Origin of the sequence: Streptomyces paludis (assembly GCF_003344965.1) — a bacterium.
Taxonomy (GTDB): Bacteria; Actinomycetota; Actinomycetes; order Streptomycetales; family Streptomycetaceae; genus Streptomyces; species Streptomyces paludis.
On record NZ_CP031194.1, the window covers coordinates 7,513,119 to 7,628,461 of the forward strand.

The 115,343-nt window shown below is 72.4% G+C and carries 88 protein-coding genes, 1 pseudogene and 1 riboswitch (2 of these 90 cut by a window edge); of the genes and pseudogenes, 38 read left to right on the plus strand and 51 right to left on the minus strand.

Annotated features, from left to right (window positions below):
- Positions 1 to 1,106, minus strand: the 5' portion of a protein-coding gene (locus tag DVK44_RS32945; RefSeq protein WP_114664275.1) for an AfsR/SARP family transcriptional regulator. It extends 811 nt beyond the left edge of the window; the window shows 1,106 of its 1,917 coding nt (coding positions 1-1,106); its start codon is at positions 1,104 to 1,106; its stop codon lies off the left edge, out of view.
- Between the two features lie 436 nt (positions 1,107 to 1,542).
- Between DVK44_RS32945 and DVK44_RS32950 the strand changes: the two genes are divergently transcribed.
- The 8 genes from DVK44_RS32950 (at position 1,543) to DVK44_RS32985 (ending at position 11,504) form a co-directional block, all read left to right on the plus strand.
- A complete protein-coding gene (locus tag DVK44_RS32950; RefSeq protein WP_228447712.1) occupies positions 1,543 to 2,721 on the plus strand; it encodes a radical SAM/SPASM domain-containing protein in 1,179 nt (392 codons plus the stop codon).
- A complete protein-coding gene (locus DVK44_RS32955) occupies positions 2,709 to 3,737 on the plus strand; it encodes a radical SAM protein (RefSeq protein WP_114664277.1) in 1,029 nt (342 codons plus the stop codon). Before DVK44_RS32950 ends, DVK44_RS32955 begins: the two co-directional genes overlap by 13 nt.
- Positions 3,734 to 4,549 carry an iron-containing redox enzyme family protein gene (locus tag DVK44_RS32960; protein WP_114664278.1) on the plus strand — a complete coding sequence of 272 codons (816 nt, stop codon included), beginning with the start codon at positions 3,734 to 3,736 and terminating at the stop codon, positions 4,547 to 4,549. The genes DVK44_RS32955 and DVK44_RS32960 overlap by 4 nt, the downstream gene beginning before the upstream one ends.
- Positions 4,550 to 4,571: 22 nt before the next feature.
- A complete protein-coding gene (locus tag DVK44_RS32965; RefSeq protein ID WP_114664279.1) occupies positions 4,572 to 6,194 on the plus strand; it encodes an MFS transporter in 1,623 nt (540 codons plus the stop codon).
- Between the two features lie 66 nt (positions 6,195 to 6,260).
- Positions 6,261 to 6,464, plus strand: coding sequence for an aroma-sacti cluster domain-containing protein (locus tag DVK44_RS32970; protein ID WP_114664280.1), 204 nt, complete (start codon positions 6,261 to 6,263; stop codon positions 6,462 to 6,464).
- Between the two features lie 104 nt (positions 6,465 to 6,568).
- Positions 6,569 to 10,033 (plus strand): adenylate/guanylate cyclase domain-containing protein, encoded by a 3,465-nt coding sequence (locus DVK44_RS32975; protein ID WP_114664281.1) that lies wholly within the window; start codon positions 6,569 to 6,571, stop codon positions 10,031 to 10,033.
- Positions 10,030 to 10,851, plus strand: coding sequence for a S8 family peptidase (locus DVK44_RS32980; protein WP_114664282.1), 822 nt, complete (start codon positions 10,030 to 10,032; stop codon positions 10,849 to 10,851). Before DVK44_RS32975 ends, DVK44_RS32980 begins: the two co-directional genes overlap by 4 nt.
- Positions 10,848 to 11,504 (plus strand): GAF domain-containing protein, encoded by a 657-nt coding sequence (locus tag DVK44_RS32985; protein ID WP_114664283.1) that lies wholly within the window; start codon positions 10,848 to 10,850, stop codon positions 11,502 to 11,504. Before DVK44_RS32980 ends, DVK44_RS32985 begins: the two co-directional genes overlap by 4 nt.
- A 173-nt stretch (positions 11,505 to 11,677) precedes the next feature.
- On the opposite strand, the gene DVK44_RS32990 is transcribed toward DVK44_RS32985, so the two are convergent.
- Entirely contained in the window at positions 11,678 to 12,004 is a 327-nt protein-coding gene (locus DVK44_RS32990; protein WP_114664284.1) for an MFS transporter, read from the minus strand.
- 124 nt (positions 12,005 to 12,128) lie between these two features.
- Between DVK44_RS32990 and DVK44_RS32995 the strand changes: the two genes are divergently transcribed.
- Positions 12,129 to 12,338, plus strand: coding sequence for a hypothetical protein (locus DVK44_RS32995; protein ID WP_228447470.1), 210 nt, complete (start codon positions 12,129 to 12,131; stop codon positions 12,336 to 12,338).
- On the opposite strand, the gene DVK44_RS33000 is transcribed toward DVK44_RS32995, so the two are convergent.
- Together DVK44_RS33000 and DVK44_RS33005 are read right to left on the minus strand one after the other, a co-directional pair.
- On the minus strand, positions 12,322 to 13,284 hold the full coding sequence (locus tag DVK44_RS33000; RefSeq protein WP_114664285.1) for an alpha/beta fold hydrolase: 963 nt from the start codon (positions 13,282 to 13,284) through the stop codon (positions 12,322 to 12,324). The genes DVK44_RS32995 and DVK44_RS33000 overlap by 17 nt on opposite strands.
- 45 nt (positions 13,285 to 13,329) lie before the next feature.
- Complete coding sequence (locus DVK44_RS33005) at positions 13,330 to 17,583, minus strand: bifunctional nitrate reductase/sulfite reductase flavoprotein subunit alpha (RefSeq protein WP_114664286.1); 4,254 nt, start codon at positions 17,581 to 17,583, stop codon at positions 13,330 to 13,332.
- Positions 17,584 to 17,740: 157 nt separating this feature from the next.
- Between DVK44_RS33005 and DVK44_RS36860 the strand changes: the two genes are divergently transcribed.
- Positions 17,741 to 18,478: a hypothetical protein gene (locus DVK44_RS36860; RefSeq protein ID WP_181957583.1), complete on the plus strand. Its 738-nt coding sequence runs from the start codon at positions 17,741 to 17,743 to the stop codon at positions 18,476 to 18,478.
- A 57-nt stretch (positions 18,479 to 18,535) separates the two neighbouring features.
- On the opposite strand, the gene DVK44_RS33015 is transcribed toward DVK44_RS36860, so the two are convergent.
- From DVK44_RS33015 to DVK44_RS33050, 8 genes are read right to left on the minus strand one after another with little or no spacing between them, the layout of a single operon-like run.
- Positions 18,536 to 19,306: a ferredoxin reductase gene (locus DVK44_RS33015; RefSeq protein ID WP_114664287.1), complete on the minus strand. Its 771-nt coding sequence runs from the start codon at positions 19,304 to 19,306 to the stop codon at positions 18,536 to 18,538.
- Positions 19,299 to 19,964, minus strand: coding sequence for a sulfite oxidase-like oxidoreductase (locus DVK44_RS33020; RefSeq protein WP_114664288.1), 666 nt, complete (start codon positions 19,962 to 19,964; stop codon positions 19,299 to 19,301). The genes DVK44_RS33015 and DVK44_RS33020 overlap by 8 nt, the downstream gene beginning before the upstream one ends.
- Complete coding sequence (locus tag DVK44_RS33025; protein ID WP_114664289.1) at positions 19,961 to 21,340, minus strand: amidohydrolase; 1,380 nt, start codon at positions 21,338 to 21,340, stop codon at positions 19,961 to 19,963. The genes DVK44_RS33020 and DVK44_RS33025 overlap by 4 nt, the downstream gene beginning before the upstream one ends.
- Positions 21,337 to 22,089, minus strand: coding sequence for a phosphorylase family protein (locus tag DVK44_RS33030; RefSeq protein ID WP_114664290.1), 753 nt, complete (start codon positions 22,087 to 22,089; stop codon positions 21,337 to 21,339). The genes DVK44_RS33025 and DVK44_RS33030 overlap by 4 nt, the downstream gene beginning before the upstream one ends.
- A complete protein-coding gene (locus DVK44_RS33035; protein ID WP_114664291.1) occupies positions 22,086 to 22,964 on the minus strand; it encodes an ABC transporter permease in 879 nt (292 codons plus the stop codon). Before DVK44_RS33035 ends, DVK44_RS33030 begins: the two co-directional genes overlap by 4 nt.
- Complete coding sequence (locus tag DVK44_RS33040; protein WP_114665597.1) at positions 22,964 to 24,034, minus strand: ABC transporter permease; 1,071 nt, start codon at positions 24,032 to 24,034, stop codon at positions 22,964 to 22,966. The genes DVK44_RS33035 and DVK44_RS33040 overlap by 1 nt, the downstream gene beginning before the upstream one ends.
- Before the next feature lie 19 nt (positions 24,035 to 24,053).
- Complete coding sequence (locus tag DVK44_RS33045; protein ID WP_114664292.1) at positions 24,054 to 25,670, minus strand: ABC transporter ATP-binding protein; 1,617 nt, start codon at positions 25,668 to 25,670, stop codon at positions 24,054 to 24,056.
- Entirely contained in the window at positions 25,651 to 26,712 is a 1,062-nt protein-coding gene (locus DVK44_RS33050) for a BMP family ABC transporter substrate-binding protein (protein WP_114664293.1), read from the minus strand. Before DVK44_RS33050 ends, DVK44_RS33045 begins: the two co-directional genes overlap by 20 nt.
- 425 nt (positions 26,713 to 27,137) lie before the next feature.
- Here DVK44_RS33050 and mtnA point away from each other — a divergent pair, with 425 nt between their 5' ends.
- Positions 27,138 to 28,172 (plus strand): S-methyl-5-thioribose-1-phosphate isomerase, encoded by a 1,035-nt coding sequence (mtnA, locus tag DVK44_RS33055; protein WP_114664294.1) that lies wholly within the window; start codon positions 27,138 to 27,140, stop codon positions 28,170 to 28,172.
- Positions 28,173 to 28,233: 61 nt separating this feature from the next.
- On the opposite strand, the gene mtnB is transcribed toward mtnA, so the two are convergent.
- The 5 genes from mtnB to DVK44_RS38005 all read right to left on the minus strand — a co-directional run bounded on the left by mtnB (position 28,234) and on the right by DVK44_RS38005 (position 31,520).
- A complete protein-coding gene (mtnB, locus tag DVK44_RS33060) occupies positions 28,234 to 28,836 on the minus strand; it encodes a methylthioribulose 1-phosphate dehydratase (protein ID WP_114664295.1) in 603 nt (200 codons plus the stop codon).
- The gene (mtnC, locus tag DVK44_RS33065; protein ID WP_114664296.1) at positions 28,833 to 29,555 is read right to left on the minus strand and encodes an acireductone synthase; all 723 of its coding nucleotides are present in this window, start codon (positions 29,553 to 29,555) and stop codon (positions 28,833 to 28,835) included. The genes mtnB and mtnC overlap by 4 nt, the downstream gene beginning before the upstream one ends.
- A complete protein-coding gene (locus DVK44_RS33070; protein WP_114664297.1) occupies positions 29,552 to 30,151 on the minus strand; it encodes a 1,2-dihydroxy-3-keto-5-methylthiopentene dioxygenase in 600 nt (199 codons plus the stop codon). Before DVK44_RS33070 ends, mtnC begins: the two co-directional genes overlap by 4 nt.
- A 371-nt stretch (positions 30,152 to 30,522) precedes the next feature.
- On the minus strand, positions 30,523 to 31,302 hold the full coding sequence (locus tag DVK44_RS33075; RefSeq protein ID WP_114664298.1) for a glutathione S-transferase C-terminal domain-containing protein: 780 nt from the start codon (positions 31,300 to 31,302) through the stop codon (positions 30,523 to 30,525).
- Between the two features lie 137 nt (positions 31,303 to 31,439).
- Positions 31,440 to 31,520, minus strand: coding sequence for a putative leader peptide (locus DVK44_RS38005; protein ID WP_408055422.1), 81 nt, complete (start codon positions 31,518 to 31,520; stop codon positions 31,440 to 31,442).
- Between the two features lie 30 nt (positions 31,521 to 31,550).
- Positions 31,551 to 31,695, minus strand: a riboswitch (SAM riboswitch).
- A 492-nt stretch (positions 31,696 to 32,187) separates the two neighbouring features.
- On the opposite strand from DVK44_RS38005, the gene DVK44_RS33080 reads away from it, so the two are divergent.
- The 5 genes from DVK44_RS33080 (at position 32,188) to DVK44_RS33095 (ending at position 37,121) form a co-directional block, all read left to right on the plus strand.
- Positions 32,188 to 32,961: a GNAT family N-acetyltransferase gene (locus tag DVK44_RS33080; RefSeq protein WP_114664299.1), complete on the plus strand. Its 774-nt coding sequence runs from the start codon at positions 32,188 to 32,190 to the stop codon at positions 32,959 to 32,961.
- 127 nt (positions 32,962 to 33,088) lie between these two features.
- Complete coding sequence (locus tag DVK44_RS37765) at positions 33,089 to 33,214, plus strand: putative leader peptide (RefSeq protein ID WP_269439635.1); 126 nt, start codon at positions 33,089 to 33,091, stop codon at positions 33,212 to 33,214.
- 93 nt (positions 33,215 to 33,307) lie between these two features.
- The gene (locus tag DVK44_RS33085; protein WP_228447714.1) at positions 33,308 to 34,561 is read left to right on the plus strand and encodes an LLM class flavin-dependent oxidoreductase; all 1,254 of its coding nucleotides are present in this window, start codon (positions 33,308 to 33,310) and stop codon (positions 34,559 to 34,561) included.
- An 18-nt stretch (positions 34,562 to 34,579) separates the two neighbouring features.
- Positions 34,580 to 35,980 (plus strand): NtaA/DmoA family FMN-dependent monooxygenase, encoded by a 1,401-nt coding sequence (locus DVK44_RS33090; RefSeq protein ID WP_114664301.1) that lies wholly within the window; start codon positions 34,580 to 34,582, stop codon positions 35,978 to 35,980.
- A 13-nt stretch (positions 35,981 to 35,993) separates the two neighbouring features.
- Complete coding sequence (locus DVK44_RS33095) at positions 35,994 to 37,121, plus strand: LLM class flavin-dependent oxidoreductase (protein ID WP_114664302.1); 1,128 nt, start codon at positions 35,994 to 35,996, stop codon at positions 37,119 to 37,121.
- Positions 37,122 to 37,188: 67 nt separating this feature from the next.
- On the opposite strand, the gene metX is transcribed toward DVK44_RS33095, so the two are convergent.
- The 3 genes and pseudogenes from metX to DVK44_RS33110 all read right to left on the minus strand — a co-directional run bounded on the left by metX (position 37,189) and on the right by DVK44_RS33110 (position 41,097).
- Positions 37,189 to 38,340, minus strand: a complete 1,152-nt coding sequence (metX, locus tag DVK44_RS33100) for a homoserine O-acetyltransferase MetX (RefSeq protein ID WP_114665598.1) — start codon at positions 38,338 to 38,340, stop codon at positions 37,189 to 37,191.
- Positions 38,337 to 39,697, minus strand: a pseudogene (locus DVK44_RS33105) (bifunctional o-acetylhomoserine/o-acetylserine sulfhydrylase). Before DVK44_RS33105 ends, metX begins: the two are co-directional and overlap by 4 nt.
- A 395-nt stretch (positions 39,698 to 40,092) precedes the next feature.
- Entirely contained in the window at positions 40,093 to 41,097 is a 1,005-nt protein-coding gene (locus DVK44_RS33110; protein WP_114664303.1) for an NADP-dependent oxidoreductase, read from the minus strand.
- Positions 41,098 to 41,278: 181 nt separating this feature from the next.
- Here DVK44_RS33110 and DVK44_RS33115 point away from each other — a divergent pair, with 181 nt between their 5' ends.
- Positions 41,279 to 42,145: an alpha/beta fold hydrolase gene (locus tag DVK44_RS33115; RefSeq protein WP_114664304.1), complete on the plus strand. Its 867-nt coding sequence runs from the start codon at positions 41,279 to 41,281 to the stop codon at positions 42,143 to 42,145.
- A gap of 76 nt (positions 42,146 to 42,221) precedes the next feature.
- Here DVK44_RS33115 and DVK44_RS33120 read toward each other — a convergent pair whose 3' ends face one another.
- From DVK44_RS33120 to DVK44_RS33130, 3 genes are all read right to left on the minus strand, one after another.
- Entirely contained in the window at positions 42,222 to 42,830 is a 609-nt protein-coding gene (locus tag DVK44_RS33120) for a TetR/AcrR family transcriptional regulator (protein ID WP_114664305.1), read from the minus strand.
- An 87-nt stretch (positions 42,831 to 42,917) separates the two neighbouring features.
- On the minus strand, positions 42,918 to 43,934 hold the full coding sequence (locus DVK44_RS33125; protein ID WP_114664306.1) for an NADP-dependent oxidoreductase: 1,017 nt from the start codon (positions 43,932 to 43,934) through the stop codon (positions 42,918 to 42,920).
- An 89-nt stretch (positions 43,935 to 44,023) separates the two neighbouring features.
- Positions 44,024 to 44,605, minus strand: a complete 582-nt coding sequence (locus DVK44_RS33130) for a TetR/AcrR family transcriptional regulator (protein WP_114664307.1) — start codon at positions 44,603 to 44,605, stop codon at positions 44,024 to 44,026.
- 84 nt (positions 44,606 to 44,689) lie between these two features.
- Between DVK44_RS33130 and lpdA the strand changes: the two genes are divergently transcribed.
- Positions 44,690 to 46,102, plus strand: a complete 1,413-nt coding sequence (lpdA, locus tag DVK44_RS33135) for a dihydrolipoyl dehydrogenase (protein WP_114664308.1) — start codon at positions 44,690 to 44,692, stop codon at positions 46,100 to 46,102.
- A 54-nt stretch (positions 46,103 to 46,156) separates the two neighbouring features.
- Here lpdA and DVK44_RS33140 read toward each other — a convergent pair whose 3' ends face one another.
- Both DVK44_RS33140 and DVK44_RS33145 read right to left on the minus strand, forming a co-directional pair.
- Positions 46,157 to 47,212 (minus strand): aldo/keto reductase, encoded by a 1,056-nt coding sequence (locus DVK44_RS33140; RefSeq protein WP_114664309.1) that lies wholly within the window; start codon positions 47,210 to 47,212, stop codon positions 46,157 to 46,159.
- Between the two features lie 59 nt (positions 47,213 to 47,271).
- Positions 47,272 to 47,958, minus strand: a complete 687-nt coding sequence (locus tag DVK44_RS33145) for an SDR family oxidoreductase (protein WP_114664310.1) — start codon at positions 47,956 to 47,958, stop codon at positions 47,272 to 47,274.
- Positions 47,959 to 48,074: 116 nt separating this feature from the next.
- Between DVK44_RS33145 and DVK44_RS33150 the strand changes: the two genes are divergently transcribed.
- From DVK44_RS33150 to DVK44_RS33210, 13 genes are all read left to right on the plus strand, one after another.
- Positions 48,075 to 48,635 carry a TetR/AcrR family transcriptional regulator gene (locus DVK44_RS33150; protein ID WP_114664311.1) on the plus strand — a complete coding sequence of 187 codons (561 nt, stop codon included), beginning with the start codon at positions 48,075 to 48,077 and terminating at the stop codon, positions 48,633 to 48,635.
- 72 nt (positions 48,636 to 48,707) lie between these two features.
- Positions 48,708 to 49,334: a GNAT family N-acetyltransferase gene (locus DVK44_RS33155; protein ID WP_114664312.1), complete on the plus strand. Its 627-nt coding sequence runs from the start codon at positions 48,708 to 48,710 to the stop codon at positions 49,332 to 49,334.
- 257 nt (positions 49,335 to 49,591) lie between these two features.
- Positions 49,592 to 50,371, plus strand: coding sequence for a hydroxyethylthiazole kinase (locus DVK44_RS33160; RefSeq protein ID WP_114664313.1), 780 nt, complete (start codon positions 49,592 to 49,594; stop codon positions 50,369 to 50,371).
- A gap of 160 nt (positions 50,372 to 50,531) precedes the next feature.
- On the plus strand, positions 50,532 to 51,986 hold the full coding sequence (locus DVK44_RS33165; RefSeq protein ID WP_228447472.1) for an LLM class flavin-dependent oxidoreductase: 1,455 nt from the start codon (positions 50,532 to 50,534) through the stop codon (positions 51,984 to 51,986).
- Complete coding sequence (locus tag DVK44_RS33170) at positions 51,983 to 52,894, plus strand: sulfurtransferase (RefSeq protein WP_114664314.1); 912 nt, start codon at positions 51,983 to 51,985, stop codon at positions 52,892 to 52,894. Before DVK44_RS33165 ends, DVK44_RS33170 begins: the two co-directional genes overlap by 4 nt.
- 61 nt (positions 52,895 to 52,955) lie before the next feature.
- Complete coding sequence (locus tag DVK44_RS33175) at positions 52,956 to 53,621, plus strand: GntR family transcriptional regulator (RefSeq protein ID WP_114664315.1); 666 nt, start codon at positions 52,956 to 52,958, stop codon at positions 53,619 to 53,621.
- Positions 53,622 to 53,702: 81 nt separating this feature from the next.
- Entirely contained in the window at positions 53,703 to 54,545 is an 843-nt protein-coding gene (locus DVK44_RS33180; protein ID WP_114664316.1) for an alpha/beta fold hydrolase, read from the plus strand.
- Positions 54,538 to 55,125 carry a TetR/AcrR family transcriptional regulator gene (locus tag DVK44_RS33185; protein ID WP_114664317.1) on the plus strand — a complete coding sequence of 196 codons (588 nt, stop codon included), beginning with the start codon at positions 54,538 to 54,540 and terminating at the stop codon, positions 55,123 to 55,125. Before DVK44_RS33180 ends, DVK44_RS33185 begins: the two co-directional genes overlap by 8 nt.
- 131 nt (positions 55,126 to 55,256) lie before the next feature.
- Positions 55,257 to 55,820 carry an RNA polymerase sigma factor gene (locus tag DVK44_RS33190; protein WP_114664318.1) on the plus strand — a complete coding sequence of 188 codons (564 nt, stop codon included), beginning with the start codon at positions 55,257 to 55,259 and terminating at the stop codon, positions 55,818 to 55,820.
- Entirely contained in the window at positions 55,817 to 56,662 is an 846-nt protein-coding gene (locus tag DVK44_RS33195) for a zf-HC2 domain-containing protein (RefSeq protein ID WP_114664319.1), read from the plus strand. The genes DVK44_RS33190 and DVK44_RS33195 overlap by 4 nt, the downstream gene beginning before the upstream one ends.
- Positions 56,659 to 57,492, plus strand: a complete 834-nt coding sequence (locus DVK44_RS33200) for an ABC transporter ATP-binding protein (RefSeq protein ID WP_114664320.1) — start codon at positions 56,659 to 56,661, stop codon at positions 57,490 to 57,492. Before DVK44_RS33195 ends, DVK44_RS33200 begins: the two co-directional genes overlap by 4 nt.
- Positions 57,489 to 58,877: a hypothetical protein gene (locus tag DVK44_RS33205; protein WP_114664321.1), complete on the plus strand. Its 1,389-nt coding sequence runs from the start codon at positions 57,489 to 57,491 to the stop codon at positions 58,875 to 58,877. Before DVK44_RS33200 ends, DVK44_RS33205 begins: the two co-directional genes overlap by 4 nt.
- Positions 58,874 to 59,443 (plus strand): hypothetical protein, encoded by a 570-nt coding sequence (locus tag DVK44_RS33210; protein ID WP_114664322.1) that lies wholly within the window; start codon positions 58,874 to 58,876, stop codon positions 59,441 to 59,443. Before DVK44_RS33205 ends, DVK44_RS33210 begins: the two co-directional genes overlap by 4 nt.
- An 80-nt stretch (positions 59,444 to 59,523) precedes the next feature.
- On the opposite strand, the gene DVK44_RS33215 is transcribed toward DVK44_RS33210, so the two are convergent.
- From DVK44_RS33215 to DVK44_RS33290, 16 genes are all read right to left on the minus strand, one after another.
- Positions 59,524 to 61,056, minus strand: coding sequence for a polysaccharide deacetylase family protein (locus DVK44_RS33215; RefSeq protein WP_114664323.1), 1,533 nt, complete (start codon positions 61,054 to 61,056; stop codon positions 59,524 to 59,526).
- Between the two features lie 227 nt (positions 61,057 to 61,283).
- A complete protein-coding gene (locus tag DVK44_RS33220) occupies positions 61,284 to 63,950 on the minus strand; it encodes an endo-beta-N-acetylglucosaminidase (protein WP_114664324.1) in 2,667 nt (888 codons plus the stop codon).
- Positions 63,951 to 63,989: 39 nt separating this feature from the next.
- Entirely contained in the window at positions 63,990 to 66,287 is a 2,298-nt protein-coding gene (locus DVK44_RS33225) for a glycoside hydrolase family 3 protein (RefSeq protein WP_114664325.1), read from the minus strand.
- The gene (locus DVK44_RS33230; RefSeq protein WP_114664326.1) at positions 66,274 to 67,575 is read right to left on the minus strand and encodes a glycoside hydrolase 5 family protein; all 1,302 of its coding nucleotides are present in this window, start codon (positions 67,573 to 67,575) and stop codon (positions 66,274 to 66,276) included. Before DVK44_RS33230 ends, DVK44_RS33225 begins: the two co-directional genes overlap by 14 nt.
- A 1-nt stretch (position 67,576) precedes the next feature.
- Positions 67,577 to 68,452: a carbohydrate ABC transporter permease gene (locus tag DVK44_RS33235; RefSeq protein WP_114664327.1), complete on the minus strand. Its 876-nt coding sequence runs from the start codon at positions 68,450 to 68,452 to the stop codon at positions 67,577 to 67,579.
- The gene (locus DVK44_RS33240; protein WP_114664328.1) at positions 68,452 to 69,402 is read right to left on the minus strand and encodes a carbohydrate ABC transporter permease; all 951 of its coding nucleotides are present in this window, start codon (positions 69,400 to 69,402) and stop codon (positions 68,452 to 68,454) included. The genes DVK44_RS33235 and DVK44_RS33240 overlap by 1 nt, the downstream gene beginning before the upstream one ends.
- Positions 69,399 to 70,700, minus strand: a complete 1,302-nt coding sequence (locus DVK44_RS33245; protein WP_114664329.1) for an ABC transporter substrate-binding protein — start codon at positions 70,698 to 70,700, stop codon at positions 69,399 to 69,401. Before DVK44_RS33245 ends, DVK44_RS33240 begins: the two co-directional genes overlap by 4 nt.
- Positions 70,701 to 70,761: 61 nt before the next feature.
- Entirely contained in the window at positions 70,762 to 73,890 is a 3,129-nt protein-coding gene (locus tag DVK44_RS33250) for an alpha-mannosidase (protein WP_114664330.1), read from the minus strand.
- A gap of 69 nt (positions 73,891 to 73,959) precedes the next feature.
- On the minus strand, positions 73,960 to 76,350 hold the full coding sequence (locus DVK44_RS33255) for a discoidin domain-containing protein (protein ID WP_114664331.1): 2,391 nt from the start codon (positions 76,348 to 76,350) through the stop codon (positions 73,960 to 73,962).
- Positions 76,347 to 77,465, minus strand: a complete 1,119-nt coding sequence (locus tag DVK44_RS33260; RefSeq protein WP_114664332.1) for a hypothetical protein — start codon at positions 77,463 to 77,465, stop codon at positions 76,347 to 76,349. Before DVK44_RS33260 ends, DVK44_RS33255 begins: the two co-directional genes overlap by 4 nt.
- Positions 77,462 to 78,907, minus strand: a complete 1,446-nt coding sequence (locus tag DVK44_RS33265; RefSeq protein WP_228447473.1) for an alpha-L-fucosidase — start codon at positions 78,905 to 78,907, stop codon at positions 77,462 to 77,464. The genes DVK44_RS33260 and DVK44_RS33265 overlap by 4 nt, the downstream gene beginning before the upstream one ends.
- Positions 78,904 to 79,083: a DUF6903 family protein gene (locus DVK44_RS33270; protein ID WP_114664333.1), complete on the minus strand. Its 180-nt coding sequence runs from the start codon at positions 79,081 to 79,083 to the stop codon at positions 78,904 to 78,906. The genes DVK44_RS33265 and DVK44_RS33270 overlap by 4 nt, the downstream gene beginning before the upstream one ends.
- A gap of 37 nt (positions 79,084 to 79,120) precedes the next feature.
- Positions 79,121 to 80,014, minus strand: coding sequence for a carbohydrate ABC transporter permease (locus DVK44_RS33275; RefSeq protein ID WP_114664334.1), 894 nt, complete (start codon positions 80,012 to 80,014; stop codon positions 79,121 to 79,123).
- A gap of 11 nt (positions 80,015 to 80,025) precedes the next feature.
- Positions 80,026 to 81,009, minus strand: a complete 984-nt coding sequence (locus DVK44_RS33280; protein ID WP_228447474.1) for a carbohydrate ABC transporter permease — start codon at positions 81,007 to 81,009, stop codon at positions 80,026 to 80,028.
- A 50-nt stretch (positions 81,010 to 81,059) separates the two neighbouring features.
- Positions 81,060 to 82,382 carry a carbohydrate ABC transporter substrate-binding protein gene (locus tag DVK44_RS33285; RefSeq protein ID WP_114664335.1) on the minus strand — a complete coding sequence of 441 codons (1,323 nt, stop codon included), beginning with the start codon at positions 82,380 to 82,382 and terminating at the stop codon, positions 81,060 to 81,062.
- 140 nt (positions 82,383 to 82,522) lie between these two features.
- A complete protein-coding gene (locus DVK44_RS33290; RefSeq protein WP_114664336.1) occupies positions 82,523 to 83,542 on the minus strand; it encodes a LacI family DNA-binding transcriptional regulator in 1,020 nt (339 codons plus the stop codon).
- Between the two features lie 91 nt (positions 83,543 to 83,633).
- Between DVK44_RS33290 and DVK44_RS33295 the strand changes: the two genes are divergently transcribed.
- Positions 83,634 to 85,496: a glycoside hydrolase family 35 protein gene (locus DVK44_RS33295; protein WP_408055375.1), complete on the plus strand. Its 1,863-nt coding sequence runs from the start codon at positions 83,634 to 83,636 to the stop codon at positions 85,494 to 85,496.
- Positions 85,497 to 85,548: 52 nt separating this feature from the next.
- Here the strand turns inward: DVK44_RS33295 and DVK44_RS33300 are convergent, their stop codons facing one another.
- From DVK44_RS33300 to DVK44_RS33330, 7 genes are all read right to left on the minus strand, one after another.
- A complete protein-coding gene (locus tag DVK44_RS33300; protein ID WP_114665602.1) occupies positions 85,549 to 86,445 on the minus strand; it encodes a geranyl diphosphate 2-C-methyltransferase in 897 nt (298 codons plus the stop codon).
- Between the two features lie 26 nt (positions 86,446 to 86,471).
- Complete coding sequence (locus tag DVK44_RS33305) at positions 86,472 to 87,770, minus strand: family 2 encapsulin nanocompartment cargo protein terpene cyclase (RefSeq protein WP_114664338.1); 1,299 nt, start codon at positions 87,768 to 87,770, stop codon at positions 86,472 to 86,474.
- A 44-nt stretch (positions 87,771 to 87,814) separates the two neighbouring features.
- Positions 87,815 to 89,230 carry a family 2B encapsulin nanocompartment shell protein gene (locus tag DVK44_RS33310; protein ID WP_114664339.1) on the minus strand — a complete coding sequence of 472 codons (1,416 nt, stop codon included), beginning with the start codon at positions 89,228 to 89,230 and terminating at the stop codon, positions 87,815 to 87,817.
- 312 nt (positions 89,231 to 89,542) lie between these two features.
- Positions 89,543 to 96,214, minus strand: coding sequence for a type I polyketide synthase (locus DVK44_RS33315; protein ID WP_114664340.1), 6,672 nt, complete (start codon positions 96,212 to 96,214; stop codon positions 89,543 to 89,545).
- Between the two features lie 18 nt (positions 96,215 to 96,232).
- A complete protein-coding gene (locus DVK44_RS33320; RefSeq protein ID WP_228447475.1) occupies positions 96,233 to 102,421 on the minus strand; it encodes a type I polyketide synthase in 6,189 nt (2,062 codons plus the stop codon).
- Positions 102,422 to 102,479: 58 nt separating this feature from the next.
- Positions 102,480 to 104,063, minus strand: a complete 1,584-nt coding sequence (locus DVK44_RS33325) for a PfaD family polyunsaturated fatty acid/polyketide biosynthesis protein (RefSeq protein ID WP_114664342.1) — start codon at positions 104,061 to 104,063, stop codon at positions 102,480 to 102,482.
- A gap of 86 nt (positions 104,064 to 104,149) precedes the next feature.
- On the minus strand, positions 104,150 to 105,307 hold the full coding sequence (locus DVK44_RS33330) for an SDR family oxidoreductase (RefSeq protein ID WP_114664343.1): 1,158 nt from the start codon (positions 105,305 to 105,307) through the stop codon (positions 104,150 to 104,152).
- A 546-nt stretch (positions 105,308 to 105,853) separates the two neighbouring features.
- Between DVK44_RS33330 and DVK44_RS33335 the strand changes: the two genes are divergently transcribed.
- Positions 105,854 to 107,197, plus strand: coding sequence for a wax ester/triacylglycerol synthase domain-containing protein (locus tag DVK44_RS33335; protein WP_408055376.1), 1,344 nt, complete (start codon positions 105,854 to 105,856; stop codon positions 107,195 to 107,197).
- 71 nt (positions 107,198 to 107,268) lie between these two features.
- On the opposite strand, the gene DVK44_RS33340 is transcribed toward DVK44_RS33335, so the two are convergent.
- The 3 genes from DVK44_RS33340 to DVK44_RS33350 form a co-directional block, all read right to left on the minus strand.
- Positions 107,269 to 108,024, minus strand: a complete 756-nt coding sequence (locus DVK44_RS33340; protein WP_114664344.1) for an NPP1 family protein — start codon at positions 108,022 to 108,024, stop codon at positions 107,269 to 107,271.
- Positions 108,025 to 108,192: 168 nt separating this feature from the next.
- Positions 108,193 to 109,752, minus strand: a complete 1,560-nt coding sequence (locus tag DVK44_RS33345; protein ID WP_114664345.1) for a GMC family oxidoreductase — start codon at positions 109,750 to 109,752, stop codon at positions 108,193 to 108,195.
- A 114-nt stretch (positions 109,753 to 109,866) separates the two neighbouring features.
- A complete protein-coding gene (locus tag DVK44_RS33350; RefSeq protein ID WP_114664346.1) occupies positions 109,867 to 111,297 on the minus strand; it encodes a purine-cytosine permease family protein in 1,431 nt (476 codons plus the stop codon).
- 293 nt (positions 111,298 to 111,590) lie between these two features.
- Here DVK44_RS33350 and DVK44_RS33355 point away from each other — a divergent pair, with 293 nt between their 5' ends.
- From DVK44_RS33355 to DVK44_RS33375, 5 genes are all read left to right on the plus strand, one after another.
- On the plus strand, positions 111,591 to 112,547 hold the full coding sequence (locus DVK44_RS33355; RefSeq protein ID WP_114664347.1) for a LysR family transcriptional regulator: 957 nt from the start codon (positions 111,591 to 111,593) through the stop codon (positions 112,545 to 112,547).
- 249 nt (positions 112,548 to 112,796) lie between these two features.
- The gene (locus tag DVK44_RS33360) at positions 112,797 to 114,137 is read left to right on the plus strand and encodes a flavin-containing monooxygenase (protein ID WP_114664348.1); all 1,341 of its coding nucleotides are present in this window, start codon (positions 112,797 to 112,799) and stop codon (positions 114,135 to 114,137) included.
- A 14-nt stretch (positions 114,138 to 114,151) separates the two neighbouring features.
- A complete protein-coding gene (locus DVK44_RS33365; protein WP_228447476.1) occupies positions 114,152 to 114,661 on the plus strand; it encodes a RidA family protein in 510 nt (169 codons plus the stop codon).
- Positions 114,658 to 115,332 carry a DUF1028 domain-containing protein gene (locus DVK44_RS33370; protein WP_114664349.1) on the plus strand — a complete coding sequence of 225 codons (675 nt, stop codon included), beginning with the start codon at positions 114,658 to 114,660 and terminating at the stop codon, positions 115,330 to 115,332. Before DVK44_RS33365 ends, DVK44_RS33370 begins: the two co-directional genes overlap by 4 nt.
- Positions 115,332 to 115,343, plus strand: partial view of a M20 family metallopeptidase gene (locus DVK44_RS33375; protein WP_114664350.1) — the 5' end (the start) only. The gene runs 1,122 nt beyond the window's last position; the window shows 12 of its 1,134 coding nt (coding positions 1-12); its start codon is at positions 115,332 to 115,334; its stop codon lies beyond the right edge, outside the window. Before DVK44_RS33370 ends, DVK44_RS33375 begins: the two co-directional genes overlap by 1 nt.

Below are 115,343 nucleotides of genomic sequence, written 5' to 3' on the forward strand. Positions count from 1 at the left end.
GGTGCGCCGTCGGCCGTGCGCAGGGTGACCCAGAGCTGGCCGTCGGGGAAGTAGGGGCGGAGCAGATGGGCGATCCGGGTGGCCAGCACGGTCTTGCCGCTGCCGACCGGCCCGGTCAGCACGGCCAGCGTGGAGCGCGGTCCTCCGGACCATGGCCCGGTCAGGCTCTCGAAGACGCCGTGCCCGGCGCCGGGCCGTCTGCCGTCCGGTCCGGCGGCCGGGGCCAGCGCCCCCACTGTGTCGTCCGTCTCCCGCAGACGCCCGACCAGATCGGGCAGGTCGCGCGGGAGCTGGCAGGACTCCGGCCGGACGGCCACCGGGCCGGTGGCCCGCCCACCGCGCCACAGGGTGTCGCCCGCCACCGTCCCGCCGTCCAGCAGGGTGCGCTGGACCCGTTCCAGCAGTGCGGACGGGGCGATGCCCAGCTCGCGGGCGAGCAGCCGGCGGATGTCGTCGTACGCGGACAGTGCCTCGGCCCTGCGCCCGGCCCGATGCAGAGCGAGCATCTGGAGTGCGCGCATCCGCTCCCGCAACGGGTGTTCCCGTACGAGGGGTTCGAGGGACTCCAGCAGCGCGCCCGGCGGGTCCTCGGCCGACAGGCCCGCCTCCGCCCGGTCCTCCAGCACGGTGAGGCGCAGCTCCTCCATTCGCTCGGCCGCGCCCCGCAACACCGGCGCCTCCTGGAGATCGGCGTACGGGTGGTCGCGCCAGAGCGCGAGGGCCGCGTCGAAGTGGCGCGAGGCGACCCGGGGGCGGGACTCGGCGAGCGCCTGTCTGCCGTGCCGCGCGTGCCGGTCGAAGCGGTCGAGGTCCAGTTCGCCGGGGTGGACGGCGAGCCGGTAGCCGGGCGCCCGGAAGGCGAGCCGGCCCGAGGCATCGGCCGTGTGCAGTACGCGGCGCAGATGCCACACGTACACCTGGAGGTTTTTGCTCGCGGTGCGTGGAGGGGCGTCCCTCCAAATGGCCTCGATCAACGTGTCGGCGGACACGAAGGTGTTGGCCCGGTGCAACAGCAGGCCCAATAACACTCGTTGTTTGAGTGAGCCGAGAGATACGGCGCCCGTCTGCGCGCGCATCTCCAGGACTCCCAGGACACCGAACTCCATGGTCCCCCCAAGACGATTCCGGGCGGCTGTCGTGCCGGCCGGGCCCCCGTACCGAGATGGCGTTCGCCGGCCCGGCGGCGCACCCGTGGCCGGGGGCGTTTCGCGAAGCCGGTGCCCACCGCGCGTGGTGATGCCTTCCCCAAAGCCACCCGCGCGATACAGCGTCACATATCGAACGTCAGTGGTCACTTTCTGTCAAGAGGGCGAATAAGGCGACCAGAACAGGGTGATGGCGCCGGAGCGGCCCACCCACACCCCCTTCCCGCACCCTCTCGTGCCGGGGCCGCTCCCTGGTCCCCACCGGGCCGTCAAAGGGTTCTCATACCGGCGCCATACCGGCATCAAGGCGCGAGCCCGCACTCTCGTTAACCACCGGTCCGGACCAGGGCCTACAGCGACGACCGTCCGACGAGGGAAGGATTCGCCTGTGCATCTGATGGACCTCTTTCGGGCCCGCTCGACTCCCGGCGGGGGCGTCATGCTCGCGCTCACCCGACGCTGCCCGCTCTCCTGCCGCCACTGCTCCACCAACTCCATGCTCAGCAGTGAGCAGCACGCGGAGTCGGTCTTCGAGGGTTTCGTGGAGACGTTCACCCCACAGGAGCGGCCCGATTTCGTCGTGATGTCGGGTGGGGAGGTGCTGCTGCGGCCCGCGCTGGTCGAACGGATCGCACTGCGGGCCCGGGAGTCGGGGGCCCGCAGTCACATCCTGTCGGGCATGTTCTTCGCCCGGCAGCCCGGCATTCCCGACCGGCTCCGGCGCGCCATCGACGCCGTCGACCACTTCTCGGCCAGCCTCGACGTCTTCCACGAGGAAGAGGTGCCCCGGGCCGCCGTGCTGCGGGTGCTGAAGCAACTCGCCGACGAGGGCAAGGACGTGAGTCTCCAGGTCGTCGGCATGGACGAGGACGACCCGTATCTGGCCGAGGTCACCGACGACATCCGCACTACCCTGGAGGACCGGGTTCCGGTCTGGGTCTCTCTGGTCGGCAATGTCGGCCGAGCGAGCGAGTGGCTGCCCGAACCAGGCGGCACCGCGACCCCGCCGGCCGCCACCGGTCCGGTACCGGCCGACGGCGGCCCGCCCTATTCTGCCCCGCCGCATCCCGCCCCGCCGTCGCCGTGCGAAATGGCCGCTTGGCCGCTGGTCTCCTTCGACGGCACCGTCGTCGCCTGCTGCAACCAGAACGTCGTGGACGGCCTCGGCGGCCGGCTCCCCGCCCATCTGCGGCTCGGCGACGCCAGGACCGACAGCTGGCAGACCGTTATCGAACGCCAGCGCGCCCGCCATCTCCTTCGCGGGGTAAGGGCCTTCGGCCCGGCCTACCTCGCCGAGCGGACAGGCTCCGCACCCGGCTCCTGCTCCGGCTACTGCAAGACCTGCTTCATGCTCTCCGACGACCCGGCCACCGAGGCGTCCGCCGCTGTCTTCATGGACCGGCCCGGCACCCGTGCGATGGAGACCCGTATCGCCGAACTCGTCGGCGACGCCGGCCCCGACTGGCTCGCGCGCCGCTTCGGCACCCACCGCTACGCCGATCTGATGCTGCTCGGCTACCGGGGTCCTGAACCGGTCGCCGTCCATACCGGAGGAAACGGCTCATGCGCCGTCTGAGCTTCGCCGATCTCCAGAAGGGCTACGAGCGACGCGGCACCCTTGCCCTGCTGTTCCTCACCGACCGGTGCCCCGTGGGCTGCGGCCACTGCTCGGTGGACTCCCGGCCCGACAGCCCCCGTATCACCGACTTCGCCCTGTTCGAAGAGGTGGTGGAAGGCATCTGCGCGCTGCCCGGCGTCCGCGTCATCGGCATCTCGGGCGGCGAACCCTTCGTCGAGCGGCGCGGACTGTCCCTGGCCTCCCGCCGCATCCACGAGTCGGGCAAGGAGCTGATCCTCTACACCAGTGGCTTCTGGGGGCCGCCCGACCCGGGGGACGACGGTGCCCGACGGGCACCCGCCTGGGCCCGTGCCGTGCTGCGCCGGGCCACCGGAGTCTTCCTCAGCACCGACGCCTACCACGAGGAGTCGGTGCACGAGTACCGCTTCACCGGTGCGGCCCGCGCGGTCGCGGCCGAGGACGTATGGCTGGTGGTGCAAGTGGTGAACGAGCCGGCGATGGTCGCCCGCGCCGAGGAACTCCTCACCCGTGCCTTCGGCCTCGACTGGCCCTCTCACGCGGAGGTGGCGACGGTGCCCCCGCTGCCGTACGGCCGGGCCGGAAGTCTCGACTCGCCGCTCTTCCGGCGCGAACGCCCGCGCCGTCCCGGCGAGTCGTTCGGCAGGTGCCGGACCGCGAACGTTCCGACGATCCGGTACGACGGCACCGCCACGGCGTGCTGCAACGAAATGGTGATCACCGGTGCGGGCCCGCGGCGGCTGCGCCACCGCTGCACCGACCGTCACGAGGTCACCGCCGCGCTGACCGGCTTCACTCACGACTCGCTCTACCGTGCGGTCGGCACCGTGGGGCCCGGCATGATCACCGTCCATCCCCGCTACCAGGACCTGGCGGGAAGAGAGTTCACCGGCATCTGCGAACTCTGCTGGGTGATGGCCGAGCGAACCCCCGCGGAATCGAAGGACAACCTGATCGACGCGATCCGCGTACTGGGAGAGGAACAGGTGGGATGACGACAACCGGACACGGACGGCCCGTGGCACCGCGGCCGGCAACAGGAGCGGCCGGTAGGGCGGTTCCCCTGCGGAACGGTGGTGATGAGACCCGCAGGACAGGCCGCGCGGGGCTGCTGCGGGCCAAGATCGAGCTGGCCATGCCCGAGTTCCGGGCCGTCAGCGGATGGCTCTGGAACGGCCCGTCGGTCGCCGAGCTGTACCCGGACTACCTGTGCGTCCTGCACTCGATGGTCCGTTCCACCGTCCCGCTCATGGAGGCCGCGCTGGCCCGCTCCCGTGACCTGGCCGCCGAAGGCGACCCGGTGGCCGACATGCTCGTGCCGTACTGGACCCAGCACATCCGCGAGGAGACCGGGCACGACGAGTGGCTGCGCCAGGACCTGGCGGCCATCGGCCGGGACCCCGACGAACCCCTGCGCCGACTGCCGACAGCGACACCCGCGACGCTCGTCGGCGCTCAGTACTACTGGCTCTTCCACTACCACCCCGTCTGCCTTCTGGGCCATATCGCCGTCATCGAGGGAAACCCGCCGTCCCGGGAGGTCGCCGACCTGCTGAGCGAACGGTCCGGGCTGCCCCTCGCCGGATTCCGTACGCTCGCCCGCCACGCCACACTCGACATCAAGCACGGGAACGATTTGTTCCGGCTGGTCGACACCCTCCCGCTGACCCCCGTCCAGGAGACCGCGATCGGACTCTCCGCACTGCACACCATGGACTCCGTGGTCCAGCTGTTCCGCGAGCTGGCCGACGGCTTCGGCCCCGGTGCGCGCAGCACGGTCCCGCCGGCCCCGGTCCCGGCCGCCTGACCTTCCCGAGGAAGGACGAGACATGGCCCGCCTGGAGTTCGCCGCGCCGCTGCGACACCGTCCCTTCCGGCTGCTCTTCGCGGGCAGCGCGGTCTCCGGCATCGGGGACTGGATGGACTATCTGGCCCTGGTCGTCCTGATCGCTTACACCTGGCAGCAGGGTCCGGGCGGCCTCGCCGCCCTCTCGGTGGCCATGGCCGCTCCCTGGGTGCTCGCCGGACCGGCCGCGGGTGTGTTCGCCGACCGGATCGCCGACAAGCGCCGTGCCATGATCCTCTGCGATCTGCTGCGCTGTGCGCTGGTCGCCGGCTACTTCCTGGCCCCCGGACTCTCCGCCCTGCTGGTCCTGGTCTTCCTCAAGGGGGTCTGTTCCACGCTCTTCAACCCGGTCTACCAGAGTGTGGTGGTCCGGGTGGTACCCAAGGAGGACCTGCTCCAGGCCACCGCGCTGGGCATGTTCACCTCCCAGGCCACCAAGGTCGCGGGACCGGCCGTGGGCGGGCTGCTGGTCAGCGGCATCGGGGTACGTGGGGTCTTCGTCGCCGACGCGGTGTCGTTCCTCCTCTCCGCCGTCTTCCTGGCCGGGCTCCGCCTCCCGCCCCTTCCCCGAACCACCGGACAGGACGCGGCGGGCACGGAGGACGAGGGCAGCCCGGTACTCCGGGGCCGCGTGGGGAGCCGCTTCATGACGGAGTTCACCGAAGGCGTGCGCTTCGTCGTACGGACCCCCGCGCTGCTGGTCGTCATGGTCAGCATGGCTGCCTCTCTGTTCCTGGTACTCACCTTCGATGTGCTTGCGCCGCTGGCCCTGCACCGGCTCGGCATCGACGAGTCCACGCTGGGTCTGGTGATCGCTGCTGTCGGGGCGGGCGCGGCTGTCGGTACGGTGGCCATGGCCCAATGGGGCCGACGGGCTGATCCGTTCACTCTCATGGGCGGTGGCCAACTGGCCACCGGAGGGTTGGTCTGTGGGGTCGGCGCCGCCGTGGCCGCCGGACTCGCGGGCTCGCCCGCCGTCTGGCTGCCCGTCGCCTTCGGGATCGGCCTCTCCTCCTCGGCGATCATGGTGGTCTATCCGTATGTGCTGCGCCGGGAGACTCCCCAGCATCTGATGGGACGGGTCAGCGCCACGACCGGCGCGGTGCCTACCGTTCTCCAACTCGCCGCACCGCCCGTGGCCGCCGGGCTCGCCGCCTGGCAGGGGCTGACTTTCGTTCTCGTCTGCTGCGGTGGCGGACTCGCCATGCTCGGACTGGCGCTGTGCGGATGGAGCATCGGCCGTCGCCGCACGCACCGCATCGGGTCCACCACGTCGGCCCCCGCGCTCTCCGCCGACCGGACCCCCCTTACTCCGGCGCGCCTCGACGCGCCGGTGGCACAGCCTGTCCCGCTCACCCGGCCGGAACCACCGGTCGGTCCCTTCCCAGAAGGAGCAACCATGAGCGACAACCTGAGTGCCCTCGCCGCAGCCGGGATACCCACCGACCGGATTCCGGCCGCCGAAAGGGAGGTTCTGCAGGCGCTCTCCGCCGACGAACTGGCCGTTCTCACCTCCATCAAGGAGCGCGTCGACTCGGCCGTCGAGGTCCAGGCGCACGCCGACAAGGACAAGGACGACACCTGGGTCGGCGTCGGCATCTGGTAGCCGTTCCGGCCGGCGGGCCCCCTCCGGGGTCCGCCGGTCCAGCCGCTCGCACAAGGAGAGGGAAGCATGACTCCCGAAGAGAGGATCGCGGCTCTGCGCGACTCCGGGTTCCCGGTGGACACGCTCTCCGCCGATCAGCAGGCGGTCCTGCGGCAGCTCGACGACGCCGAGGTGGCCGTCCTCGTGTCGGTCAGAGCACGGCTGGAGGCCGAGGACCCCGAGGTCCGGGCGCACTCCGGCGAACCGATCATCGGCGGTGTCCTGTTCTGATCTGAGCGGACAGGCCGGTTCCGGATGGCGGATTCGTGGTCCGAACCTCGCGGGCCGGGTTTCCGGTCCGCGACCGGCTCGTGTCCTGGGCGGAGGGAGAACCCATGGCTTCGGCCTGCCCCGGTTGCCACACGCGCACCGCGCCCGGCGCGCGCTTCTGCTCGTCCTGCGGTCACGCCCTGCCCGCCGCACCTGCCCCCGTCCCCGCCGTCGGCACGGGACGCGAGCAGGTGGCCTCCCGGCGCACCGTGACCGTGCTGTTCTGCGACATGACGGGTTCGACCGCGCTCAGCGAGTGGCTCGACCCGGAGGCCCTGCGCCATGTGATGCTGCGTTACTTCACCCGGATGCGGGCCTGCGTCGAGGACCACGGCGGCACGGTTGAGAAGTTCATCGGCGACGCTGTGATGGCCGTGTTCGGCGTACCCCTCACCCACGAGGACGACCCCCTGCGCGCCGTGCGGGCTGCCCTGGACATGCGTGACTCGCTGGACGACCTCAACGCCGAACTCCGGCGCGAACTGGGCACCGCCGTGGCCGTGCGCATCGGCGTGGAGACCGGCGAGGTCGTCGCCACCGTCGTACCTGGCGCCGACCAGGCGCTGGTCTCCGGGGAGACCGTCAATGTGGCGGCGCGCCTCGAACAGCACGCGCCGCCCGGCCAGATACTCGTCGGCGCGGTCACCCGGGCCCTGGTGGGGCCGGCGGTGGAGGCCGAACCCGTCGCGGCGCTGAGCGTCAAGGGCAAGTCGCGGCCCGTCCACGCCTGGCGGGTCGTCCGCGCCGTCGAACGTCCCGCCACGATGCTGCGCGGCACCGACTCGGCGCTTGTGGACCGTACGGCCGAACTTGACGCGCTGCTCGCCCTGCACCGCCGTACCGGACGCGACCGCGCGGGCCGGCTGGTCACACTGCTGGGCGACCCCGGCGTCGGCAAGTCCCGGCTGGCGCGTGCCTACGGCCGGGAGGCGGTACGGCAGGGCGCGCTGGTCGCCGGCACCGACTGCCCGCCCTACGGCAGCCCGGGCCCGTACGCGCCGCTCGCCGCCCTGCTGGAAGGTCTGGCACCGGGGCTGCCGGACGACGGCGGGTCGTTCCGCGATCGGGTCGCCGCCCTGCTGGGTCCTGTCCGGAGTTCCCGCGCGACGCCGCAGGGGAACTCCGGACAGGATGTGGGCGGGCGAGAGGCCGCAGGTGCCGCCGCGGCCCTGCTGGACCGGCTGCGGCGCGGCGAAGCGCCCGGCACCGGGACCGAAGAAGTGCACCTGGCCCTGCTCGGGCTGCTGACGGCCCTCGGCCGGGACCGTACCGTCGTCGCCGTTCTCGACGATATCCACTACGCGGCGCCCGCCCTGCTGGACGCCGTCGCCCATCTCGCCACCGGGCTGACGGGCGCGCGGGTCCTGCTGGTCTGTCTCGCCCGGCCCGAACTGCTCGACCACGCACCGGAGTGGAGCGAGCCCGCGCCGACCGCCACCGTGCTCCCCGTCCCGCCCCTGCCCAAGGCTGACTGCCAGGACCTGGTGGTCCGGCTGCGCTCCCTCGCGGGCGGTACCGCCGACGATCTCGTACTGCATCTGGCCCAGGGCTCCTGCGGTTCCGCTGCCGTACCCGACGCCATCACCGCGCGCATTGCCGAACGTGCCGAGGGAAACCCGCTGTTCGTGGAGCAGATGGTCGCGATGGAACGCGAGGGCGGTGACCTCGAATCCGTACCGCTCTCCCTGCGCGGCCTCGTGGCCGCCCGGCTGGACCGGCTGCCGCCGGAGGAACGCGAACTGCTCGGCTGCGCCTCCGTCGTGGGCCGCGAGTTCCCGCTCGACCAGCTCCGTGTGGTGCGGGCCGGCGAGCAGGCCGCCCCGCCGGGCGAGGACGGGCGGACGGCGCCGGAAGAGTTGCTGGCCGCGCTGGTCTCGCGGCGGATCGTGGAGCCCCTCGCCGCCTCCGGCGGCACTCACCCCGGTGGGGCGCCCGAGACCCCGGAGACCCTGCCGGAGCCCGGTGGTCACCGCTTCGCCAGCCCGCTGATCCAGGAAGTCGTCTACGCAGGGCTGTCCCGGCGGCTGCGTGCCGAGCGCCACGAACGGCTGGCGGCCTGGCTGCTGGCGGACGGCGTCACCGCGTCCCCCGGAACCCCGCCGTCGCCTCCGCCGCCCCCCGACCACACCACTGCGGGCGGGCACCTGGAGCGCGCCTTCTGGCACCGGCGCGGCCTGGGCCTGCTCGACCCCGTCGCCCGCCGCACCGGAGCCGCCGCCGTCGCCCACCTCACCGCCGCGGGAGCGGCGGCCCTGGCCAGGGGCGAGGTGGGCTGGGCCATGGACCTGCTGCGGCGTGCCCGCGCCGTGGACGACGTGTGCCCGGCCGGCGGCGACCGGGACGGGGCCACCGTGCCGGGGCCGGGAGGCGGTGCGGCGGCCGCAGTCCGGCTGCGGCTGCGCACCGCCCTCGCCGAGGCACACCTCGCCACCGGCCACACCGAACGCGCACTCACCGCCTTCCACGCCGTCCACGAGGAGGCCGTACGGACCGGTGACCAGGCCACCGCCGCCCGCGTGCGGCTCCAACTCGCCTACCTGGAACCGGGTGCACCGGGCTTCGGTACAGCGCTGGACGCTGCCCGCGAGTCGCTGGCCCCCCTCACCGAGGCGGGCGACGACCTCGGGCTCGCCCGCGCCCGGCTGCGGATCGGCCAGGCCCACCAGAGCGAGGGCCGCCACGCACGCGCCGTCACCGACTTCACCGCCGCCCTCCATCACGCGGCCCGCGCCGACGCCGAACTCGAACGCGCCGGTACGGTGGGCGCGTTCGGAGTCTCGCTGTGGCTGGGGCCCGAGCCGGTACCGGCCGCCCTGCGCCGCTGCGAGGAACTGCTCGCCACCGACCTGGACGGTCGGCGCATGGCGCGGGCCGCGCTGTTGTGCCCGATGGCCGTGCTGCTCGCCACGCGGCGCCGGTTCGAGGAGGCTCGCGAACAGCTCGTCCTCGCCTCGCGCACCCTGCACGACTTCGGCCACGCGTTCGCCGCACCGGCTGTCACCGTCTTCGCCGCCACCGTGGAGTGCCTCGACGGACGCCGGGACTCCGCCGAGGCGATGCTGCGCGGCGCACGTACCGACCTCGCCAGGCTCGGCGACACCCCCCTGCTCGCCACCGCCACCCGCGACCTCGTCCGCGTCCTGCTGGAACAGGGCCGCGCGGCCGAGGCACGCGATCTGCTGGCACCGGCGGAGGGCGACCTGATGGCCGTCGCGGAACTGCACGCCCTGCACGGCCGGTTGCTGGCCCTGACGGGCGACGGAGCAGCCGCGACCGCCCATCTGCGGCGGGCGCTCGACGCGGCCCGTACGACCGAGTCCCCGCTCTGCCTCGCCGACGTCGAACTGGATCTCGCCCACGCGCTTGCCGACCTGGCGGACCCGGACGGCCCGCCGCCGCCCGCCGCGCGCGCCCATGCCACTGCCGCGCACCGCCGCTACCGGGCCAAGGGCCATCTCGTCGGAGCGGCCCGTGCGCGCCTGCTGCGGGGGTCCTCCGCCGGCCGGACCGGACCGGAGCCCGCACCGTGACCGGGACCCCCGCGCTCACCTGGACCCTCGTGGGCCGCACACCGGCCGAGATCACGCTGTCCACCAACTGGCCCCGGCGGGTCACCGCCGACCAGGCGTGGGGCGGCTCGACCGGCACGGGCGTACGGGTGTGCGTGGTGGACAGCGGAGTCGAGGACGGTCACCCCCTCGTCGGCCGGGTCGCCTCCGCCCATGTGGTGCGCCGTGACACCGAGGGGGTCCAGCGGGTCGTGCCCGACACAGAGGGCGACGCCTGCGGCCACGGCACCGCCTGCGCAGGCATCGTTCGCTCCGTCGCGCCCGACTGCGAACTTCACAGTGTCCGCGTCCTGGACTCGGGCTTCACCGGCTCCGGCGACGCGCTGATCACCGGCGTCCGCTGGGCGCTCGAACAGCGCTTCGACATCCTCAACCTGAGCCTGTCCACCACCCGGCGCGGCTTCGCCGAGCAACTGCGCGAACTGGCCGACCACGCCTACTTCCGCGGCACGATCCTCGTCGCCTCTGCCCACAACATGCCCGTCGAGAGTTTCCCCTGGCGGTTTGCGTCGGTCCTGTCGGTGGGCAGTCACCAGGACGACAACCCCGGGACCGTGCTCTACAACCCCGTCCCACCCGTCGAGTTCTTCGCCCGGGGTTCCCGCGTCCCAGTGGCCTGGCCCGGTGGCGGCACATCCGTCTGTACCGGCAACAGCTTCGCCGCGCCGCATGTCACGGGCCGCTGCGCACTCATTCTTGCGAAGCACCCCGATCTGAAGCCCTTCCAGGTCAAGGATCTGCTCATGCTCACCTCGGACAACGTGCGAGGACAACGATGAACGACAACGGCTCCCTGCTGCCCGGCCACCCGGACGGCGCCACCCCCGAGGACGACGGCCTCACCGAGGTCCACCGGCGGATGCTCACCTCCGTGGTGGAGGTCGCCCGGGCGATCTTCGAGGCCCAGGCCGGCTCGATCTTCCTGCTCGACGAGGAGCGCGACGAACTGGTTTTCGCCGCCGTCTCGGGCCGGGGCGAGGATTTCCTCGTCGGCCGACGCTTCCCCGCCTCGAAGGGCATCGCGGGGTGGGTGGTCCGCTCACGGCAGCCCATCACAGTGGACGACGTATCGCGGCAGGGGACGTTCGCCCATGACGTGGCCGAGGCGACCCAGTACGTGCCGACCGCTCTGATGGCCGCGCCGCTGTTGTGCGGGGAACGGGTGCTCGGTGTGCTGGAGGTCCTGGATCGCAATCCCGCAATGCGCACCTCCCTGGCGGGCATGGATCTGCTCGCTCTCTTCGCCGGCCAGGCGGCGCTGGCCCTGGAGCTGACGGAGCGCCACCGGGACCGGGCGCGGACCGCGGCTCCGCCGCCCCCGGGGCACCCGGCACCTCTGTCGGAACTGGCGGCGGTCCTGGACGGGCTGCCCGGCGAACGTACCGATGCCGGCCGCCGGCTCGTCGACGCCCTGCGGGACATCCTGGCCTGAGGCTCGGGCGGCGTCCGGGAGCAGGGCGCCGTCCGCTGGTAGCGCGAGGGGCGCCCGACCGGCCGAAAGCCCGGTCCGGCGCCCCTATGGGATCGCTGCTGGAGCCTCTCGCGTTCCGGATGTGACGAAGTCACCCGGTGGACGAGGCCGGCGGATCGGCCGACGTGTCGACGTCACGGGTTTCCGGACCGATCCCGGCCCCCGATCGCCAGGAAGCAGAGGGCGGGCGTGATCACCGCGGCGGCGACGCCGTACCAGATGGAGAAGTTCCGGCGGCCGATCCGCTGGGAGAGCATCCCGTAGCGCGGCGCCGCCGCCGCGTTGAACACCCCCGCCACCAGTAACGCCATAGCGATCCCCTTGCTGCTCACCGGTGTGTCGCCGGTGGCCAGGACGATGGGGAGATGGGCGACGGAGATATTCACCGGGAACCAGAAGCCGGACGTCAGGACGAAGACCTGGAGCATGTCGCGCCGGTACCGGCCGGCGAGCAGTTCCACCAGCGGCGCGCGGGCCGCCGCGCCGTTGTCCGCGGCCTGGCGCTCTCACACCTCGGAGTCCTCGACCGGAGAGACTGCTGTCGGCCGGTGCGACGATCTCACCGGTGCCGGACAAGGCGGAGCCATGAGCCGCGACCACGCCGAGGAGTGCCTCTGTCCTGAGCACCCGGTGGTCGGTGTGTTCGGCTCGATGGCCGGTGTGGCCACGGTCGGCATGGTGCTGCTGATGCTCACCACCTCCGTCGCCGGGGTGGTCTTCTTCGCCCGCGACCCGGACCCGGCCCGCGGCAAGGTGTGGCAGACCCGGACCGCCCGGTTCAGGCGCAGGCCCTGAGGAACGCGACGAGCGCCGCGTTCACCTCGTCCGGGCGCTCCTGCTGGGTCCAGTGGCCGCAGCCCGCCAGCTCCACCGGCGGACGTGTCAGGCCGGGCATCAGCGCGGGAAGCCGCGCGATGAGTTCGGGGGTGCCGGGGAAGGCGGGTACGGCGTCGCGGTCGCCGTACAGGTACAGGGCGGGCCGGGTGACGACGGCGCCGTGCCAGGGAGCGGTCAGCTCCCAGTTGCGGTCCAGATTGCGGTACCAGTTGAGCGCCCCGGTGAAGCCCCGGGAGAAACTCTCCGTCAGGGCGTCGAGATCGTCCTCGGTCAGCCACTCGGGCAGCACCTCCGGGTCCGGCATGTCCGCGAGCCAGCCCTGCCCGGCCCGGACCAGCGGCTGCTTGATCTCGCCGGAGTACGGTGCCGATCCGGACGCCGAGTAGAGGAACTTGCGCAGGGTGGTGCGCACGTCCTTGCCGAACTCGGCGTCGGCGATCCCCGGGCGGTTGAAGTAGTTCCAGTAGAAACGGCCGCCGAACCTCTGCTCCATGGCGGCCAGCGGCGGCCTCGTCCCCCGGAAGGGCGGCGGCACACTCAGCCCGGCCACCCCGAGCACCAGGTCCGGCCGCAGCAGCGCGGTGTGCCAGGCGACCGGCGCGCCCCAGTCGTGGCCGACGACATACGCCTGCTTCTCGCCCAGCGCCGCGATCAGCGCGACGACATCGCCGACGAGGTGGAGGATGCTGTACGCCCCGACATCGTCGGGATGGTCGCTGCTGCCGTATCCGCGCTGGTCGGGGGCGACGACACGGTAGCCGGCGGCGGTCAGCGGGCCGAACTGGCGGTGCCACGAGTGCCAGGACTCGGGGAAGCCGTGCAGCAGCACGACCAGCGGGCCCTCGCCCTGCTCGGCGATATGCAGACGGACGCCGTTCACCTCGACCATGCGATGCTCGACCATGCCCCGAGCGTACGTGCCGGACGTCCCGCCGGCACTGTCAGGCCGTCAGTAGACATCGCGGGCGTAGCGCTTGTCGGCGGTCAGGCGTCTGACGTAGGCGGCGGCCTCGTCGGTGTTCATGCCGCCGTGGGTGACGGCGATGTCCCTGAGCGCCCGGTCGACGTCCTTGGCCATCCGGCCCGCGTCACCGCAGACATAGAAGTGGGCGCCGTCCTGGAGCCACTGCCACAGCCGGGGACCGTGTTCGCGCATCCGGTCCTGGACATAGACCTTGTTGCGCTGGTCGCGGGAGAAGGCCAGGTCGAGACGGTCGAGACGGCCGGACGCCTGCTCCGCCACCAGGTCCTGGCGGTAGTAGAAGTCCGTGGCCCGGCGCTGCTCGCCGAAGAAGAGCCAGTTGGGGCCGGTGTGACCGCGGGCCCGGCGGTCTTCGAGGAAGCCGACGAAGGGCGCCACCCCCGTACCGGGCCCGACCATGATCATGGGGGCGGCGGGGTCGGCGGGCGGGCGGAAGTGCGGTGAGCGCTGGACGAAGACCTGCACGGGCCCGTCGTCCGCGCGGTCGGCGAGATAGGTGGAGCACACGCCCTTGCGGTCGCGGCCGAGGTCGTTGGTGTAGCGGACGACGGAGACCGTGACCCGGACCTCGCCCGGATGGGCGAGCGGGCTGGAGGAGATGGAGTACAGCCGGGGCTGGAGGCGCTTGAGCACCCCCGCCCACTCCGCCGCCGAGGCGCGGACGGGGTACGCGGCGACCACATCGGCGGCCTGGCGGCCCCAGCTCCACTTCGCCAGCGCGTCCTTGTTGCCCGGCCGCAGCAGCCGCCGCAGCTCGTGGCTCCCGGTGCGCTCCGCCACGAACGCGAGCAGGCCGGTGGTGACACGGGCGATGTCCAGCCGGGTGCGCAGGGCCTCCCCGAGGGGGAGGGGCGCGCCGTCGCCGAGGGCGACCGGCTCGTCGGGGGAGAGTCCGGTGAGGGCGAGCCACTCCGCGACGAGCGGGGCGCCGTTGGTCGGCCAGACGCCGAGGGCGTCCCCGGCGTCGTAGGAGAGTTCACCGTTACGGGTGTCGAAGGCGAACTGCCGGACCTCCTTCTGGGAGCCGGGCAGGCTGAGCAGCTTGTTGCCGATGAGCAGGGTGGCGAACGGCGAGGTCTTGGTGAAGCCGCCGGGCGGCGGAGTGGACGGCGGGGGACCGACGGGCGCGGGTGTAGCGGCGGGCGCGGGGTGCCGGTCGTTGGCCGTCGCCAGGGCGGTGACAACCTGGCCCAGCCAGCGCTCGGCGGCCTCCTCGTAGTCGGGCTCGCAGTCGACGCGCGGGACGAGCCGGGTCGCGCCGAGGGCGTCGAGGCGTTCGTCGAGCCGGCGGCCGTGGCCGCAGAAGTCGTCGTAGGCGGAGTCACCGAAGGCGAGGACCGCGTAACGCACTCCCGTCAGCCGTCCGGCCGCCGGGCCGGAGAGCGTCTGCCAGAAGCCGGCGCCGTTGTCGGGGGCGTCGCCGTCGCCGAAGGTGCTGGTGACGATGAGCAGATCGGCTTCGGTGGTGAGGCGGTCCGGGGCCGCGTCGGCCATGGGCAGCAGCTCGGCGGTACGGCCGGTCCGGGCGAGACGCGCGGCGGCGCGGGCGGCGAACTCCTCGGCGGTGCCGGTCTGGGAGGCCCACAGGACGACCAGACGGCGGGCGTCGGGCGCGGTGTCGGCGGATGGGGCGTCGGCGGGCGGGGCGGTGGCCGCCGGGGCGGCGCGGGCGAACGTACCGGCGAGAACGCCGTTCACCCACAGGGCACGGTCCGGGTCGACGGGCGCGCCCGGCGGCAGGACGGGGACGCGTCCGTCGGGCGGGACCGCGGCGAGCCCGGCGAGATAGCCCGAGAGGTACTGGCGCTCCGGCGCCGACAGCGGTACGGGACCGAGCACGCCGCCCGCGCCCGCACCCGCACCCATGCCCGCAACCGCGCCCGCGCCGGAGCCGATGCCGAACAGGGCGGCGAGCGCGTGGACCGGGTCAACGGCCGTCGTCGCCGGGCGCACAGCGGGCGCCGGGGCAACGGCCGTTGTCGCCGGGGGCGGGACCGGGGCCGGCACGACGGTGAGGGTGACGGCGCAGACCTTGAACTCGGGCTGGAAGGAGAGCGGGTCGACGGCGTCGTTGGTGACGGCGTTGACGCTCAGATACTCGCCGGACAGATCGTTCCAGTGGAACGGCGCGAAGCAGGTGCCCGGCCGGACCCGGTCGGTCACCACCGCGGGCAGCACCGCCCGTCCGCGCCGGGAGGCGATCTCCAGATGATCGCCCGCGCCGACGCCGAGGGCCGCGGCGTCCTCGGGATGGACCTCCACGAACGGGCCGGGGTTGAGCTTGGCGAGCTTGGCGACCTTTCCGGTCTTGGTCATCGTGTGCCACTGGTGCTGAAGACGGCCCGTGTTGAGGAGGAACGGGTAATCGTCGTCGGGGAGTTCGGCGGCGGGAAGGTGCGGACGGGCGAAGAACCGCGCGCGTCCGCTCGCGGTCGGGAAGGCCAGGCGCGGGCGCGAGCCGTCCTCGCGCACCAGGAGCCGCTGGCTGACACCGTCGTTGAGGTAGCGGATCGGGTTGCGGTCCGGGCCGTCGGCGGCCGGGGCCGGCCACTGGACGGGGGTGGCGCGCAGCCGCTCGTAGGTCACCCCGCGCAGGTCCCAGCCGGTCGTGGGGTTCCACGCCTGCTTCAGCTCCTCGAACACCTCCTCGGCGCAGGTGTACCCGAACGCGTCGGCGAAGCCCATCTCGCGGGCCACCCGCGCGATCAACTCCCAGTCGGGCAGGGCCTGTCCGGGCGGGTCGACGACTCCCGGCACGAGGGTGAGGTTCCGCTCGGAGCTGACCATGACACCGTCGGACTCCGCCCACAGGGTCGCGGGCAGCACCACATCGGCGTACGCGTTGGTCTCGGTGTCGGCGAAGACGTCCTGGGTGATGACCAGTTCGGCCGCGTCCAGACCGGCGATGACGGTCTTGCGGTTGGCGACCGAGGCGACCGGATTGGTGCAGATGATCCAGCACGCCTTGATCTCCCCGGCGGCCATCCGCTCGAACATCTCGACCGTGCCCTGCCCGGCCTCGGTCCGCAGGGAGCCCTCGGGGATGTTCCAGAGCTTCTCGGTGAAGGCGCGCTCGGCGTCCACCAGGACCGATCGCTGGCCGGGCAGCCCGGGACCCATGTAGCCCATCTCCCGCCCGCCCATGGCGTTGGGCTGGCCAGTCAGCGAGAAGGGGCCGGCGCCGGGGCGGCAGAGGGCGCCGGTGGCGAGGTGCAGATTGACCAGGGCGTTGGTGTTCCAGGTGCCGTGGGTGGACTGGTTCAGGCCCATGGTCCAGCAGCTCATCCACGCGCCGGACTCACCGATCCACCGCGCGGCCAGCCGGATGTCGCGCTCGGGGATACCGGTGATCTCCGCGACCTTCGCGGGCGGGTAGTCCGCGAGGAAGGCGGGCATCTCCTCCCAGCCTTCCGTGAACGCCGCGATGAACTCCTCGTCGGTGTGGCCGTTCTCGACCAGCAGATGCAGCAGGCCGTTCAGCAGGGCGAGATCGGTGCCGGGCCGTATCGGCAGAAAGAGATCGGCCTTGTCGGCGGTGGCGTTGCGCCGAGGGTCGACGACGATCAGCCGGGCCCCGGCGGACTTGACCCGGTCCATCATGCGCAGGAAGAGGATCGGATGGCAGTCGGCCATGTTGGCACCGATGACGAAGAAGGTGTCGGCGCGGTCGAAGTCCTCGTACGAGCCGGGCGGGCCGTCCGCGCCCAGCGACAGCTTGTAACCGGTGCCCGCGGAGGCCATGCACAGCCGGGAGTTCGACTCGATCCGGCTCGTCCGGACGAAGCCCTTGGCCAGCTTGTTCGCCAGGTACTGCGCCTCCAGGGACATCTGCCCGGACACATAGAAGGACACGGCGTCCGGGCCGTGCTCGTCCAGGATCGCCCGCAGCCGGCCGGCGACCGCCGTGATGGCCTCGTCCGTGTCCGTCGCGACCGGCCGGGCGCCGCGCTCGGGCCGTACGAGGGCCGTGTCCGCCCGCCCGGCCGAGGCCATCATGTCCGCGCTGGTCGCGCCCTTGGTGCACAGGCGCCCGAAGTTCGCGGGATGGGCCTTGTCCCCCGAAGCCTTCGCCGCCCGGCGCCGGCCGTCGACGGGATCCCGCACCACGTCCAGCACGATCCCGCAGCCGACCCCGCAGTACGAACAGACCGTACGGACGCTGTCCTTCTTCGCGCCGGCTGTCACCGAACCTCCACCTCGTGCCGCGTACACGGGCCGCATACACGCGGCGCGGCCCCACGCTCCGTACCGTAGAAAGACCGGATTTCCGGCCCGTCACGCCTCTGGATCATCCATGGTTACACCCGGCGCACTCCCCGCGCCGCGAGGGTGTGAGGCCGTCGGGTGCGGTTGCCGCGCGCCGGGGCATACCACCGGTATGAGCGATGACCACGGGTACGGGGACGATCACGGAGGCGGTGGCGACCACGACAGCGGTGGCGACCACGGGTACGGCGGCCACGGTTCGGGCGGGTCGCACCACAGCGGGCACAGCGGCGGAACCGACCACGGCCACAGCGCACAAGGGCAGCTGGCCGCCGAGCACTTCGCCGCGGCGTACCACTCCGATACGGAGTTCGTCACGGCGGGGACGGCCCTGGACGACGACTGGCTCACCATCACCGGGACGGCCGTGGTCAGTGCGGCGGCCGGGACGTTCGTCCAGTCCTTCGTGACCAGCCTCGGCGAGCGGGCCGCCGAGGAGGCCACCGCCCGCACGGGAACACTGTGGCGACGCACCCGCCGCAGGATGGCGACCCGGCGCGGCCGGGAGCGCCGGGAGGCGGCGGAGCGGGAGGCCGGGAAGCGCCGCACGGTGGAGGAGTTCCGTTCGCTCGTCGAGGGGCTCATCACCTTGCAGGGGAGCGGCTCGGGCGTCGCGCATCTGTCCGGGCCCGACGATGTCGCGGTCCTGGAGGTCCATCCCGGTCTGCCGCTCGTCGCGATCGAGCAGATACGCCGGATCGATCTCGGTTCACGGAGGGTGGAGGGGCGGGTCATCGTCTGGGTCTCCCCGTTCCCGGGCTATCCGGAAGGCGTGTGGGCGGAGAGGGGGCCCGGGCGGTTCCGCCATGTGTGGACCACGCACGAACGGTGGGCGAAGGTCCGCCACTGAACGCGTGGTGCCCGCTGAACGCGTGGTCGCGGCGGCGCGGCGCGGGCCTCCGGGAGGTCAGCCGAAGCGCTCGATACGGATCCGGTCCACCGGCTGGCCCGCCGCGACCAGCAGACGCGAGGCGTGCTCGGCGAATGCGTTCGAGCCGCACACATACGCCTCCCAGCCCTCCTCCGGCCCGTCGGCCAGCAGCGCCGCCACCTGGGCGGCCGAGATCCGGCCCACGGGCGCCCCCTCCGGCGCGGTACGGGTGAACACGGGCGTGGTCTCGGCGCCGTACTCCGCCGCGTAGATGAGGTCCCCGGGACCGCGGGCCGAGACCAGCAGGCGCAGCGGCACGGTCAGCGCCCGCGCGCGGCGGTGCCGGACCATGGAGATCAGGGGTACGACGCCGGAGCCGGCCCCGATGAGCAGCGCGGGCCGGTCGCCCGGCCAGGCGAAGAAGCCGCTGAGCGGGCCGCGCACCTCGATCTCGTCGCCGGGCCTGGCGACGGTGTGGAACCAGCCGGACACCTCACCGCCCGCCACATGGTCGAGGGTCAGCTCGATGTGCCCGGCGTCGTCGGGCGGGGACGCGATCGAGTAGTGCCGCTGGGCGGTGTAGCCGTCCGCCGCGCGCAGCCTCAGCATCAGGTGCTGCCCGGGCAGATGGCCCGTCCAGCCGGGCACGGCGAAGCGGAACGTCGCCGCGCGCGGTGTCTCGCGGCGGATCTCCGTGAGGGTCGCGCGCTGCCAGAGCGCCGCCGCGCGGTTGCTCGCGACGATCCGTCCGGGCACGGCGAAGCGGGCCGGGGGGACGAAGGTCCCGGCCGTCTGTGGGTCAGTCACCGGAGTAACGCTGTTCCTTCCAGGGATCGCCGCGGTCGTGGTAGCCGTTCAGCTCCCAGAAACCCGGCTCGTCGTGGTCGAGGATCCGCAGACCCGCCACCCACTTGGCGCTCTTCCAGAAGTACAGGTGCGGCACGATCAGCCGCGCCGGGCCGCCGTGCTCGGCGGGCAGCGGCCCGTCCCCGTACTCCCAGACGATCCAGGCCCGCCCGCCGGTCAGATCCGCCAGCGGCAGATTCGTGGTGTAGCCGGTGTACGAGTGGACGACGGCGTGTGTCGCGCCGGGGGACGGGCGCGCGGCATCGAGGAACGCGTCCACCGACACACCCCCGAACCGCACCCCGAACTTCGACCAGCCCGTCACACAGTGGATGTCCCCCCGGTACACGGACGACGGCAGCGCGTGCGCCTCGTCCCAGGTCCAGGTGCGCGCCTCGGCGACCAGCCCGCCGACGGTCAGCGTCCAGTCCTCCGGGGCCAGTTGGGGGGTGACCTCGGCGGACAGCACGGGCCAGTCGTCGCCCGCGTCGTACTGACCGGGCGGCAGCCCCGCGTTGGGGACACGCGCGCGTCCGGTGAAGCCTCTGGTCACACCCGTACGGCTCACACTCGCACGGTTCACACTTGGCCGGCTCACACTCGTACGGTCCACACTCATACGGACGGCACCTCCGGAGCGGTGGCGAGTGCCTCCAGACCGGCCAGGACCTCCGCCTCGTCCCACGGCCCGAGCACCCGGTCGCGCAGCAGGACCCGCCCGTCGACGACCGTGTCCCGTACGTCGGAGGAGTGCGCGGCGTACGCGAGTGTGGACCACGGATCGTGCAGCGGGCGCAGATGGGGCGCCGCCAGGTCCAGCACGACCAGGTCGGCGCGCTTTCCGGCCTCCAGCGAGCCCAGCTCGTCGCCCAGACCCAGCGCGCGGGCACCCTCGATCGTGGCCATCCGCACCGCCTGCTCCGCGCCGACCGCGGTCGGGTCCCCGGCCGCCTTGTGAATGAGCGCGGCCTGCCGTACGGCGCCCAGCACATCCAGTGTGTTGGAGCTGACCGCGCCGTCCGTCCCGAGCCCGACGGTGACGCCCGCGTCCAGCAGCCGGGGCACCGGGGCGATCCCGCAGCCCAGTTTCAGATTGGACACCGGGCAGTGGGCGACCGAGGTGCCCGTCCGGGCCAGCGCGGCGATCTCGGCGTCCGTCAGCTCCACCGTGTGCGCCAGCAGCAGATCAGGACCGAGCAGCCCCAGCGCGTTGAGCAGCTCCACCGGGCGCTTGCCGTAACGCTCCTCGACGGTGGCGACCTCGCTCGCGTTCTCCGCCGCGTGGATATGCAGCAGCGCGCCGAACTCCCGTGCCAGCGCCGCGATATCGGTCAGCTGGCCGGGCGAGAGCGTATAGGCGGAGTGGGCGAAGAGCACCGGCCGGACGCCCGGCAGGACCGGGCGGCCGGCGAGATCCCGGCGCGCCCACTCCAGCCGGTCCGCGTAGGCGATGCCGTCGGCCGGGCCGGGCACGTCCATGAAGGTCGGTCCGGTGAGCAGCCGCCAGCCCGCCTCGCGCGCGACCCGCTCGGCCGCCTCGTGGAACCAGTACATGTCGAGCGCCGTGGTCACCCCGGCCCGGACGCTCTCCGCGACGGCCGCCCGGACGGCCGCGGCGACGTTGTCCTCCGACAGCAGCCGGCTCTCCCAGCGGATCACCCGCTCCAGGAAGCCCTGGAGCGTCACATCGTCCGCCCGTCCGCGCAGCAGTGTCATCGCCAGATGCGTATGGGTGTTGACCAGGCCGGGCAGGACGAGGCAACCGCGCGCGTCGATCTCCTCGGCCGCCGTGTACCGGGCGCGCAGGTCCGTCGCCGGCCCGACGGCGAGGATCTCGCCGTCGCGGACGGCCACCGCGCCGTCCGGTACGACCGTGCCGGCCGCGTCGACGGTGAGGACGGTGCCGCCGTGCACCAGCAGATCGACACCGCTCACATCGACGCCGCTCACATCGACACCGCTCACATCGACATCGCTCGTATCGGCACCGCTCATCGGGCGTCCTCCGACGCCAGCAGCCGCAGCGCCTCCAGCGCGACCACACTGCCGCGCTCCACCCCGGCCGCGACCGCGTCGCGGTGCGGGTTGTAGCCCCCGGTGGCCTCCTCGTCGACGAGTTCGTCGGCGTTGGCACCGTCGATCACGAGCACCCCGCCCGTGGTGAGCCCCCGCAGACCGCCCGCGACGAACAGCGCGGACAGCTCCATCTCGATCGCCGCGAGCCCCGCTCCCTCGTACGAGGTCAGCGGGATCAGCCCCGGCTGGAAGACGGCCCGCGTCCACACGACACCCCGGTGGTGCGGCGCGCCCTGCTCACGGGCGGCGCGCTGGAGCGCGAGCACCGCCTCGGGGGTGGCCACCGCCGGGTACTCCGGCGGCAGGATCTGCTGGGTGACCCCGTCGTCCCGGACCGCCGCCTCCGCGATGACCAGGTCGCCGTCACCGATCCCGGGCCGCATCGCGCCCGCCGTACCGAACCGCAGGATCGTTCGTACCCCCGCGTCCGCCAGCTCCTGGAAGAGCAGGATCGCGCCCGGGCCACCGACCCCGTGCGAGGCCACCGTGACCGGCAGCCCCCGCCAACTCCCGGTGAACGTACGGTACTCACGGTGGTACGAGACCTCCCGCGCGTCGTCGAGCAGCGCGGCGACCGCCGCCGCGCGCGCCGGGTCGCCCACGACGACCGCGTACGGCGGCAGCCCGGCACGGGGTATACGGGTGATGGGCAGCGGGTCGTGGGTCATGAGGTGACTCCCGTCGGACGGCTCGTACGGCTGTCGCGGCGGCGCCGCTGTGCCGTGCTGAGGAAGAGAGCGCCGAGTGTGACGACGTACGGCGCGGCGTCGGTCGCCTGCTGGGGCAGACCGAGGCCCTGAAGGCGGAAGCCCGCGGCCTCGGCGAGACCGAAGAGCAGCGCCGCGAGCAGCACGCCGATGGGCAGCGCGCGGCCCAGCATGACCGCGACGACGGCGATCCAGCCGCGCCCCGCGGTCATGTTCTCGGAGAACAGCGTCACGTTCCCCAGGGCCAGTTGCGCCCCGGCGAGCCCGCACAGCACACCGGAGACCAGCACCGCCGCGTACTTGTACCGCGTCGGGCTCACCCCGAGGGTGGCCGCCGCGTCGGGTGCCTCACCGACCCCGCGCAGCCGCAGTCCCCACACGTGCCGCGACAGCATCAGCGCCGCCACCCCGACCGACGCCCAGGCCAGATACGCGAGCGGGGAGAAGCCCCCGACCAGCGGGAGCCCGGCGAGCGACGGATCGCCGAAGGTGCCCTGCACCCCGAAGACCGTCCGCAGCAGGAAGCTCGTCAGACCCACGGCCAGCAGGTTCATCGCGATGCCCAGCACCACCGCGTCACCGCGCAGGGTGACCGCGCCGACGGCGAGGATCAGCGAGTACGCGGCGGCGGCCAGCGCGGCGGCCAGCACCCCGAGCCAGGGACTGCCGGTGAACCAGCTCGTCGCCACGGCCGTGAAGCAGCCCATCAGCATCATGCCTTCGAGGCCGATGTTGAAGACGCCCGCGCGCTCGCACACGGCGCCGCCGAGCGCGGCGAGCAGGATCGGCGTCAGCGCGCGCAGCGCCGACATGAGGAAATCGGAGTCGAAGAACATCAGACGGACTCCCCCTGGGGAACGGGTTCCTGGGCGGCGGGTTTCTCCGCCGCCCCGCCGCGCCGGCGCGGGAAGCGCAGCCGGGCCGCCAGGAACACGATGACGATGGCCTGGAGCACCTGCGTCAGCTCGCGCGGCACCTCGGTGGTGCGCTCCATGGCGAGCCCGCCCACCTGGAGGACGGCGAAGAAGAACGCGGCCAGCACCGTGCCCAGCGGGGCCGCCGCCGCGAGCAGCGCCGCCGTCAGCCCCGTCCACGTATAGCCGGGCGCGGTGAGCGCGCCGTCGAGGAAGCGGTACGGGAAGCTCAGCACGCCGATCGCGCCGACCAGCCCGGCGATCCCGCCCGAGGTCGCCATCAGCCGGAGCGTGAGCCCCTTGCGCTCCACCCCCGCGTACGCCGCGAAGCGGGAGTTGAGGCCGGTCATCCGGATCTCGTACCCGGCCACCGTGCGCCGGTCGACGAACCAGTACACGACCGCGGCCAGTACCACGAGCAGCAGCCCGAGCGTCACGGTCGACGAGCCGAACACGGGAAGGGCCACGCCCTCGGGGAGCCGGCGCGTCTGCGGCAGACTGGAGCCGGGCTCCTTGAGGGGATAGCGCGCCAGATACGAGGCGAACGCCGTGGCCGGATAGCTCAGCAGCAGACTGCTCACCAGCAGCGGCACCCCGAAGCGGTTCTCGCAGAGCGCGGCCACCGCCGCGTAGGCCGCGCCCGCCGCGATCCCGGCGGCCAGGGCGAGCACGACGGCCAGCGGCGCCGGCAGCGGTACGTACAGACCGGTGACGGCCGCGGCGATACCGCCGAGCACCATCTGACCGTCCCCGCCCAGGTTGATGAGTCCGGCCCGCAGCGGAATCGCCAGGGCCAGCGCCATCCCGAGCACACTGGTGCCGGTGGTGAGCGTGGCGCCGATCCCGTCGGCCCCGAGCGCGCCGGTGACGACGGCCCCGTAGGCGGCGAACGGATCGGCCCCCGTCCCCACCAGGAACAGCGCCCCGATGACGAGCCCGGCGAGGATGGAGAAGGTGACGGGGGAGCGCAGTGCCCCCGTTATTCGGGCCATGTCGGTCCTACGGGCCATGTCAGTCTCGTTCCGGCGCGGTGGCGTTGAGCGGGGCGGGCGCTGTTGTGGACGCGGGCACAGCGGGGGACGTCGTCCCGCCCGCCATCGCGAGCCCCAGCGTCGCCTCGTCCGCCTCCGCCTTGCCGTACGAGGCGGTCACCCGGCCCTCGTACATCACCAGGACCCGGTCGGCGAGGCCGCGGATCTCGCTGAGTTCGGCGGAGACGAGGAGCACGGCGTGGCCCGCGTCGCGATAGGCGATCAGCTCGTCGTGGATGGCCTGGATCGCCCCGATGTCGACCCCGCGCGTGGGCTGCTCGACCAGCAGCAGCGGTGCCTCGTGGGTGAGTTCGCGGCCGATCAGCAGCTTCTGGAGGTTGCCTCCCGACAGTGCCGAGGCGGGCACGTCGGGCGTGGCCGCCTTGATGCCGAACCGCTCGACGAGGCGCTGTGCGTGGGCGCGTACGGCGGCGGGCGGCAGCAGCCCGCGACGGGAGGAGAGCGAGGCGCGGTGGTGGCCCATGGCCAGGTTCTCCGCGATGGTCGCGGCGGGCGCGGTGCCGACCGCGTGGCGGTCCTCCGGTACGTAGGCGAGGCCCCGCGCGCGCCGCTCGGTGGCCGAGGCGTGGGTGATGTCCGTCCCCTTGAGGCCGATCCGCCCCGCGGTGACCGGCCGCAGCCCGGCGAGCGCCTCCACCAGCTCGCTCTGGCCGTTGCCCGCCACGCCCGCGACCCCGACGATCTCGCCCGCGCGGACGGTCAGCCCGACCCCGTGCACCCCCGTGGTGCTCAGCCCCTCGACATCGAGGACGGCCTCCCCGGGCGTCCCCGCCGGGTGGACCCGGTCGAGATCGACCGCGCGGCCGGTCATCGCCGCCGCGATCGCGTCGGCGCTGGTGTCGGCCGTACGCAGCCGCGCGACCACCCGCCCGTCCCGCAGCACCGTGACGTTGTCGCTGCCTTCGAGCACCTCGCGCAGCTTGTGCGTGACGAGGATCACCGTACGGTCCTGCCCGGTCAGCGTCGTCAGGACCGCGAACAGGGCGTCGGCCTCGGCCGGGGTCAGCACCGCCGTGGGCTCGTCGAGGATCAGCGTCCGGGCGCCCCGGTGCAGCAGCTTCAGGATCTCCACGCGCTGCCGCAGCCCGACCGGCAGCGCGCCGACCCGGGCGTCCGGATCGACGGAGACCCCGTACTCCTCGGCGAGTTCACGCACCCGGCGCCGGGCCGCCGCGCGGTCCACCAGGCCGAAGCGGCGCGGCTCGGCCCGGTAGACGACGTTCTCGGTGACCGTCAGCGAGTCGAACAGCTTGAAGTTCTGGTGCACCATGCCGAGCCCGGCGGCCATCGCCGCGCTCGGGCTCGCGAAGGACACCTCGCGCCCGTCGACATGGATCGAGCCGGCGTCCGGCCGCTCCATCCCGTACAGCACGGACATCAGCGTGGACTTCCCGGCGCCGTTCTCGCCCATCAGCGCGTGGATCTCACCGCGCCGTACGGTCAGATCGACACGGTCGTTGGCGAGCGTGCCGGGGAAGCGCTTGGTGATGCCCCGCAGCTCCACGGCCACGGCGGAGGCCGGGGCCGTGGCACCGGCCTCCGCCGTGGCGGCAGCGTTACTTGGCGGCCGGGTCATCGACCGTCAGCTCTCCGGCCACGATCCGGTCGCGCAGCGCCTCGACCTTCTTCAGCACGTCCTTGTGGTCGGCGATCACGCACTGGGAGGAGTCCACCCCGTCCTCCAGACCCGTGAGGCTGATGCCGCCCTCCTTCAGACCGTACGAGACCGTCTGGCCCGCCTTGCCGTTCAGGACCTGCTCGATGCCCTCGGCGACGGCGACATCGGTCTTCTTGATCACGTTGTCGACGACGGTGCCGGGGGCCGACGGGCACTGGTTGACATCCACGCCGTACGCGAAGGCGCCCTTGGCCTTGGCCGCCTCGAAGACGCCGTAGTTGCCGGCCGCGGCGGCCGCCATGATCTGGTCGGTGCCCTTGGCGAGCAGCGAGTTCGCCTGCTCCTTGGCGCGCGCCGAGTCGTCGAACGGGGACTGGCCGCCGACGAAGCGGGTGCTCGCGGAGGTCTTGGGGGCGACTTCCTTGGCGCCGGCCGCGAACGGGTCGCTGTAGCGCCGGAACTGCGGGGTGTCGAGCACGTCGACCGCGCCGACCTTGCCGCTCTTGCTGAGCAGCCCGGCCTCGGCGCCCGCCAGATAGACGCCCTCGTGCTCACGGAAGACGGCGCAGCTGACGTTCTTGAACGTCTTCGCCGTGCACGCGTCGATCATCAGGAACTGCTGCTTCGGGTGCGCCTCGGCCTGCTGGGCGACGAGGTCGGCGAACTCGAAGCCGACCAGCACGATCACGTCCGGCGCGGCGTCGACCGCGGCCTGCACGTTCTGCTGCTGGGAGGCGGTGTCGGAGGACTGGTAGACCTTCTGCGTCCCGCTGTGCGCCTTGGCCGCGGTCTTCACACCCTCGATCGCGAGCTTGAGGAACTCGTTCTGGCCCACCGGGTCCGGTGTCACCAGGGTGAAGGACTTCGCGTCCTTGGCGGCGGTGCCGCTCCCGGCGTCGGAGGTGTCGGTGTTCTTCGCCGCCGCGTTGCAGCCGGTGACGAGGAGCAGGGTGCCGGCCGCCGCGGCGGCGAACTGGAGTGAACGGGTTCTACGGGACATGGGGCGGCCTTCCGGGGCGGTACGGCGGGGGAGTGGGGACACGGGGGGTGCGGGGGTGCGGCTCGTGCGGGAGCCGCGAAGCTTCATGGAGATGCGTGGCCGAGAGGTGCGTGGCGGGCCACGGACCGGGGGCGGCGGAGCTGCCGAGCGGGATCAGCGACACGCGGGACAGCGGCGACAGCCGTCACTGGCGCATCGGCCGTGGTCGAGGAAGCGGCGCTTGGTCAGCGGCAACACGTCCTCCTTCGCTCGGGATGTCACTCGGACGACACCAGGACGCCACTCGGACGTCGCTCGGGCCCGCTCAACCGCGGGTGCTGGACTTTAACACCGGTTTCCGGACACCCGTGCGACCGTCTCGAAGTGTGGTTCCCCGAGGTCATGTACGGTGTCGCGCACCTTCGGAACATTCAGGAGCCCCCGCCATGACCCAGGAACTGCGCGCCGTCGAGTGGACCGGAAACGCCCTCTCGCTGATCGACCAGACCGTCCTTCCGCACGCCACCGAGATCCGCCGGATCGACGGTGTGGACGCGCTGGTGGACGCGGTCCAGCGGCTCGTGGTGCGGGGTGCCCCGGCGATCGGCGCGGCGGGCGCGTACGGGGTGGCGCTCGCGATGATCGAGGGGGAGCGCGAGGGCCGGTCGCGCGACGAGGTGCTGGCGGCCGTCGCGCGGGTCCGCGCGGCACGGCCCACCGCGGTCAATCTCATGGTCTGTGTCGACCGTGTCATGACCCGCTTCGACGAGGGCCTCGACGCGGTGCTGGCCGAGGCCGCGGCCGTACAGCGCGAGGACATCGGGGCGAACCGCGCGATGGGCGCGTACGGCGCGGACTGGCTCGTCGAACGGACCGGGGTGGACCGGCCGCTGCGGATCCTGACCCACTGCAACACCGGCGCGCTGGCCACGGCGGGGTGGGGCACCGCGCTCGGTGTCATCCGCGAGCTGCACGCCCGGGGCCTGCTGGAGGCCGTGTACGTGGACGAGACCCGGCCCCTGTTGCAGGGGTCACGGCTGACGGCCTGGGAACTCGCCCAGGAGGGCATCACCCACTACGTCCAGGCCGACGGCGCCGCCGCCGGCACGATCCTGAGCGGCCGGGTGGACGCGGCGATCGTCGGAGCCGACCGGATCGCCGCCAACGGGGATGTCGCGAACAAGGTCGGCACCGTGGGCGTCGCGCTGGCCTGCGCCGACGCGGGGATCCCGTTCCTGGTGGCCGCGCCCACGACGACGGTGGACCTGTCCACGGCGTCCGGGGCCGATATCCACATCGAGCTGCGCGGTGAGGACGAGGTGCTGGAGTGGGCGGGGGTACGGACGGCTCCGCCCGGCTCCCGCGGCCACAATCCGGCGTTCGACGTGACGCCGGCGCGGCTGGTGACGGGGCTGGTCACGGAGCGCGGTGTGCTGGAGGTGTCGGCGGGCGAGGTCCCGGCGGACGAGGTCTCCGCGTAACACACGGCCGGGGCCGGGGCAGCCCCGGCCCCGGCCGTGTGTTACGCGACCTCTGCCTCGCTCAGCGCTCCGTCAGCTCCAACTCCAGCAGCCATTCGACGACTTCGGTGTGGTGCCGGGCCTGGCGCGGAGTGTCGCCCCAGACGTACAGGCCGTGGCCCGCCACGACCACCGCGGGCATCCGCGGGTCCCGGGCCGCCTCCAGCCGGTCGCCGAGGACGCCCATGTCCTGGCTGTTGACGATGACCGGCAGGGTCACCTCCACATCGTGGGCGGGCTGCCCGACCCCCTTCAGCATCTCCAGGTCCCTCAGGACGATGCCCCCGGGCGAACGGCGTCCCATCGCCACCGACGCCACGGTGTGCACGTGGACGACCGCCCCCGCCCCCGTGAGCGCGGCGACCCGCGCGTGCAGCGCGGCCTCGGCCGACGGCCGGCCCCCGGCCACCGCCGCCCCCTCGGCGTCCACCAGCACCACGTCCGAGGGCGTCAGCTCGCCCTTGTCGTGGCCGCTCGCCGTGACCGCGAGCCGCAGCGGATCGCGGGACACCACGACGGACAGATTGCCGGACGTCCCCCGCATCCAGCCGAACGACGCGAAACGCGCGGACTCGGCGGCCAGTACGGCCCCGGCCTCTTCGATGTCGGGTGCGGAGGTGGTCACGGGTTGCTCCTTGCGCTGATGGTGATCTCGTCGAACGTCCCCGCCTCGGGGTGGCCGCCGAGGTCCTGCTCGTAGTACGGCTCGCCCGGCCGCCGGATCCGGACCGCGTGCCAGCCCGCGGCCCGGGCCGCGTCCAGCTCGCCCGGCCGGTCGGAGAGGAACAGCAGCCGCTCCGGTACGCCGCCGGTCGCCGCCGCGATACGGCGGTACGACTCCGGCTCCTGCTTGGGGCCCGCGTTCTCCGTGTCGTACAGCCCGGACACGAGCGGCAGCAGGTCGCCCTCCGGGCTGCTCGTGAACCACGCCCGCTGCGCGGCCACGGACCCGGACGAGTACACATGCAGGTGTACGCCGTCGGCGTGCCAGCGCCGCAGCACGGGCACCACGTCGTCGTAGAAGTGCGAGACCAGCTCGCCCCGGGCGAACCCCTCGGACCAGACGATCCCCTGGAGGGTCTTGAGCGGCGTGGCCTTGCGGTCCTCGTCGAGCCACTGGCCGAGCGCCTTCTCCACCCGTACGGCGTCCGCGTCCGGCTCGCCGAGCAGCTCCCGCACGCCCGCGACCGCGCGGGCCACCTCCGGGTCGTCCGCCCGCTCCGCGAGCAGCGCCGCGAAGCGGGAGCGCGAGTACGGGTAGAGCACATCGACGACGAATCCGGTGGCGCTCGTGGTGCCCTCGATGTCGAGCACCACGGCGTCCACCTCGAACCGGAGGCTCACACCGCCGCCCGGTCCTTCGCGTACCCGGCCGCGATCGTGTCGTAGTCGGGGAAGCGCGCGGCGATGGCGGAGCCGGTGAAGCTGCCGATCCAGCCGTCCTCCTCGTGGAAGAACCGGATCGCGGTGAACGCCGGCGCGGTGCCCATGTCGAACCAGTGGGTCGTGCCGCGCGGTACGCCCAGCAGATCGCCCTTCTCGCAGAACACGGCGTGCACCTCGCCGTTGACGTGCAGATAGAAGATCCCGGAGCCCGAGACGAAGAAGCGGACCTCGTCGTCGTCCTCGTGCGTGTGCTCCTGGAGGAACTTCTCCCGTGCGGCCTTCGCCTTCACCGGGTACTCGGGATCGTCGCTCGGGTGCAGCCCGAGGACATCGACCGTGGTGAAACCCTCCTCGGCGTTCAGCCTGTCGATCTCCGGCCCGTAGGCGGCGAAGACGGCGTCGCTGCCGGCGTCCTCGGGGAGTTCCTCGCGCACGGGCCACTGCTCGTAGCGCACACCGAGCGGCGCGAGCGCGGCGGCGATCTCCACGGGGTCGGCGGTGCGGCGCACGGTGGTCTCGGGGCCCGACTCCGGCCACGTCGTCAGCAGGGTCATGGAAACAACTCCGGAAGGTGGAAGGGATGTACGGGATGAGGCGCGGCGGTGGCGGCGGGCTGTGTCCGAATGGCGGACACGGGGCCGGAGCGGACGGGAGGCGGTGGTACGGGGCGCGCGGCCGGGCGGGGCGTGGTGTCAATCGCCGCACGCCGCGCCGGTACAGCGTCGTACCGCTGTCGCGCCTGGTGTTCCCATCGGATGCCTCACTGTCCCGGGCCGGGTGCCGGTCCCGGAATGGTAACCCCCGGCGGTACGGGCGGGCACGTGCGGCGAAGGCGTTGTCTCACTCCATGAGAAGCCGTCCACCGATGTTGCTCAGCGCCCCGCCCGCGCGCGGTGTGCACAACACCGTGCGCGAACCGCGGGGCTCAGGCCGCGTCGGGCACCGCGCCGCTGCTGCCCCGGAAGGCGGGGTGGTCGCCGAGGCGGCGTACGTACTCCCGGAGCCGAGGGTACGCGCTGAGGGTGCCGGCCGGGACGAGGGGGACGAGCGCCACCCACAGGTCCACATCCGCGGCCGTCAGGTCATCGCCCAACGCGTGGCTCGTTCTGGTGAGTTGGTGCTCCAGCAGGCTCAGTGCCGACGATCGCGCGGCGGCCGGCGCGGCCGGGGTGACGTTCCGGTCCAGCAGATCGCGGAGTGTGTCGATCTCCGGGGCGAGGGCCGGCGGGTGCAGGACGGGGCGGGAGCCGTCCGAGCAGGAGAGCGGGCCGGCCAGGTCGCCGAGGATGTCGGAGGTGCGGTTGCTGACGATGCGCCCGCTCCAGCGGTCGCGCAGCGCGGGCGCCGTCAGCGGGCCGTCGTAGTGGTGCACCGTGGCCTCGTACGCGCCACGCAGCGACGCGAAGGCGTCGGGCGTCTCGGCGGGGTGGGTCAGGAGTGTGGTGGCGACCGAACCGTCGAGGCCGAGCAGGCCGAGAGTGATCGAGATACGCAGCGAGCGGGGACAGCTCGCCCGCAGAAAGAGGTCGTAGCGGTGCGGCACCGGGTAGAAGCCGCCGGCGAGGCCGACGCCGATCCGGCTGCGGAAGCGGTACGGACGGGTGCGGGTCGCGGCCGTCCCGGGCCGGGGCCCCGAGGCGGACTGACTCTGCCGGCAGCCACGGGTAGTGGCGGCGCCGGCGCTGCGCGAAGCTGTCTCGGGCATGACTCTCCCTTGGGGGAACGAGGAGGCCACCGCGGCCTTGTGGGCGTCAGGGGCCTGATGCGGGGGTGACGTGCGAGGGCGACTGCGGGCGACCGCGCTGCCGCGCACCGGTCCGGATCGGACGGACCGGTCACGGATCAGTAGGCGCTGGAGACCCGCTGGAGATCGATGTGCAGGCGCCTCGTCAAGCCGTTCCGCGGCAGTGCCACCCGTGCCACCCGTCCTACCCTCGGGGCCCGCGAGACGCGAGACCGCGCTTGTCCCGCCGCGTCGGCGGAACCCGGTCGTCACCCGGAGCACCCCGTCGCGGTGGAAGGGTTGCCTGTCGGCGGGCCGGGGCCGAAGACCACGGGAGCGGGACGAACCCGCGCCGTGGCGCTGACAATCGTGACCGTCCACGCCAGTCTGGGCGCGCTCCGTGACGCCGTCAAGAAGGCCGCGCGTACGGTCTCACGTGGTGGTCACTCGCGTTGACATCCTTTTCGGGGCATGCATACCGTGCGGCGACCATGAGATCCCCTCGGGGGCGGAAGAGTGAGGGCGACAGCCATGCGCGCAGCTGACGGTACGGCCGCACAGCCGCGCCCCGGCCGCGGCCCGCTGCGCACGGACCGCACCGTCGCCCCGCCGTGTCTCAACAGCGCGCCGTGTGCCGCCGGTTGTTGTGCCGCCGTATGCCGCGGCCTCTGTCGACGCTGACCGTTTCCCGGGCGTCCGACAGCCACTGACACCGTGGTTGCGGTGTGCCCCCCGCTCCCGCGCTCCGGAGGATTCCGCACGCGCGTCAGCGTCCGGGTCCGTTTCCGCCGGACCCCTCCGCCGCCGAAGCACGGCGCACCCCGACCGCGCCCCGCCGCGTTCCAGACAGGGAGACCCCGCACCGTCATGTCCACCAGCATCCACCGCGCCCCGTACCCCACTTCGGGCCCGCTCCCCGGCCCGGCGGCGGCACCGCACCTCCTGGACAACGCCGCCTGGGCCGCGCTGACCGGCCCGCACGCCCATCTCGCCGAGCGCGTCGGCCGGGCCGCCCGCTACCCCGTGGACGTCTCCCCGTTCACCGCCCTGGCGGACCCCGACGACCCCCGCGCCTGGGACGACCTGGCCGCGCTCGTCGGCCCCGGCACCGTCACCCCGGTCACCGGGATCCGGACCGTGCCGGCCGGCTGGGAGACCGTACAGAACGGCGAGGGCGTGCAGCTGGTCGACACCGCGCTGTACGCCGAACCCGCGCCCGAGGCGGTACGGCTCGGGCCCGCCGACGTACCCGAGATCCTCGCCCTGATCGCCCTCACCGAACCGGGCCCCTTCCTGCCCCGTACCGTCGAACTGGGCACCTACCTCGGCATCCGGGACGGCGGCAGACTGATCGCGCTGGCCGGCGAACGGCTGCGCCCACCGGGCTGGACCGAGATCAGCGCCGTCTGCACCCACCCGGACCACCGGGGCCGCGGCCTGGCCACACGGCTGGTCCGCGCGGTCGCGGCGGGCATCAGGGAACGCGGCGACACCCCCTTCCTCCACGCGGCGGCGAGCAACACCGGCGCGATCCGGCTCTACGAGTCGATCGGCTTCACCCTGCGCCGCCGTACGCGGTTCGTGCTCGTCCGCACACCGCACGCGGAAGAAGAAGCCGCGCGGCCGGAAGAAAAGGCGTAGCCGTGCTGTTGAGCCTGGCGACGAGCGGGCGGCGCGCCGTCGAAGCGCCGCGCCGTGCCGGGCCGGACAGGGCCCCGGGAGGACCGGGCCACCGGGCCACCGGACGGAGAGGGCGGAGGTGAGGCACATGCGTCCCGTGTTCCGTCACCGCGCCCAGGGACCCGCCGCGCCCACCGCGCCGCGCCGTCTGCATCTGTACTCCCGGACGCATATCGACCTGCTGCGGGTGGCCGGCGCGCTCTGTCGCCCCTGACCCGCTGTTCTCGCGGCCGCACCCCCTCGTCCGGGGGCCGGCTCCCTCGTTACGGCTGATCAGGAAGGCGTCACCGCCGTGTCCGTCACTCCCGTGTCCTCCTCCGCACCCGAGTCCTCCTCCGCACCCGAGTCCCCCGTACCCGCCCCGCTGCACCTCGCCGTCGCCCTCGACGGCGCCGGCTGGCACCCGGCCGCCTGGCGCGAGCCCGTCGCCCGCCCCCGTGAACTGCTCACCGCCGCCTACTGGACCGACCTCGTCACCGAGGCCGAGCGCGGGCTGCTCGACTTCGTGACCATCGAGGACGCGCTCGGCCTCCAGTCCTCGGCCTTCACCGAGCCCGACGACCGCACCGACCAGGTCCGCGGCCGGCTCGACGCCGTCCTCATCGCCGCGCGGGTCGCCCCGCTGACCCGCCACATCGGTGTGGTGCCGACGGTGGTGGCCACCCACACCGAGCCCTTCCACCTCTCCAAGGCGATCGCCACCCTCGACTATGTGAGCACCGGCCGCGCGGGCCTGCGCGTCCAGGTCTCGGCACGCCCGAACGAGGCCGCGCACTTCGGACGCCGTACGGTTCCCCCCATCCGCTGGGAGGACTACGACACGCCGGCCGTACAGGAGACGGTCGCCGAACTCTTCGACGAGGCCGCCGACTACGTCGAGGTCGTGCGCCGGCTCTGGGACAGCTGGGAGGACGACGCGGAGATCCGGTCCGTCGCCACCGGCCGCTTCATCGACCGAGACAAACTGCACTACATCGACTTCGAGGGCAGGCACTTCAGCGTCAAGGGCCCCTCGATCACCCCCCGCCCGCCCCAGGGCCAGCCGATCGTCAGCGCACTGGCCCACGCGCCCCTCCCGTACCGGCTGGTGGCCCGGTCCGCCGACATCGGTTACGTCACCCCGCACGACGCCGGCCAGGCCCGGGCCATCGTCGAGGAGATCCGCGCCGAGCAGCGGGCCGCCGGCCGCGCGGACGAGACCCTGCACATCTTCGGCGATCTGGTGGTCTTCCTCGACGACGACCCCGCCGAGGCCGCGGCCCGCCGGGAGCGACTGGACGCCCTCGCGGGGGAGCCGTACACGAGCGACGCCCGGATCTTCACCGGAAATCCCGCGCAACTGGCCGATCTGTTGCAGGAGTTGCAGGCCGCCGGGCTCTCCGGCTTCCGGCTGCGCCCCGCCGTCGCCGGACACGACCTGCCGGCGATCACCCGGGGCCTGGTCCCCGAACTCCAGCGCCGGGGCATCTTCCGCCAGGCGTACGAGGCCACCATCCTGCGCGGGCTGCTCGGGCTTGCCCGCCCCGCCAACCGCTACGCCGCTGCCGCCGCGACCGCCTGAGCCAGAAGGAGCCCCACCGTGAGCAAGCCGCTCAAGCAGATCCACCTCGCGGCCCATTTCCCGGGCGTCAACAACACCACCGTCTGGAGCGACCCCGAGGCCGGCAGCCATATCGAGTTCAGCTCCTTCGCCCACTTCGCCCGGACCGCCGAGCGCGCCAAATTCGACTTCCTCTTCCTCGCGGAGGGCCTGCGGCTGCGCGAACAGGGCGGGAAGATATACGACTTGGACGTCGTGGGCCGCCCCGACACCTTCACGGTCCTCGCCGCGCTGGCCGCCGTCACCGAACACCTCGGCCTGACCGGCACCATCAACTCCACCTTCAACGAGCCGTACGAGGTGGCCCGCCAGTTCGCCAGCCTCGACCATCTCTCCGGCGGACGCGCCGCCTGGAACGTGGTCACCTCCTGGGACGCCTTCACCGGCGAGAACTTCCGGCGCGGCGGCTTCCTGCCCAAGGACGAGCGCTACTCGCGCGCCCAGGAGTTCCTGACCACCGCGAACGAACTCTTCGACTCCTGGCGCGGCGACGAGATCGTCGCCGACGCCGCCACCGGCACCTTCCTGCGGGACGCGCGGGCCGGCGCCTTCACGCACCAGGGCCAGCACTTCGACATCCAGGGGCAGTTCAACGTCCCGCGCAGCCCGCAGGGCCGCCCGGTGATCTTCCAGGCCGGGGACTCCGACGAGGGCCGCGAGTTCGCCGCGTCGAGCGCCGACGCCATCTTCAGCCGGTACGCCACCCGCGAGGAGGGCCGGGCGTTCTACACCGACGTCAAGGACCGGCTGGCCCGGTACGGCCGCGACCGCGACCAGCTGCTCATCCTGCCCGCCGCGAGCTTCGTCCTCGGTGACACCGACGCCGAGGCGGCGGAACTCGCCCACGAGGTACGCCGGTCGCAGGTGAGCGGGGCCACGGCCATCAAGCACCTGGAGTTCGTCTGGAACCGGGACCTGTCCGCGTACGACCCGGAAGGACCGCTCCCCGACATCGAGCCCGACCTCGGCGAACACACCATCGCCCGCGGCCGGGCCCAGGTACGGATGTACCGCGACCCGCTGGCCACGGTCCGCGAGTGGCGGGAGCTGGCGGCGGCCAACAAGTGGTCGATCCGCGACCTGGTCATCGAGACCGGCAACCGGCAGAACTTCATCGGCTCCCCGGCCACCGTCGCCGCCACCATCGACGACTTCGTCCAGGCCGACGCCGCCGACGGCTTCATCCTCGTCCCGCACATCACCCCGGGCGGCCTCGACGCCTTCGCCGACCGGGTCGTGCCCCTGCTCCAGGAGCGCGGTGTGTACCGCACGGAGTACACCGGCACCACACTGCGCGACCACCTCGGCCTGACCGAACCGGCCGAGGTTCCTGCCCCCGTCACCGCCCCTGCCACCGCCCCCGTGCCCGCCGACCGCTGAGGAGCGCCCGTACATGTCCGACATCCCGCTCGGCGTCCTCGATCTGGTCCCGATCGCGTCCGGCTCCACCGCCGCCGAGGCGCTGCGCAACTCCATCGACCTGGCCCAGCAGGCAGAGAGGTTCGGTTACGCCCGCTACTGGTACGCCGAGCACCACCTCAACCCCGGTGTGGCCGGCACCTCACCCGCGGTCGTCCTCGCCCTGACCGCCGCCGCGACCTCGACCATCCGGCTCGGCTCCGGCGCCGTACAGCTCGGCCACCGTACCGCCCTGTCCACGGTCGAGGAGTTCGGCCTGATCGACGCGCTGCACCCCGGCCGCCTCGATCTGGGCCTCGGCCGCTCCGGCGGCCGGCCGCCCGGCGCCCCCGCCACCCCGCCGCCGTCCGTGACACCCGTGGTCGACGGCCGCACCCCGGGCGGTCTGCGTATCCCGCCCCCGTTCTCCTTCGCGAAGCTGCTCGGCTCCCCGCGCATCGCGCTCCAGCGGAAACTGCTCCTGCTGCCGAACGCCGAGTCACAGCCGTACGGAGAGCAGATCGACGACATCCTGGCGCTGCTCGCGGGTACGTACCGCTCCGCGGACGGCGTCGAGGCCCATGCCGTACCGGGCGAGGGCGCCGATGTCGAGCTCTGGATCCTGGGCAGCAGCGGTGGCGAGAGCGCCGCGACGGCGGGCGCCAACGGGCTGCGGTTCGCGGCGAATTACCACGTCAGCCCGGCGACGGTACTGGAGGCGGCGGAGGGTTACCGCGCCGCGTTCCGGCCCTCCGGCACCCTGGGCAAGCCGTATGTCAGTGTGTCCGCGGACGTCGTGGTCGCCGAGGACGACGAGACCGCCCGCGAACTCGCCACCGGCTATGGCCTGTGGGTCCGCGGCATCCGTACGGCCGAGGGCGCGATCCCCTTCCCCACACCCGACGAGGCGCGCGCCCACGTCTGGTCCGACGAGGACCGGGAGCTGGTCCAGGACCGTCTGGACACCCAGTTCGTCGGCTCCCCGGGGCGGGTCGCCGACCGGCTGGCCCAGCTCCAGGAGGCCACCGGCGCCGACGAGTTGCTGATCACCACCATCACCCACGGCCACGCGGACCGGGTGCGGTCCTACGAGCTGCTGGCGCGGGAGTGGCGCGCGAGATGAACGGGCACCGGCGCCGGGGAATCCCGGCGCCGGTCCCTTCGGCGGGGCTCACCACCCCATACAGGCCCTAGCCGAGGAGTTCGCGGACGAGCGCGGCGACCTGCTCCGTCTCGATCAGGAACCCGTCGTGACCGTAGGGGGAGTCGATCGGCCGGACACCGTCCGCGGCGGGGATCCCGGCGGCCAGCTCCGCCTGCTGGGACGGCGGGTAGAGGCGGTCGGAGCCGACCCCGGCGACGAGGGTACGCGCGGTCACCCGGCGCAGGGCCGCGCGCGTACCACCACGGCCGCGGCCGATGTCATGGCTGTTCATGGCCTCCGCCAGCGTCACATAGCTGCCCGCGTCGAACCGGCGCACCAGCTTGGCCGCGTGGTGGTCGAGATACGACTCGACCTGGTAGCGGCCCCCGTGCCACGGGTCCTCCGCGCCCTGCGGCCGCCGGCCGAAGCGGACCGCCAGCTCCGGCTCGCTGCGGTACGTGACATGGGCGAGGCGCCGGGCCAGCCCGAGCCCCGTGTGCGGGCCGCGCCCCGGCCCGGCGTCGTGGTAGTCGCCGCCGCGCCAGTACGGGTCCGCGCGGATGGCGTGGAGCTGGGCGCTCGCCCAGGCGATCTGCTCGGCGCTCGCCGCCGCCGCGGTGGCGAGCAGCAGCAGCGCGTCCGTCCGCTCCGGATAGGTCACGGCCCACTCCAGGGCGCGCATCCCGCCCATGGAGCCGCCGGCCACCAACGCCCAGCGTTCGATGCCCAGTTCGTCGGCGAGTCCGGCCTCCGCGGCGACCTGGTCGCGCTGGGTCAGGAACGGGAAGGCGCCGCCCCAGCGCCGCCCGTCCGGGCGGGCCGAGGACGGCCCCGTGCTGCCCTGGCAGCCGCCGAGCACATTCGGCGCGACGACGAACCAGCGGTCGGTGTCCAGGGCCCGCCCGGCGCCGATGAGCCCGTCCCACCAGCCGGGGGAGGGATGGCCGGGGCCCGCGGGTCCGGCGGCATGGCTGTCGCCGGTGAGCGCGTGCGGCACCAGCACGGCGTTGGAGCGGTCCGGCGCGAGCCGGCCCCAGGTCTCGAACGCCAGCCGCACACCGGGGAGTTCACCTCCGGCCTCCAGCGCGAGCGGCGTCCGGCGGGTGTGCCACCGGCGGTGCCCGGACGGATCCCCCTCCCGCCAGGCCCCGGAGGCCGGCGGGAGGGGGACCGCGTACGGCGTCGGCGCGGTGTTCAGGACGCGCCCTTGGCCGCGCGGAACCCGGCCTCCAGATCGGCCTTGAGATCGGCGAGGTTCTCGATGCCGACCGACAGGCGCACCAGACCGGGCGAGGTGCCGGTCACCGCCAACTGCGCCTCGTCCAGCTGGCTGTGGGTGGTGGACGCCGGATGGATGATCAGGCTGCGTACGTCCCCGATGTTGGCGAGATGGCTGAACAGCTCGACGGCGTCCACGAACCGCTTCCCCGCCTCGACCCGTCCCGCAGCTCGAAGGCCAGCACCGCGCCCGCGCCGCGCGGGAGATAGCGCTGCCCCGCCGCGTACCACCGGCTGGACGCGAGTCCCGGGTAGTGGACGGCGGCGACCTCGTCGCGCCCCTCCAGCCATTCGGCGAGCGCCTGGGCGTTGGCGGAGTGCCGTTCGATCCGCAGGCTGAGCGTCTCCACGCCCTGGAGGAGCAGGAACGCGGAGTGGGGCGCGATGGCCGGGCCGAGGTCGCGCAGCAGCTGGACACGGAGCTTGACGGCGAAGGCGCCCGGCCCGAGCGCGGGCCAGTACCGCAGACCGTGGTAACTGGGGTCCGGTTCGCTGAAGTCGGGGAAGCGCTCGGGGTGCGCGCCGAAGTCGAAGGTGCCGCCGTCGACGACGACACCGGCGATGGTGGTGCCGTGGCCGCCGAGGAACTTGGTCGCGGAGTGGACGACGATATCGGCGCCGTGTTCGAGGGGCCGCAGCAGATACGGGGTCGGCACGGTGTTGTCGACGATCAGCGGGACACCCGCCTCGTGCGCGACATCCGCCACCGCCCGTACGTCGAGCACATTGCCGCGCGGATTGCCGAGCGTCTCGGCGAACAGGGCCTTGGTGTTGGGCCGGATCGCGGCCCGCCAGGCGTCGAGGTCGTCCGGGTCGTCGACGAACGACACCTCGATGCCGAACTTGGGCAGTGTGTGGCGGAAGAGGTTGAACGTGCCGCCGTACAGGGACGCGCCGGCCACGAGATGGTCACCGGCGGACGCGAGCGTCAGGATGGCGAGGGTCTCCGCGGCCTGCCCGGAGGCCAGGGCCACAGCGGCGACACCGCCTTCGAGCGCGGCGACGCGCTGCTCGAAGACATCCTGGGTGGGGTTGTGGATCCGGGTGTAGATGTTTCCGGGCTCGGCCAGCGAGAACAGGTCGGCGGCGTGCTGGGTGTCACGGAAGACGAACGAGCTGGTCTGGTAGATCGGCACCGCCCGTGCCCCGGTCGTCGGGTCCGGCACGGCACCGGCGTGGATCTGCTTGGTCTCGAACGACCAGGCCGAGGTGTCGGGGCCCGTGGGGCTCTCCTCGGGGGTGTGGCCCGCGGTGACGGAGTCGATGGGCTGGCTCATGGTTCTCCCTTGTGCGGCGTGCGCGTGCGGAGGTGCGGAGAGGATCCGTGAAGACACCGCAGGGCTGTGCGCCGGGCCCGCGCGGGATGCCGAGACAGAGCAGGGCGGCGCGGGGCGGCGGACAGAGCCGTGCGGAGAGAGGCGCGAGAGACGCGCGAGATGTGACGGGTGAGCGAATGCCGGAGCGGAGCGTCAGCTCACGGCGGAACAACCCGTGGTGGTGACACGCACGTAGTCGACGTGGCGGCGGGTCACGAGCACGGTCATGCGGTCAGGTAACCACAGAAGGTCACGGAGTACCAGAGCCGGTCTCACCCATCGGGACACCCCGTCCCACGCCCCGCTCCCACGCCCCGCCCCACCCGGCCGTCCGTCCCTCCGGGCGGGGGAGCGGCTCACACCATCGTGACGACGGCCTTGCCGGCCTTCGCGCGGCCCTGCTCCACGTACTCCAGCGCCTCCCGCGTCTCCTCGAACGGGAAGACCCGGTCGACGACGGGACGGATCCTCCCGGCGTCCACGAGCCGTGCGAGCGCGCGCAGTTGGTCGCCGTCGGCCTTCATGAACAGGAACGAGTACGTCACGCCCCGGCGTGCGGCGCGGCGCCGGGTCCGCAAGCTCAGCGCGCTCATCGCCAGCCGGAGGACCGCGTTCGCGCCCAGCTCACGGGCGAACGCCGGGTCGGGCGGGCCCGCGACACTGATGACGGTGCCGCCGGGCCTGAGCACCCGCAGGGACTTTTCGAGTGTCTCGCCGCCGAGGGTGTCCAGGACGACGTCGTAGCCGTCGAGGACCGTCGCGAAATCCTGCCGCTTGTAGTCGATGACAAGGTCCGCGCCGAGCCCCTTCACCAGGTCGGTCTTGGCGGTGCTCGCGGTGGCCGCCACGTACGCGCCCAGGTGCTTCGCCAGCTGCACGGCGATCGTGCCGACACCGCCGGCGCCCGCGTGGATCAGGACCTTCTGGCCCGGCCGCACCCGCGCCCGCTCGACCAGCGCCTGCCACGCGGTGAGGGCGACCAGCGGCAGGGACGCGGCCTCCGCCATGGTGAGTGTCGCCGGCTTGGCCGCCACATCGTCCTGGTGGACGGCGATGCGTTCGGCGAAGGTGCCGATACGGTCCTTGTCCGGCCGCGCGTACACCTCGTCGCCCACCGCGAACCGGGTGACGGACGCGCCCACCCCGACGACCACCCCGGCGAGGTCGTTGCCCAGGACGAGCGGGAGACGGTACGGCAGGATCGCCTTGAAGTCGCCGTCGCGGATCCTGAGGTCCAGCGGGTTGACGCTCGCCGCGTGGATCCTGACCAGGACGTCGTCGGCGCCCACCGGCGGCTCGGCCGCCTCACCGGCGCGCACGCCCGCCGGGTCGCCGTACCGCTCGATCATGAAGGTCTTCATCGTCCGTCTCCGTATCCGGACCCAAGGCATCCGGGCCCCGAGGCTCATTAGATTATGACCGTAATCTTAATTCTCCCTCTCGCGACCCGCAAGCGGGCTCGCCCTGCGCGTGTCCGCTTGCGGGCCTTTTAGATTACGGTCATACTCTAATGAGAACCCCCCACTCTCGAAGGGCACGACCGTGAACGATTCACAGGAAGTACGAGACAACGTGGTGACGTCCTACAAGGACGCGCCGACCCGCACCATCACCGCCGGAGGCGTGACCTTCGCCTACCGCGAGCTGGGTCCGCGGTCCGAGGTCCCGGTGGTCTTCCTCACCCACCTCGCCGCGGTCCTGGACAACTGGGATCCGCGGGTGGTCGACGGGATCGCCGCCGGGCGGCGCGTCATCACGTTCGACAACAGAGGGGTGGGCGCGTCGACCGGTGCGACGCCGCGCACCATCGAGGCGATGGCGGCGGACGCCGTCACGTTCATCCGCGCGCTCGGCCTGGCGCGGGTGGATCTTCACGGCTTCTCGATGGGCGGCATGATCGCCCAGGTGATCGCGCGCACCGAGCCGGAGCTGGTCCGCAGGCTGATCCTCACGGGCACCGGTCCCGCCAGTGGCGAGGGCATCAGGAATGTGACCCGGCTGTCCCATCTGGACACCGCCCGGGCGCTGTTCACGCTCCAGGACCCGAAGCAGTTCCTCTTCTTCACGCGCACCGCCAACGGACGCAGGGCCGGCAAGGAGTTCCTGGCCCGGCTCAAGGAGCGTACGCAGGGCCGGGACAAGGCGATCTCGCTCGCCTCGTACAACGCCCAGCTGAAGGCGATCCACCGGTGGGGGCTGGCGCGGCCCGAGGATCTCTCCGTCATCCACCAGCCCGCGCTGGTCGCGAACGGTGAGAGCGACCGGATGGTCCCGTCGAAGAACTCGGCCGATCTGGCGCGGCGCCTGCCGAACGCCGAGCTGGTGCTGTATCCGGACGCCGGTCATGGCGGCATCTTCCAGTTCCACGAGCGGTTCGTGCCGACGGCTGTCGAGTTCCTCGCGCGGTAGCCGGAAGCCGGTGGCCCGTTATCCGGCAGCCGGCTACCGGCAGCCGGAAGCGGACCGAGAAAGAGCGCCCTCCCTGTCAGTCCATGACGGCGAGGGCGTTCTCGATGCCCCGTTCGAGGACCTCGTCGGCGAACGCGGGGTCGGCGAGGGCGCGGGACAGCTGGAGCGTCCCCACCAGCAGGGTGAAGAGGCCGATGGCCCGGCCGCGCGCGGAGCCCGGATCCCCGGGCGCCAGCCGGGCGGCCATCTCGTCGACGATGTCTCGCGCACCCTCGGTGTACGCCCGCTTGGCGGCGTCCCCGCAGCGGGTGATCTCGTCGAGCAGGGCGGCGGACGGGCATCCGGCGCCGGGGTGGTCCCGGTGCTCGGGCGACAGATACTCCCGTACGAGGTCCTCAAGGCCCTGGCGGCCGGGCCGCAGCGTGCTGTAGTTCGCCGCCTGTGTGCGCAGTTCCTCGGCCACGACCTGCGCGACGAGGTCGTCCTTGGACGCGAAGTGGGCGTAGAAGGCGCCGTTGGTGAGCCCGGCGTCCGCCATGAGCGCGGAGATACCGGAGCCGTCGATGCCGTCCCGCTTGAACCGGCTGCCGGCCTTCTCGATGATCCGGCGCCGTGTCACCTGCTTGTGTTCCCTGGCGTAACGCACCGACTCTCCTCCCGTCCGTCGCCGTACATCCCAGCCCATGGTATGGTCTGACGATCGTAATATTACAGGGGTGCTCTGCCGTGTGTGCGGCAGAGCACCCCTGGGTACGGGTCCGTCGGCGCGGACTCAGAGCTTCACGATCATTTTTCCGACGTTCTCGCCCCGCATGAGCGCGAGGAAGGCGTCCAGGGCGCCGTCGAGCCCGTGCCGCACCGTCTCGCGGTGGTGGAGCCTGCCCTCGGCGAGCCAGCCGCCGACCTCGCGGACGAAGTCCGGCTGGAGGTCGAGTTCCTCGCTGAACATGAAGGAGAGGATGTCCGAGCGGGTGACGGCCAGGTTCCACAGGTTGCGCGGACCGACGACCTTCTCGTCGTTGTACTGGGAGACCATTCCGGACAGCACGATCCGCGCGTGCAGCCTGAGCGCGCCGATGGCCGCCTCCAGATGTTCGCCGCCGACATTGTCGAAGAAGACGTCGATGCCGTCCGGCGCGGCCAGGGCGAGCTGCTCCGCGACCGGCCCGTTCCGGTAGTTGAAGGCCGCGTCGTAGCCGTACTCCTCGGTCAGCAGCTTGACCTTCTCGTCCGAGCCCGCGCTGCCGATCACCCGCCCCGCGCCCTTCAGCCTGGCGATCTGTCCGGCCACGGAGCCGACGGCGCCCGCCGCGCCGGAGACGAAGACCGTGTCGCCGTCCTTGACCTTCGCGAACCGTTCGAGGCCGATGTACGCGGTGAGACCCGTGACGCCTAGCACCCCCAGATACGCGGTGAGCGGCGCCAGGGCGGGGTCCACCTTCTGGGCGCCGGCCGCGTCGACGACGGCGTGGTCGCGCCAGCCCAGGACGTGCACCACATGGTCACCGGGCGCGAAGCCCTCCGCGCGGGACACCAGGACCCGGCCGACCGCCGCGCCGTCCAGCGGCGCGCCGACCTCGTACGGCTCGATGTAGGACTTCTTGTCGCTCATCCGGCCGCGCATATAGGGGTCGACCGAGAGGTACTCGTTGGTGACGAGGAGCTGCCCCGGGCCGGGCGCGGGGAGGTCGATCTCCCGAAGGGAGAAGTCGGACGGTACGGGCCGGCCGTTCGGGCGGGCGTCCAGGTGCCAGGCGCGCGCGGTCGTGGGCAGGGTCTGCTCGGACATATGGATCAAGTCCCTTCAAGGAGGTGTACAGAAAGGTCTGTCTACTGAAAATACGGATCGGACAGGACGGGCGGGGGAGGGTCGGTGGGTCAGGCCGGTGCCGGGCAGGCCGCGTCGATCAGGGCGCGTGCCGCCCGCTTGGCAGCCGCGGCGGCCTCGTCCGCCTGCCCGACATGGGTCGCGGCCAGGGTGCCGTCGATAAGGACGGTGAGCTGGAACGCGAGGGTGCCGGGATCCGTGGCGCCGGCCTCGGCGGCCAGGCCGCGCACCCACTCGCGGACCGAGCGCTTGTGGTCGGCGGTGATGGTGTGCGGTGTGCTGCCCGGGGCGTACTCCGCCGCCGCGTTGATGAACGCGCAACCCAGGGTGGCATCCCGGGCCGCGCGCTCCAGCGCGACGAAGAGGCCGAAGAGCTGCTCGCGCGGATCGTCCCCGGCCGCGAGCGCGGCCGAGCGCAGCAGGCGCCGCCAGCGGTCGTCCATGCGGCGCAGATACGCGGCGACCACGTCGTCCTTGCTGGGGAACTGCTTGTAGAGCGTGGCCTTGGCCACTCCCGACTCCGCGATCAGCCGGTCCACCCCCACGGCGTGGATGCCATGGGTGTAGAACAGCTCGCAGGCGGTGTCGAGTATGCGGTCCCGGGCCGGGGGTCGCTTGGGAGCGGTGCTCATGCGGTATAGGCTAACAGACAGGTCTGTCTACTGTGAATGGCCGCTTCCGGTCCCGACCGGGAGAGCCGAGAAAAGGAACCGTCCATGGACGAGCAGGGCGAGCACTTCGACGTCGTGGTACTCGGCGCGGGCCCCGGTGGCTATGTCGCCGCCATTCGCGCCGCCCAGCTGGGCAAACGCGTCGCGGTGGTGGAGGAGCGGTACTGGGGCGGCGTCTGTCTGAACGTGGGCTGCATCCCCACCAAGGCCCTGCTGCGCAACGCCGAACTGGCGCACATCTTCACACGCGAGGCGAAGACGTTCGGCATCAAGGTCGACGGGCAGATCTCCTTCGACTACGGGGAGGCGTTCCGCCGCAGCCGGAAGGTCGCGGACGGCCGGGTCAAGGGCGTCCACTACCTGATGAAGAAGAACGGGATCACGGAGATCAACGGCCGCGGGACCTTCCTCGACCCGCACACCCTCCAGGTGGCGGACTACGACGGCAACACCCGCACCGTCGGCTTCGACCACTGCGTCATCGCCACCGGTGCGACTCCCAAGCTGCTGCCCGGTACCCGCCGCACCTCCCGGGTGGTCACGTTCGAGGAGCAGATCCTCTCCGACGACCTGCCGGACTCCCTGGTGATCGCAGGCGCCGGGGCCATCGGCGTCGAGTTCGCGTACGTCCTGCACAACTACGGGGTGAAGGTCACCATCGTCGAGTTCCTCGACCGCGTCGCCCCGCTGGAGGACGCCGAGGTCTCCGCCGAACTGGCCAAGCAGTACCGGAGACTCGGCATCGACGTCCTCACCTCGACCCGCGTCGAGTCCATCGACGAGTCCGGCCCGCGGGTGCGCGTCACCGTCACCGGCAAGGACGGCGCGCAGCGGGTCCTGGAGGCCGACAAGGTGCTCCAGGCGATCGGCTTCGCCCCGAACGTCACCGGTTACGGCCTGGAGAACACCGGTGTGCGCGTCACCGAGCGCGGCGCCATCGACGTCGACGGCCGCTGCCGTACGTCCGTACCGCACCTCTACGCCATCGGCGATGTCACCGCGAAGCTGATGCTCGCGCACGCCGCCGAGGCGATGGGGGTGATCGCCGCCGAGACGATCGCGGACGCCGAGACGATGGAGCTGGACTACGCGATGATCCCGCGCGCCACCTTCTGCCAGCCGCAGATCGCCAGCTTCGGCTACACCGAGGCACAGGCGAAGGAGCGGGGGTACGACGTCCGCGTCGCGAAGTTCCCGTTCACCGCGAACGCCAAGGCCCACGGCCTGGGCGACGCGACCGGCTTCGTGAAGCTGATCAGCGACGCGGAGCACGGCGAGATCGTCGGCGCCCATCTCATCGGCCCGGACGTCACCGAACTGCTTCCCGAACTGACGCTCGCCCAGCAGTGGGACCTCACGGTCCACGAGGTCGCGCGCAATGTCCATGCCCACCCCACCCTGGGCGAGGCGGTCAAGGAGGCCGTCCACGGCCTCGCGGGCCACATGATCAACATGTAGCGGGGCCGCGGGCCTCGCCGTGTGTCGCGAGGCTCGCGGCCGGTTTCTGCGGTGTCAGGCCACCGGCGCGGACGGCCGGTCGACGACGCCGGGGTCGCCTCCCTGGATGCCGCCCAGGGAGGCGGCGATCGCCTCGTGGGGAACTCCGAGCGGTATCGCGCTGACGTCCGACAGCCGGGCGAACTGCTCGGGAGACAGCTGGACGTCGAGCGCGCCGAGGTAGCTGTCGAGCTGGGCGAGACCGCGCGGCCCGATGATCGGGACGAGCGGGGTCGTGGACCGGGCGGCGCGCTCCCGTACCCAGGCCACCGCCACCTGCGCGGGCGTCGCGCCGCTCTCCTCGGCGACGGCCAGCACGGCGTCGACGACGGAGGTCTTCTGGTCGGTGCTCTCCGTGTGGATGACCGCCCCCAGGTCGCTCAGCCGCCCCTCGGTGCCGCGCCGGTACTTGCCCGTCAGCAGCCCGCCGCCGAGCGGGGACCACAGGGCGGCGCCCAGTCCGAGGCTCTCGGCCATCGGCAGCAGTTCGCGGTCGGCGGACCGCTCGACCAGGCTGTACTCGTTCTGGATGCCCACGACGGGCGCCCAGTTCCTCAGCTCCGCGAGGGCCACGGCCCGGGAGACCCGCCAGGCGGGGAAGTTGGACAGCCCGATGTGGTGGATCTTGCCGGAGCTGACGAGGTCGTCCAGTCCGCGCAGAATCTCCTCGATGGGGGTCAGCTCGTCGGGGAAGTGCACCCAGAGCAGATCGATGGAGTCGGTGCCCAGGCGCTTCAGGCTGGCCTCCACCGAAGTCACCATGTTCTTGCGGCTGTTGCCCGTCCTGGAGATGCTCGGCTGCGGCGCGGCACCGAGGGTGAACTTGGTGGCCAGGACGAAGTGGTCGCGGTCGGCGGCGATGAACTTGCCCGTCAGCTCCTCCGACTCGCCGAACTGGTAGGCGTCGGCGGTGTCGAGGAAGGTGCCGCCCGCTTCGGCGAACCGGTCGAAGATACGGCGCGCCTCGTCCGGCTCGGCACCGGCGCCCCAGCCGGTGCCGAAGTTCGCCGTGCCGAGCGCGTACTCGGACACCCGCAGTCCGGTCAGGTGCCCGAAGGTCGTGTAACGCATCGGAGGTCCTTTCTCCAGGAGATCGATAACGGGGTAAGGGGAAGAAGTGAGGGGGACGCTCAGACCGTGATCGGCGACGTGGTCAGGCTCTGCTTGACGTACCGGGTGGTCTCGTCGGCGAGGATCTCGGGCAGGCCCGTCTCGATGCCGTGCAGCGCCTGCGCGGCGACCTCCGCGGGGTCGGCCTTCTGGTCGGCGGGCGCTTCCGCGGCCATGTCGGTGTCCATGTAGCCGACGTGCAGCGCCGAGACGGCGATACCGCGGGGCGCCAGCTCCTCCCGGGTCGCGTCGGTCAGCGCCCATGCGGCGGCCTTGGCGGCGGCGTACGAGCCGAGGCCGGCGGGGTGCAGCCAGGACAGGACGGACAGGATGTTGAGCACGGCGCCGCCGCCGTTGCCCTCGATGACGGGGGCGAAGGCCCGTGTCACGTGGAGCGGACCGAAGTAGTTCGTCTCCATCTCCTGGCGCACCGCGTCCAGGCCGCCCGCGATCAGCGGTGTGAAGGTGGAGATGCCCGCGTTGTTCACCAGCAGTGTCGCGTCGGACGCGGTGTGTGCCGCGGCCCGGATCGACTCCTCGTCCGTCACGTCGAGCAGCAGCGGTACGACGCCCGGTATGTCGACCGTCTCGGGCCGGCGGGCCGTCGCGTAGACCTTCGCGCCGCGCTCCACGAGCTGGGCGGCCAGATGGCGTCCGAGCCCCCGGTTGGCACCGGTGACCACCGCGACCGCGTCCTTCAGTTCCATGTCCACTCCCAGCGTCGGGGCGGGGCGCCCGGTGGAGCCCCGGCCTATTAGATTACGAACACAATCTAAACCCTGGTCTACGATAGATGTCAAACGCAATCAATCGGGAGGTGGCCATGGGCCGCGTATCGCAGGCGCAGGCCGAGGAGAACCGCCGGCGGGTCGTGCACACCGCCTCCCGGCTGTTCCGGGAGCAGGGCACCCAGGTCAGCGTCGCCGACCTCATGAAGGCCGCCGGTCTGACCCATGGCGGCTTCTACAAGCAGTTCGCCTCCAAGGAGGCGCTCGTCGACGAGGCCACCGCCCACGCCTTCGGCGAGTTCGGCCGGCTCTACCAGGACGGACTGGCGCGGCACGCCGGGCAGCGGGACGCGGCCCAGCAGGCGCTGATCGGTACCTATCTCTCCGTCCAGCACCGCGACAGCGCGGCGGACGGCTGTCCCGTCGCCGGGCTCGTCACCGACATGGCGCGCGAACCCGGAGAGGGCGACGCCCGCCGTACGTACACGGAAGGAGTGGGCGAATTCGCCGAGTGGCTGGCCACCGAGGACCAGGACGGAATCGCCCGGCTCTGCACGATGCTCGGCGCGCTCGTCCTGTCCCGGGCGACCAAGGGCTCCCCGCTCTCCGAGGAGATCCTCGACGCGGCGCGCGAGGCATTGACGGAATCAGGCTGACCGGGCTCTGCTGTGTTCGCCTCAACTCCCTGACGAGCGAGGCGAACCGAGAGAGAAGGAAGGCCGTTCCCGATGACCAGTCAGCCCTTCGTGCGTCCGTACCGCGCGACGGACCAGCAGGACATGTACGACATCTGTATACGCACGGGTGAAGAGGGCGGCGACGCGCGCCACTTGTACGAGGACCACGGGCTGCTGCCCAGCGTCTTCGCCGGTCCGTATGCGGCACTCGAACCCGATCTGGCCTTTGTCGTCGACGACGGTGCCGGCCGGCCCGTCGGCTATATCGTCGGGACCGCGGACACCGGACTGTTCGTGGAACGCTTCCGTACGGAGTGGCTGCCCACCGTCGCGGAGCGCTATCCGGCCCCGGCCGGGCCGCCGAGCACCCCGGCCGACATCATGGCCGTACTCCTGCACAGCCCCGAACGCATGCTGGTGCCCGAGCTGGCCCCGTACCCCGCCCATCTCCACATCGATCTGCTGCCCGGACACCAGCGCGCCGGATTCGGGCGCGCGTTGATGGCGCGGTTCCTCGACGCGCTCGCCGGCAAGGGCGTCCCCGCCGTCCATCTGGGGATGGTCACGGCCAACACCCCGGCCAGGGCGTTCTACGACCGGGTGGGCTTCGAGGTGATCCCGGTGCGTGACCCGGGCCCCCTGACCTATCTCGGGCGCGCCACCACGGGCACCGTGTGAGGCACGGGCGCCCGGGCCGATGACTGCGGGGCGGACCTCGCGCCGCCCCGCTTCTCCGGCACACCACGGCCCGCCCGAGCGGCCCGCCCTGCGTCCCAGGGCGGTTGTTGCGGCTTCGTGAAATGAGTCCGTCAGGGCTTGGAGATCCCCGGAGGCAGCTGCATACAGTTGCATACACCGCGCGTCATGACGTCGGCGTCCTCCCCTCCCGCCGCCTCATTTCCCGCCTTCCTCCTACGCCTTGGAGACGTGCCACCGTGGAAGAGATCACCTACGAAGACCCGGCTGTCGCCGGGGGAATCGCGGCCATCCGCGCCGGTTCCCCGTTCGTCTACGGCCTCACCAACTACGTCGCCGCCAACCTCAGCGCCAATGTGCTGCTCGCCGTCGGCGCGGGCCCCGCCATCGGCGCCGCGGCCGACTTCCCCACCGTCTTCCCGGCGGGCGCCGGTGCCGTGTGGATCAACACGGCCGCGCTCATCAGCAACCCCGCCGAACCGGTGACCGCGGCGGCCCGCGCGGCCCGGGCGGCGGGGACCCGGTGGGTGCTGGACCCGGTGGCGGTGGGCGCGGGAGCCGTCGAGTACGACGCGTTCGTCGCCTCCCTCCTCGACCACCGCCCCACCGTCATCCGCGGCAACGCCAGCGAACTGACCGCCCTCGCGGGCGGTGACAGCACCGGCAGGGGAGTGGAGACCACCCTCTCCTCCGCGGACGCCGTCGGCGCCGCCGAGGAGCTGGCCCGGCGTACCGGCGCCGTCGTCGCCGTCAGCGGCCCCACCGACTACCTCACCGACGGCACCCGTACGGTCGCCGTGCCCGGCGGTGATGTCCGGCTGACCCAGGTGACCGGCGCCGGATGCAGCCTCGGGGCGCTGATCGCGGGCGCGCTCGCCGTCGTGCCGGACGCGCTGACCGCCACCGCGGTCGCGCACGCCGCGTACGCCGTCGCCGCCGAACGGGCCGGCGCCCGGACCACCGGTACCGGCTCCTTCGCCGTCGCCCTGGTCGACGAGCTGTCCCTGCTCGCGGTCTGACCCGGCCCACCGCCGGCACACCGGATCACACCGCACGCACCGGGTCACACAGCACCGGATCACACCGCACGCACCGGGTCACACAGCACCGGATCACACCGCACGCACCGGGTCACACAGCACCGGATCAGACGGCACCATCCCTTCCCGGGAGCACCTCTTGACGACCGACACACCGCACACCGACACACCGCACACCGACACACCTGACGCCGACGCACCACACACCGACACACCGCACACCGGCGATCCGCACCCCGCGCCCCGGCTGCACCTCGCGGCCTTCCTCAACGCGGGCCCCCAGGGGACCTCCGGCTGGCGTCATCCCGACGCCGGTGACGGCTTCCTCACGGCCGCCCACTACACCCGTATCGCCCGGGTCCTGGAGGACGCCGGCTTCGACATGGCGTTCGTCCCCGACTCACTGGCCGTGCCCCGCAGCCTCGGCGACTCCTTCGACCCCGCGGTCACCTGGGGTACGGGCACCCCGCGCCTGGACCCGCTGCCGGTCATCACCCTGATGGCCGCCGCGACGGAGCACCTCGGTGTCGCCGCCACCGTGTCCACCGGCTACCAGGAGCCGTTCCACGTCGCCCGCGGCATGGCCACCCTGGACCATCTCGTCGGCGGCCGGGCCGGCTGGAACGTGGTCACCAGCTTCCAGGACGCGGAGGCCCAGAACTTCGGCCAGGACAGACTGCCCGACCGGCAGGCCCGCTACGACCGGGCGGAGGAGTTCCTGGAGGTCACCGCCCAGCTCTGGGACAGCTGGGCGGACGACGCGGTCGTGGCCGACAAGGAGAGCGGTGTCTACGGCCGGCCCGAGCGGGTGCGCGCCGTCGAGCACCGGGGCGAACGCTTCGCCGTACGGGGGCCGTTGAGCGTGCCCCGGCCGCCCCAGGGCTATCCGGTGATCATCCAGGCCGGCGCCTCCCCGGCCGGCCGGGACTTCGCTGCCCGCTGGGCGGACGTCGTTTTCTGTAGTCACGAGTCGCTGGAGTCGGCGGTCGCCTTCGCCACCGATCTGAGGGCCCGCGCCGCCGCGCACGGCCGGGACCCCGGTCAGCTCAAGGTGCTCCCCGCCGCGACGCCCGTGGTGGGCACGGATGTGAAGGACGCGCTCGCCAAGCACGAGGCGTTCGCCGAACTCGTCCATCCGGAGGCCGGGTTGTCGCGGCTGGCCTACCACGTCAACGTGGACCTCACCCGCTACGACCTCGACGGCCCGCTGCCCTCCCTGGCGGAGGTCGGTGTGGAGGGCCACTACCGCGAGGTGGTCGAGTTCGCCGAGCGCGAGAAGCTCAGTGTGCGCGAGATCGGCCGCTGGTACGGCGCCCGTACCGAGGGCGGCATGATCGGCTCGGCCGCGGACATCGCCGACACGATGGAACAGTGGCTGGACGCCGGAGCGGCCGACGGCTTCATGATCCAGGCCACCCATGTGCCCGCGGCCTTCGAGGAGTTCGCCGACCACGTCGTGCCCGAGCTGCGCCGCCGCGGTCTGGTGCGCACCGCCTACACCGGCGGCACCCTGCGCGACAACCTGGGGCTCGCCCGTCCCGCCCGGGGCGAGTGGCACCACCGCGCCCGGTCGGCCGCGGGAGACCGTACATGACCGGCCCCGGCGCCGATCCCGGCGCCTCCGCGGATCCCGCGTCCGGCTCCGCCCTCGTCGGTGTGGAGTGGCTGCGCCGGCACCAGGACGATGTCGTACTCCTCGATGCCAGTGTGGACCGGCGGACCGGCCCAGACGGGACCACCGTCTTCGTCGACGGTCTCGCCGGACATCTGGAACGCCGTATCCCGGGCGCCCATTTCGCCGACCTGATCGCGGGCTTCTCCGACCCCTCGGCCCCCTTTCCCTTCACCTGCCCGTCCCCCGACCGCGTCGCCGCCTACGCGAGCGAACTGGGCATCGGCCGCGACTCCACCGTCGTCGTCCACGACCGCCTCACCGGAGCGTGGGCCGCCCGGGTGTGGTGGGTGCTGCGGTCGGCGGGCATCACCCGGGTGCGGGTCCTCAACGGCGGGCTCACCGCCTGGGAGGCGGCCGGACTGCCGGTCGCCCGGGGGCGCCGGGCGGCGCCCCCGCCCGGTGATGTCGTCGCGCGCCCGGCCCGTCCGCACTTCACGGACCTCGCCCGGATGCGGCGCGTCGCCGACGGCGGCGACGCCACCCCGGCCGTCTGCGCCCTGCGCCGCACGGAGTACGCGGGCGACCCCGCCCGTCCCCGCTCCGGGCACATCCCCCGGACCACCAACCTGCCCTACGCCGACCTCCTCGGTCCCCACCACACGCTCGACCCCGTCCGCACCGCCCGCCTCGCGCGGGAGCACGGACTGCGGCGGGGCGACGGTACGGTGCTCTACTGCGGCGGAGCGGTCAACGCGGCCGGGCTCGCCCTCGCCCTGCACGAGATCGGCATCGACGACGTCGTCCTCTACGACGGCTCCCTCAGCGAGTGGCGCGCCCACCCCGAACTGCCCCTGGTGACCGGCCAGGAGGAGGCCGGACGGCCGTGACGCGCCGCCCACGGATCGGGCATGATCGGTCCCGGCCCGCGGACCGACGACGAGGAAGCGGATGAAGAGCACACGGGACACGATCCACGACGAACTGAGGAAGCGGCTGACCTCCGGGTACTACCCACCGGACGCCTCGCTCGTACCGCTCGCGCTGAGCGAGGAGTTCGCCGTCTCGCGCACCCCGGTGCGCGAGGCCCTGGCCCTGCTGGAGCGGGACGGGCTGCTGGTGCCCACCCGGCGCGGGTTCGCGCTGCGCCCGCGGTCGGACGACGAGATGCTCGAACTCTTCCAGATCCAGGCGGTGCTGGACGCCACGGCCGCCGAGTCGGCGGCGCTGCGCCGGGGCCCGGTCGAGCTGGCCCGGCTGGACGTCCTCCTCGAACACGCCGAGTCCCTGGACGATCCCGCGGAGATCCGGCGGAGCCTGAACGACTGGCACGACACCGTACGCCGGGCGGCCCGCAACGGGACCGTCGTCGCCTTTCTGCACACGCTCGACGCGCAGGTGAAGACCAGCGCGCCCTGGCGCACTCCCGCCGCCCCCGACACCTTCACCGCCGCCTTCGCCGAACACCGCACCGTCACGGAGGCGATCCGCGCCCAGGACGCCGAGGCGGCCCGCGTCGCCATGCTCGCCCACCACGGACACGACCGGGACCGGCGGATACGGCAGCGGGTGCGCGCGGACCGGACGCGACCGCCGGAGCGGGGCACGGACAGCTGACCGGGGACGGGCGTTGACAGGTGTGGTTAATGGCGTTAGCTTTTAGCTAATGAAGTTAGCCACACCTTGAAGGGGGATGCCATGGCCCGGACCGAGTTCCTCGCCGTCGACAACGGCACGATCGCGTACGAGGTCGCGGGGTCCGGCCCGCTGATCGTGCTCGCGCACGGCATGGGCGACAGCCGGGCCGCGTACCGCGCTCTGATCCCGCCGCTGGTGGCGGCGGGCCACCGGGTCGCCGCGGTCGATCTGCGCGGCTGCGGCGAGTCCAGCACCGACTGGCCGGCCTGGAGCCGTACCGCCCTCGCCGGCGACCTGCTCGCCGTGATCCGCCACCTGGGCGGCCCGGCCGTGCTCGTCGGCCACTCCATCTCCGGCGGCGCCGCCACCATCGCCGCGGCCCGGAAACCCTCGCTGGTCACCTCCGTCGTCGAGCTGGCTCCGTTCACCCGCAAGCAGTCGATACGCCTCGGCGACCTGCGCGTGAAGCGCTTCCGGCGGGCCATGCCGCGGCTGATCGGCGCGGGCGTGCTCGGCAGTGTGCCGCTCTGGCGCTCGTACCTCGACGTGGCCTACCCCGGCGCGAAGCCGGCCGACTGGGCCGAGCGGCTCGGCCGCGTCGACGCCCTGCTGCGCGAGCCGGGCCGGATGAAGGCCCTGCGGGGCATGGGCGGCAGCGCCCCGACCGACGCCGGCGAGCGGCTCGGTGACGTCCGCTGCCCGGTCCTCGTTGTGATGGGCACGCTCGACCCCGACTGGGCCGACCCGCACGCCGAGGGAACGGCGGTCGTCGAGGCGCTGCCCGCCGGCCTCGGCCGCCTTGAGATGATCGAGGGCGCGGGTCACTACCCGCACGACCAGTTCCCCGACCAGGTGGTGTCGCTCATGCTCGCTTTCCTCCGGCCGGACACCGCCCGTGCCTAGGGCCGGACTTGCCCCGGCGGCCGTCGTCGCGGCCGGCGCCGCCCTCGCCGACGAGGTGGGTTTCGACCGTCTGACGATGAGTCTGCTGGCCGAGCGCGTCGGCGTCCGTACCCCGTCCCTCTACAAACACGTCGGCGGTCAGGAAGACCTCAACCGGCGCATCGCCGCCCTGGCGCTGACCGAGGCAGCCGACGCCGTCGGCGGCGCGGTCCAGGGCTACGCGGGCCGCGACGCCCTGGCCGCCGCGGCCCGCGCCTTCCGCGCCTTCGTGCTGGCGCACCCCGGCCGGTACGCCGCGACGGTCGGCGTGGAACCGCACGGCCCCGACGACCCGCTGGCCGCCGCGGGACAGCGGCTGCTCGGCGCGTTCATGGCGGTCCTGCGCGGTTACGAGATCGCGGAGACCGACGTGGACCACGCCCTGCGCATGCTCCGCAGCCTCTGCCACGGCTTCGCCACCCTTCAGTCGGCCCACGCCTTCCAGTGGAGCACCGACATCGACGCGAGCTTCGAGTGGCTGATCACCTTCGCCGACCGGGGCCTGCGCGCCATGTCGTCCGCCCCCACCCGGCACCCGTAGTCCGACCGGCCCCTTCGTCCGACGGTGGCCCGCGTGCCGGGACCGGAGCCGTACCGGACGCGTCGGCGCCGCGTGTGACGGGGATCACGGGATCGCGCAAACCCCTGGTCCGGCCCGGACGTCTGGCAGGCGTGAGATCACTCAGAAGAGCGCCGCTGCACGAGCTGGACGAGGAACGCCTCGTCCGGCTCGTGGCCAAGGGCGACCGAGCGGCTTTCGAGGAGCTGTACCGGCGTACGTCGCCGTGGATGGCGGTACGGCTGCGCCGCCGCTGTGCCGACGAGCAGATCGTCGCCGAGGTCATGCAGGAGACCTATCTGGCGGTGTGGCGCGCGGCGGGCGCGTTCGGCGGGGCCGCGGTCGGCGGGACGGCCGTCGGCTGGATATGGACGATCGCGGCGCGCCGCCTGATCGACGCGTTCCGGCGCCGCGCCCACCACGCGAAGCCGCCGCCGGCCGCCGCCACGCCCGAATCGGCGCCCGCCGCCGAGGAGCTGGCGCTCGCGACGACCGTCGGCGGCGAGGTCGGGGACGCGCTGCGGCGCCTCGCACCGGAGTTGAGACAGGTACTGCAGGCCATGGTGCTCGACGGACTGTCCGTCCGCGAGACCTCGGTCCTGCTCGGGCTGCCCGAGGGCACGGTCAAGACCCGTGCCCGCCGGGCCCGGATCATGATGCGGAGTGCGCTGACATGAGTGGGGAACACGCGTCGACGCGGATCATCGAGGGCTACGCGAGCGGTGGCGCGGACCTCGCCGCCGACGAAGTGTGGGCCGTGGAAGCCCACTTGGTGGAGTGCCGGGTGTGCCGGGACCGGCTGTCCGCCGCGGTCGTCACCGAGGCCCCCGCCGTGGCCTCGCTGGTCGGCACCGTGTGGTCCGGCCTCGAACCCCGGCTGGCGGACACGGCCACGATGCCGCGCCGCCGCCGGCCGGCGTGGCTGTCGCGGTGGATGACGCCCACGATGGTGCCGTGGCTGGCCATGGTCTTCGGCATGACACTGCTGGCCCTGCTGCTCGACCTGGCCGGTACGGGATCCGGCGCGGGCCCCGGCTTCGGCCTCGGCTCGGGCGAGGTGTCGTGGGTACTGCTCCTCGCACCGGTCCTGCCCGTGCTCGGCGTCGCGGTGTCCTGGTCGCGCGGTCTGGACCCGGCGTACGAACTGACCGCCTCGGCGCCCAGGGCCGGGCTCCAGCTGGTGCTGCGGCGCACCGCGTCCGTGCTCGGCGTTGTCGTCCCCGCGCTGTTCGTGGGCGGATGGGCCACGGGGATCATGGTGGCGCAGTGGCTGCTGCCCTGCCTGGCCTTCACCGCGGCGACCCTCGCGCTCGGCGGGGTCGTCGGGGTGACCCGCGCCGCCGCCGCACTGGCCGCGGCGTGGGCCGTCGTGGTCGTCGCGCCGACCCTGGCCACCCGCCACACGTCCGCCGCCCTGGGGACCGACGCACTGCCCGCGTGGGCCCTGGTCCTCGCGCTCGGCACCGCCGTCGTGATCGCCCGCAAAGGCGCCTACTCCGTGCTGAAGGCCCATCGATGACCCTTGGGAAGGAACCCCACATGACCTCCGCGGCGAACGCGGCCGACATCGCGCCCACGCCCTACGCCTGGGAGATCCGGGCCACCGGACTGAAGGTCAGGGTCGGGCGGAAACGGATGGCCGTCAACGGCCTCGATCTGTCGCTGGGCACCGGAGTCCACGGACTCCTCGGCCCCAACGGGGCGGGCAAGACCACCCTCATCCGGACGCTGGCCACCGTACTCCGGCCCACCGAAGGCACCCTCGACATACTCGGCGAGACCGTGGGCGGCGCCTCCGAACACCGCGCGCTGCGCCGCCGTATCGGCTACCTGCCCCAGGAGTTCGGCTACTACAAGCGCTTCACGGTACGCGAGTTCGTCGAGTACATGGCGTGGCTCAAGGAGGTGCCCAAGGCGGACATCCCCGCGGCGGTGCAGCGCGCCGTCGAGCGGGTCGGGCTGGCGGACCGCGCCGACGAGAGGATGAAGGCCCTCTCGGGCGGCATGGTGCGCCGGGTCGGCATCGCCCAGGCCATCGTCAACGACCCCACCGTCCTGCTGCTGGACGAGCCGACCGTCGGCCTGGACCCGGCGCAGCGGCTGCGCTTCCGTGAACTGCTCCAGGAAGTCGGCAGGGACACCTGCGTGCTTGTCTCGACCCATCTGGTGGAAGACGTCGCCGCGGCCTGCACCGACGTGGTCCTCTTCGACGAGGGGCGGCTGGTCTTCCAGGGCACCCCGGACGAACTCGCCGCGGCCGGCACCCCCGAGCACGTGGGCGACAGCCCCCTCGAACGCGGCTACTCGGCGCTGCTGCGGAGCCCCGACCGGGCGGGGGGCTCCTGGTGAACCTCCGTGTGCTGCGTACCGAACTGAAGCGCTCCGTCGCCCTGTGGGCCGGCGCCGCGGTCCTGGCCACGGCCCTGGCGTTCCTGTACCTGCTGGGCGCCGGGACCGGCTGGGGCGTCACCGCCTGGACGGCCCAGTGGACCTCCCTGGCCCTGTGGACCCGCGGCCTGCTGAGCTATCTGTGGCCGCTGGCCGTCGGCCTCGGGGCGCTCCAGGGGCTGCGCGACCACCGCTCGAAGGTGTCGGAGCTGCTGATGAGCACCCCGCGGCCCGCGTGGCACCGCGCGGCGGTCTCGGCGGGCACGACGGCGGCGGCGCTGGTCGCGGCCTTCGCGCTCCTCGTCCTCCAGGGCGGGGCGCAGGTGCTCGCCAAGACCGAGTACACCCACCTCGGCTGGCTGCCGATCTCGCTGGTGGGGGCGCTCGCCCTGGCCGCGGGAGCCGTGCTCGGCATGGGAGCCGGGCGCGCGCTGCCGTCCGTACTCACCCCGCCCGCACTGGCCATGACCGCCTTCGTGTTCACCACCCTCACCCACATGGCGTCGACCCGTAGGGACCCGCGGACCGGCTTCGAACGTGTGGAGCCCAACACCTTCTCGCTGCTGTCACCGGCCGCACAGGAGGTGCGCGACGTGTTCGTCACGCTCTCCGCCTCCGTACACCTCGGGCAGACGCTCTGGCTGCTCGGCATGGCCGCGACCGGCCTCGCGCTGCTGGTCGCCGCGCGCCCGCGCACCCGGCTGCTCGCCCTGACCCCCCTCGTGGCGGGCGCGCTGCTCGCCCTGGTGGTGCTGCCCACCGACCCGAACCGGATGTACGTCGCCGACAAGGCCGCCGCGGAGCTGGTCTGCGACGGCCCGGTGTGTGTGGCGAGGGCGCATCAGGGGCGGCTCGCCGACATCGCCGATCCCGGTGAGAAGGCACTGCGCCTGCTGCGCGGCGCCCTCGGCGGCCGGGCGCCGGTCTCCGTCCACGAGGACACCGCCGCCCCGGACGGCACCACCCCGCGGTGGCCCCGCGAGACCGTACTCTTCGGCTTCGACGACGAGTTGATCACCGGCGCGGGCGGCGAGGAGCTGACCCGGGCCCTGATCGCCACCAGCATGGTGCCGGGATGTTCCCCCTTCGGCCGCGGTGCCACGGCCGGCTATGACGACATCACGGCGCAGACCGCCGCGGTGGGCTGGGTCCTCGGGGACCTCAAGCCTCTCGGCGGTTCCCTCTACGCCGAGGTCGACGCGGTCGCGAAGGCCCGCCCGGTGTGGGAGGAGCTGAGGGCGCTGCCGCGGGCCGAGCAGCTCTCCCGCGTCAACGCGATGCGCGACGCCGCGCACGCCTGCCAGGACACGGTGCTCGACGCGCTGAAGGGCGGTGCGTCCCGGTGAGATGGCTGACGCTGTACGCGCGGTCGCGCCAGGTCCCCGCGTCGCTCGCCGCGGTGCTGATCAGCGCGGTGGCGGTGTGGGCGCTCGCCGGGGACGGGGGCGCGGGGCCGCAGATGACCGTGCTCGTCCTCGCGATGGGGGCGATGGCCGCCTCGGCCGGGCTCGGCGGGCAGGATCTCGCGCTGGACCGGACGGCCGCGATCCCCTGGGTGCCCCGCAGAGCGGCGCACGTCCTGCTCGCCGGCGCGGTCGTCGCCGCGGTGCTGCTGGCGGTGCAGGCCCTGGGCGAGCCGCTGGGCACGGCCGCGTTCATCGTCCGGGACAGCGCGGGCCTGATGGGCCTGGCCGCCCTGGGCGCGGCGCTCGCGGGCGCCCCGTACGCCTGGACACTGCCGTTCGGCTGGCTCTCGTACACGTTCTTCGCGCCGCCGCCGACGGGTGTGCCGTCGCAGGTGGCGGCCTGGATGCTGCTGCCGCCCGGCACACCGGCGGGCACCTGGACGGCCCTGACCCTGACGGTCGCCGGCACCGCGGCCTACGCCGTCGCGGGCCCGCGACGGCAGTGAACCCCGCCGGGCGTCAACGTCCGTCCGAACCCGCGCCGTTGGCGGCATCGGCCGGTCCGATGCCGCCGCTGCGCGGTGACTCAGTTGCGTCCGAACGCGTCCTGGCGCTCGGTGAGCGCCGTACCGGCCTTCGGGCCGTCGGGTCCGTACAGCTCGGAGACCGTCACGAACTCGTACCCGTCGGCCTTCAGCTTCTCCAGCATGCCCGGCACCGCCGCCACCGAGGTGGCGTGGATGTCGTGCATCAGGACGATGCCCCCGGGCCTGACCGTGGAGGTCACCGTCGTCGAGACCTTGGCGCTGTCGTGGTACTTCCAGTCCTCGGTGTCGACGGACCAGAGGATCATCGGAAGCTCGGTCGCCCCGTCGACGGTCGCGTTGTGCGCTCCGTAGGGCGGGCGCATGACGGTGGGGTCGGAGCCGGTGATCTTGTTGATGGCGGCGTCCGTACGGTCCAGGTCGGCCCGTACCTCACCGGCGGACATCTTGCTGAGGTCACGGTGCTCCCAGCTGTGGCTGCCCAGCTCGTGACCGCCGGCGACCAGCTCCTTCACCACACCGGGCTGAAGCTCCGCGTTCCGGCCGACCAGGAAGAACGTCGCGCGGGCGTTGTACTCGGCCAGGTGCTTCAGGAGTTCCTCGGTGTACTGGCCGGGACCGTCGTCGAAGGTCAGGGCCACACACTTGACCGCGAGACAGTCGACGGAGCGCTTCGGCGCGGTGCCGCCCCCGCCCGGCGCGCCGACCTCCGACCCCTTGGGCGGGCCGCCGTCGAGGGTGAGTTCCTTGCCCGGGTCGAGGATCTGCTCCCACACCCGGCCGCCGAAGTCGGAGAGCATCGGCTGTATTTCCCCGGAGGGCACCTCCGCGGTCACCACGCCCGCGGCCGGCGGGCCGACCGTACCGGCGTTGAAGGCGACCTGGAGGTCACCCTCCGGGGTGAAGGAGAGACTGTCGGGGCCGGAGCCGCCGGACGCGACCAGCGCCTTGGCCAGCAGCTCGGGGGTGACCCCTTCACGGTCCTTGAGCGAGTCCTTGACCGCTGCGGCGAACTGGAGCAGATCGGCCTTCTTGCTGCTGATCAGGGCGAGGGCGGGCATGACCTTGCCGGTGCTGCCGTCGAACCACATGGTGGTGTCGCTGAGCCCGCTGCCCGCGCCGCCGCCCTCGAAGCGGGTGAGCCGCAGGCCGACGACATCGGCCGACGCGGCGAGGAACGAGAAGCTGACGTTCAGCTCATGGCCCCCCTCGGCGGCCCCGGAGCCGCCCCCCGACGCGCCGTCGGCACAGGCCGACCCGTCGCCGTCCAGTTCCTTGCGGTTCTCCAGGTAGCTGTCGCGCTGCTTCTCCACATACGCCTTGAGCGCCGCCGTCAGGGCGTCCGCCCCCGGGATCACCGGGTAACTGGTGGCCCAGCGACAGGAACCGCCCTCGCTGCTGTCGTTGGCGAGACGCAGGCCGGGTATCCGCGCGGGATCCACCGGGGAGCTGTCGGCTCCGGCCTTCGCGCCGCCGGAGTCCTTGGCGGAGCCGTCCGACGTGTCGTCCGCGCTGCACGCGGTGACGGCGAGCAGGGTGGTCAGGGTGATCAGGGCAGCCAGTGGCTGTCGCATGGGCAAGGGTCCCCTCGGGGGTTCTGTCGGGGACATCGCCTGGGCGTCCCACATTTCCGTATCAGTACTCAACTGAATAGACGACGGAAGTCCGGAACTGGTTCAAGCCGCCGAAGAGTTGAACGATACGGCATCCGGGGCCGCGGGCGGGGGCGAACGCCGGGCCCCCGACCCCGCTGACCAGCGGGGATGCGGAGGCCCGGCAGAATGCGGCCGGGTCGCTCCGGCTACCCGCGGAGCACGGTCTCGGCCCTGTTGCCCGCGTAGTCCTCCAAGACGGCCACGACCCGGCCGGCCGGCCGGGACATGGTGACCGTCATCGCCGCGCGGGTGGTGCGGCCCCGGATGATGTAGGGCTTGTTCCCCGATCCGTAGGTCGTCGCGAACTGCTTCGGTACGCCGTCCTCAAGGACGGTGAGGGTGTGCCAGTCCGCCAGCTCCGGCCGGGAGAAGGTGAACGTGTTGCCGCTGATCCGTACGGCGGAGGCGGGGTACGGCGTGATCTCCGCGTCGGCGAAGGCGCCGCGCACGGCGGTCGGTGTGCCGGTGCCCGCCCGCGCGGTGAGGAGGTACGTGCCGCCGTGCACCGGGACGCCGGTCAGGGTGGTGCCGGTGGCGGTGCCCGGGACGGTGACCGTCCGGGTGTGGGGTGTGGAGGTGTCGACACCGGTCAGCCGCAGGGTGACCGGCTTCCCCGAAGCGGGCGGTGTCCAGGAGACCTTGAGGGTGCCGTCCCGGCCGGCGACGGTGGTCAGCCTGTCCGGCGCCGTCCCCAGGTCGAACGGTACGGTGGCGGGCGCGCTCCGGCTGCCGTCCGGGCCGACCGCCACGAGCCTGATGGTTCCCGAGGTGGCGGTGAAGCGCTTGGCGTAGAAGACGTCGTCATAGACGCCGCCCAGATAGGTGTCGTCGAGATAGACGTCGTAGCGGCGCACGGTGTCGTAGCCGTCGAGCTGCCAGCCTAGGAACAACTCGTCCGTGCCGGCCAGCAGTTGGGTGATCTCCAGCCCCTTCGGGGCGGCCGGGGTACGGTCCACGCCGTCGCGCAGGGCCAGGGAGCCCAGATTGACCTGGTAGTTCGGGACGGACTGGGGCCCGGCGGCGACGACGAGGCCGAGCGAGGCGACGCGCTCGCCGGCGTACGCCGACAGATCGGCCGTCACGGTCTCCCAGCCGTCGGTGCGCCGGCCGGTCCCGGCCAGCGGCACCTGCACGACCTTGTCCGGGTCGGAGGCGAGCACAAGGGCCAGCCGCAGCTGGGAACCGTCGTCGGCCGACGGCTTGTTGTAGGTGAGGGCGAGGCTGGAGCGGGAGGTCACGGCCAGATCGGTCTTGTAGAGGCGCACCGTGTTGTCACTGGCGAGGGTGCCGCTGAGGACGAGGGAGCTGCCGCCGTCGTAGCCGCCGATCTTGCGGTAGGAGAATCTGCTCGCCGGGGTGTACCGGGGGCCGTAGTCGAAGTCCGCGGCCAGCGGTGTGCGGTCCGCGTCGATCCACCACTGCCAGGAGACAGGGATGTCCTGGACGTTGATATTGCCCCACTCGGCGTCGCTGGACAGCCTGCCCTCGCTCCATGTCGACAGTCCGTGACCGGTGTTGAACGAGGTGGCGAACGTGGTGCCCTTGATGACGGAGCGCTCGGCGATGTACTTGGAGATGCCCTTCCAGCTCCCCTCGGGGGTGGTGGCCCCCTGCGACGAGCCGGTCCACCAGCGGCGTTCCCGGTCAAAGACCTGTGCCTGGGCCGCGTCGTCGGTCTTGGCGGCGTAGTCGGAGGAGACGAAGTCGGCGCCGAGGGTGGCGATGGCGTTCATCGGGGTGCCGTCGGGGCCGAGGTTGTCGTCCAGGTTGTAGGGCTGGTTGAACTGGTACATCCCCGCCTCGACACCCGCGAACACACTGGCCCGGGAGTCCAGGCCCAGCCCCGCCGCGTACGCCTTCGAGTTGGTGAGTCTGGACTTGTTCCACCAGTAGTTCAGGAAGATGGAGTCGGACACGTCACCGAGCCGGGGGTCGCGCACGAACGGGCCGTTGACCGCGTTGAACTCGTTCTGGTAGGAGATCGAGCCGGTGGAGTTGTGGATGGAGTCGTACCACTGCACATACATCCCGCCGTCGCGCAGCTGCTTGAGGAACTGCTTGTACGCGGGGATGTCGGCCGCGGCGACGGCGCTCTCCTGGTTGACGAAGTAGCCGTCGAAGCCGTAGTACTCGGCGACCTCGATGAGCTTGGCCGCCGCCGGGAAGGCACCGGTGGCGTCACGGACCAGCAGCTCGGAGTAGTCCTGGTCGCCGCGGTCGTTCGGGGAGAAGAAGATACAGGCCAGCGACCGCACCCCGTTGGCGTGCGCTGCGTTGGTGTAACCGGGGTTGGGCAGGTTCAGCATGCCGAACTCGAACCACTTCTCGCGCCAGTCCAGGTCCGGATCGTAGGAGGACACCGGTACGCCCTCGGTGGGCATCCCGTGCCAGGCCGCGTACGCGTCCGTGTACTGCCAGTAGTTGAAGAGATACTGGCTGAACTCGTTGGTGTACGGGTGGCTTTCGAAGAAGGCGTTGCCGTAGTCGCCCGCCAGGGTGAGGTGCTGGGTCTGCGCGGGCAGCGCCTTGTTGCGCTGGGTCGCGGAGAGGGGTGCCGTACGGGTCTGGAGGGGCACCTTGGCGCGCAGATACGCCGCGCCGGTGTCGTCCGCGGGGTTCCAGCGCAGCAGGTCGGTGGAGGAGTAGCCGTGCTGGTAGGGCTGGTTGGCCCCCACCGCGCTGTCCCCCGTCCACGGCAGGGTGTCGCTCGCCTCGGCGTTTCCGGTGCCGAGGGTGAGGGCGAGCACCACGGCCAGGGCCCCGGCGCCGGCCCGTAACGTGGACCTTCCTCCGGTTCTGCGATTGCGCGACATGACATTTCCTCGCTTTCTCCGCAGGGGGACGGCCGGCCCTCAGGACGGGCCGGCCGGTGAAGTGCCGTACGGGCGAAGGACGGTGTGCAGATCCTCCACGTACAGATCGGTCCGCGCGTGCCGGGTCGCGCCCTCGGCCAGACAGCGCGCGGCGGGCAGCTCCCAGGCGATGACGGCGCGCGCCCCCGCCGCCACCGTGACCCGCTCGAACGCGAGCAGTTCGCGCAGCCGGGGCAGCACGGTCCCGCCGCCGCGTTGGGCGAACAGCGGGACGACCGCCTCGGCTTCGGTGGAGCCCGGGTTGGTCACACCGACACTGACCCGTACGGTCCGGCCGGTCAGCTCCGCCGTGAGCCCGTCGACGACGACCGGCCGGTAGCGCAGACCGAAGCCGAAGGGGAAGAGCACCGGGTCCGCCGCGTCCCGGTACACACCGTCGGGCGGATGCCGGTCGTTGTACCGCACCGGCACCACGCCGGGATGGCGCGGCAGGGTGAACGGCAGCCGGCCCACCGGTTCGACGGCGCCGAGGAGCGCGTCGACCACGGCCCCGGCGCCGTGCGGGCCCGGATACCCGGCCCACAGCACGGCGTCCGTGTGCGCGGCCACCGCGGTGAGCACATGCGGCCGGCCCGCGACGACGACCGCCGCCACGGGACAGTGCGCCGCGGCCCGTACGGCGGTGACCAGCGCGTCCTGGTCCCCGGGCAGGGACACGTCCGCGAGATCGACCCCCTCGCCCGCCGTCGCGACGGCCGGGGCCTCGGCCGAGGCGCCGTTGGCGGCGAACCGGTCGGCGTAGGCGCGGTGGCTCGTTCCGCCCAGGGCGAGAAGCACCAGGGAGGCGTCGCACAGATCGGCCGCCGACGGCACACCGGCCACACACACCACCTCGGTGTGCGGCAGCGCCCGGCGCAGGGCGACCTCCAGGCTCTCCGCCGACCACGCGGGCAGCGGCGGCACATAGTCCCCCAGCAGCGCGGTGACCTGGCGGGCGTTGGGGCCCGCCAGCACCACCTTGGTCAGGGAGCGCGGATCCAGGGGCAGCAGCCCGCCGCTGTTCCGCAGCAGCACCAGGGACTGCCGGGCCAGCCGCCGGGAGAGCCGTCGGGTCGTCCGGGCGGCGAGCGTCAGCCGCTCCCGCGCCGCGGCCCCGTCCCGTACCCCGCCGCCGTCAGCGGCCCCGTCCCGTACCCCGCCGCTCTCCGGGGCGCCGGTGCGGGCCTCGCCGGGCCCGCCGGCCAGCAGGCCCATCCGGTACTTGAGCGTGAGCACCCGGCGGCAGGCGGTGTCGATGAGCGCGGCCAGGGCCGGATCCCCTTCGGCGGCCGAGTCCAGCAGGGCGAAGGACTCGTCCCAGAGCGAGAGATCCACCCCCGCCGCCAGCGCCGCCGCCGCGGCGGCCACCGGGCTCCCCGCCATGACGGCGAGCCGGTCCACGGCCAGACCGTCCGCCATGACGATCCCGTCGAACCCGCACTCGGTGCGCAGAAAACCGGTGAGCAGCTCACGGTTGGCGCAGCACGGCACCCCGTCGATGTCGTTGTAGGCCGCCATGAAGCCCCGCGCGCCCGCCTCCACCGCCGCCCGTACACACGGCAGATGCAGCTCGCGCAGATCGCGCGCGCCGATGACGGCCGACTGGCCGTTGCGCCCCCCGACGGCCTCGCCCTGGGCCGCCAGATGCTTGAGGACGACGGCGACACCGCCCGAGGGGGAACCGAGGCCGGACTGCATACCGGTCACCACGGCCCGGGTCAGCTCGGCCGCCAGCAGCGGATCCTCGCCGAAACACTCCTCGGCCCGGCCCCAGCGCGGATCGCGCAGCAGATCGAGGGCCGACACCAGCGCGAGATGCACACCACTGGCCGCCAGCTCCGCGCCGACCGACGCCGCCGCCTCCCGAAGGGTGCCGGGGTCCCATCCGGCGGCGACGGCGAGGTTGGTGGGCAGCAGGGTGCCGCCCAGGGCCTGGTGCCCGTGCGGCGCCTCCTCCGACAGCAGCACCCCGATCCCGTGCCGGCCCGCCCGGACCACCTCCTCCTGGACCAGGGCCGCGACCTCGGCCCGCTCCTCGGGCCGGATGCCGTTGTCCCACGTACGGCCCGACCAGGCGTCCGCGCGGAACAGCCCGTACAGCGCGCCGAGCCCGCCCCACCGGTCCAGCTCCGCCCGCGCCCGGTCCGTCAGCCGGAACCCGCCGCGCGCGGACCGCTCCACGGCCTGCCAGCCGTAGAGCCGCTGGTTGAGCTGGCCCGCCTTCTCGGCCGGGGACAGCTCGGCGATCAGCCGCTCGACGGCGGGCGGCGCGGGCGCGGCGAGGTCAGCGGCCGGCACGGTCGGCGGTCCGCGTCAGTACGGCGTCATCGCTGACGGACGAGTAGAAGGTGCGGCCGGTCGGTGCGGCCGTGACCGTACGGTCGAGGGAGCGGGCCCCGAGCGCGGCGGGATCGGCGGCGGCGGTCGAGGTGACCAGAGCGGGCCGGCTCCCCGCGCGGGCGAGGTCCATCCACGCCTCGAAGACACCACCGCCCGGGGAGAGTTCGGCCCGGGAGAGGGGGACGTCCCGGCCGTCGACCGGAATCACGACGGCCTCGCGCCGGGGCGCCGGTCGCGGCCGGTCGCGCAGCTCCGCGGCCAGCTCGGCGAAGCGCCGCCCGATCGGCTTCACCGCGCCGTCGGCACCGATCAGCCCGAGACTGTGCTCCAGTTCGGGGAAGTCGCCCAGCCGGCGGTCCACATCGTGCGAACACCACCAGGTGACCCCCCACAGCGCCTCGCTGTCGGCGGCGGCGCGCACCGTTCCCTCGCAGAAGCCGGGCGCCTGCTCCTCGGTGAGGTGGTTGAGCGGCGCCCCCACCTCCTGCAGCCACACCGGGCGGGCCGGATCGACGGCGAAGGCCCGGGACAGCTCGACGAGATAGGCCGCGTGGTGGAGGCTCTCGTGCGACATCGGACCGTACCCCTGCGCGGTGCCGTTGAAGATCCAGGAGTGCACCACGCTCATGTCGCCGAACCGGCTGGAGTGCGCCGGTACGAAGGCGTGCCCGTCCGCGTACCAGACCGCGTCGTACTCCGCGTTGAGCCGGAAGTGGCGCGGGTCGCGCGCCCCGGTCCCGTGCAGGGCGCCCAGCCAGGACGACACCTGCTCCGGTGTGGCGGACATCGGGGTGGGGTGCACGGCGGAGGTGAACTGGTTGACCTCGTTGCCCAGTGTCAGCCCGAGGAAGTTGGGCAGATCGCGCAACCGGTCCTCGAACGCCTCGACCAGCCGGGTCTGCGCGTCGACGGCGTCCGGATCGCTGAACATACTGCGCCGGTGCCAGTCCGTCAGCCAGCTCGGCACGAAGTCGAATCCGGACAGATGCCCCTGGAGGACATCGACGGACGCGTCGAGACCGGCCTCACCGGCGATCTCCACCACCCGGCGGACATCGCGCAGCGCGCGGGCCCGGATCAGGGTCCGGTTGGGCTGCACCACGGGCCACAGCGGCAGGACGCGGACATGGTCGAGCCCGAGGGCGGCGAGGGCCTCCAGATCCCGCCGGACGGACGCCCAGTCCGGATCCAGCCAGGAGTAGAACCAGTCCCGGGAGGGGGTGTAATTGACTCCGAACCTCAGCATGTCACCCTTTCAGCCCGCCGGATTCCAGCCCGCGGAAGAAGTAGCGTTGCAGTGCCGCGAAGAACGCGATGATGGGAATCAGGGCGATGACCGTGCCGGCGGCGATCAGGCGCGGATCGTCGTAGAAGGTGCCGCGCAGCCGGTTCAGACCGACGGTGAGGGTGTAGTTGTCCTCGCTCGACAGGACGATCAGCGGCCACAGGAAGTCGTTCCACGAGCCCACGAAGGCGAACACCGCCACCACCGTGATCACGCCCTTGACCTGCGGCACGGAGACCCGGATGAACCGCTGCCAGGCGTTGGCGCCGTCGATGACGGCGGCCTCCTCGAACTCCGGCGGGAGGCTGGCGAAGGCGTTGCGCATCAGCAGGACGTTCAGCGCCGCCACCAGCGTGGGCAGGGCGACCCCGAGGAGTGTGTCCGCCAGTCCGGCCGCCCTGACGGTCAGGAACTGCGAGATCAGCACGGTCTCCGCCGGGACGAGCAGCGCCGCCACCACGAGCGCGGTCACCGCCGCCCGGCCCCGGAAGCGCAGCTTGCCCAGCGCGTAGCCGGCGCAGGTGGCCCCCACCACATTGCCGGTCACCGCCATGACCGCCACCAGCAGGGAGTTGAGCAGATAGTGCGGTACGGGAATCCGGTCCAGCACCGTCCCGAAGTGCTCGAACGTCGGGTGCTCGGGGATCACACTCGGCGGTCGCTCGTACAGCGGCTCGCCCGCGCCCTTGAGGGAGAGCGAGAGCTGCCACAGCAGCGGCCCGGCCAGCAGCAGGGCCATCAGTACGAGCACGGCGTAACGGGCCACGGCGCCGGACGGCACCCGGCGCGGCCCCCGGGCGGCCCCGCGCCCGGCACCGCTTCCGCTGGAACGGGGCATCAGGTGTTCCTCTGCTTGCGCTGCGCGGCGAGCTGCGCCAGGAGCAGACCGCCGAGGATGACGAACATGACGAGGCTGATCGCGCCCGCGTACCCGGTACGCGCCTGGAGTCCGGTGCCCTCGCGCTGGATGAGCATGGTCATGGTGAGATCGCCGCCGCCCACCCCGCCGGTGCCGTTGGTGAGGACATAGATCTCGCCGAACACCCGGAAGGCGGCGACCGAGGACAGCACCGTGACGAGCGCCATGGTCGAACGCACCCCCGGCACGGTGACACTGAGGAAGGCTCGCACCGGGCCGGCCCCGTCCACGGCCGCCGCGTCGTACAGGCTGCGGTCGATGTTCACCAGCGCCGCCAGATAGATCACCATGTAGTAGCCCAGGCCCATCCACACGGTGACGAACATCGCGCTGAAGAGCAGCAGCCAGCGGTCACTGAGGAAGGGGAAGGGCGCGGCGGCGATCCCCAGGGTGCCGGCCAGCTCGTTCACCAGCCCCCTCTTGTCCAGCATGTTCGTCCAGATCAGCCCGACGACCACCGGGGACATGACCACCGGCAGATACATAGTGGTACGGAAGAACCCGGCCAGCCGGTCCGTCGTGCTGATCAGGACGGCCAGCATCAGCGGCAGCACCACCATCACGGGCACCACACACACGGTGTAGAGGGTGGAGTTCAGCAGCGCCGTCGTGAACCGCTCGTCGGCGAACATCCTGCGGAAGTTGTCCACCCCCACGAACTCGCCGGTCCTCAGCAACGTCGAGTCGGTGAAGGCCAGTTGCAGGGTGTTCACAAAGGGCACGAGCACCATGAGCACGATGACGGCGAGCGCCGGCAGCAGAAACAGCCACGGTGTCGCGTACCAGCGGTGGGTGGCCAGCGGGCTCCGGTGACGGAGCCCGCGCCCCCTCCGCCACCGGGACCCGTCCCGGGTCGCGGTCGCTGTCATCCGTTGGCTTCCAGCCGGTCGTTGGAGTACGTGACGGACGCGTCCAGCGCCGACTTCACCGACTTCTTGCCGAGCAGGGCCTGCGCGATCTGCTCCCGCAGTGTCTCGCTGTCCGCCGACCCCGAGAACGCCGGCGGCCACCACACCACCGCCTCGCGCACCTGGGCGGTGCTCTCGATCCGTACCTTCGTCGCCGGATCGCCGTCGTCCTCGGTGAAGTACGGGTCGTCCAGCGTCCCGGCCGACGACGGGAAGACGGACGCCTTCTGGGCGAAGGCCAGCTGGTTGGCCGAGTTGGTGACGTACGTGGCGAACGCCTTGGCCAGTCCCGGGTGCTTGGACCGCGCGTTCACCACGAGCGACTCGATGTACATGTTGGGCGAGCCGTTGCTGATGCGCGGCCCGATGGCCAGGTCCTTGTAGACGTCGGGCGCCGTCTCCTTGAGGTCGTTCAGTGTGTAGGAGCTGCCGGGCAGATACGCCAGACGGCCGGCCTTGAACTCCTCGACCTCCTTGGTCTGGAGGTTGTTCAGCGCCTCCTCGTCGAGCCCCTTCTTCGCGTACAGCTCCCGGAACCGCTCGACCAGCTCCACGCCCTTGGGGTCGTTGTACGTGAACTTCCGGCCGCCCTCGTCCATGAGCGGTACGCCGTACTCGCCGAAGGTCTCGATGGCGGGCATCCGGGCGATCATCGCCTCGTCCGGACACTTCTCGGCCATGGTCCCGGCCTGGTCGAACAGCTCGTCGTACGTGGTGGGCAGCTTGCCGGGATCCAGCGCGCACTTGGCCAGCAGCTTCTTGTTGAAGAACGACGGCCCGGTGTTCAGATACCAGGGATAGCCGTACGTCCCGCCCCCCAGGCCGTCGAACGTCATCGCCTGCCACGCCTTGTCCAGGTACTTCTTCTCGGCCGCCGGATCCGCCTTGCCCAGGTCCAGCAGCACACCGGCCTGCGCGAGGGTGTAGGCGGCCTCGGGCCCCATGTCGACCACATCGGGGAGGGAGCCGGCCGCGGCGTCGGCGGACAGCTTGTCCTGATACCCCTCGGCGGGCTGGTCCACCCACTTGATCTCGGTGTCCGGATTCTCCTTCTCGAAGGCGGCGATGAGGTCGTTGAAGTACGAGGTGAACTTGTCGTTCTTCAGGTTCCAGGTCTGGAACGTGATCGTGCCGGAGACTTCCGTGTCCGAGCCCTTCGGTGCCGATGTGTTGTCGCCGCCGATGACGCACGAGGACAGCAGCAGCGAGCCGAGGACGGTTCCCGCGACAAGCGCGCGGCGTTTGCCGGTGGGTGTCATATGGCTTCTCCTCAACGGTGGTGCGAGACGGATGGTGGTGTGTTCCGGGATCAGGCGGTGATCAGGCGGTGTGCCGCGGCCGGGCGGTGGCGATACGCAAAGTCGCCACCTGGAAGGGACCGAGTTCCAGGACCGCCCCGTCGGCGCGGGCGGGCGCACCGGGCGGGAGGGCCGGCGGCAGTCCCTCCTCCGGGCTGAAGGGGCGTTCGAGCAGATCCGTCTCGTGGACGACGGCGTCCCTGCCGAGGGCCGGCGAGGGACGCAGCACGGCCCGGGCCCGCGCGCCCTGGGTCTCGTAGATCCGTACGACGAGATCCCGCGAGCCGTCGTCCGCGAGCTTCACCCAGTCGATCACCGCGTGGCCGCTCGCCGCTTCGAGCGCCACGAGAGGGCGCAGCCCCTCCGGGACGGCGACCTCGGGCGTGTTGAACCGGTACGCGGCCTCGACCGTGCCGGGCACGTCCGCGCCCGGCAGCAGGGCCCAGCGGAACACATGCCGGCCCACATCGGCCTCCGGATCGGGGAACCGGCTGCCGCGCAGCAGCGACAGCCGTACGACGGTGGCGTCGCCCCGGGCCCGGGCATCCGCGCCGTACATCGTGTCGTTGACGATCCCGACGCCGTAACTCCCGTCGGCCACATGGATGTACCGGTGCATCCCGGCCTCGAACATCGCGTCGTCGGCCGCCGTGTTCACCAGCAACGGGCGCTCCACATATCCGTACTGCGTCTCGAACCGCGCCGTCCGCGCCATGACATGGACCGGCAGCGCGACCTTGAGCAGCTGCTCGCGCTCCCGCCAGTCGACGGCACACTCCGTCTCCAGCCGGCCGGTGCCCGCCCTGAGCCACGCCGTCACGGTGAACACCGACGTACCGAACCGGCGGACGGTCTCGACACCGGCGTCGGCCCCCTCGCGCACCACCCGGCGGCCGGTGACCTCGCCGACCGTCCGGGGATGGCGCAACGTGTGCCGGTCCACGTCCCAGGCGTCCCAGCGCACGGGCTCGTCACGGAAGATCTGCAACTCATTGGCGCGCGCACCGGGCGGGACGGTCTCCCGGCCGGTGCCCAGATCGACGAGCGAGACGAGATGGCCCTCGGCGTCGATCACGGCCCGGAGCAGCCCGTCGTCCAGCACCGTCGCCCCGTCCTCCCCTTCCACGGCCTCGACGGTGGCGCGGGGCTCCTCTGCGGGGGCGGGGGCCGCGAGGAACGGCGGGAGTACGGCGGCGGCCCCGCCGCTCTCCGCGTCCGCACCGCCCAGCACCTTCGTGGCCCGGTCCGCCAGGGCGCCCAGCCGCGCCAGGGCCGTCCGGTAGAAGTCCCTGGCCTCACGGTGCACCCAGCTGATGGAGGTGCCGGGCAGGATGTCGTGGAACTGGTGCAGCAGCACCCCGCGCCAGATCTCGTCCAGCTCCTCCCGCGGAGCGGGCGCGTCGCGCAGCAGGGTGGCCGCGGCACAGAGGTACTCCACGGCCCGCAGCAGCGACTCGCAGCCCCGGTTGTACCGCTTCATGGCCACCTGGGAGGTCAGGGTGCCCCGGTGCAGCTCCAGATACAGCTCCCCCCGGTGTACGGGCGCGAGCGCCGGTGACGCCGCGGTGATCCCGGCCAGTTCGGTCTCGGCGTCGTGGAAGAACTCCGCCGGGGTACGGGAGACGACCCGGGGCGCGCCCTCCAGATCGGCGAAACGGCGCAGCCGCTCCGCCATCTCCGCGGTGGGACCGCCGCCGCCGTCGCCGTAGCCGTAGGGCAGCAGGGAGTGGGAGGCGATGGCCTTGTCCTTGAAGTTGCCCACCGCGTGGCGCAGTTCGCGCGCGGTGACCTCGGCGGCATAGGTCTCCACCGGCGGGAAGTGGGTGAAGACCCGGCTGCCGTCGATCCCCTCCCACCAGAAGGAGTGGTGCGGGAAGACGGTGGTGTCGTTCCACGAGATCTTCTGTGTCAGGAACCAGCGGGCACCGGCCCGGCGCGCGAGCTGCGGCAGCGCGCCCGAGTACCCGAAGGAGTCGGGCAGCCACACCTCGCGCGTCTCGATACCGAACCGGTCGAGGAAGTACCTTTTGCCGTAGGTCAGTTGCCGCACCATGGATTCGCCGGTGGGGATCACGCCGTCCGGCTCCACCCACATCCCGCCGACCGGGACGAAGCGGCCCTCCGCCACATAGCGGCGCACCCGGGCGAAGAGCTGGGGGTGGTGCTCCTCCAGCCAGGCGAAGTGCTGTGCGGCGGACATGGTGTAGACGAGGTCCGGGTGGGTGTCCAGCAGCGCGAGGACGTTGGAGACCGTACGGCCCACCTTGCGCACGGTCTCGCGCAGCGGCCAGAGCCACGCCGAGTCCATGTGCGCGTGCCCCACGGCGGTCATCCGGTGGGCGCTGTGGTGGGCGGGCGCGGCCAGCAGCGGCGCCAGCACCGCGCGGGCGTCCCGGGCGGTGGCCGCGGCGTCGCTCTCGTCGTAGCGGTCGAGGGCCTCCTCGATGCCGCGCAGCAGCCGCCAGCGGCGCGGTTCGTCCTCGCCGAGTTCGGCGGCCAGACCGCCCAGCACATCGAGATCGCAGAGGAACCCGTGCACGTCGGGGGAGAACACCGCGGTCTCCGCCCGGCGCAGCCGGAACTCCTCGAACTCCTCCCGCGCGCCCTTCTCCCCGTGCTCGGTGACGACGAAGGGCGGCAGCCCGAGCAGCAGCGGGTTGGCGGCGGCCTCGACATGCAGGACGAAGTGTCCCCCGGCGTCGAGCAGCGCGGAGGCGCTCTCCCCGTCGTGCAGCCGGACGCTGCTCTGCCGGGGATGGAGGCCCTTGACCACCCTGCCGTCCCGGTCGAAGACCAGGCCCTCGCAGTGGCCGCCCACCGAGTGGTCGAACCACCCCAGATCCAGGACGAGTTCGACCGGACCCGGCGGGGCGGGATCGAGGTCCACCGTGCCGGTGACCCGGAACCAGGTCGTCGACCAGGCCGGCCCCCAGGCGGAGCCCGGGGCGAAGGGACGGTAGTCGGGGCGGGCGCGGCCGGGGTCGGTGGTCAGCCCGAGCGCGTGGCCGGGGCTCACCGGCTCGCCGCCGCCGTCCTCCACCGACCAGGACTCGACCCGTACGCCGGCGAGCCGGGTACGGACCCGGGGCAGGACGCGGTCGCGCCGTACACGGTCGAGCCGGTCGAGCGTCGAAGAGAAGTGGGGGTGCACCTGGAGTCCTCTCCCTGCGAGAAGTGGCCGAGGGGCCGGCAGCGCTGGTCACCGGCCCCTCGGCGGTGTCTACCGGCCGGTGCGGTAGACCGCGATCCCGGTCATCGTCGGTGTGTAGCGCTCCGTCGCGATCTTCCCGGTGAGCGCCACCCGGAGACGGGTGGTCGTCACACTGCCGAAGCCGGTCACGGTGAGGTCGTGCCCGATACCGGTGTCACGGCTCGCGAAGGTCACCCAGCGGCCGGTTCCGGTGTCCCACCGCTGGAGTTCGAAGGTACGCACGCGCGGGTTGGTGCCCGAGTCGGTGTACTCGTCGAGATAGACCTCGTCGAAGGTGGTGCTCGCGCCGAAGTCGATGTCGAGGGTGATCGGGTAGACCGCGTCGTCGGCCGCGGCCCAGCGGGTCGCGGGGTTGCCGTCGGTCAGCTTCTCCGCGCCGAGTGTTCCGTTCGCCCCGGGGTGGGTCGAGCTGGCGGTGACGGGTCTGCCGCGCGCGAGGTCGACCCGGCTGTCCGTCTCCTCCTCGACCGGGTCGGTGTCGACCGGGTCGCTGACACGCGGACCGATCCGCGCCTCGGAGATGCCGATGTCCGGCGCCCTGCCGTAGTAGAGCGGGGTGCCGAGGAAGTCCTCGGTGCCCAGGTGCGGGTTGTACCGGCCGGCGTCGATGAGCGGCGAGTCCGGGCGCAGCGCGAAGTGCGCCGCCGCGTCGCGGATCCGGTCCACGCCCGCCCCGGTGACATACGCGGCGGGGTCCCCGACGAACCGCGGATCGGTGCGCAGCCCCCTCGCGTCGGCCGGTTCCTGGGGGGAGTGGACACCGCCGGCCTCGTAGAAGTCGTTGTTGGAGAACACGGCCTGCCGCAGGGCGCCGGTCCGCCGGTACCAGGGGGTGGGGGTGGTCGTCGAGGTGTTGTAGAAGATGTTGTTGAGGAAGTAGACGCGGCTCAGGAATGTCTCGTCGTGGACGGTGTCGAGTTCCGCGCCGTCGTAGACGAAGGTGTTGTTCGTGAAGTAGGTCGGTGAGTAGTTGGTCGACAGCATGTTCTTCACGAGCACGCCGTTGTCGTTGACGCTCAGGTTGTAGCGGGCCACCGAGTTGTGGCTGTTGCCCATGTAGGCCATCCAGCCGGCCGCGTTGTCGTGCGAGTAGTTGAACTGGTACGTGACGTTGAAGTTCGTGTACTCCAGGTCCCAGGGGGTGCCGTCGTACTCGTCGCTCGGGCCGCCGTACACCTCGTTGTACTGCATGACCGAGTCGGCTCCGGCCCACAGGTACAGCGCGCACGACACCCCGTCGTAGCGCTCCAGGAAGCCGTTCACCTCGTTGTACTCGACCGTCATGTTCTTGGTGTTGGCGAGCTGGATCGCGCCCTGGCCGGTGCTCTTGGCGTAGTTGTGACCGATGTAGACATCACGGCTGTACAGGTCGCGGGTGCGTACCCACAGCTGTTCCCAGCCCTCGTGGAACTTGCCGCTCTCGTCGTACTGTCCCGCGCTGGTCCCATCGGCGCCGAACCAGTTGAACGCGAACTGGACGGCGTGGAGTTCGACGTTGTCGAAGGTGTTGTTCTCGATCCGGACGTCCTTGAAGTAGTACCCGCCCGTCCCGTACTCCTTGTAGCTCCGGCTGCCGAAGACCTGGAAGTTGACGCCTCCGTAGTGGATGCGCTGCCAGCGGCTCGGGCCGTCGATGTGGTGGACGTACACCTCCGAGATACGGAAGTGGTCCATGATGCTGTCCTCGCCGTCCTTGAGGAGGTCGGCGTTGACCGAGACCGCGATGCCGTCGCGGACGACGGACCCGGTGGTGATGTCGGTCGCGAAGTCGTCGTCGTTGGACAGCTCGACATTGTTGATGTGCCAGTACTGCTGGTTGCGCAGCACGATGGCGCCGGTCAGCCCGACGGTGGCGGGGTTCTTCGTGCCGTTCGCCAGGAACGGGCTGGGCACCTTGCCGTTCGTCGCGATGTACGGCCGCCGGGCGCCCGGGTCGCCGTACGCCGAGATGGTGACCGGCCGGCCCGCGCTGCCCGAACCCTTCGGCCACAGCTGCTCGTCCTGCCACTGCTCACCGGCCTTGAGCAGGATCCGGTCACCGGGCCCGAACGTGGTCGCGCTCGCCTTGGCCAGGGTGCGCCAGGCGGCACCCGGCGAGGTCCCGACAGCGTTGTCACGGCCCAGGGTGGCGTCGATGAAGTAGTCCGTGCCCCCGGTCGTGTTCGGTGTGTCGCCCGGCCAGGGCGCGGGCGCGGCGGCCGGCGCCGGTACGGGAGCGCGCTCACCGGACCCGGCGGCGTGCGCGACGGGCACCAGCGGTCCGGCGAGCAGCGCGGCGAGCAGGGCGCTGAACAGGGGGGTGAGGCCCGCGCGGAGTGCGCGCGCCGGGAACCGGCGGCGCTTCGGCGCTTCCCCGCCGGCGGCGCCGGCGGCGGGCGGTGGGGTGTCGGCAGGTCTCATCGCTGCACATCCTCTGCGTTGATGGCGTCCACCGCCGCGGTGTCGACGTCGGTCGTGCTCGCGTCGACCCGGCGCTGGAGGTACTGGGCGAACTTCTTCTCGACGAGGGACTGCCGGATCCGCCGGGAGTAGTCGGCGAACGCCTTCTCCTCGTCGACGTCCTTGCCGTCGAGTTCGTAGTAGGTGACATGGCCGGTGCCCGTGACGGGCTCCGAGATCCGGCCCGGCGCCAGGGTGCCGAGCACCGCCATCAGGTCCTGGTCGTGCGCGTTCAGCCCGGTGGTGGCACCGCCGTCGTACGTGCCGGTCGTCAGCTCGGCCCCGGGCACCCCGGTGACGGCGCTGAGCCGCCCGGCGGCGGTGACCCGGCGCTGCACCCGGGCCGTGTCACCGGCGGAGGCACCGTCGGGCACGGGCACCACGAGCCGGGTGTAGCGGTACGTGGTCGCGTTGGCGCTCCAGGAGCCGCGGTCGCTGTCGAAGGCGCGCCGGACCTCGGCGTCGGTGACCCGCAGCGGGCCGTCCGCGTCCGCGCCCAGCCGCTTCCTGAGGCCCGTGGCCAGCTCGGTGAGCCGGTGCGTGTAGAACTCCTCGGCGGTGAACTCCGTGACACCGTAGACCGTCCGGCCCGCGGCGATCGCCTCGGCACGGGACGCGTTCTCCCGCGCCAGCGCGGCGAGGAAGTCCGCGTGCCCGACGGAGCCGATGAGCCCCTGCTCCTTCGCGAGGACAAGGGTGGCCCGGTCCCGCCGGATCTCGTCGAGGGCACGGGACGTGAGCCGCTGGAGCGCGGTCCGGTCGCCCGCCCGCGCGTTCCAGTCGGTCACGTCCTTGAGCCGGTACGTGGCGCGCAGCTCGTTCTGCACGGCCGGCGCGAGCCGCCGCATCTGGAAGAGCAGTTCGTCCCGGGTGACCGGCTCCCCGTCGAGCGAGGCGACCTTCTCCCCGTCGCGGTGGCCGGTGACCACCACCGCGGTGATCACCACGGCGGCGACCGCCAGGAACACACCGGCGAGCAGCGCGACCGCCCGGCCCGACGGCCGACGCGCGACGCTCGCCCGACGGGCGGCGGCCGTGGTCCGTACGGTGCCCGGCCGGGGCAGGGTGCCCTTCACGAGGCCGCCCCGATCGCGGCCACCCGGGCGAGGACGGGCGTGTCCCGGGCCGCCGTCACCTCGGCCCGTACGGCGTCGGCCTCGACCGGTGGGAAGGTCAGGATCCGCTGGTGGCCCACCGCGTTCGCCTCGGCGAGCGTCGTCCACCGGCCGTCCCGGCGGGCCTTGACGACGATGTGCTCGACACGCTGTCCGTAGGCGATGTCCTCGCCCAGGACGACCGCCTCGACCCGGCGGGGCCCCGCGAACGCGAGGGTCACCGAGGGCAGCGCGTCCGCCCCGTCCGGCCGCCACGGTGTGTGCCCCGGGCCGGGCCACGCGGTCGCGGCATCGCCCGCGTCACCGGAGGAGACCGTCGCCGTCGCCCCGATCCGCCGCGCCCGGAAGTCCCCGACGCGCCGCCCGAGTTCCTCCAGCACCGCCGCGTCGGCGTCCCGGACACGGCCGTCCGCGGCCGGCGGGACATTGAGCAGGAAGCACGAGTTGCCGCCGACGGACCGCAGATAGACCGCGAACAGCTCCTCCGCGGAGCGCACCGCGCCGTCCTCGGCCGGGTGGTGGAACCAGCCGGGCCGCAGGGAGGTGTTGACCTCGGCCGGATACCAGACCGGCGCGCTCGCGTGCCCGGCCAGCGCCGCGCGGCTGCCGAGATCGCGGTCGTCGCTGCGTACCAGCCGGGCGAACGCGCCGTCGTCCGCCCGCTGCGAGCGGTCCGCGGTCCGCTCGGCGTCCCGCAGCGTGCCCGGCACCACACTCCACTCGTCGGGGCGGGTCTCCCCGGCCTCGTTCCCGCACCAGCGGACATCGGGCCCGCACACGGAGATCACCGCGTCCGGTTGCAGCGCCCGGATCACCGCGTAGTACCGCTCCCAGTCGTAGACCTGGCGCCTGCCGTCGGGCCCCTCGCCGTTCGCGCCGTCCAGCCACACGCAGAACAGCGGCCCGTAGCGGGTCAGGACCTCGGTGAGCTGGGCGACGTAGAAGTCGTCGTAGGCGGTCCCGGAACCGTACGACGCCTCGGTCCGGTCCCACGGGGAGAGATAGACCCCGAACCGCAGGCCGTGCCGCCGCGCCGCGTCGGCGACCTCCGCGACCACATCGCCCCGGCCGCCCCGCCACGGCGACGCGGCGACCGAGTAGGCGGTGGCGTCGCTGGGCCACAGACAGAACCCGTCGTGGTGCTTGCAGGTGAGGATCACACCGGTCATGCCGGCGGCCTTCAGCGCCAGGACCCACTGGTCGGCGTCGAGGGCGGCCGGGTCGAAGAGGGCCGGGTCGTCGTGGCCCTCGCCCCACTCCCGGTCCGTCATCGTGTTCATACCGAAGTGGATGAAGCCGTAGAACTCCATCTGCTGCCAGGCGAGTTGACGCCCGCTCGGCCGGACCGCCGCCAGCTCCCGCCCGTACGCCCCTGCCTCGGACGTGGCTGCGGGCGCTGTCACCGGAACCTCCGGTTGTACGTGGCGAGCAGGGCCAGCAGCCCGCCCAGCCCGGCGACCATGACCAGCAGGTTTCCCCACCCGACCGTCGTGCGCGCCATGACGACGAGCGCGAGGCAGCCCGCCGCGAGGAGCGTCCGCGCGGCGACGAGCGACGCGGTACGTGTCGGTTCCTTCATGTCGGTGTCCTTCCACTACTGGTGGAGCGGCGGCCGGTCAGCCCTTCACACCGCCGGACGCCATGCCCTCGATGAGCCGGCGCTGGATGACGGCGTAGACGATCAGAACGGGAACGATGACGATGACCATGCCGGCGTACAGCCGCCCGTAGTCGGCCGCCGCCTTCTGCGCGGTGAACAGGTTGAGGAGACCGACTTGCAGCGTCTTGCCCTCGCCCGGGAGCAGGGTGAGCGAGATGATGAAGTCGTTCCAGTAGGCGAGGAAGTTGAAGAGGATCACGGTGGTGACCGCCGGCCGCGCCATCGGAAGCATGATGGTGACCATGATCCGGAAGCGGGAGGCCCCGTCCACCGCGGCGGCCTCCTCGTACTCGACCGGGATCGACCGGAAGTACGCGGTGAGGAGATAGATGGTGAACGGGATCGACGTGGCCGCGTAGACGAGGGAGAGGACCGCGGGGTTGTCGATGAAGAACCCGCCCGGAAACACATCGAGGAGCGACCGGTCCCAGTCGACGAGCATCAGGAAGATCGGGACGACGATGTAGTTCACATTGACGAAGAGCCCGCCCAGGAGCGCGATCTCCACGGCGCGCCGGCCGCGGAACTCGTAGCGGGCGATGACATACGCCGCCGGCACGGAGACCGCCAGGACGAACACCAGCCCGAGCGCCGTGACCAGCACTGACGTCAGGAAGTACTGCCCCAGGTGCGCCGAGACGAACGCGTCGGCGTAGTTGCTGAAGTGGAGGCCCTTCGGCAGCGTCCAGGGGCTCCCGAAGAACTCGCCGCGCTGCTTGAGCGAGGCGAGCAGCACCCAGCCGACCGGCACCACGACGGCCAGCGCGAGGGCGGTGACCAGGGTGTAGGTCAGCGCCCGGGCGAGGCCCGGCCGGGCGGCGGGCGAGCGGGACGAACGGGTCAGGGTCATGGTGTCCGTCCTCAGAACTGGAGGGGCTCGCGCCGTGTCGCCCGGCTCACCAGCAGCGACACGAGGAACGAGAACGCGAAGATGACGACACCGATGGCCATCCCGTAGCCGTACGACGAGTTCGTGTACGCCTGCTTGTACATGTAGCTCAGCAGCACCTCGGAGGAGCCGTCGGGACCGCCGCCCGTCATCGCGCGGACGAGGACGAAGCTGAGGTTGACGGCGCTCATGATGAAGAACGTCAGGGTGGTGCGCAGGCTCTGCCAGATGAGCGGCAGGGTGAGGGCGAAGAACTGCCGGGTGGGGGAGGCGCCGTCGAGCGCGCTCGCCTCGTACAGCTCCTCCGGGATGCTCGACATGCTCGACATGTAGAGGACCATGTAGTAGCCGAGCGACTGCCAGACCATCGCGATCGCGACGGAGTAGAGCACGATTTTCTGGTCGCCGAGCCAGACCCGCTGGAGTCCGTCGAGCGACAGCAGCCGCAGTGTGCCGTTGAGCAGACCGTTCTCCTGGTCGTACACGGCGGAGAAGACCGCCGCGATCACGACCACCGAGAGGACGTTGGGGATGTAGAGGATGAACCGGTACAGATTCCGCCCGCGCAGCCCCTGCCGGGTCATCACCGCGGCGAGGAACAGGCCCATGCCCATGGTCACCACCGTCACCACGACCAGGAGCGCGACCGTGTTCTGGAACGCGCGCACGAACTGCTGGTCGTCCAGGAGCCGGGTGAAGTTGCCGAGCCCCACGAACCGCATGTCCGGCGAGAACCCGCTCCAGGTGTAGAGGGACATCCGGAACACGTTCACGGTCGGCACGACCATGAACACCGTGAAGAGCAGCAGCGCGGGAAGCAGGCAGGCGAGCACGAAGCGGCCGCTGCCGCGCCGCCGGGCCGGGGTCCGGGCGCCGCTTCGGGAACGTCCGCCGGCCGGCGGGGCTTCGGTGGGTTGGTCCGTCGAGCCTGGGGGTGTGGCGGAGAGCGTCGTCACCGTACCGGTCCTTGGGTCGTACGAAGCGGTCCTGGAGGAGCGGAGGGTGGTCAGCCGCCCGACTGCCGCAGTTTCTCGCTGGCGTCGTGCAGTGCGGCCTGCCATTTGTCCTCGGTGGTGTCGCCGCTGATGATGCTGTTGGCGGTGTCGAAGAGTGTGGCCTTGATGTCGACGCCCTCGACGGGCGGGGTGCCCGCGAATCCGCCGACGAGCGCGGAGACCGACGGGTCCTCGTACACCCGGTAGAACTCGGCGTTCTCGGCGGACAGGGCGCTCGTGGCGGACTCGACCGGCTGGATCGCGTTCGACCCGGCGAAGATCTTCGCCGCCTCGTCGGAGTACAGATAGGCGATGAAGTCCTTGGCCGCGTCCTTCTGCTGAGCCGCGCTCGGAATCCAGACCGACTCGACGGACGTCGTGATGTAGCGCTCGCCGCCCGCAGCGACCGCCGGGAGCGGGGTGAGGCCCCACGCGAAGCCGTCCGCGCGCGGCGCCTCGGCCATCTCCCCGACGATCCAGGTGCCGTTCGGCATGAACAGCGCCTTGTTGTCGAGGATCAGCTGCTGGTTCTTGGTGAAGTCCTGCTCGTTGGCGTAGCCGACGGTGGCGGGCGCGGCGTAGCTCAGCAGCCGGGTGGTGAGATCGAGGGCCTGGCGGGCCTTCGGCGACTTCCAGATGTCCTGCTTGTACGTCATGACATCGGTGTGGAACTCCTCCCCGCCGATACCGGCGAGGAGCGCGAAGAAGTACGAGTCGAGGTACCCGGCGGTCGGGTAGGTGAACAGCGCGATGCCCTCCCGCTTGGCCTTGTCGCCCAGCGCGAACATCTCGTCCCAGGTGGCCGGGGTCGCCCAGCCCTTCTCCTTGAACAGGCCCTTGTTGTAGAAGAGCCCGGTCGGCGCGTAGTACATCGGCATCAGATACGTCCGGTCCGTGCCGTACGGGTTGGTGTTGAGATTGCCGACGATGCCCTTGGTGAGCTTGTCGCCCACGGTCCCGTCCTCGCCGGGGATCTTCGCCTTCAGGACCGGGGTGAGGTCCTCCAGCGCCTTGTCCTTGACGAGGGTCTCGGTGAGAGCGGCCTTGCGGCCCTGGCCGAGCACGACGACATCCGGATACCGGCCCGCCTTCATGTTCGGCGAGATCTCGTCCTCGATGCTCTTCGAGATCTGCAACCGCACCTCGACATCGGGGTTCGCCGCCTCGTACGCCTTGATGACCTGGGCGTACATGTCCCGGCCGTAACCGCCTTCGAGGGCGGCGACCTTGAGCGTCGTCCGGCCCGAGTCCGAGGTGCCTTCGCCGGCCGAACAGCCGACGAGCACTCCCAGAACCGTGACCGCGGCGCCCGCGAGGGCGAGCGATCTCCTCATGGCGAAGTCCTTCCCGTGGACAGCGAGTTGTTACGATGGCATCGATAACATGCGCGCTTACGATGGCATCGAACCCCACGGGGCGCAAGAGTCCCGGGAAGGGTCTTTCGGCGCACGGCCGGCGCCGGGCCCCGCGCGGCTCAGCGGGAGCGCGGCGGCGCCGTGGAGGCGCGCACCGACAGCGACGGAGCGGCGTCCGGCCCGTCGGCCCCGATGTCGTAGCCCCGCAGCAGCAGGGCCACGGCCGCCGCGCCGTAGCGGTAGAAGTCCTGCCGTACGGTCGTCAGCGGCGGCGAGCAGTAGGCCGCCAGCGCGATGTCGTCGACGCTCACGATGGACAGGTCCCCGGGCACCGACCGGCCGCGCTCGCGCAGCGCGCGGATCACCCCGAAGGCCATCTCGTCACCGGCCACGAAGACCGCGGTCACCTCCGGGATCATCGCGAGGATCTGCCCCTGCCGGTAGCCCGAGTCGGGCGACCAGTCGCCCTCCAGCGGCGGCGGCGCCTCGATCCCGGCCTCGGCCAGGCACTCCTGCCAGCCCTGCCGCCGCCGGCGCGCCTCGATCCACTCGTCGGGACCGGAGATGTGCCAGACCTGACGGTGCCCCAGATCGAGCAGATGCCGGGTGGCGAGCCGGCCCGCCTCCCGCTGGTCGATGCCGAGCACCCGGGCGCCCGCCGTCCGCGACCCGTCCAGGGTGACGGTCGGGATGTCGCGGGTGATGTCCTCCATCTTCCGGGTCACCGAGATGAGCGGCACGGCGATCACGAAGCCGTCCACGCCCTGGTCGGCGAGGCGCGACAGGGACTGCTCCATCAGACCGACGTCCAGCGCGGCGATGGCGGAGATGCTGACCGCGTACCCGGCCGCGCCGGCCGCCGCCTCCACACCGGCGGTCACCGCCGCCCGCGAGTAGTACCCGCCGGACGCCAGCAGGACGAGTCCGATGGTGCGGCTGCGCCCCGAGGCGAGCGTCCTGGCCGCGCTGTTGAACCGGTAGCCGACCTGCTCCACGGCGGCCAGCACCCGCCGCCGGGTCTCCGGGTCGACGTTCGGCGACGCGCGCAGCGCCCGCGAGACGGTCTGTGCCGACACCCCGGCCGCCCGGGCCACATCGGCCATGCTCGGCTGCCTCGGCTTCGCGGTGCCCTCGGTCATGGCGCGCTCCTCTCCCACGGCCGCGCCGCGGCGTCCTCCGCCCGATCACGCGACCTTGTTACGTATGGCATCGATAACATACGCTCGCCGCGTGACTGAGTCGCCCACGACACACATCCCTCCGGCACACACCACGACCGACGGGGCCATCGGAGCCGTCGGAGCCGCCGCCACCGGCGCGCTCACCTGGCGCGACGGGCGGGTGTACCGGCACGGCGCCCCCCATCGCGTCCTGTCCGGGGCACTGCACTACTTCCGTGTCCACCCCGACCTCTGGCGGGACCGGATCCGCCGCGTCGCCGACCTGGGGCTCAACACGGTCGACACGTACGTGCCGTGGAACTTCCACCAGCCCCGCGAGGACACCGCGCCGCGCTTCGACGGCTGGCGGGACATCGAACGGTTCATCCGCACAGTGGGGGAGGAGGGCCTCGACGTCATCGTCCGGCCCGGACCCTACATCTGCGCGGAGTGGTCCAACGGCGGCCTGCCGAGCTGGCTCACCGCCCGGGACATCGCGCTGCGCAGCTCGGACCCGGCGTTCACCTCGGCCGTCGGCCGCTGGTTCGACGAGCTGATCCCGCGTATCGCCGCGCTCCAGACCACCGAGGGCGGTCCGGTCGTGGCGGTCCAGGTGGAGAACGAGTTCGGCAGCTTCGGCGACGACCACGCCTATCTGCGCCGGCTCCGCCACGCCCTGACCGTACGGGGGATCCGGGAGCTGCTGTTCACCGCCGACGGACCCACCGACCTGATGCTCGACGGCGGCACCCTGCCCGGCACCCTGACGGCCGTCACCCTGGGCTCCAAGCCCGCCGCCGCCCGGCGGCTCCTCGCGGCCCGGCGGCCCGGTGAACCCTTCGTGGTCGCCGAGTTCTGGAACGGCTGGTTCGACCACTGGGGCGAGCCGCACCATGTCCGGGGCGTCGACAGCGCGGTCGGCACCCTGCGCGGCATCGTCGCCGACGGCGGCAGTGTGAGCATCTACATGGCCCACGGCGGCACCAACTTCGGCCTGTGGGCCGGCGCCAACGAGGGCGACGGCGGGCATCAGCCCGTCGTCACCAGCTACGACTCCGACGCGCCGATAGCCGAGGACGGCAGCCTCACCGCCAAGTTCTTCGCCGTACGCGAGGCCCTCGGCGCCCAGGGCCCGCCGCGCTCGTCCGCGCGGCCGGTGACGCTCCCGCCCACCCGCGTCCCGCTCGTCCACCGCGCCGGCCTGCTCGCCGGGCTGCGCGCCGTACCCGCCCCGACCGTGACCGCCGCGCGCCCCGCCACGTTCGAACAGCTGGGCCTCGACGCGGGAATGGTCCTGCACACCGCGCACCCCCGTATCCCGGCGGGCGAGCACCGGCTCGTGCTCACCGACGTACGCGACCGGGCGCTGGTCTTCGTCGACGGCACCCTCCTCGGCGTGGCCGAACCGGGCTCCCCGGAACTCGCCGTACGGGGCACCGGCGATGCCGTACGGCTGGAAGTGCTGGCCGAGAACCTCGGCCGGGTGAACTACGGGCCGGGCATCGGACGGCACAAGGGCCTGCTCGGCCCCGTCCTCGTCGACCGGCGCACCGTACAGGGCTGGCGGAGCACACCGCTCGCGCTCCAGGAGTGGTCCGACGCCGAGCTGACCACCGCGCTCGCCGCCGGTCCCACGACCACCCCCACCACCCCCACCGGCTTCGCCGTCGCGACCCTGAGCGTCGACACCCCCGCGGACACCTTCCTCGCGCTGCCGGGATCGGGCCGCGGCCTCGTCTGGGTCAACGGGTTCCTCCTCGGCCGCCACTGGGAGATCGGCCCGCAGCTCACGCTCTACTGCCCGGCACCCCTGCTGCGCGCCGGCGAGAACACCGTGACCGTCCTGGAACTGGAACGGCTCGGCACGACACTGGAGTTGCGGGACCGCCCCGAGCTGGGACCACCGGAGGAGTACATCGAGGAGTTCGGCTGAGCCCGCCGCCCGCGCACCCCGTGCCGGAGGCCCCCGGGCCCGTGGACGGCGGTCAGACGCGGTCCGCCGCGATCAGGACGTACTGGAAGGATCCGTCCTTGTACGAGTTGATGAACGCCTCCTCGATCCCGGTGACCAGCGACGACGTCGCTCGCAGCTCCCAGTAGGGCAGCGTCTCGGGGGTGAGGTCGATGACCGCCTGCGGTACGAGGCGGTTGTTGGCCATGGCGCGCAGATACTCCCGGCGGGAGTGGATGTTGCACTCGAAGTGCGCGTTGATCTGGGAGACCCACTTCGAGGGCTGGCCGTACCGAGGGTTCCAGCAGCCGGTGATGGTCACATAGCGGCCGCCGACCTTCAGAATGCGGGAGTGCTCGGCGAAGAGGTCGTCCAGATCGACGTACATGCTCGACTCGTTGTTCCACGAGGCGGTGGTCCGGCCGGTCTCGAACGGGGTGCCGAGCATGTTGCAGACGCGGGCCCGGACATGGTCGTCGATGCCGAGTTCACGGGCCCGCCCATTGGCGAACTCGGCCTGCTTGGCCGAGAGCGTGACGCCCTTTACCCCGCAGCCGAAGCGCTGGTGGGCCATGACCATCGAGCCGCCCCGGCCGCAGCCGGCGTCGACGAGGGTGTCGCCCCGCTCGACGGGGCCGAGGTGGTCCAGCAGGAGATCCGCCTGCGCCGACTCCAGCCGGTGCAACTCGGCGATCAGCCGCTTCTCGTAGGCGCTGTCCGAGGAGTCGCCGAGGGCGGCGCGGTCGATGTCGCCGATGCCGTAGTGGTGGTGGTACAGGCCGTCGACATCGCCGAGGCGCAGGTTCACCGGCCGCGCCTCGCTGTCCCAGTAGCGGCTGATGTCCCCCTGGTACGGCGTCGCGGGGGAGGGGATGAACGGGGAGCCACCCGCGGATGCGGGCGAGGGTGCGGTGAGTTCGGTGTTGGTCATGTGGGTCACGGACGAATCCATTCTTCTTACCAGTAGTTGGGCAGGTGATAGCGGTAGGTGTTGGTCTGATGCCAGTGGTGGTTGCCGTCGACCCAGGCGGCCACCCCGCGCAGAAAGCGCTGTACGGAGGGGAGGGGACAGGCGGTGGCCAGGGCGGCCGCTTCGGACTCGAAGTCACGCATGAGGTCGTTGTGGACCTCGATCGCCTTCAGATAGGCATCGCGGTCCGAGAGCTTCTCGCGCTCGGCGATCACCACCGGCAGATTGAGATGGCGGCCGGGACCGGCGAGTTCCTTGGTGTACGAGTACAGGTCGTTCACGATGGTGGTGGCGTTCCCGGCGAGGGCGATGACCCGCTGCATGGCGGGCTGCGCGTGCAGGTCCGCCGGGAGTTCGTAACCGCCGACCGTGTCGGTGATGGTGGGGCAGGGGCGGAAGTTGTTGAACTGGCGCATCGCCAGGTACTCCCACACCTCCGGGACATGGTCGGTCTGGGCCCAGGCCGCCTCGGCGAGATATCCCAGATGCAGCCGGGCCATGTCGTGCCGGAACCGGTCGGCCTGCGAGGGGCCGGCCGCCTCGCGGAAGTACTCCATGGCGGAGCGGTAGGCGCGGCGGGGCGCGTCCGCGTGGAGCGACTCCGCCCACAGCGGCTGGTACTCCGCCGTCGTGTGCAGGGGGTCGAGCGCGGTGTGCGCCAGCAGAAGGCGTCCGCCCAGCCCGATGGGCGAGCCCCCGTGGTCCTCGCAGTAGCAGTCGTCCACCGCGTTCTCGGCGACCATCAGCCGGGTGGCCAGCATCAGATGGTCGACCGAGGGCGCGTCGGGATGGCAGACGGCCATATAGCGCCCTACGGAGAAGCCGTCGAACTCCTCCTCCCAGTCGTCGGGGTAGAGATCGACCTCGTCCACGGCCCATGCCTTGATCCGGCGGCTGACCTCCGCCACCCGTACGGGGTCGGGCTCCGGCACCGGGTGGAAGTAGAGACCGGGGACCGGGATCGCCTCGACGGGCGCCGGCTCGGGCACTTCCGGCGCTTCCGCGCGCCGCGCCGGATACAGGCCCGCCGTACCCAGACCGCTGGGACCTCGCAGCACCCGCTTCAGACAGCCGGCGGAGGCCGGGACCTCGACGGCCGGTACGGCAGGTTCGGGCGGTACGGCCGCTACGGGCGGGGCGGGCGCCGGGGGAGCCGCGGGCGGCCTGCCGGTGGCCAGTGTGATGTCACGGGCGCGGGCGGCGGCCTCGGCGAGGACATACGCGCCGAAACGGGCGGCGGCCTCGGGCAGGCTCGACTGTTCGGGGGAGAGATCGGGGTCGGGCATCCGCGGCTCCTGGCGGGTTTGCGGTCGTGGTCGGACTTCGGCGGTCATCGCGCGCCCCCGCGGGCGATCTGCACGTTCTCCAGCACCCCGAGCGCATCGGGCACGAGGACGGCGGCGGAGTAGTAGGTGGAGACGAGATAGGAGATGAGGGACCTCTCGTCGATGCCCATGAACCGTACGGACAGACCCGGTTCGTACTCCTCGGGCAGCCCGGTCTGGCGCAGACCGATGACGCCCTGGTCCTCCTCGCCGGCGCGCATCACCAGGATCGAGGTGGTCTTCTCCTCGGTGATGGGGATCTTGCCGCAGGGCAGGATCGGGACGCCGCGCCACGCCGGGACCCGCTGACCACCGAGGTCGACATGGGTCGGGTAGATGCCACGCCGGTTGAACTCCCGCCCGAGCGCCGCGATGGCCTTGGGGTGGGCGAAGAAGAAGTGGGATCCGCGGCGGCGGGAGAGCAGTTCGTCCAGGTCGTCCGGGGTGGGCGGACCGGAGCGGGGCTGGATGCGCTGCTTGAAGTCGGCGTTGTGGAGCAGCCCGAACTCCCGGTTGTTGACGAGTTCGTACTCCTGGCGCTCGCGCAGCGCGTGAATGGTGAGCCTGAGCTGCTCCTCCGTCTGGTCCATCGGCCCGTTGTAGAGGTCGGCGACCCGGGTGCGGACCCGCAGGATGGTCTGGGCGACGGAGAGTTCGTACTCACGCGGTGCGAGTTCGTAGTCGACGAACGTGCCGGGCAGCCGGGGCTCGCCGGTGTGGCCCGCGGACAGGGCGATCTCGGCCTCGCCGTGACGGTTCTGCCGCTGCTGGGCCAGCGAGCCGAAGCTCCGGACATGGGCCTGGAGCCCCGGGGCCGAGGCCAGCACGGCGGCGAAGTCGGCGCGGGACAGGGTGAGCAGGGTGCCGGCGGTGAGCGCGGTGGCGGTGGCCTCCCACCGGGCGTCCGCGTCGAGCAGGGCCTCCTCGCCGTACCGGTCGCCGTCGGCGAGTACGTCGACGGCGATCTCGTCACCGTACTTGCCGACGGAGGTACGGCTGATCCGGCCGTGGGCGATCAGATGGATCCGCGCGGCGGGAGCGCCGCGCTCGGCCAGCGTCTCGCCGGCCCGGAAGTCGCGCTGCTCGCACCGGTCGGCGATGGCCGTGAGCACCTCCATGTCCTCGTAGCCGCTCAGCAGGGCCAGTTCACCCAGTTCGCGCGGGATCACCCGGACCCGGGTGCCTTCCTGCACGAACTCCACCCGCCCGTCACCGACGGTGTAGCTCAGCCGCCGGTTCACCCGGTAGGTGCCGCCCTTGGTCTCCACCCAGGGGAGCTTCCGCAGCAGCCAGCGGGAGGAGATCTCCCGCATCTGCGGGACGGACTTGGTCGTGGTGGCGAGGTTACGGGCGGCGGCCGTGCTCAGACTGGACTGCCGGGGCGGCTCCAGCAGCTCTTCCCGGCCGGTATCAACGGTCATCGGACGCGCTCTCCTTCGTAAGGGCGTTGGCCGACGTGCGTGCGCGGCACCGTGAAACGCGGAGATGGGGCAGTGGCAGGACAGGAAGAGGCGGAAAGCCGAATAAACAGCCGGTAATCCGTCCAGATCCGAGACGACGGTATCGGCCGCCGCATCCGGGGGACCCCGAGAAGCCGTAGACATTAACTCGATACGATGATCTTGCCCGGTGGGGGGTTTACCGGGCCGAACCGCGCTTCTACGATGGCCGGCCGGATGATCGGCGCGAACGGTACGGAGAGCGATCCCACGGAGGCGATCCCGAGGAAGCGGTCACCCGGGCCCGGGAGCGGCGTCGGAGACCACCCGCATCCCCAGGCCGCGCACCCGGTAGATGCACGTGTCGTCACCCCACAGCGTCGCGTCCCCGATCGCGTACGGGCCGCGCGCGTCCGTACCGGACTCGACGATGTCCATGTCCACCCGGATTAGCCGGTTGGCCGGGGTGATCTGGCCGCGGTACGTCCAGGATGTCTCGCGCCCGGGCAGCACCGGTTCGAAGCGGGGGTGCGGGACACCGTCGGCGGCGCCGCGTTCGAGCAGGTGGTACTGGAGCAGCTGGCACATCGCCTCCAGACCCAACGACCCCGGCTGCACCGGGTCCTGGAAGAAGTGGGCCCGGAAGAACCACTCGCCCGGCACCACGTCCTTCTCCGACCGCAGCCGGCCGAGCCCCGCCCGGCCCCCGTCCGGCCAGCAGCCGGTGATCCGGTCGAGCATCAGCAGCATCGGCCCCGGCAGCCGGGGCCGCCCGGCGCAGTACCGGGCGGGGCGCGCGGTCAGATCCACCGGCGGCCCGCACGGCTTGTCGAGCCGCGCCCGGTCCTCGGCCGGCACCGCGAGGCCCGGCTGCCGGTCGAAGGCGGACGGCGGGAAGTAGCCGAAGACCGTGGACAGTTCGAAGAGCGGCGCGCCGTCGGCCGTGCACCGCACCCGGAAGGACTCCACGATCATGTCCCCGCTGCGGGAGATCCGGGTCAGCACGGCATGGGTGCGGACCGTGCCCGTCGCCGGGGTGACCTCACCGCTGACCGTCCCCGTCCCGTCGAGGTTGCGGAACAGCAGATCCGTGCCGGTGGTCAGCGCGCTGCCCACGTACGACGCCAGCCAGCCGCAGGGTTGCAGCGCGATCTCCATGAGCACGGCGAACGGCATCGTACGGCCGCCGCTCTGCTCGAAGTACCAGGCCCGCGCGGGCACGTCGTACTCCGCGACGGCCTCGGAGCCCTCCCGCATCCCGCCCTGCGGTCCGTCGACCGAGACGATCCGGCTCATGAAGTGGTACGGGGGCCCGGGCAGCCGCGCCACCCGGCGCGTACCGTCGAAGGGCTCGTACGCGGCGCCGAACGCCTCGCTCGGCCGGCCCCAGGCACACGCCAGCAACGAGGGGTAGCCGAAGGGGAGTCCGTCGGCCGCCGTCGCCACGGGCTTCTCCTCCCGGTGCCCCGCCAGCCCGCCGAGCAGCGCAAGCGGTACGGGCGTACCGTCGGCCCGTACGGTGGGCGGGCCCGAGCCCCGCCAGTGCGACAGCGGCCAGTCCGGTACGAGCCGCAGCGCCACGTCCCGGCCCAGGAACGCCTTCGCCCCGTCCACCGACCCCAGCACATCGGCGTGGAGCGTGGGCACCGGGCCGGCCGACACACCGCGGACGAACACCTCGTAGACGACCCGCCGTCCTGACGGAGTGGCCTGGCCCCGGCACATCGTGCGGCAGGGGTGGCCGTCGACCGGCTCGAAGCGCCAGCCGTCCCGGTCGACGGTGAAGCCCATGGCCGTCAGATAGAACGCCATCGCCTGGAGACCGCCCTGAAGCATCAGGGTGCCCGGCATACAGGGGTCGTTCTTGAAGTGCCCCGAGAAGAACCAGTCGTCGGGGGAGAGCGGGGTCTCGGCCCGCAGATAGCCGCGGCCCCACGGTCCGCCCGCCGGGTCGAACGCGGTCACCTCGTGGATCAGCCGCAGCCGGCCGCCGTCGAGCCCCGGCGAACGGACATGGGCCGCCGTCGCCTCCCAGCCGGGCCCGAAGCAGTCCGCCGGCCGGCCGTCGACCAGGGCCGACACCCGCTCCGCGCCGAAGCGCGTCAACGCGCAGCGTACGGCGGGCGGGTCGAGCGGCAGCTCAGCACCGGGCGGACGCTCGGCGGGATCCCACCGCACACCGCCACCGCCGGCCAGCTCACGCGGGGTGAAGAACCCGGCCTGGCCCTCGCGGACGCTCAGCCGCAGCACACCGTCCACGAAGCAGTCGTAGTGGAAGAAGGCCAGCCGGACACCGTCGTGCTCCGCGTGGCCGTCGATATGGATCTCGTAGCGCAGGACGTCCCCCGCCCCCGGCGGTCCACCGTGGTACGTCACCTCGCAGCCGAGCAGCCGGTACGCGCGCTCGCCCCGGTTGAGGAGATCGGCGCCCAGCCAGCTGAGCAGGAGCAGATCCGCCTGGCCCGCCTCGATCAGCACCCCGGCCGGCACCCGGCCGGTGGCGTCCAGATACCAGCTGCCGGGCAGGACATCGGTCTCGGTCCAGATCGTCCCGTCGGTGCGTACGGACCCGGGAGCCGCGAGCGCGGCCGGTACGGCGTCGATACCGGTGATCCGGTCCGCGAACAGCATGGGCGGCTCCGGCATCCGGGTCTGCACCGCGTAGCCGTCCTGCTCGGCGAAGCGGGGACCGAACAGCGCGGAGATCTTCCCGGAGGCGAGGTATTCCAGCTGGGCGCGGTCGAACTTCGGCCCGGGTTTGGTGGGTTGATCGGGCACGGGTGCGGGCGTGGATGGGGTCGTGGATGCGGTCGTGGCCGTGCCGGGAGCCGTCAGCGCGGTGACGGCGAGGGCCGAGATCCGCAGGAACCGCTGGTGGGCCTCGGTGTGTACGGCCATGATCTCCCGGTGCAGCGCCGCGACCCGCAGCCCCTGCCGGACGATCACGCCACGGACCCCCGCCGCGGGCGCGGCGACGGCGGCCGGGGCGACAGCGGCCGGGGCGACGGCAGCCGGTGTGACGGCGGCCGGGGCCTCGGGGCGGCCGGTCCGAGGCCGCCACTCCGGCACCGGCGCCAGTTCGGGGGCCCGGGGCAGGGTGGTCACCACGTGCGGACCCACGGGCGGACCCATGTGCGGACCCATGTGCGGCTTCACCACCGGCTCCACCGCCGGTTCCACGGGGGACAGGCACGGCGTTGTGGGTACGGCGACGGTGACGGTGGGCCCCGGGCGCGGCACTTCGGTGGCGGCGTCCGCGAGCCGGGCGAACAGTTCGTCGGCGTGTACCGGCACCCCGGCGACGACGAGTTCGGCGACCGCGAGGCACAGCTGCCGCAGCCCGGTGTCGCCCGGGGCGTCCAGGGCGACGGCCACATGCTCCCGGTCCCCGAGCACCCGCTTGATCCAGCCGGTGCAGAGCTTGCGCGGCCCGTGCTCGACGAAGACCCGCACCCCGTCGGCCCAGGCCCGCTCGACGGTGGCCGCGAAGTCGATGGTGTTGAGGCCCTGCGCGGTGAGCGCCTCGGCGGCCCGTTCGGCCGTCGGCCGGTACGACTGGCCGGTGGCCCCGCTGTAGAACCGTACCCCCGGGACATCGACGGTGGGACGGTGGTGTGCCGTCCGCCAGGCCGCCTCGACCTCGGTCACTTCCGGTGCGTGGGCGGCGAGTTCGTAGTCCAGCTCGATCGCGCGGTCCGCGCCGATCCGGGCCACGGCGGCGGCGCACGCCCGGGACTCGCCGCCGATGACGCAGACCCCGGGCGCGTTCACCGCCATCAGATGGACCGCGACCTCCCCCGCCAGCTCCGAACGGACCTCTTCCAGCGGCGCGTTGACGAGATAGGTGGCCCAGCGGGAGCCCTGGACACCCAGCCGCGCCCAGTGGCGCCTGACCGCCCGCAGTTCACCGGTGAGCTGCGTGGTGAACAGGCCGCTGTCCAGGGTCGCGTCATACAGTCCCGAGGCGTCCGGCCAGGCCCCCAGGGCGACCAGCGCGGCCGACTCGCCCGAGGAGTAGCCGATGGCGGCGTCCGGCCGCAGCCCGAGCACCTCCCGGGTGAACACGGTGTGGAACACGGCGAGTTCGGCGGCGTCCCAGATCTGACCCAGCACGCCCCGCTCCGTACTGGAGCGCAGCCGGGTGCCGATCGCCCTGTGCCCGGCCCGGACGGCCTCCCCGAGGGACGGCAGCGCGAGCATCAGCTCATGGCCCATGCCCGGGTACGCGGCCGAGCCGTTGGTGTAGACGAACGCGGTCTGACCCGTGACGGGCGTGTCCCGGTACAGCACATCCGCCGGACGGATCCCGCCGTCGGCCAGCCAGCGGCGGGCGGCCTCCTTGCGGCCCGGCAACGCGGCGTCGTCGTCGACCACGAGCGCCAGCCGGGCCGGCCCGGGACAGGAGCCGGCACCGGACCCCTGCCGCGTACCGGACTGCGACTCCAGCGCCGCCAGTACCTCCGCGCGGTCGGCGCCGGAGAAGACATACAGGCGCGGAGCCCGTCCGCGCAGCCACGGCCGGGCGTCCCCCGCGCGCAGGAGGACGCTCGCGACGGGCCCCTCCATCGGTGTCACCGAGGCCCGCGCGGTGTGCGCGACGGCCCCGGCGTCCGCCGGTCCGCCCGTACGCGGCACCGCGCGGTGCTGGAGCGCGAGCGCGGCGACCGCGACGGAGACCAGCCCGTACGCGGCGTGCGCGCGGCCGAAGGCCGACGCCGGGTCGAACACCGCGTCGGGACCGTCCCCGATGACCATGTCGGGCACGGCAGCGGTGGCGGTGGTTCCGGTGGTGCCGGTGGCGGTGGGTTCGTCGTCGAGAAGCGCGATGACGGTGTCACCGTCCCGGCGGGCGGTGTCGAGGGGCTTGAGGACCAGGACGACGGCGGCGTCCCCCGGTGCGCTCGTGTGCCCCAACTCCCGCAGCGCGGCCCGGTGGACCACCTCGTGCGACAGATCGGCGGCGCCGACGAGCGCGGCGTCCGCCTCTCCCGCCCGGACGGCCCGCGCCGCGATCTCCAGCGCCACCGGACCGGACGCCTCCTCCGCCGACACCGCGAAGCTCGCGCCCGCCAGGTCGAGTTGGGTGCTGATCCGGTTCGCCGCCAGATTCGGCAGGCTGCCCACCACCCCCTCCGCGGTCATGGGCCCCACGAACGCGTCCCGGGCGGTGGCGGCGTCCGGCAGCCCGGCCGCGGGTCCGGCCTGCGCCAGCCAGTACGGCACCCGCCAGCGCGCCCCCGCCCTGGCCACCTCCGGGTCCACCCCCATCCCGATGACCACCATGGTCCGCTCCCGGGGCAGGGACACCGTCCGTACGGCCTCCCGGGCCGCCTCCAGCACCAGCAGCTGATGGCGTACGGTCCGCTCCAGGGCCAGCGGCGGAAAACACAGCTCCGGCAGCTCCACGGCGATCTCCCGGGCCCCGCCGCGCCGTTCACCGCCCAGCACCGCCCGGCGGAAGTCCTCGGTGCCGGTCCCGTCGCCGACCCGGGCGCCCAGGGCGACGATCGCCACCGGGGTACGGCCGCCCGGCACACGGCCGCCCGGCACACGGCCGCCCGGCACACTCCGCACCGGGGCGGGGGAGCGCGGGGCCGACACCGGGCGCGCCGGGGAACGTACGCCGGACACCACGGGGCCGTCGTCCGGCAGGTCCACGATCAGATGGGCGTTGGTCCCGCCGAATCCGAAGGCGCTCACCGCCGCCCTGCGCGGCCCCGGCCCCGCCCACGGCTCCGGTGCCGTCAGCACCCGTAACGGTGTGCCCGCCAGCGCGTCCAGCGGACGTTCGGCGCCGAGCGTCGCCGGGCGGATTCCCGTACGCAGCGCGCCGAGCACCTTCAGCAGCCCCGCCACCCCCGCCGAGGCCAGCAGATGCCCGACGTTCGACTTCGCCGAACCGATGGGCACATCGGCACTGGCCCCGAAGACCCGGGCCATGGCCCGCGCCTCCACCGCGTCCCCGACCGGTGTCCCCGTCGCATGGCACTCGACGAGCGACACACTCCCGGGCGCGACGCCCGCCGCGTCGTACGCCAGCCGCATGGCCCGCACCTGGCCCTCCTCCGCCGGGCTGATCAGCCCGGCGCCGCGCCCGTCGTTGGACAGCCCGACACCGCGGATCACACCGAGCACGGGCAGCCCGGCGGCCCGCGCCTCGGACAGCCGCGTCAGGGCGACGAACCCGGCGCCCTCGCCGTGCACCAGCCCGTCCGCGTCCCGGTGGAAGGGCCGGCTGCGTCCCGTACGGCTCGTCGCGGAGAGCCCGCAGAATCCCACGTGCAGATAGAGGGGATCGGCCCGGCTCACCGCTCCGGCCACCATCAGGTCCGCCGTGCCGTCGTGCAGCCGGTCGCACGCCAGCTTGACCGCGTACAGCGAGGAGGCACAGGCGGCGTCGAGGGACCACGCGCCCGCGCCGAGCCCGAGCGCCCGGGCCGCGAGCTGGGCGGGCAGTCCGGACGAGAAGCGGTTACGGGCGTCGGGCCGCACCTGGCGCTCGCCGGTCAGCAGGGCGTCCCGGACCGGCCGCCGCTGCGCGGAGAGCCAGACATGCTCGGCGAAGGAAGTCCCCAGAGGCGTGGGGTAGGACAGATTTCCCAGCACCAGCCCCGCGCGCGGCAGCGGCCCCTCGCGGCCCGCCTCCGCGAGGGCCTGGCGGACGCCGTACATGACCCAGTGGAAGAGCGGGTCCAGCGACAGGATCCGTTCCGGGGCGATCCGGAAGCCGCTCGGGTCGAAGACGGACGCGAAATCCCTTACGTAGCCGCCGATATCGGAGTAGGTACGGTCGAGGTGGTCGTCGACCGGGCCCATGGCCCACGAGCGCGGCAGCCGCCACCGGCCCTCGGGGACGGCCGACAGACTGCCGCGGCCCGCCGCGATGTTCTGCCAGAACGTGTCCGGATCGAGGGCGCCGGGCAGCACACAGCCCCGGCCGACGACGGCGATCGGTTCGTATTCCATACGTGTGGTCTCACTTGTCTAGGAGGGACGGCTGACGAGTTCCACGCCGAGCAGCTCCAGCCGGACCGCCCCGTCGGCGTCGATGAGCGCCGCGTCGCAGCGCGCTCCCGTGCTGTGTGTCTTCCGGCCCCGCACCACACACCGCACCGTGCCGTCCACCGGGCCGCGCCGGTGCACCCTGCACTCCGCGACGGCCATAGGTAGTGTCGCCGTACCGGCGGCGTTCCGCGCCCAGAGCAGGGCGAGTTGGAGCGCGCCGTCCACGGCGGCCGGGTCCAGCGGCCAGTGGTCCCCCGGCCAGCCCAGGGCACGCAGGCCCGCGACGGTGGCCTCGGCGCCGTGCGCGGAGAGCGCGTGCAGGGTGCGGACGGCCTGGAACCGGGGTCCGTGGAAGAGGAGTTCGCCGTCGTAGATTCCGGCGCGGTCCAGCGGTTCTTCGCTGTCCGGGCCACCCGTACGGTACGGGCCGCCTGCACTGCCCGCGCCGTCCGTACCGTACGGGCCGTGCCAGGCGGCCGGATCGGGCGCCGTGCTTCCGGTGCCCAGGACGGCCCGGAAGTACGCCACACCGTCCGCGCCCCGCAGCTCCGTCTCGATTTCGGCCTCCGGACCGGCCGCGCCCCGGCTGCCGTGCACCGTCAACCGGTGGCCCGCTCCGGTCAGTTCCGGCAGGGCGAACTTCTTGTACACCCGCAGATCGCGCAGCACGAGCGGTCCGGTACCGGCCCGCCAGGCGGTGGCCGCCCCGGCGAACCAGTTCAGGACCATCGCCACGGGCAGTACGGGAACCCCGGCGAGCGTGTGGTCGGACAGATACGGCAGTGTGTCCGCCCGGACCAGGAGCTGCGCCGGGGGAGGATCACTGGCCGGGGACAGCGCCGCCGGATCGTCTCCCACCGCCAGGATGGCCCGCGCCTCGCCGGCCGCGCCGTCCAGTTCGGCGGTGAAGGCGGCGGCGCCCCGGTCCAGGGGGATGAGCGGCACTCCGGACCGGCCGAAGTGCGTGGCCAGGGCGGGTGTGACCATGCCGCCCCGCCACGGGCCCCAGGCGACACACCGCACCAGACAGCCGGGGCGGGCGGCCTGCTCGGCGGAGGCCACCTGGCCCAGGATCTCGTTGGCCATGGCGTAGTCGCTCTGGCCGGTGTTGCCGTACACGGCGGCCACCGAGGAGAACAGGCAGATCACGTCCAGCGGATCGTCCGCCGTCGCGGCCAGCAGCGCGCGCAGACCGTCCACCTTGGTGGACATCACCCGCTCGACCTGCGCGTCGGTCTTGTCGGCGATCAGCTTGTCGGCCAGGACGCCCGCACCGTGCACGATGCCGGTGACCGGGCCCCACGTCGCGCGCACCTCACGGAGGGCGGCCCCGAGGGCCTCGCCGTCACGTGCGTCGGCCCGGATGTACCGGACGAGGGAGCCGGCCGCCTCCAGAGCCGCCAGTGTGGCCCGTACCTCACGTGCTGCCAGGATCTCCCGGGCCCGAGCGGTGATCCGGGCGGCGATCGGGGCGGGCGAGGAGGCCGTCGAGTCTGTGGCGGATTTCTCGGCGGATTCGTTGGCCGATTCCTCGGCGGCGCGCTCCGCGAGCAGCCGGACGAGCGCCGGTTCGTCGGCGGCCGACGCCAACCCGTCGGGCTCGGGGACCAGCGCCGTCCTGCCGAGCAGTACGATCCGCGGACGGTGTGTCCTGGCCAGGTCCAGCAGCGCGGCGGCGGTGACCCCGCGAGCCCCTCCGGTGGCCACGATGACCGACGCGGAGGTGATCCGCCGCCTGGTGCCGGGCGTCACCGGCGCGGGCACCGCCCCGTGGACGACACGGGTGCCGTCCGCGCGGAGACCGGCCTCCGTGGCGGGGCCGCCCTCCAGCAGTTCCCCTACGATCGCCTCGGCGACCGCCTCGTCGTCCCGGCCGCCCCGCTCGCAGTCGACGGCCTTGACCGAGGCGCCCGGCCACTCCTTCGCCGCCGTCCTGACCAGACCGGCGACACCGCCCAGCCACGTGCGGCCGGCCGCGCGCCCGCCGAGCCCGAAGTCGCCCCCGGTGTCCTGCACGGTTACGAACAGCCCTTTTTTCCCGTGCACTTGGCCAGCCACCGAACGCGCCGCGCGGAACACCGACCGGTGCACCTCCCGCGCCCCGTCCGGCGTACCGTCCCCGGTCAACGCGCCGAGGTGGATGACACCACGAGCGCCCTCGGGCACCTCGGCGACGGCGGTGGCGTCCACACCGCGCTCCGCCAGCTTCCGGGCGACAAGGCCGGTGAGCCCACCGCCGTCGGGCCCCTCGCCGGTCACCAGGACCGGCCCGTCCAGCAGCCCGGCCATCGCGAGACCCACCGCCGGTGCCTCCACAGCGCGCGGCACCAGCCTGGTCAGCGCCGGGGCGTCGGTGACCTGTGGGGTCTTGGACGCCTCGGGCGGCTCGGGGACCTCGGTGGCGCTCCCTGTGTCGGGCACCTCCGGATTGCTGCCCGTGGTGAGCGCCTCGACGATTTCGCGCAGTGTGCGGAGCTTGCCCAGCCGGCTGACATCCCCCGCCGCGACATCGCCCACCTGCCGCCGTACGGCCGACAGGATCTCGACGCGCTTGATGGAGTCGACCCCGAGATCCGCCTCCAGCTCCATGTCCACACCCAGCATCTCGGTGGGATAGCCGGTGAGCCGGGCCACCACCGAGAGCAGCAGCTCCTCCAGCTCCGACGCCGACACGGGTGCGGCGGCAGCCGGTTCGGGCGCGGGTACGGGAACCTCCACGGCGGCCGGTGTCACGGGCGCCGGTGCCCGACGCGGTGCCGGAGGGCGGGGCAGTGTCAGCGGTGCCGTAGCGGCCGGGGGAGCCGTGACAGGGGCGGCCGGTACCGGCGCGGCCTCGATCACCCGGTCGGTGCCGCCCTGATCCGTGATGCCGTGCAGTCCCTGCGGTGCGGGTGTTTCCTGCCCTCCGCGCACCCCGAGCATCGCGGTCAGGGTCGTCTCGGTCATCCGCAGAAAGGCGATATGACTGTCCGTCAGCATGCGCTGACAGGCGGCATGGGCTTCCGCCGTCTGCCGCTGAACGCTCTCGACCGCGGTGTACCAGTCGGCGTCGTGGACGGGTTCCGGGGCGTCGGCGGCTGCCGTCTCGTACATCGGGGGCTCCGGTGGTGTGTGGTGGGTAGTGGGGAGGGGGACGGGCGGTGTGGGTACGGGCGCGGCCACGGGTACGGGAACAGCCGCGGGAACGGCCGCGGGTGTTCCGGTGGCTCCGGCGAGGGGCGGGTACGGCTGGCCGTAGTTGGCTCCGCTGATCGCCACCGTCATCCGGGGCCCGCGCTCCTTCGCCTGCGCGGACTCAGCCTCCGGCGCCGTCCCGGGCGACGCGTACGGTGCCCACAGGGGGTCGAGATCGAGGGGCACACCGCGTACGGCGAGTTCACCGAGGGCGGTGTGGAGTGTGCTGATCCCGGACCGGCCCGGCCGGTCCAGCGGGACGGCCGCGTGCTCGCGGTCGCCGAGGATCTGCCCGACCAGGCCGGACAGCGCCGCGCCCGGGCCGACCTCGACAAAGGTCCGCACCCCCGCCGCGTACATCGCCTCGATCTGGTCCTGGAAGAGCACGGGCGAGACGAGGTGGCCGGCGATCCGGCGGCGTACCTCGTCCGGCGAGGAGGGGTACGGGGCCGCGTCCGCGTTGCCGTAGACCTCGATCCGTGGCTCCGTGAACGGGACCGTGCGCAGGAACGCGGCGAGCGGCTCGCAGGCCGGGGCGACCAGCGGACTGTGGAAGGCGGTCGAGGTGGTCAGCCGGTGGGTGGCGACCCGCTCCGCCGCGAACACCCTCTCGGCCCGCTCGACCGCCTCCGTCGTCCCTGAAAGCACCGTCTGAAGAGGGGAGTTGTGGTTGGCCGTCCAGAGTCCGCCGGCTCCGGGGCCGGGGCCGCCGGGTCCGTCGAGTTCACCGGGTCTGCCGCGCTCCCCGAGTCCGCCACCTGCCAGGACCGCCGCCACCCGCGCGCGGTCCGTCGCCACGGCGAGCATCGCGCCCGGCGCGGCGGCGGCGTCCCGCATCAGCTCACCGCGTCTGCGGGCCAGGGCGACCAGCGACCCGGCGTCCAGGGCGCCCGCGCAGTGCAGTGCCACCAGCTCACCGAAGCTGTGGCCCGCCACACAGTCCGGCCGCAGCCCCAGGGACCGTACGACCTCCAGCAGCGCGAGCGCGTGCACCGCGAGCGCGGGCTGCGCCCACTCGGTCGCGGCCAGGGACGTCTGCCGGTCCGCGCGCTCCTCGTCGGTGAATGAGGGCGGCGGGAACACCACCCGGTGCAGCGGCAGCCCGTCGAAGCCGGTGCCGCCCAGCTCGTCCCACACACTCTGGGCGGCCGGTGACAGCATCGCGAGACCGGCGCCCATCCCGACGTACTGGGATCCCTGGCCCGGGAAGAGGAAGCCGATACGGCCGGGCGCGGGCGCCCCGGAGGCGTACCGGATCCCCGTCGGTACGGAGAACGCCGCGTCGGGTCTCCGCCGGATCAGCGCGAGCGCCCGCGTGTGTTTCTCCCGCAGCTCCTCGATGTCGGTGGCGACGATCGCCAGCCGTACCGGGGCGGTGGCGGCGAACGCGCGCTGGCTCTCCCGTGCGAGCGCGGCCAGCGAACGGCCGTCGCCGGTGTCCGGTGTCACCAGATCGGCCGGCGAGGCCCCGCTGAACAGGACCAGTTCGCTCGGCGCGCAGCGATGACGCGCCGCCACCCGGCCCAGCGCTCCCCGGGCCGACGCGTCCCGGCCTGACGGCCCCGCGGGTACGTACTCCTCCAGTGTGACGTGGAAGTTGCTGCCCCCGAAGCCGAAGCTCGACACCGACGCCCGGCGCGGGTGACCGGCGGGCCGCACCCAGGGCCGGGCCTCGGTGTTGACGTAGAAGGGACCGTCGGGTGAGGCCGCCGCCGGGTTGGGCCGGCCGACCTTGATGGTCGGCGGCAGCACCTTGTGGTGCAGTGCCATGACCGCCTTGAGCAGCCCCGCCGCGCCCGCCGCGCACTTGGTGTGGCCGATCTGCGACTTGACCGAGCCGATCGCGCACCACTGCCCGTCCGTACGCCCCGACGCCCCGAACACCTCGTTCAGCGCGGCGAGTTCGGCGGTGTCCCCGGCCGGGGTGCCGGTGCCGTGCGCCTCGACCAGCTCCACGGTCTCGGGACCGTACCCCGCCTCCTCGTAGGCGCGCCGCAGCGCCCGCGCCTGGCCGTCGGGCAGCGGCGCGTAGATCCCTGGACTCCGGCCGTCCGACGAGGAGCCGATGCCCCGGATCACCGCGTGGACCCGGTCGCCGTCCCGCTCCGCGTCGGACAGCCGCTTCAGCGCGTACATGACGACCGCCTCGCCGAGCATCGTGCCGTCCGCCGCGTCCGACAGCGGCCGGCAGTCACCACTGCGGGACAGCGCCGGGGTCTTGGAGAAGGACAGGAACATACCGATGCCGTTGCCGGTGTCCACCCCGCCACTGAGTACCAGATCGGCCCGGCCGAGGGCCAGTTCACCGACCGCCGTGGACAGCGCGGCCAGGGAGCTGGCGCAGGCGGCGTCGGTGGTGTGATTCGTACCGTGCAGATCGAAGCGGTGGGCGATCCGGCCCGCCACCACATTGCTGAGAAGCCCGGGAAACGTCGACTCCCGCCACGGTGTGTAGTGCGCCGCGATACGGTCGCACACGGCCCGCGCCTCCGCCTCGCCGATCCCGCTCTCCCGCAACGCCTTGAGCCACACGGGCCGTTCGGTGCGCCCGTACATGTGCGGAAGCAGCTCCAGCGCGGACACCCCGAGGACGACGCCGATCCGGTCCCGGTCCATGCCCGGCAGACCACCGGCGTCGGTCAGCACCTGGTCGGCCACCATCAGCGCGAGCAGTTGCGCGGTGTCGGTGGAGGGCAGGCTGGTGGGCGGCACACCGTACGCCATCGGGTCGAAGCCGACGTCCGGCAGGAACGCGCCCCGGCGGGCGTATGTCTTGTCGGGGGCGGCCGGGTCCGGATCGTAGTGGTCCGCCACCAGCCAGCGGGAGGCCGGCACCTCGGTCATCATGTCCCGGCCGCCCGTCACGATCCGCCAGTAACCGGCCGCGTCCGTCGCGCCGGGCACAAGGGCGCCGACGCCGACCACGGCGACGGGCACCTGACGGGAGGCGGGAGCGGCGGGAGCGGCTGAAGCGGGAGCGGCGGGGGCGGTCACGGTCTCTCCTCGGGGTCGGACGGCGGGCACCGCGGCGTCTCCGGGCCACCGGCGCCGCTCATGCCAGCGCGCACGGGGTGCAGGCGAACGATTCGGGCGGCAACGGCACTCCATAGGTGCGCAGTTGATGGGCGCGGGTGAGCACCGCCGCGCCTTCGAGCAGGTTGAGCGCGATCTGTACCACGGACCGGTTCGCGGGCTCGGCCAGGAAGGTGCCCGCGGTCCACCGGTTGAACGCGCCCATCGCGGGACCGCACCAGATCTGGTAGTCGGTACGCCGATCCGCTTCGCCGGTGATCGCCCACCGGCTCGAACTGCCCAGATACCAACGGAAGACCAGCGCCATCCGGTGCTTGGGATCGGACGCGGCCCGCGCGATCTCGGTGGGATCGCGCCCCTCCCAGAACGCGACCGTGCGCCGCCATACCTCGTCGAACGGGGCGCGCAGCACCTCCCGTTCGATCGGGGCGCGCACGGCGGGCGGGATCTCCTCCAGCGAGCCGTACGCCCGGTACGCCGCGAGGAGCCGGCCGGCCCGTCGCGCGAACATCGTCCCCCTGGACAGCACTTGCAGCTGGACGCCCAGCTCGAACATGTCCGCCGCCGGCGCCATGGCCACATCGGCGATGTCCGCCTCGCAGAGCATCGCCTTGGCCTCGTCGGACAGCCCCGCCTCGGTGGCCGTCTGGTTCACCGACCCGACGACCACGTAGGACGCGCCGAGGGCGAAGGCGGCGGCCACCGCGTCCGGTGTGCCCAGTCCGCCCGCCGCGCCGACCCCGACCGCCCCGTCGTAGCCGTACCGCCGGCACAGTGTGTCGCGCAGCGCGGCGATGGCGGGCAGCAGCACTGACAGCGGGCGGTTGTCGGTGTGCCCTCCGCTGTCGGCCTCGACGGTGAGATCCTCGGCCACCGGCACCCGGGCCGCGAGTTCCGCCTCCTCGCGCGTCAACTCCCCCTGCGCGACAAGCCGGTCCAGCAGCGCGGCCGGCGCGGGGGAGAGAAACCGCGCGGCCACCTCCGGCCGGGAGACCTTGGCGAGGATCCGGGTCCGCCGTACGATCCCGCCGTCCGCGCCCCGGCGCAGCCCCCGGGCCGCGCACAGCACCACCGCCGGGGTCAGCTCCATGAACGCCGACGCCGAGATCCGGGGCACCTCGCGGCCCACCAGCAGCTGGGCGACGCGGAACTCCAGCTCGGGTTCGGCCGGTGAATGGATCAGGTTCACCCCCCAGTTCGTGTGGGAGCGCAGCTCGTCGGCGAGTGTGTGCACGGCTCGCTCCACCTCGGCGTACGCCAGACCACCGGCGCCGAAGAACCCGAGCATCTCGGCGCGCGCCATCGCGGACACCATCCGGGTGGTCGCGATGCCGTTCGCCATCTCGCCCGCGACATAGGGGAATCGAACTCCGTGCGCCTCGCAGAAGGTGCGCCCGCCGAGCCACTCCGGGTACAGCGGCGGCAGCGTACCGAGCACCGGGCCGCCCGGCACGGGGCCGGTCGCGAGCCCCAGCTCACGGCCGTCGGGGCCGCTGACGACATGGACGGCTTCCCGGACGATCCGGGCGCGGGCGGCGATCCCCTCGGGATCGAAGACCGGCGGGGACACGGCGGGTGGGCCGGGAGCGGCGAGCACGGACACGGAGGGCTCCAGCGGAAGAGGCGGTGCCGGGAGAGGCGGTCTCACGGCCACTCGCCCGGATTGTCTGACAGATAACTGATGGACCATCAAGATTGCTGTTTAGAGATGGAGTTGACCGCCGGTGAGATCGAGGAACCGGCCGGTACGGGGTCCCCCACCGCCAGTCCGGAGCACAGATAGCCGAGGTCCACCCGGTCGGAGGCCGCCGAAGGCCCGAGCAGGGTTCTGACCCGGGTGTCGTCGAAGCGCCGCCGGTGGGCGAGATAGGCCGTCAGCCCCGGATAGAAATCCAGCAGGGATTCCAGCGCCGACGGGTCGTCCGGCTCCGCCGCGACCAGCTCGATGGAGACCGGCACCAGCCGTTCCAGCAGGGTCACGACCGTCGGCACGGGCACATCGCGGTCATGGACGACGTGGTACGTGTCGACCCCGCCCGAGGGCGTCCGCCCGGCGAGGCGCACCATGACCTCGGCCGCGTGCTCCACCTGTACCAGGTTCAGCCGGCCGTGCCGGTGCCCCACCAGCCGGACCCGGGGGCGGCCCTCTGCGCCGGGGCCCCCGGCCGCCCGGGCGGTGTGCCGCGCGTCGCGCATGATCCGCTCGACGACCTGGAGCGGATGCGGGGGCAGCTCCGGGTGCGGCGGCAGATCCGTGACCAGGATGCTCGGCCGCAGCACCACGACCGGCCGGGCGTGCTCCCGGGACCAGTCGTGGATCAGCTTCTCCGCCTCGTACTTGGAGTGTTCGTACGCGTTCTCGAAGCCGTACGCGTCGTCCAACTCGTCCTCGTACGCCACACCCTCACGCCGCCCACCGGCCACGAAGGCCGTACTCACATGGTGGACCAAGGGCCGCCCCCGCCCGGCGGCGGCCAACTCCAGTACGTGCCGGGTCCCTTCCACGTTGGTCCGGCGCAACTCGGGCAGGTCTCCCTCCAGGTTGATACTGCCCGCGCTGTGCCAGATGGCGTCCAGACCGTCGGCCAGCTCCTGGAAGGCGCGCCCCGGCAGCCCCAGCCGGGGCCGCTCCAGCTCGGTCTCCACCACCCGCAGCCGGTCGGCGAGCGGAGCGGTGAACGCCTCGGGCGCGCCGGTCAGTTCGAAGTACCGGGTGATGCGGCGCAGCGCGTCCCCCGAGCCCGCGTGGACCAGGACCGTCACCGACCGGTGCGTGGCGAGCAGACGACGTAACAGGCGCAGCCCGAGGAATCCGGTGGCGCCGGTGAGCGCGACATGCACGACCATGCCTCCAAGAACGTCGGAAGGGACGGGATCCGCGACCGCGTGGTTGACGAGGCCGGATCGTCGTCGGTGCGGAGCTGCCGGGGCATCGCGGCAACGCGGGACGCGGGCGGCGCCGGTGGTGTGTGCGGCCGGCCCGCGGAGGTCACTCAAGAAGCTCTCAGGACCTCCCCCGGGGCCGGTGACCGCTGACGCACGGCACACAGTGTCAGAAGGCGGGCGGCGGCGGGGCTCCGAATCCACCCACTCACCTGAACGGAGTACCCGCACCGCGGATCCGGCGCGTGCCGGACGGCCCTGACGGAGCCTCCGTCGCAGGTCAGACGGGTCGCCGGTACGGACGGGACGCACGTGGCCCCTGGGGTACGGGCCGCCCGGCCGTGTCCCCCTTTCGGGTGGTTCCCCGGGCACCGCCCGGTGCCGGGACCCGGGGGGAGCGACCCTGGTCCCACCGCCCGCCACCGGCCCGCCCGTTCGGCCGTCCGCCTTTCCGCACGCCTTTCCGCACGCCCATCCGTCCGTCCGTCGGCACGAACCTGGAGATCCCTGTTGCCCGAGTCCGTTCCGCCCGTTCCCCCGCCCCGGCACCCCGCCCACGCGCTCGACCGCGCGTTCCTCGGCATGGAACGCCGCCACCCCGACGCCCGCTGGGACGCCGGCGGCGTCGCGTATCTGAGCGGTCCGCCCCCGAGCCTGCCGGACCTCCGTGCGTATGTGGCGTTCCGGCTGCCCCAACTGCCCTTGCAGACGAGCCGGATCGAGGGCGGCCCGCGACGGCCCTGGTGGCGGCCGGACGCGGACTTCGCCGTCGACCGGCATGTGCACGAGGTGGTCGCGGCCGGACCGGGGGAGGGGGAGTGGGACACGGCCCTGCACACCGCGCTCAACGCGCCGTTCCCGTCCGGCACTTATTGGGGCGTCTGGCTGCTTCACGGCCACGCGCCCGACCGGTACGCGGTGTGTTACCGCTTCCACCACGCCTGCCAGGACGGTGCCGCCGCCGCGATGACGTTCCGGGCGATGCTGGGAGGCGGAGAGCCCTCGGCCCGCCCGGTGCCGGGGAAGGGCCGGCTGACCGGTCTGCCCCGGCGGGTGGGCACGGCAGTCGGACTGGCCGCGCGGTTCGCGTCCGGCACCTTCGTCGCCCGTGGCGCGCGTCCGGCCGTTCCCTTCGTTCCCACGGGCGAGAGACGGCTGTGGCGCGGCCGGGTACCGGCGGCGGACCTCCGACGGATCGGTTCGGCCCACGGCGGTTCGGCCCACGATGTCCATCTGGCGGCGCTGGCCGGGGCGTTGGCGGCCTGGTCGGCGCGGTCCGGCGTACCGCTGCCCCGTGTGACGGCGCTCGTACCCGTCGACGCGCGGCGTTCCGACGAGGATCAGACCTGGGGCAACCGCTGCTTTGCCCTCCCGGTGGAGCTGCCCGTACGGACGGACCCGAAGGGCACGGACGCGTCCCGGAACGCGCGGGGCGCGCGAGGCGGTCAGGGCGGCGAAGCAGCCCCTTGGCGGCTGGACCGTGTCATGGCGCGGACCCGGAAGCTACGGGGCGAGACCTGGCGGCAGGCTCTACAGGACCTGGTGCGGTTCATGCCCGGCCGCCCGACCGAGTGGTATCTGCGCCGGGTGCTCTCCCCGCGCGTCGCCGATGTCATGGCCACCTCCATGCCTCTCGCGGAGAAGGGCGGCCTGGGGGAGAGCCGGGTGACGGGGACCGCTCTGCTCCCCCTGCTCGTGCCCGGACACCTCTTCGGGGTGGGCCTCTCCTTTTTCGACACCTGGGCCGAGGTCTCCTTCGTGGCCGACCGCGCCCTTCCCCTCGGGGAGTCGCTGCCGGAGCTGTGGGAGCGTGCCGTGGCCGAACTGGAGGAGTCCGCCGCGCCGCCCGAGTGAGGGGCGTACTCCCACCGGCACGGCGCCGAGGATGACACGGCCGCGCCGCACCCTCCTCGGCGCCCCCCCCGTCAGGCGTTGGGGTCGAAGGCGATACCGGCGGGCTTGGCCTTGGTGAGGTGGGCCGCGAAGTTGGCGTCCTTCAGGCCGAAGTTCGCGCTGCCGAAGTCGTACGCGCTCAACTTGTCGCGCAGCCCGGCCGGGTAGCCGTTCCAGCCGACCAGGGCCGGATACTGCCAGGTGCGGTAGTGGTTCTCCGGCGGCTCGTCGTTCGCGTTCGCGAGCCGGAAGGTGTGGGTGCTCAGACCGTCCTTGTGGTAGACGATCTTCGGGTGGTCGCCGTCCCAGCGGACGTTACTGGCGGCGTGGACGGAGAAGCCGCCGTGGGCCGAGGTGGAGACGTACTTCGCCTGGTCGTTCTGGACCCAGACCGCGACGTGCTCCCAGTCGTGCCGGTGGCCGCCGATCGTCGCCTGGTCCTTCTCGAAGTAGAGGGCGTAGAGAATCACACACCAGCCGTTGTTGCACTTCTCCCGGGAGTAGCCGTTGGTGTTGTCGAGGTCCGAGGCGTCGTGGCATTCGCCGCTCAGTGAACCGGACGGCTTGAGACCGCCGTTGACGGTACCGTCGGGACCGATGGCCGGCGTGGGGTAGCAGCCGTCGGTGTCGTAGTCGTACGCCGGCTGCCACTTCCGCTCCAGCGCGGTCGCGTTCGCGGGCAGCGACGCGGGCGGGGCGGCCAGGGCGCTGCCGGGGAGAGCGACGACCAGCGCGACCGAGCTGACGAGGACGAACGGGGCCCGGCGTATGCGCGTACTTCTCTGCACAGAGTCCTCCTGAAGGACCGCGAGGGGGGAGAGGGAGCGGCTGCTTCACGTGCAGAGCCCACTCTCACCCGACTCGTCGAGTAACTCAACCGTGTGCGGTGTCGCAGGAGTGAAAAGTCAACAAACAGGCCCGTGGGGCGAGTTGCGTACGCGCGGGGATCGGGCCGGCTACCGCTCCCGCGACAGGATCAGGTCGGCGGCCCGCTCCGCGAGCACCATCACCGTCACCACGGGGTTGGTCGCGGTGAGTGCCGGGAAGGCGGAGGCGTCGGCGACGCGCAGCCCTTCCACCCCGCGTACCCGAAGCTCGGGGTCGAGGACGGCCAGCGGGTCGTCGTCGGAGCCCATCCGGCAGGTACCGCTGACGTGGTAGACGGTCTGGTGCGTGGCGCGGGCGATCCGCGACAGCTCTTCGTCGGACCGTACGTCCGGGCCGGGGAACACCTCACGCACCAGCCAGGAGCGCATGGGCTCCTCCTCGGCGATCCTCCGCGCGGCGCGCACCCCCGCGAGCAGGACCTTCTCGTCATGGCCGGCCGGGTCGGTGAAGTAGCGGTAGTCGATCTTCGGCGGCTGCTCGATGTCGGCCGTCTCGATCCACACCCGGCCGCGGCTCGCGGGCTTGGCCACGTTCGGGGCGATCGCCACGATGTTCTCGGGGAACGTGAAACCCTGCGCCAGGGGATGGTCGACGACAGGCTCGACCGGGAAGTGCATCAGGACGTCGGGCGCGTCCGTACGGCCGGTCAGCGAGAACATCGCGCCCGCGTCCCAGCCGCTCGCGCTCGTGGCCGGGGGCGGCCCGGTGGACTCCCAGACGACCAGCCCCTCCGCGTGGTCCTGAAGGTTCTCCCCGACGCCCGGCGCGTCCACGAGCACCTCGACTCCGGCCGCGTCGAGGACGTCGGACGGTCCGATGCCGGAGAGCTGCAACAGCTTGACGGTGTCGATCGCGCCGGCGCTGATGATCGTCTCGCGCCGGCCCGCGAAGAATCCGCCGTCGTCGAGTTCGACACCGGTCGCCCGCGGGGTACCTCCCGTACGGGGCTCCAGGACGACCCGCCGGGCGCGGGCCCCGGTCAGGACATGGAGGTTGGGCCGGGAGCCGGCGAGCGCGTGGAGGTAGTGGATGGAGGTGGAGGACCGCAGGTTGGACTCCGGGGTGTAACCCACCTCGAAGAAGCCGGCGCCCCGGGCGTCGGTGTCGAGCCGGCCGTCGTTCCACTCGTCCCGCAGGGGAACCCCGAGGGCCTTGGCCGCGGCGGCGACCACATCGGCGACGAAGGGGTTGCGGTCCTCCGGCGCGACGGGACAGATGGGCGTCAGCAGCCGGTCGTAGTACGGCAGCACGGACTCCGGGGTCCAGCCGGTGGCGCCGAGCGCCACCCACTCCCGGAGATCGGAGGCGAGCGGGCGCCACGCGATCATCGTGTTGGTGGTGGAGCAGCCACCGAGGATACGCATCCGGGTCTGTCTGATCCCGGAGTTGCCGCGCTCCTGCGGGACGCTGCGGTAGTCGAGGTCGTACTCGCTCTCGACCATCTCCGCCCACCGGCGGATCGCACGGGCCCGCTCCTCGTGCAGGTCGCTCGGCCCCCACTCCAGGAGCGCGACATGGACCGAGGGGTCCTCGGAGAGCCGGGAGGCGAGGACGCATCCCGCGGTACCCCCGCCCACGACCACGTAGTCGTACTCGCGGACGGCGGGATCGGGCGATGGTGTCGTCATGACCGGGTGACCTCCTGTGCGGCGTACCTGTGCTGCGGTGTACAGGTGCAGAGTGTGCTGCACCGGGCTGATCCGGACGAACGGCGCGGCGCCGTGGTCGGGTCGTCTCCGTGCTCAGCCCGTCTCCGCCGTCGCGGCGAGCGCGTCCGGGCGCGCCGCCGGCGGCCGGGCGTCCCTGCCCTGTGCGCGGCGCATGAGGACGAGATACAGCGGACAGATGACCACGAGGCCCACGATCCAGGAGACGTCGACACCGCCGAGCGCCGTCGCCACCGGTCCCTCGTACATGGTGGTGCTCAGGAACGGCAGCTGGACGACGACGCCGAGGACGTAACAGACGATGGCGTTGACATTGAACCTGCCGTAGCGGCCGCCGTCACGCTCGAAGAGCGCGTCGATGTCGTACTCGCCGTGGCGCAGCGCGTAGTAGTCGATCAGATTGACCGCGGTCCACGGGATCAGGACACAGAGCAGCAGTGTCATGAAGTTGGTGAAGTTCACCAGGAAGTCCGCCCGGCCCAGGACCGCCATGGCCTGCGCGGCGAGGAAGAGGACACAGCACACCGCGCCGCGGCCGACGGCCCGGGGCATCCAGCGCGGGAACAGGGTCTGGCCGATGGTGATGGTGGACAGGGCGCCGCAGTAGAGGTTCATGGCGTTGGTGCCCGCGATGGCGAGGCCGAACACCGCGATGACGAGCCCGCCGATGCCGTGGGTGAACTGGCTCAGCCCCTCGACGGTGTCGTCCTTGGGATACGCGGCACCGGCGAGCACACCGAGGATCATCGGGAAGAGCGAGCCGAGCACGGCCCCGCTGTAGGTGGCCCAGAAGGCGGGGCGGACCCCGGTGTCCCGGGGCATGTAGCGCGTGTAGTCGGAGACGTACGGTGCGTAGGCGATCTGCCACAGCGCGGCCAGCGACACGGTGCCCATGAACCCGGCGGCCGTGAAGCTGCCCGAGGTCCAGGTGTGCGCGGGCGCGCCGTTGACACCCAGTCCCCACACGAAGGCGAGGACGAGCACCAGGCCCGCCACGATGCTGAGGGCGCCGCTGATGGCGTGGATCAGCCGGTAGCCGACGATGGCACCGAGCACACTGACCAGACCGATGAGTGTGATCGCCGCGTTCTGGCCGATGTGCAGGAGCGAGGCGATGGCCTGGCCGCCCAGCACCAGATTGGAGGCGAAGAAGCCCACGTACATGATCACGACGATGACGACTACGAGCAGACTGCCGAAGGAGCCGAACTGTGCGCGGGTCTGGAGCATCTGGGGCACCCCCATCTGCGGACCCTGCGCGGCGTGCAGCGCCATGACGACACCGCCGACGATGTTTCCCACCGCCACGGCGAGGATCGCCGCCCAGACCGGCAGCCCGTAGACGACGGTGGCCACGGCCCCCGTCGCCACGGTCAGGAGCATGATGTTGGATCCGAACCAGATGGTGAACAGGTTACGGGCACTGCCGTGACGCTCGGTGACCGGAATGTGGTCGATCGTGCGGACCTCGACGGCGGAACCCCGCGATGCGACGGCGTCAGTCATACGGCACCTTCTCGGATGGGAGGGGCGAATGCGAACCGGAAACGACCCCGGAGCGAATGCTTGGGGAGTATGCTCCGCCGACGACATGGCATCAGACAAACAAGAATTGGAGAAGCATTGCATCAGTTTTACTGAGGAAGCAGAGGGGCAATCCGTTCGGAACTCCGGCGTAGCGCGACGGAAACGGGACGCGCGGGGAAACAGCTCCGTACGGCGAAACGGCTCCGTGCGAGGAAACGGCTCCGTACGAGGGCGGCTCCGTACGAGGGACATACAAAGCGAGGGAGAACGAGTTGAGCAAGCGCCCCGAGGTAACCCTCGTGCAGTTGCACTATTTCGTCGCGGCGGCCGAGCGGCTCAGCATGACCGCGGCGGCGCAGGACTTCTTCGTCGCCCAGTCGGCCGTCTCGGCGGCCATCGGCCAGCTGGAGCAGCAGGTGGGGGTGCAGCTGTTCATCCGGCAGCGCTCGAAGGGCCTGATCCTCACGGCCGCCGGCCTCCAGTTCCTCGGGGACGTCCGGGCGCTGCTGCTCACGCTCGACGGCGCGCTCGACGCCGCGCGCGGCTTCGACAACCAGGTCCGCGGCACCCTGCGCATCGCGTGTTTCGTCACCCTCGCGCCGTTCATGCTGCCCCGGCTGATCGCCCGGTGCCGCGCGGTGCACCCGTATCTGGACATCGCGGTGGAGGAGGTCGACGCCGAGGGCGGCAGGGAGGCGCTGCGCACCGGCCGGGCCGAACTGCTGCTGGGGTACGACTTCGCGCTCGGGGAGGATGTCGCGCGCGAGACCGTGGTGCAGGCGCCACCGCATGTGATCCTGCCCCCGGACCATCCCCTCGCCGGCGGCGAGCAGGTCTTCCTGCGGGAACTGGCGAAGGAGCGGTTCATCCTCCTCGACCTGCCCTACAGCCGGGACTACTTCCTGCGCGTGCTGTCGTCGGCCGGTCTGGAACCGGACATCCGGCACCGCTCGGTGAGCTACGAGACGGTCCGCTCCCTGGTCGCCCACGGACACGGGTTCTCCCTGCTCAACCAGCGGCCCGCGCACGACCTCACCTACGACGGCTACCCGGTGACCGCGCTGCCGATCGCGGACGACGTGCCCTCCCTGGCCGTCGTCGTCGCCTCCCTGCGCGGTGTACGGCAGAGCGCGCGGGCCCGCGCGGTGGCCACCGTGATCCGCGAGGTGGCGCTCCGTACGGCGAGCATGCCGCGCCCCGGGGCCGGTCCCGGCCGGAGCGCGCCCTGAGCCGTCCCGAGCGGCACGTTTCCGTCGTGTTGCGAAAAGAAAACGCCGGATCCCGTCCGATCCGCGAGACGAACACGGCGCGGTCCATTCGCTTGGCCCGATTCCCGTGCCGCGCTTTCCACATCTGTCGATCAGATGCTCCATAGCTGAAACATCTATTGGACAGGGTTTTCCGTGCGTCCAAGGATGTCTCCCAGCGGCCGTCCGTCAGCACCACGCACGGGCGGAGCCGCCTGAGCGGAGGTTGATATGCCGGTGGAAGAAACCGAGGTGGTCGTCGTCGGGGCGGGCCAGGCGGGCGTGGCGATGAGTGAGCATCTGGGCGCCGCGGGTATTCCGCACATCGTCCTGGAGCGCCACCGGGTCGCCGAGCGCTGGCGCTCCGAGCGGTGGGACTCCCTGGTCGCGAACGGGCCCGCGTGGCACGACCGGTTCCCCGGACTGGAGTTCTCCGCCGTCGCCCCCGACGGCTTCGCGTCGAAGGAGCAGGTCGCCGACTACTTCGTCGCCTACGCCGAGAAGATCGGCGCCCCGGTCCGCTGCGGGGTCGAGGTGACCTCGGTCCGCAGACACACCGGCCGCCCCGGTTTCCGGATCGAGACATCGGACGGTGTCATCGACGCGCGCTTCGTCGTCGCCGCGACCGGGCCGTTCCAGCGGCCGGTGATCCCGCCCCTCGTCCCGGACGGCGCCGTGGCCGCGCAGATCCACTCCAGCGCGTACCGGAACCCGGAGCAACTGCCCGACGGCGCCGTCCTCGTCGTCGGCGCCGGCTCCTCGGGCGTGCAGATCGCCGACGAGCTGCGCCGTTCGGGACGCCGTGTCTTCCTCTCCGTCGGCCCGCACGACCGTCCGCCCCGCCAGTACCGCGGGCGGGACTTCTGCTGGTGGCTGGGCGTACTGGGACGCTGGGACGCGGAGACGCCCCCGCAGGGCGCCGAGCACGTCACCATCGCGGTCAGCGGCGCGCGCGGCGGTCACACCGTCGACTTCCGCGCGCTCGCGGCGGACGGGATCCGGCTCGTCGGGCTGACCGAGTCCTACGCGGACGGGACTTTGCGCTTCGCCCCGGACCTCGCCACGAACATCGCCGAGGGCGACGCCAAGTACCTCGAACTCCTCCGCGCGGCCGACGCGTACGTCGAGCGCGACGGGCTCGATCTGCCCGAGGAGCCGGAAGCCCATGTCCTCGGTCCCGACCCGGAGTGTGTGACCGCTCCGCTCCTGGAACTCGACCTCGCCGAGGCCGGGGTGACGTCGATCGTCTGGGCGACGGGCTTCGCCGCCGACTACGGCTGGCTGGAGGTCGACACGTTCGACGGGAAGGGCCGTCCGGACCAGCGGCGCGGGGTGGCCCGCGAGCCCGGTCTGTACTTCCTGGGCCTGCCGTGGCTGTCCCGGCGCGGATCGAGCTTCATCTGGGGGGTCTGGCACGACGCCCGGCATGTCGCCGACCACATCACGACCCGGCGGAGCTATCTCACGTACGCGGGCGCTGACAGCCGGCCCGGCACCGGCGAAGGGCCCGGCACCGGCGAGAGGCCCGCCCTCGCAGGTCCGCCCCGTACAACGCCCACGACCCGGAAGTGACCGAGGAGCAGACGATGACCTCCCAGCCCTCCCCGACCTCGCGGACCACACCGGCCTCCTCCCCGGACGGGGGCCGCCCCGTGCGCGCCCCGATCACCGTCGGCGGACACACCCGCATCCGCCCGTTCAACACCCGGGACACCTATCCCGAGCAGAGCCTCGACAACGACCTCTGCCAGGCCGTCGTCGCCGGAAACACCGTCTACGTCCGCGGACAGATCGGGCAGGATCTCCGTACCAGCGAGTCCGTGGGCCTCGGTGACGCCGGGGCCCAGGCCGAGCAGGCCATGGCGAACATCAAGACGCTCCTCGAAGAGGCCGGCGGCCGGATGGAACATCTGGTGAAACTGACGATCTACCTCATCGATCCCCGGTACCGGGAGGCGGTGTACCGCGCGGTGGGCCGCTGGACCGAGGGGGTGCACCCGATCTCCACCGGACTGGTGGTCTCCGCCCTGGCCCGGCCCGAGTGGCTGTGCGAGATCGACGCGATCGCGGTGCTCCCCGAGGGGCGGCGGACATGACCTTCTCGCTCCTGGTCCGGGACGGCGGCCGGTTCGGCGTCGCGGTCAGCTCGTCGAGCCCGGCTGTCGCCGCGCGCTGCGCACACCTGCGGCCCGGCGTCGGCGCCGCCGCCTCGCAGAACATCACCGACCCCACCCTCGGCACCGGTCTGCTCGACCGGCTGGCCGAACACAACGACGCGCGGCGCGCGCTGTCCGAGGTCACCGGCGCGGACGGCAACGCGCGGACCATCGGGTACCGGCAGCTGACCGTCCTCGGCCGGTCCGGGCCCGGACACGCCTTCAGCGGCCCCCACACCCTCGGCACCCACGCGTCGGCCGCCGCCGACGGCGCGGTCGCGGCGGGCAACCTGCTCGCCGGAGTCCATGTCCCCGATGTCCTCCTCGACACCTACTTCACGACCGGCGGCGAGCTGGAGGAACGGCTGCTGGCCGCGCTCCGCGCCGCCCTGGCGGCCGGTGGCGAGGAGGGGCCGGTGCGCTCCGCCGGTCTCGCGGTCGTCGCCGACGCCGGCTGGCGGGTGACCGACCTGCGGGTGGACTGGGCCGACGACCCCGTCGAGCGGCTCGCCGCGCTGGTCGACGTATGGCTGCCGCAGCGGGACGACTATGTGCGGCGCGGTCTCGACCCCGCCTCCGCACCGTCGTACGGCGTTCCGGGAGACCTGTGATGGCCACGCCG

Coding starts and splice junctions, on each gene's coding strand:
- DVK44_RS33145 (WP_114664310.1), bottom strand. CDS start 47,958: ATGGAACTGAAGGACGCGGTCGCGGTGGTCACCGGTGCCAACCGGGGG.
- DVK44_RS33110 (WP_114664303.1), bottom strand. CDS start 41,097: ATGAAGACCTTCATGATCGAGCGGTACGGCGACCCGGCGGGCGTGCGC.
- DVK44_RS33175 (WP_114664315.1), top strand. CDS start 52,956: ATGAAGAGCACACGGGACACGATCCACGACGAACTGAGGAAGCGGCTG.
- DVK44_RS33140 (WP_114664309.1), bottom strand. CDS start 47,212: ATGCGTTACACGACCTTCGGGCACCTGACCGGACTGCGGGTGTCCGAG.
- DVK44_RS33020 (WP_114664288.1), bottom strand. CDS start 19,964: ATGAGTGTGGACCGTACGAGTGTGAGCCGGCCAAGTGTGAACCGTGCG.
- DVK44_RS32975 (WP_114664281.1), top strand. CDS start 6,569: ATGGCTTCGGCCTGCCCCGGTTGCCACACGCGCACCGCGCCCGGCGCG.
- DVK44_RS33305 (WP_114664338.1), bottom strand. CDS start 87,770: ATGCCCGACCCCGATCTCTCCCCCGAACAGTCGAGCCTGCCCGAGGCC.
- DVK44_RS33075 (WP_114664298.1), bottom strand. CDS start 31,302: ATGCCCGAGACAGCTTCGCGCAGCGCCGGCGCCGCCACTACCCGTGGC.
- DVK44_RS33200 (WP_114664320.1), top strand. CDS start 56,659: ATGACCCTTGGGAAGGAACCCCACATGACCTCCGCGGCGAACGCGGCC.
- DVK44_RS33070 (WP_114664297.1), bottom strand. CDS start 30,151: ATGACCCTGCTGACGACGTGGCCGGAGTCGGGCCCCGAGACCACCGTG.
- DVK44_RS33310 (WP_114664339.1), bottom strand. CDS start 89,230: ATGACCGTTGATACCGGCCGGGAAGAGCTGCTGGAGCCGCCCCGGCAG.
- DVK44_RS33195 (WP_114664319.1), top strand. CDS start 55,817: ATGAGTGGGGAACACGCGTCGACGCGGATCATCGAGGGCTACGCGAGC.
- DVK44_RS33365 (WP_228447476.1), top strand. CDS start 114,152: ATGACCTCCCAGCCCTCCCCGACCTCGCGGACCACACCGGCCTCCTCC.
- DVK44_RS33345 (WP_114664345.1), bottom strand. CDS start 109,752: ATGACGACACCATCGCCCGATCCCGCCGTCCGCGAGTACGACTACGTG.
- DVK44_RS33005 (WP_114664286.1), bottom strand. CDS start 17,583: ATGCGGCCCGTGTACGCGGCACGAGGTGGAGGTTCGGTGACAGCCGGC.
- DVK44_RS33030 (WP_114664290.1), bottom strand. CDS start 22,089: ATGACCCACGACCCGCTGCCCATCACCCGTATACCCCGTGCCGGGCTG.
- DVK44_RS33025 (WP_114664289.1), bottom strand. CDS start 21,340: ATGAGCGGTGCCGATACGAGCGATGTCGATGTGAGCGGTGTCGATGTG.
- DVK44_RS32950 (WP_228447712.1), top strand. CDS start 1,543: ATGGACCTCTTTCGGGCCCGCTCGACTCCCGGCGGGGGCGTCATGCTC.
- DVK44_RS33285 (WP_114664335.1), bottom strand. CDS start 82,382: ATGAGGAGATCGCTCGCCCTCGCGGGCGCCGCGGTCACGGTTCTGGGA.
- DVK44_RS33360 (WP_114664348.1), top strand. CDS start 112,797: ATGCCGGTGGAAGAAACCGAGGTGGTCGTCGTCGGGGCGGGCCAGGCG.
- lpdA (WP_114664308.1), top strand. CDS start 44,690: ATGGACGAGCAGGGCGAGCACTTCGACGTCGTGGTACTCGGCGCGGGC.
- DVK44_RS37765 (WP_269439635.1), top strand. CDS start 33,089: ATGCGTCCCGTGTTCCGTCACCGCGCCCAGGGACCCGCCGCGCCCACC.
- DVK44_RS36860 (WP_181957583.1), top strand. CDS start 17,741: ATGAGCGATGACCACGGGTACGGGGACGATCACGGAGGCGGTGGCGAC.
- DVK44_RS33235 (WP_114664327.1), bottom strand. CDS start 68,452: ATGCCCCGTTCCAGCGGAAGCGGTGCCGGGCGCGGGGCCGCCCGGGGG.
- DVK44_RS32965 (WP_114664279.1), top strand. CDS start 4,572: ATGGCCCGCCTGGAGTTCGCCGCGCCGCTGCGACACCGTCCCTTCCGG.
- DVK44_RS33230 (WP_114664326.1), bottom strand. CDS start 67,575: ATGCTGAGGTTCGGAGTCAATTACACCCCCTCCCGGGACTGGTTCTAC.
- DVK44_RS33330 (WP_114664343.1), bottom strand. CDS start 105,307: ATGGTCGTGCATGTCGCGCTCACCGGCGCCACCGGATTCCTCGGGCTG.
- DVK44_RS33045 (WP_114664292.1), bottom strand. CDS start 25,670: ATGACCCGGCCGCCAAGTAACGCTGCCGCCACGGCGGAGGCCGGTGCC.
- DVK44_RS33155 (WP_114664312.1), top strand. CDS start 48,708: ATGACCAGTCAGCCCTTCGTGCGTCCGTACCGCGCGACGGACCAGCAG.
- DVK44_RS33170 (WP_114664314.1), top strand. CDS start 51,983: ATGACCGGCCCCGGCGCCGATCCCGGCGCCTCCGCGGATCCCGCGTCC.
- DVK44_RS33255 (WP_114664331.1), bottom strand. CDS start 76,350: ATGAGACCTGCCGACACCCCACCGCCCGCCGCCGGCGCCGCCGGCGGG.
- DVK44_RS33150 (WP_114664311.1), top strand. CDS start 48,075: ATGGGCCGCGTATCGCAGGCGCAGGCCGAGGAGAACCGCCGGCGGGTC.
- DVK44_RS33245 (WP_114664329.1), bottom strand. CDS start 70,700: ATGACACCCACCGGCAAACGCCGCGCGCTTGTCGCGGGAACCGTCCTC.
- DVK44_RS33130 (WP_114664307.1), bottom strand. CDS start 44,605: ATGAGCACCGCTCCCAAGCGACCCCCGGCCCGGGACCGCATACTCGAC.
- DVK44_RS33270 (WP_114664333.1), bottom strand. CDS start 79,083: ATGAAGGAACCGACACGTACCGCGTCGCTCGTCGCCGCGCGGACGCTC.
- DVK44_RS33120 (WP_114664305.1), bottom strand. CDS start 42,830: ATGGGCTGGGATGTACGGCGACGGACGGGAGGAGAGTCGGTGCGTTAC.
- DVK44_RS33300 (WP_114665602.1), bottom strand. CDS start 86,445: ATGACCAACACCGAACTCACCGCACCCTCGCCCGCATCCGCGGGTGGC.
- DVK44_RS33215 (WP_114664323.1), bottom strand. CDS start 61,056: ATGCGACAGCCACTGGCTGCCCTGATCACCCTGACCACCCTGCTCGCC.
- DVK44_RS32985 (WP_114664283.1), top strand. CDS start 10,848: ATGAACGACAACGGCTCCCTGCTGCCCGGCCACCCGGACGGCGCCACC.
- DVK44_RS33035 (WP_114664291.1), bottom strand. CDS start 22,964: ATGTTCTTCGACTCCGATTTCCTCATGTCGGCGCTGCGCGCGCTGACG.
- DVK44_RS32955 (WP_114664277.1), top strand. CDS start 2,709: ATGCGCCGTCTGAGCTTCGCCGATCTCCAGAAGGGCTACGAGCGACGC.
- DVK44_RS32960 (WP_114664278.1), top strand. CDS start 3,734: ATGACGACAACCGGACACGGACGGCCCGTGGCACCGCGGCCGGCAACA.
- DVK44_RS33180 (WP_114664316.1), top strand. CDS start 53,703: ATGGCCCGGACCGAGTTCCTCGCCGTCGACAACGGCACGATCGCGTAC.
- DVK44_RS33080 (WP_114664299.1), top strand. CDS start 32,188: ATGTCCACCAGCATCCACCGCGCCCCGTACCCCACTTCGGGCCCGCTC.
- DVK44_RS33370 (WP_114664349.1), top strand. CDS start 114,658: ATGACCTTCTCGCTCCTGGTCCGGGACGGCGGCCGGTTCGGCGTCGCG.
- DVK44_RS33095 (WP_114664302.1), top strand. CDS start 35,994: ATGTCCGACATCCCGCTCGGCGTCCTCGATCTGGTCCCGATCGCGTCC.
- DVK44_RS33240 (WP_114664328.1), bottom strand. CDS start 69,402: ATGACAGCGACCGCGACCCGGGACGGGTCCCGGTGGCGGAGGGGGCGC.
- DVK44_RS33050 (WP_114664293.1), bottom strand. CDS start 26,712: ATGTCCCGTAGAACCCGTTCACTCCAGTTCGCCGCCGCGGCGGCCGGC.
- DVK44_RS33315 (WP_114664340.1), bottom strand. CDS start 96,214: ATGGAATACGAACCGATCGCCGTCGTCGGCCGGGGCTGTGTGCTGCCC.
- DVK44_RS33000 (WP_114664285.1), bottom strand. CDS start 13,284: ATGGTCGAGCATCGCATGGTCGAGGTGAACGGCGTCCGTCTGCATATC.
- DVK44_RS33350 (WP_114664346.1), bottom strand. CDS start 111,297: ATGACTGACGCCGTCGCATCGCGGGGTTCCGCCGTCGAGGTCCGCACG.
- DVK44_RS33125 (WP_114664306.1), bottom strand. CDS start 43,934: ATGTCCGAGCAGACCCTGCCCACGACCGCGCGCGCCTGGCACCTGGAC.
- DVK44_RS32995 (WP_228447470.1), top strand. CDS start 12,129: ATGAGCCGCGACCACGCCGAGGAGTGCCTCTGTCCTGAGCACCCGGTG.
- DVK44_RS33220 (WP_114664324.1), bottom strand. CDS start 63,950: ATGTCGCGCAATCGCAGAACCGGAGGAAGGTCCACGTTACGGGCCGGC.
- DVK44_RS32970 (WP_114664280.1), top strand. CDS start 6,261: ATGACTCCCGAAGAGAGGATCGCGGCTCTGCGCGACTCCGGGTTCCCG.
- DVK44_RS33275 (WP_114664334.1), bottom strand. CDS start 80,014: ATGACCCTGACCCGTTCGTCCCGCTCGCCCGCCGCCCGGCCGGGCCTC.
- DVK44_RS33040 (WP_114665597.1), bottom strand. CDS start 24,034: ATGGCCCGAATAACGGGGGCACTGCGCTCCCCCGTCACCTTCTCCATC.
- mtnA (WP_114664294.1), top strand. CDS start 27,138: ATGACCCAGGAACTGCGCGCCGTCGAGTGGACCGGAAACGCCCTCTCG.
- DVK44_RS33290 (WP_114664336.1), bottom strand. CDS start 83,542: ATGACCGAGGGCACCGCGAAGCCGAGGCAGCCGAGCATGGCCGATGTG.